Source organism: Arthrobacter cryoconiti (genome assembly GCF_020905375.1).
Lineage (GTDB): Bacteria > Actinomycetota > Actinomycetes > Actinomycetales > Micrococcaceae > Specibacter > Specibacter cryoconiti.
In genome coordinates, this window is record NZ_JAJJBU010000017.1 from 56,670 (window position 1) to 157,094 (window position 100,425).

General features: G+C 58.7%; 83 protein-coding genes, 6 tRNA genes, 1 pseudogene and 1 riboswitch (1 of these 91 cut by a window edge). Of the genes and pseudogenes, 28 read left to right on the forward strand and 62 right to left on the reverse strand.

Features of this window, described 5'->3' with window-relative positions:
- A protein-coding gene (locus tag LOH53_RS09205) for an ROK family transcriptional regulator (protein ID WP_230067445.1) crosses the window boundary here: on the reverse strand, positions 1–396 show its 5' end (the start). 816 nt of this gene lie to the left of the window's left edge; 396 of the gene's 1,212 nt are visible here — the first part of the coding sequence; it begins with the start codon at positions 394–396; the stop codon falls past the left edge of the window.
- A 180-nt stretch (positions 397–576) separates the two neighbouring features.
- A complete protein-coding gene (locus LOH53_RS09210; RefSeq protein ID WP_326832760.1) occupies positions 577–1,779 on the reverse strand; it encodes a class I SAM-dependent methyltransferase in 1,203 nt (400 codons plus the stop codon).
- Between the two features lie 219 nt (positions 1,780–1,998).
- Between LOH53_RS09210 and LOH53_RS09215 the strand changes: the two genes are divergently transcribed.
- Entirely contained in the window at positions 1,999–2,940 is a 942-nt protein-coding gene (locus LOH53_RS09215; RefSeq protein ID WP_230067446.1) for an MIP/aquaporin family protein, read from the forward strand.
- A 36-nt stretch (positions 2,941–2,976) separates the two neighbouring features.
- Here the strand turns inward: LOH53_RS09215 and LOH53_RS09220 are convergent, their stop codons facing one another.
- From LOH53_RS09220 to LOH53_RS09300, 17 genes are all read right to left on the reverse strand, one after another.
- Complete coding sequence (locus tag LOH53_RS09220) at positions 2,977–3,384, reverse strand: YchJ family protein (protein WP_268251066.1); 408 nt, start codon at positions 3,382–3,384, stop codon at positions 2,977–2,979.
- Complete coding sequence (locus tag LOH53_RS09225; RefSeq protein WP_230067448.1) at positions 3,351–4,067, reverse strand: FadR/GntR family transcriptional regulator; 717 nt, start codon at positions 4,065–4,067, stop codon at positions 3,351–3,353. The genes LOH53_RS09220 and LOH53_RS09225 overlap by 34 nt, the downstream gene beginning before the upstream one ends.
- Positions 4,068–4,227: 160 nt before the next feature.
- A tRNA-Ala gene (locus LOH53_RS09230) sits at positions 4,228–4,300 on the reverse strand.
- Positions 4,301–4,341: 41 nt separating this feature from the next.
- Positions 4,342–4,414, reverse strand: a tRNA-Ala gene (locus LOH53_RS09235).
- 41 nt (positions 4,415–4,455) lie between these two features.
- Positions 4,456–4,528: transfer RNA gene (locus LOH53_RS09240), tRNA-Ala, on the reverse strand.
- Between the two features lie 167 nt (positions 4,529–4,695).
- Positions 4,696–5,445, reverse strand: coding sequence for a histidine phosphatase family protein (locus LOH53_RS09245; RefSeq protein ID WP_230067449.1), 750 nt, complete (start codon positions 5,443–5,445; stop codon positions 4,696–4,698).
- A 31-nt stretch (positions 5,446–5,476) separates the two neighbouring features.
- Positions 5,477–5,908, reverse strand: coding sequence for a ribosome silencing factor (gene rsfS, locus LOH53_RS09250; RefSeq protein WP_230067450.1), 432 nt, complete (start codon positions 5,906–5,908; stop codon positions 5,477–5,479).
- A 25-nt stretch (positions 5,909–5,933) separates the two neighbouring features.
- Positions 5,934–7,736 carry a hypothetical protein gene (locus tag LOH53_RS09255; protein ID WP_230067451.1) on the reverse strand — a complete coding sequence of 601 codons (1,803 nt, stop codon included), beginning with the start codon at positions 7,734–7,736 and terminating at the stop codon, positions 5,934–5,936.
- Between the two features lie 7 nt (positions 7,737–7,743).
- The gene (gene nadD, locus LOH53_RS09260) at positions 7,744–8,478 is read right to left on the reverse strand and encodes a nicotinate-nucleotide adenylyltransferase (RefSeq protein WP_268251067.1); all 735 of its coding nucleotides are present in this window, start codon (positions 8,476–8,478) and stop codon (positions 7,744–7,746) included.
- Positions 8,411–8,659, reverse strand: a complete 249-nt coding sequence (locus LOH53_RS09265) for a hypothetical protein (RefSeq protein ID WP_230067452.1) — start codon at positions 8,657–8,659, stop codon at positions 8,411–8,413. Before LOH53_RS09265 ends, nadD begins: the two co-directional genes overlap by 68 nt.
- A 136-nt stretch (positions 8,660–8,795) precedes the next feature.
- On the reverse strand, positions 8,796–10,094 hold the full coding sequence (locus tag LOH53_RS09270) for a glutamate-5-semialdehyde dehydrogenase (RefSeq protein WP_230067453.1): 1,299 nt from the start codon (positions 10,092–10,094) through the stop codon (positions 8,796–8,798).
- Between the two features lie 29 nt (positions 10,095–10,123).
- Entirely contained in the window at positions 10,124–11,275 is a 1,152-nt protein-coding gene (gene proB / locus LOH53_RS09275) for a glutamate 5-kinase (RefSeq protein ID WP_230067454.1), read from the reverse strand.
- Positions 11,265–12,872, reverse strand: coding sequence for a GTPase ObgE (gene obgE / locus LOH53_RS09280; protein ID WP_230067455.1), 1,608 nt, complete (start codon positions 12,870–12,872; stop codon positions 11,265–11,267). The genes proB and obgE overlap by 11 nt, the downstream gene beginning before the upstream one ends.
- Positions 12,873–13,042: 170 nt before the next feature.
- Positions 13,043–13,300, reverse strand: a complete 258-nt coding sequence (gene rpmA / locus LOH53_RS09285; protein WP_113718066.1) for a 50S ribosomal protein L27 — start codon at positions 13,298–13,300, stop codon at positions 13,043–13,045.
- 65 nt (positions 13,301–13,365) lie between these two features.
- A complete protein-coding gene (gene rplU, locus LOH53_RS09290) occupies positions 13,366–13,674 on the reverse strand; it encodes a 50S ribosomal protein L21 (protein ID WP_230067527.1) in 309 nt (102 codons plus the stop codon).
- Positions 13,675–14,050: 376 nt separating this feature from the next.
- Positions 14,051–15,694 (reverse strand): bifunctional hydroxymethylpyrimidine kinase/phosphomethylpyrimidine kinase, encoded by a 1,644-nt coding sequence (thiD, locus tag LOH53_RS09295; protein ID WP_230067456.1) that lies wholly within the window; start codon positions 15,692–15,694, stop codon positions 14,051–14,053.
- Positions 15,683–15,781: riboswitch (TPP riboswitch) on the reverse strand. It overlaps the preceding gene by 12 nt.
- A 127-nt stretch (positions 15,782–15,908) precedes the next feature.
- Positions 15,909–19,592: an Rne/Rng family ribonuclease gene (locus LOH53_RS09300; RefSeq protein WP_230067457.1), complete on the reverse strand. Its 3,684-nt coding sequence runs from the start codon at positions 19,590–19,592 to the stop codon at positions 15,909–15,911.
- Between the two features lie 389 nt (positions 19,593–19,981).
- Here LOH53_RS09300 and LOH53_RS09305 point away from each other — a divergent pair, with 389 nt between their 5' ends.
- On the forward strand, positions 19,982–20,611 hold the full coding sequence (locus LOH53_RS09305; protein WP_230067458.1) for a vitamin K epoxide reductase family protein: 630 nt from the start codon (positions 19,982–19,984) through the stop codon (positions 20,609–20,611).
- Between the two features lie 141 nt (positions 20,612–20,752).
- Here the strand turns inward: LOH53_RS09305 and ndk are convergent, their stop codons facing one another.
- The 7 genes from ndk to LOH53_RS09340 all read right to left on the reverse strand — a co-directional run bounded on the left by ndk (position 20,753) and on the right by LOH53_RS09340 (position 28,543).
- Positions 20,753–21,169 (reverse strand): nucleoside-diphosphate kinase, encoded by a 417-nt coding sequence (gene ndk / locus LOH53_RS09310; RefSeq protein WP_230067459.1) that lies wholly within the window; start codon positions 21,167–21,169, stop codon positions 20,753–20,755.
- A gap of 111 nt (positions 21,170–21,280) precedes the next feature.
- Entirely contained in the window at positions 21,281–21,748 is a 468-nt protein-coding gene (locus tag LOH53_RS09315; protein WP_230067460.1) for a DUF4233 domain-containing protein, read from the reverse strand.
- Positions 21,749–21,751: 3 nt separating this feature from the next.
- Entirely contained in the window at positions 21,752–23,134 is a 1,383-nt protein-coding gene (locus LOH53_RS09320) for a bifunctional folylpolyglutamate synthase/dihydrofolate synthase (protein ID WP_230067461.1), read from the reverse strand.
- Complete coding sequence (gene ileS / locus LOH53_RS09325) at positions 23,134–26,406, reverse strand: isoleucine--tRNA ligase (protein ID WP_230067462.1); 3,273 nt, start codon at positions 26,404–26,406, stop codon at positions 23,134–23,136. The genes LOH53_RS09320 and ileS overlap by 1 nt, the downstream gene beginning before the upstream one ends.
- A 348-nt stretch (positions 26,407–26,754) precedes the next feature.
- Complete coding sequence (locus tag LOH53_RS09330) at positions 26,755–27,519, reverse strand: SDR family oxidoreductase (protein WP_230067463.1); 765 nt, start codon at positions 27,517–27,519, stop codon at positions 26,755–26,757.
- A gap of 51 nt (positions 27,520–27,570) precedes the next feature.
- Complete coding sequence (locus LOH53_RS09335) at positions 27,571–27,927, reverse strand: DUF488 domain-containing protein (protein WP_230067464.1); 357 nt, start codon at positions 27,925–27,927, stop codon at positions 27,571–27,573.
- A 127-nt stretch (positions 27,928–28,054) separates the two neighbouring features.
- On the reverse strand, positions 28,055–28,543 hold the full coding sequence (locus LOH53_RS09340) for a MepB family protein (RefSeq protein ID WP_230067465.1): 489 nt from the start codon (positions 28,541–28,543) through the stop codon (positions 28,055–28,057).
- A 107-nt stretch (positions 28,544–28,650) separates the two neighbouring features.
- Between LOH53_RS09340 and valS the strand changes: the two genes are divergently transcribed.
- A complete protein-coding gene (gene valS / locus LOH53_RS09345) occupies positions 28,651–31,329 on the forward strand; it encodes a valine--tRNA ligase (RefSeq protein ID WP_230067466.1) in 2,679 nt (892 codons plus the stop codon).
- 114 nt (positions 31,330–31,443) lie between these two features.
- Here the strand turns inward: valS and LOH53_RS09350 are convergent, their stop codons facing one another.
- The 14 genes from LOH53_RS09350 to LOH53_RS09415 form a co-directional block, all read right to left on the reverse strand.
- Positions 31,444–32,328: an SGNH/GDSL hydrolase family protein gene (locus LOH53_RS09350; protein ID WP_230067467.1), complete on the reverse strand. Its 885-nt coding sequence runs from the start codon at positions 32,326–32,328 to the stop codon at positions 31,444–31,446.
- Positions 32,329–32,487: 159 nt separating this feature from the next.
- Positions 32,488–33,825 (reverse strand): UDP-glucose dehydrogenase family protein, encoded by a 1,338-nt coding sequence (locus LOH53_RS09355; RefSeq protein ID WP_230067468.1) that lies wholly within the window; start codon positions 33,823–33,825, stop codon positions 32,488–32,490.
- Complete coding sequence (locus LOH53_RS09360) at positions 33,822–34,967, reverse strand: glycosyltransferase family 4 protein (protein WP_230067469.1); 1,146 nt, start codon at positions 34,965–34,967, stop codon at positions 33,822–33,824. Before LOH53_RS09360 ends, LOH53_RS09355 begins: the two co-directional genes overlap by 4 nt.
- Positions 34,968–35,111: 144 nt before the next feature.
- Positions 35,112–35,738, reverse strand: a complete 627-nt coding sequence (locus LOH53_RS09365; protein ID WP_230067470.1) for a mycothiol-dependent nitroreductase Rv2466c family protein — start codon at positions 35,736–35,738, stop codon at positions 35,112–35,114.
- Between the two features lie 63 nt (positions 35,739–35,801).
- Positions 35,802–37,088: an ATP-dependent Clp protease ATP-binding subunit ClpX gene (gene clpX / locus LOH53_RS09370; RefSeq protein WP_230067471.1), complete on the reverse strand. Its 1,287-nt coding sequence runs from the start codon at positions 37,086–37,088 to the stop codon at positions 35,802–35,804.
- A 197-nt stretch (positions 37,089–37,285) separates the two neighbouring features.
- Positions 37,286–37,975, reverse strand: coding sequence for an ATP-dependent Clp protease proteolytic subunit (locus tag LOH53_RS09375; protein WP_230067472.1), 690 nt, complete (start codon positions 37,973–37,975; stop codon positions 37,286–37,288).
- A gap of 33 nt (positions 37,976–38,008) precedes the next feature.
- Entirely contained in the window at positions 38,009–38,629 is a 621-nt protein-coding gene (locus LOH53_RS09380; protein ID WP_268251068.1) for an ATP-dependent Clp protease proteolytic subunit, read from the reverse strand.
- A gap of 317 nt (positions 38,630–38,946) precedes the next feature.
- Positions 38,947–40,323 (reverse strand): trigger factor, encoded by a 1,377-nt coding sequence (gene tig, locus LOH53_RS09385; protein WP_326832761.1) that lies wholly within the window; start codon positions 40,321–40,323, stop codon positions 38,947–38,949.
- Between the two features lie 88 nt (positions 40,324–40,411).
- Positions 40,412–40,484: transfer RNA gene (locus LOH53_RS09390), tRNA-Pro, on the reverse strand.
- 125 nt (positions 40,485–40,609) lie between these two features.
- A tRNA-Gly gene (locus LOH53_RS09395) sits at positions 40,610–40,683 on the reverse strand.
- Between the two features lie 155 nt (positions 40,684–40,838).
- Entirely contained in the window at positions 40,839–41,912 is a 1,074-nt protein-coding gene (locus LOH53_RS09400; protein WP_230067473.1) for an Fpg/Nei family DNA glycosylase, read from the reverse strand.
- Positions 41,905–42,927, reverse strand: a complete 1,023-nt coding sequence (locus LOH53_RS09405; protein WP_230067474.1) for a DUF1648 domain-containing protein — start codon at positions 42,925–42,927, stop codon at positions 41,905–41,907. The genes LOH53_RS09400 and LOH53_RS09405 overlap by 8 nt, the downstream gene beginning before the upstream one ends.
- Before the next feature lie 73 nt (positions 42,928–43,000).
- Positions 43,001–43,474: a ribose-5-phosphate isomerase gene (locus LOH53_RS09410; protein ID WP_230067475.1), complete on the reverse strand. Its 474-nt coding sequence runs from the start codon at positions 43,472–43,474 to the stop codon at positions 43,001–43,003.
- A gap of 61 nt (positions 43,475–43,535) precedes the next feature.
- Complete coding sequence (locus LOH53_RS09415; protein WP_230067476.1) at positions 43,536–44,531, reverse strand: hypothetical protein; 996 nt, start codon at positions 44,529–44,531, stop codon at positions 43,536–43,538.
- A gap of 203 nt (positions 44,532–44,734) precedes the next feature.
- Between LOH53_RS09415 and pepN the strand changes: the two genes are divergently transcribed.
- From pepN to LOH53_RS09435, 4 genes and pseudogenes are all read left to right on the forward strand, one after another.
- On the forward strand, positions 44,735–47,293 hold the full coding sequence (gene pepN / locus LOH53_RS09420; protein ID WP_230067477.1) for an aminopeptidase N: 2,559 nt from the start codon (positions 44,735–44,737) through the stop codon (positions 47,291–47,293).
- A 116-nt stretch (positions 47,294–47,409) separates the two neighbouring features.
- Positions 47,410–47,892: an OsmC family protein gene (locus LOH53_RS09425; RefSeq protein WP_230067478.1), complete on the forward strand. Its 483-nt coding sequence runs from the start codon at positions 47,410–47,412 to the stop codon at positions 47,890–47,892.
- Between the two features lie 101 nt (positions 47,893–47,993).
- Positions 47,994–48,590, forward strand: a pseudogene (locus LOH53_RS09430) (mechanosensitive ion channel family protein); the annotation flags it as partial.
- A gap of 651 nt (positions 48,591–49,241) precedes the next feature.
- Positions 49,242–49,682, forward strand: a complete 441-nt coding sequence (locus LOH53_RS09435; protein ID WP_268251081.1) for a globin — start codon at positions 49,242–49,244, stop codon at positions 49,680–49,682.
- Positions 49,683–49,780: 98 nt separating this feature from the next.
- Here the strand turns inward: LOH53_RS09435 and LOH53_RS09440 are convergent, their stop codons facing one another.
- Both LOH53_RS09440 and LOH53_RS09445 read right to left on the reverse strand, forming a co-directional pair.
- Positions 49,781–50,449: a hypothetical protein gene (locus LOH53_RS09440; RefSeq protein WP_230067479.1), complete on the reverse strand. Its 669-nt coding sequence runs from the start codon at positions 50,447–50,449 to the stop codon at positions 49,781–49,783.
- A complete protein-coding gene (locus LOH53_RS09445) occupies positions 50,450–50,968 on the reverse strand; it encodes an acyl-CoA thioesterase (protein ID WP_230067480.1) in 519 nt (172 codons plus the stop codon).
- Positions 50,969–51,093: 125 nt separating this feature from the next.
- On the opposite strand from LOH53_RS09445, the gene LOH53_RS09450 reads away from it, so the two are divergent.
- Positions 51,094–51,987, forward strand: coding sequence for an acyl-CoA thioesterase (locus LOH53_RS09450; RefSeq protein ID WP_230067481.1), 894 nt, complete (start codon positions 51,094–51,096; stop codon positions 51,985–51,987).
- A gap of 119 nt (positions 51,988–52,106) precedes the next feature.
- Here LOH53_RS09450 and ettA read toward each other — a convergent pair whose 3' ends face one another.
- The 3 genes from ettA to LOH53_RS09465 form a co-directional block, all read right to left on the reverse strand.
- Positions 52,107–53,789, reverse strand: coding sequence for an energy-dependent translational throttle protein EttA (ettA, locus tag LOH53_RS09455; protein ID WP_230067482.1), 1,683 nt, complete (start codon positions 53,787–53,789; stop codon positions 52,107–52,109).
- Positions 53,790–53,845: 56 nt separating this feature from the next.
- Complete coding sequence (locus LOH53_RS09460) at positions 53,846–54,361, reverse strand: DUF6993 domain-containing protein (RefSeq protein WP_230067483.1); 516 nt, start codon at positions 54,359–54,361, stop codon at positions 53,846–53,848.
- A gap of 132 nt (positions 54,362–54,493) precedes the next feature.
- Positions 54,494–55,072, reverse strand: a complete 579-nt coding sequence (locus tag LOH53_RS09465) for a single-stranded DNA-binding protein (RefSeq protein ID WP_230067484.1) — start codon at positions 55,070–55,072, stop codon at positions 54,494–54,496.
- Positions 55,073–56,019: 947 nt separating this feature from the next.
- Between LOH53_RS09465 and LOH53_RS09470 the strand changes: the two genes are divergently transcribed.
- From LOH53_RS09470 to LOH53_RS09485, 4 genes are read left to right on the forward strand one after another with little or no spacing between them, the layout of a single operon-like run.
- Positions 56,020–56,580, forward strand: a complete 561-nt coding sequence (locus LOH53_RS09470; protein ID WP_230067485.1) for a hypothetical protein — start codon at positions 56,020–56,022, stop codon at positions 56,578–56,580.
- The gene (locus LOH53_RS09475) at positions 56,577–57,191 is read left to right on the forward strand and encodes a hypothetical protein (RefSeq protein ID WP_230067486.1); all 615 of its coding nucleotides are present in this window, start codon (positions 56,577–56,579) and stop codon (positions 57,189–57,191) included. Before LOH53_RS09470 ends, LOH53_RS09475 begins: the two co-directional genes overlap by 4 nt.
- Complete coding sequence (locus tag LOH53_RS09480; RefSeq protein ID WP_230067487.1) at positions 57,188–57,640, forward strand: hypothetical protein; 453 nt, start codon at positions 57,188–57,190, stop codon at positions 57,638–57,640. Before LOH53_RS09475 ends, LOH53_RS09480 begins: the two co-directional genes overlap by 4 nt.
- Entirely contained in the window at positions 57,633–58,856 is a 1,224-nt protein-coding gene (locus LOH53_RS09485; protein ID WP_230067488.1) for a hypothetical protein, read from the forward strand. Before LOH53_RS09480 ends, LOH53_RS09485 begins: the two co-directional genes overlap by 8 nt.
- Positions 58,857–58,874: 18 nt before the next feature.
- Here the strand turns inward: LOH53_RS09485 and LOH53_RS09490 are convergent, their stop codons facing one another.
- Together LOH53_RS09490 and LOH53_RS09495 are read right to left on the reverse strand one after the other, a co-directional pair.
- Positions 58,875–59,798 (reverse strand): tyrosine-type recombinase/integrase, encoded by a 924-nt coding sequence (locus LOH53_RS09490; RefSeq protein WP_230067489.1) that lies wholly within the window; start codon positions 59,796–59,798, stop codon positions 58,875–58,877.
- A 1,541-nt stretch (positions 59,799–61,339) separates the two neighbouring features.
- Entirely contained in the window at positions 61,340–62,269 is a 930-nt protein-coding gene (locus tag LOH53_RS09495) for a hypothetical protein (RefSeq protein ID WP_230067490.1), read from the reverse strand.
- A gap of 2,698 nt (positions 62,270–64,967) precedes the next feature.
- Here LOH53_RS09495 and LOH53_RS09500 point away from each other — a divergent pair.
- Together LOH53_RS09500 and LOH53_RS09505 are read left to right on the forward strand one after the other, a co-directional pair.
- Positions 64,968–66,158, forward strand: a complete 1,191-nt coding sequence (locus LOH53_RS09500; RefSeq protein ID WP_230067491.1) for a tyrosine-type recombinase/integrase — start codon at positions 64,968–64,970, stop codon at positions 66,156–66,158.
- A 96-nt stretch (positions 66,159–66,254) separates the two neighbouring features.
- Positions 66,255–66,327, forward strand: a tRNA-Arg gene (locus LOH53_RS09505).
- A gap of 564 nt (positions 66,328–66,891) precedes the next feature.
- On the opposite strand, the gene LOH53_RS09510 is transcribed toward LOH53_RS09505, so the two are convergent.
- Genes LOH53_RS09510 through LOH53_RS09525 form a run of 4 tightly spaced genes read right to left on the reverse strand, consistent with a single transcriptional unit; the run spans position 66,892 to position 70,315 of the window.
- The gene (locus LOH53_RS09510) at positions 66,892–67,728 is read right to left on the reverse strand and encodes an MBL fold metallo-hydrolase (protein WP_230067492.1); all 837 of its coding nucleotides are present in this window, start codon (positions 67,726–67,728) and stop codon (positions 66,892–66,894) included.
- A 24-nt stretch (positions 67,729–67,752) separates the two neighbouring features.
- A complete protein-coding gene (locus tag LOH53_RS09515; protein ID WP_326832762.1) occupies positions 67,753–68,520 on the reverse strand; it encodes an amino acid ABC transporter ATP-binding protein in 768 nt (255 codons plus the stop codon).
- A 2-nt stretch (positions 68,521–68,522) separates the two neighbouring features.
- Positions 68,523–69,407 (reverse strand): amino acid ABC transporter permease, encoded by an 885-nt coding sequence (locus tag LOH53_RS09520; RefSeq protein WP_230067493.1) that lies wholly within the window; start codon positions 69,405–69,407, stop codon positions 68,523–68,525.
- Positions 69,404–70,315, reverse strand: coding sequence for an ABC transporter substrate-binding protein (locus LOH53_RS09525; protein WP_230067494.1), 912 nt, complete (start codon positions 70,313–70,315; stop codon positions 69,404–69,406). Before LOH53_RS09525 ends, LOH53_RS09520 begins: the two co-directional genes overlap by 4 nt.
- Before the next feature lie 119 nt (positions 70,316–70,434).
- Between LOH53_RS09525 and LOH53_RS09530 the strand changes: the two genes are divergently transcribed.
- From LOH53_RS09530 to LOH53_RS09540, 3 genes are all read left to right on the forward strand, one after another.
- Positions 70,435–71,181 (forward strand): IclR family transcriptional regulator, encoded by a 747-nt coding sequence (locus LOH53_RS09530; RefSeq protein ID WP_230067495.1) that lies wholly within the window; start codon positions 70,435–70,437, stop codon positions 71,179–71,181.
- Positions 71,182–71,923: 742 nt separating this feature from the next.
- A complete protein-coding gene (locus LOH53_RS09535) occupies positions 71,924–72,583 on the forward strand; it encodes a hypothetical protein (protein WP_230067496.1) in 660 nt (219 codons plus the stop codon).
- A complete protein-coding gene (locus LOH53_RS09540; RefSeq protein ID WP_230067497.1) occupies positions 72,576–73,040 on the forward strand; it encodes a hypothetical protein in 465 nt (154 codons plus the stop codon). The genes LOH53_RS09535 and LOH53_RS09540 overlap by 8 nt, the downstream gene beginning before the upstream one ends.
- Positions 73,041–73,321: 281 nt before the next feature.
- Here the strand turns inward: LOH53_RS09540 and LOH53_RS09545 are convergent, their stop codons facing one another.
- The 7 genes from LOH53_RS09545 to LOH53_RS09575 all read right to left on the reverse strand — a co-directional run bounded on the left by LOH53_RS09545 (position 73,322) and on the right by LOH53_RS09575 (position 83,048).
- Positions 73,322–73,885 (reverse strand): hypothetical protein, encoded by a 564-nt coding sequence (locus tag LOH53_RS09545; RefSeq protein ID WP_230067498.1) that lies wholly within the window; start codon positions 73,883–73,885, stop codon positions 73,322–73,324.
- Positions 73,886–74,870: 985 nt separating this feature from the next.
- Positions 74,871–76,529, reverse strand: coding sequence for a thiamine pyrophosphate-binding protein (locus tag LOH53_RS09550; protein ID WP_230067499.1), 1,659 nt, complete (start codon positions 76,527–76,529; stop codon positions 74,871–74,873).
- A gap of 132 nt (positions 76,530–76,661) precedes the next feature.
- Positions 76,662–77,435 carry a cyclase family protein gene (locus LOH53_RS09555; protein WP_230067500.1) on the reverse strand — a complete coding sequence of 258 codons (774 nt, stop codon included), beginning with the start codon at positions 77,433–77,435 and terminating at the stop codon, positions 76,662–76,664.
- Positions 77,436–77,497: 62 nt separating this feature from the next.
- Positions 77,498–79,120: a phytoene desaturase family protein gene (locus LOH53_RS09560; RefSeq protein ID WP_230067501.1), complete on the reverse strand. Its 1,623-nt coding sequence runs from the start codon at positions 79,118–79,120 to the stop codon at positions 77,498–77,500.
- A gap of 52 nt (positions 79,121–79,172) precedes the next feature.
- A complete protein-coding gene (locus LOH53_RS09565; RefSeq protein ID WP_230067502.1) occupies positions 79,173–80,915 on the reverse strand; it encodes a flavin reductase in 1,743 nt (580 codons plus the stop codon).
- Between the two features lie 47 nt (positions 80,916–80,962).
- On the reverse strand, positions 80,963–82,198 hold the full coding sequence (locus LOH53_RS09570) for a styrene monooxygenase/indole monooxygenase family protein (RefSeq protein WP_230067503.1): 1,236 nt from the start codon (positions 82,196–82,198) through the stop codon (positions 80,963–80,965).
- 58 nt (positions 82,199–82,256) lie between these two features.
- Positions 82,257–83,048, reverse strand: a complete 792-nt coding sequence (locus LOH53_RS09575) for an SDR family oxidoreductase (RefSeq protein WP_230067504.1) — start codon at positions 83,046–83,048, stop codon at positions 82,257–82,259.
- A 176-nt stretch (positions 83,049–83,224) separates the two neighbouring features.
- Between LOH53_RS09575 and LOH53_RS09580 the strand changes: the two genes are divergently transcribed.
- The 3 genes from LOH53_RS09580 (at position 83,225) to LOH53_RS09590 (ending at position 86,311) form a co-directional block, all read left to right on the forward strand.
- Positions 83,225–84,244, forward strand: a complete 1,020-nt coding sequence (locus LOH53_RS09580) for an AraC family transcriptional regulator (RefSeq protein ID WP_230067505.1) — start codon at positions 83,225–83,227, stop codon at positions 84,242–84,244.
- Positions 84,245–85,006: 762 nt separating this feature from the next.
- On the forward strand, positions 85,007–85,501 hold the full coding sequence (locus LOH53_RS09585; protein ID WP_230067506.1) for a hypothetical protein: 495 nt from the start codon (positions 85,007–85,009) through the stop codon (positions 85,499–85,501).
- A gap of 525 nt (positions 85,502–86,026) precedes the next feature.
- Complete coding sequence (locus LOH53_RS09590; protein WP_230067507.1) at positions 86,027–86,311, forward strand: SHOCT domain-containing protein; 285 nt, start codon at positions 86,027–86,029, stop codon at positions 86,309–86,311.
- On the opposite strand, the gene LOH53_RS09595 is transcribed toward LOH53_RS09590, so the two are convergent.
- Entirely contained in the window at positions 86,301–86,588 is a 288-nt protein-coding gene (locus LOH53_RS09595) for a hypothetical protein (RefSeq protein WP_230067508.1), read from the reverse strand. The two genes, LOH53_RS09590 and LOH53_RS09595, sit on opposite strands and share 11 nt — an antisense overlap.
- Positions 86,589–86,740: 152 nt before the next feature.
- Here LOH53_RS09595 and LOH53_RS09600 point away from each other — a divergent pair, with 152 nt between their 5' ends.
- The 3 genes from LOH53_RS09600 to LOH53_RS09610 all read left to right on the forward strand — a co-directional run bounded on the left by LOH53_RS09600 (position 86,741) and on the right by LOH53_RS09610 (position 91,715).
- Entirely contained in the window at positions 86,741–87,859 is a 1,119-nt protein-coding gene (locus tag LOH53_RS09600; RefSeq protein ID WP_230067509.1) for an AI-2E family transporter, read from the forward strand.
- A 643-nt stretch (positions 87,860–88,502) separates the two neighbouring features.
- Positions 88,503–90,200 carry an MFS transporter gene (locus LOH53_RS09605; protein WP_230067510.1) on the forward strand — a complete coding sequence of 566 codons (1,698 nt, stop codon included), beginning with the start codon at positions 88,503–88,505 and terminating at the stop codon, positions 90,198–90,200.
- Between the two features lie 9 nt (positions 90,201–90,209).
- On the forward strand, positions 90,210–91,715 hold the full coding sequence (locus tag LOH53_RS09610; RefSeq protein ID WP_230067511.1) for a leucyl aminopeptidase: 1,506 nt from the start codon (positions 90,210–90,212) through the stop codon (positions 91,713–91,715).
- A gap of 71 nt (positions 91,716–91,786) precedes the next feature.
- On the opposite strand, the gene LOH53_RS09615 is transcribed toward LOH53_RS09610, so the two are convergent.
- Complete coding sequence (locus tag LOH53_RS09615) at positions 91,787–92,164, reverse strand: SHOCT domain-containing protein (protein ID WP_230067512.1); 378 nt, start codon at positions 92,162–92,164, stop codon at positions 91,787–91,789.
- Positions 92,165–92,361: 197 nt separating this feature from the next.
- On the opposite strand from LOH53_RS09615, the gene LOH53_RS09620 reads away from it, so the two are divergent.
- The 5 genes from LOH53_RS09620 to LOH53_RS09640 all read left to right on the forward strand — a co-directional run bounded on the left by LOH53_RS09620 (position 92,362) and on the right by LOH53_RS09640 (position 99,107).
- Positions 92,362–94,173 carry an SLC13 family permease gene (locus LOH53_RS09620; RefSeq protein ID WP_230067513.1) on the forward strand — a complete coding sequence of 604 codons (1,812 nt, stop codon included), beginning with the start codon at positions 92,362–92,364 and terminating at the stop codon, positions 94,171–94,173.
- Positions 94,174–94,203: 30 nt separating this feature from the next.
- A complete protein-coding gene (locus LOH53_RS09625; protein WP_230067514.1) occupies positions 94,204–94,356 on the forward strand; it encodes a hypothetical protein in 153 nt (50 codons plus the stop codon).
- 271 nt (positions 94,357–94,627) lie between these two features.
- Positions 94,628–96,325, forward strand: coding sequence for an alpha/beta-hydrolase family protein (locus LOH53_RS09630; protein ID WP_230067515.1), 1,698 nt, complete (start codon positions 94,628–94,630; stop codon positions 96,323–96,325).
- Positions 96,326–97,055: 730 nt separating this feature from the next.
- The gene (locus LOH53_RS09635) at positions 97,056–98,138 is read left to right on the forward strand and encodes an App1 family protein (RefSeq protein ID WP_376991655.1); all 1,083 of its coding nucleotides are present in this window, start codon (positions 97,056–97,058) and stop codon (positions 98,136–98,138) included.
- Positions 98,139–98,255: 117 nt separating this feature from the next.
- Positions 98,256–99,107 (forward strand): phosphatase PAP2 family protein, encoded by an 852-nt coding sequence (locus LOH53_RS09640; protein ID WP_230067516.1) that lies wholly within the window; start codon positions 98,256–98,258, stop codon positions 99,105–99,107.
- A 109-nt stretch (positions 99,108–99,216) separates the two neighbouring features.
- Here LOH53_RS09640 and LOH53_RS09645 read toward each other — a convergent pair whose 3' ends face one another.
- Together LOH53_RS09645 and LOH53_RS09650 are read right to left on the reverse strand one after the other, a co-directional pair.
- Positions 99,217–99,378, reverse strand: coding sequence for a hypothetical protein (locus LOH53_RS09645; RefSeq protein ID WP_230067517.1), 162 nt, complete (start codon positions 99,376–99,378; stop codon positions 99,217–99,219).
- A gap of 121 nt (positions 99,379–99,499) precedes the next feature.
- Positions 99,500–100,228, reverse strand: a complete 729-nt coding sequence (locus tag LOH53_RS09650) for a hypothetical protein (RefSeq protein ID WP_230067518.1) — start codon at positions 100,226–100,228, stop codon at positions 99,500–99,502.
- Between the last annotated feature and the right edge of the window lie 197 nt (positions 100,229–100,425).

Consider the following 100,425-nt stretch of genomic DNA (forward strand, 5'->3'; position numbering starts at 1 on the left):
TTGTTCGACTCCCGACTCCGTGATGAGGGTTCGAATTATTCCACCCATGGCCCCAACCGCGGCATCGGGAGGACCGGCCAAGTCTGTAGGTATTTCGCGAGCTAGCAGAACAGTGCCGATGGCGTCCACGATGGCAAAGCTAGTCGTTGCTGGATCAATATGCACACCCACAGCGAACATGCCTTTGGGATCTAACCGGAGAATGGTACGAGGCTTGCCCGGACCGGACGTTTCTTTGCCCGCTTCCATAATCAGCCCTGTATCAAGAAGACGGCGGCAGATGTTAGAGACAGTTTGTGCTGCCAACCCTGCCGAGCCGGCCAATTCCACTCGGCTTAGTCCCGCCTCGGACCGACGAATTGAATCCAAAATGACGGCTTGGTTGAAATCCCCCATTTTTGGTAGGTTCGTGCCACGATGCCGTTGCGCTAGGCCAATAGGGGGAACACCCAACGTTTACTCCTTGAGAAAGTCTATGAAACCCAATCCACATGTCCGGGGTTCTGCTGTCAGATTACCTTGCAAACCTGTGCTCCTGCGAGAGGTGCGGCAACGGCGTGCCGTACTCCTCCACAATTAGCCCCGCGTTCGTCGCGAAACCGACACAGTAAATTTACTGTTCTGGCCCACGATCGCCGTAGGACCGACCCTATTTTCCAGCTGTGCGCGGTAGTCAAGATGGCGGTTGTAGACGGTCCAGAGCTCACCCTGCGGCGCCAAAACACGCGCTGCTGCATCGAAGAGCTTCAAGGCAATACCCGCGTGGACCGCAGCACCAACGTGAAAAGGCGGATTGAGCACCACCAAGTCCGCTGATGCGTTCGCAAACCCCGCCAAGGCATCGTCGCGGAACGTAACGATGCGATCCGTCAACCCATTGGCTTCCGCGGTGGCAATGGTGGAGGCTATGGCAGCCGCTGATTGGTCAGTGGCGATCAGCTGAAGTCCGGGACGTGCCGTTGCCAAAAAAGCCGCAATGCTGCCATTTCCACACCCCAGATCAATCGCGGTTGACGCGCTTTGCCTCATCTGCGGCTCAAAGCTAAGCAGGAAGCGCGTTCCCAGATCAAGTTTGGTACCACCGAAAACTGCTCCGTGCGCGCATAGCCAAAGCCCCAGGTCGGCGTTAAAATCCTTGCGCGGAAACGTGAGCTCGGACGTCGTCGCCGACGTCGCCGACGGATGCACCAACCCACTCGTCACCAGTAGGCGCGACTTTCGCCAGGCACGGCCGGGTACCACGGAATCAAAGTTTGCGGCCAGCACTTCGTTCATGGCAAGTGTCATGTGCTTCACCCTCCCGCCGGCGAACACTTTTACGGATGGTGACGCGTGGGAGGCAATCAGTGCCGCCACCTCCGCCACTTCGTCAAGGCCGCGAGGTAACTGCCAGAGCACCACCTGGGCACCTGCAAAAACCTTCCCACACAGCGGTAGAGACTCATACACGCCGTCCATGCCTAGTCGAGCCGAGTTTGCCGCAAGTGCAAGCTCGCCGGAATACGCATCCTGATGGACCTTGATGCCGGTGATCCCATGGACTTTTGCTGCCCCAAGGCTCAGCGCCCCATAACGATCCCCCACCACTGCCACGTGGGCAGGATCAGTGCTGTGCGCAAGTGCGGCTATGGCATCGTATGCCTCCGCCAAAATCAATTCGTCGGTGGCGTCATGTGCGAAAAGATTCTGCGCTTCGATGTCCGGAAAACGGCGCAATAAAGAGAAGTCAAAGTTCTCCGGCGATGTGCGTACGTTGCCAGGTTTTTCCATGCCGTTCATCAGGCCCTTTCATCCATCCCCAGCTGTAGGGAGTCCGTCAAAGTTTAGCCTCCTCGATTCATTTCCCTGTCCTGACCCGCTCCCTCGAAGAAGCTACTCCATACCGTCAAAAGATATGAGTAAAAAAGCATGTGCAGCAGATCACTTCAGTTCTAGAATCGGGGTAGTCACTAATAGTCAATTGCGACGTCGCCGTCATCGACGACTCTAGGGATCGTCATGAGTGAAATTTCTCCACTAAGGAATGCTGTGCGTAACGGCAGCGGCCTCAAGGGTTTGGGAGGCCTCTGGGGCGAGGTGATGGGCGAGTTTCTTGGGACCTTTGTTTTGATTTGTTTTGGTGACGGTGTTGTTGCCATGGCAGTTGCGGCATTGCCGGGAAGTGGACGTGCGGCGACGGACACGACGATCTTTATGGCAGCCGGAGACTGGCTCTTGATCACGTGGGGATGGGCGCTGGCAGTCGCCATGGGCGTCTACGTTGCGGGTGGAGTCACGGGAGCACACCTAAACCCGGCCGTGACGCTCGCCTTTGCAGTACGCCGTAAGTTTGCCTGGAACAAGGTTCTGCCTTACATCGCAGCTCAGGTAGTAGGAGCGTTCGCAGCCGCAGCGCTCTTGTATGTGGTGTACTACAACGCCATTGACGCCTTCAATGCTGCTTCAAAAACGCAGAGAAATGAGCCGGGAGGTTTAGCCACCTTCTCGATCTTCGCGACCTTCCCCGCCCCCTACTTCCACGGCAACATGACAATTCCACTCGTTGACCAAATAGTTGGCACCGCGTTTTTGGTGTTACTGATTGCTGCCATCATCGACATGCGTAATCTGGCGGTCCAAGCCAACCTCGGTCCACTGATCATTGGCTTTGCCGTAGCAGCAATCGGGATGTCTTTTGGAGCCAACGCCGGATATGCCATCAACCCAGCCCGCGACTTCGGCCCGCGTCTCTTTGCCTGGATGGCTGGGTGGGGCGATGTTGCGTTACCTGGCACCGTGGATGGGGCTTTCAGTTGGTACTTCTGGGTACCGATCGTTGGGCCCCTCATTGGTGGCGTCGTAGGCATCTTCATCTACGACTGGTTCATTGGTGACGTTTTGTACGCCAGGCGTGCATTGGCTGAACGTGCAGAACCTGGGGCAGCGACAAAGGAAGACTAGTTCACGGCTTTATTGCCTGGCGGCAGGGTCAGTGGGCTAGCCCACTGACCCTGCCGCGACGTACAGCCATTGTTTGCGCAGACGGATAAACTTGCTGGTCTCAGTCATGCTCCCCCTCGCTCCGTTGTGACGGTAATGAGCCGTGAAGACAACAACCCCGTCCTTGTCCCAGGGGCCGCCATCGAATGAATCCGTGATGACTAATCCGAGCCACGTCTGCTCCGGGTCTAGTTCCAGCTGTTTCGGACGCGTGTCAGGATGCCAAGTACTCAACAAATAATCGGCGTTACCCATCACAAAGGCCGTGTAGCGCGAGCGCATCAATGCCACAGCAGTAGGCGCATTCGCATCACCGTCCAGAAAACGTCCACAACACGCTTGATACACATCCCCACTGTTACATGGACACCTCATGACATGGGATGGGTTTGAGAGTGGAACCATTCGATGTGCTCTCGGAGCGCCGCCGCCGTCCCAGCACCGTCATGCTTGCAAGCGGCTGCGTAGATATCCTGATGCTGCTCGCGAAGAGTTGGGACGATCTTCTCCCACATCTCGTCACTGTCAATGGCATCACTGACATAACTCTGCACCGCCGTGCGAAGGGATTCCATCAACGCCGTGATTACAGCATTTTTTGCCAGCGAGCTGAGCAGTACGTGGAACTGGGCGTCCAGAGCGTGAAATACTTCTCGATCTAAAGTCGGAGCGGCCATGGCTTCCAAAAGGGACTCCAGTTGAGCGAAGTCAGCGGGGGCGTGTTCACACCCAGCAGATTCGACCGCTGCCCATGTTTCCATCATGATGCGGGTCTGGACTACGTCGGAAACGGGAAAGTGACTTGTGGCCATGTGTAGGCGCAGAGTTGAGGACAGCCCCGCACTGGGGTTCGCGATGACGACGGCGCCCGATCGCGGCCCGGATCCCGCTGCAGTGTGCACCACTCCCATGACATCCAAGATCCTAATGGCGTCCCTCACAGAAGCACGGGAGATGCCGTGCTTCTGTGCCAAGACCCTCTCCCCGGGCAGTTGGTCCCCCACCTTGATCTTTCCGTCTCTCAGGTCAGCTTCAATACTTTGGAGCACGGAGTCATAACTGCGTACGGGACTTTTTGGTGTGGACACGGAACAAGTCTGGCACTCTTTCTCCACTTCCGTGGGCACCGCGGCACTATTTGCCCGGCGAAACAAAAGGAGCCACCCCAACGGGTAGCTCCTTTTTCACTGCTTCCACGCCCCAGTCACGGACGCAACCTCAATCATGCCCTGCCTAAGTACTTATTTGTGGAGCTGAGGGGACTCGAACCCCTGACCCCCTGCATGCCATGCAGGTGCGCTACCAGCTGCGCCACAGCCCCAAAACTATACTGAAAATACCACAAAACACTTACGTATTTCGTGGAGCTGAGGGGACTCGAACCCCTGACCCCCTGCATGCCATGCAGGGGCGCTACCAGCTGCGCCACAGCCCCAAAACTATACTGAAGATACCTCACAACAGTTACGTGTTTCGTGGAGCTGAGGGGACTCGAACCCCTGACCCCCTGCATGCCATGCAGGTGCGCTACCAGCTGCGCCACAGCCCCAAACAAACTATTCCGGCCTAGACCTGTCGGTCATGGCCGGAGCAACTTATCTATCCTAGAACACGTTTGAGTCCGGCACCAAATCGGGGGTGCCCGGAGGCTGAACATCGCTAAATCACTGCGATGACGCCGGACAATTCGTCTCCTAGGCCACGACTAGGCCACGACTAGTCCTCGACGAGAGGAGCCTGGTCTTCGGGGATTTCAAAGGGTTCCGGCAAGGTTCCCACGTTGTGTTCAAGGAGTCTCCATAACCAGTCCTCTGGAGCGGCATCCACCGGTTGAAACTGTTCCACCACAGACCAGTGGCAGTTAGAAAGTCCTGAGAGTGTGCGCCATAAGTGCTCCGGCAGCCCCAATAGTTTTGCCAATGCAACCCTGGTCGAGCCACCATGAGTGGTGACCACCAAAGTGCCACCCGGTGGAACTTTGGCTACGGCATCCAAGATGGCCGCAACCATCCTCACTGCCACTTCAACGCGAGTTTCTCCCCCGCCGGCGCGCGCCTGGGGCTCGTCAAGTTGCCATGGCGTCGTCTGCGCAGGGTACCGTTGCTCGATTTCTGCAAATGTCAGTCCCTGCCAAGTACCCCCATACGTCTCGCGCAGCCGCGAGTCAACGGCAGGTTCCACCCCCGTAAGACGGGCCAGCGCGCGTGCAGTATCGAGAGCGCGCGTTAGGTCAGAGGACACCAGAGTCAGTGATCGCTCACCGGGCGAACTCGCCATTCGTCCGGCAAGCAGACTAGCAGCGCGCTCTGCTTGGCCAATGCCAACGTCGTCCAGAGGTACATCGCTTTGACCCTGAAAGCGTCCGCTGGCATTCCACGCCGTGCGTCCATGGCGCCAAAAAATGACCCGCCGGGGAAGCCCGGCGGGAATCATCGTTGACGATGTCGGTATGGCCTGATCCGTCACGGGAATCGTCCTTCCTTCACCATGATAAGAGTTACTGGGCTTGAACGTCCGGCGCCGGAATACTGGTTTCCGCAGCTGAGTCCTGCTTACGGGAAGGATCCGATGCGTCCAACGCTAGATCCACCACAGGGCAATCAGCATACAGTCGCTCCAAGGCGTAGAAGATCCTGTCTTCCTCGTGCTGTACGTGCACTACGATGTCGGCGTAGTCCAAAAGTACCCAGCGTCCACCGGAGCGCCCTTCCCGACGCACAGGACGCATGCCGAATTTGTGTAGCTCATCTTCAATGCCATCGACTATGGCGTTGACCTGGCGTTCTGTGGCGGCCGAGGCGATGAAAAAGATATCCGTGATAGCCAAGCGATCGCTGACATCAAGAGCGATCAAGTCGTCGGCAAGCTTGTCCGACGCCGCCCGCGCTGCTGCTCGGACCACCTCGATGGAGTGTTCTGTTGCGGTCACTAACGTTCCTTTGGTTGGTCCAGCCCTAGTGGTTCAGGCTGGTGATGAACAAGACGGCTCCGACGATAAACGCCGCACCGCCAAGAATAATACTGCCCCATTGAATGAGCAGGTTTCGTTGAGTGCGTCCCAACCCCGCCGTCATTGCATCTAACGGTTCCAGACCGTGTGCGTAATCGGAAGGCATAGGCGGCATTTGAGTACGCGTGACCGCTGCTTGCGTGCCCTCTGGCTCTTGCGCAACCACGGTAGCCATAGCCTCGGCCCGTTTGAGCGTGCTGCTACGCCCTCCAGTCAGAGGCCTGTTTCCGGTTCCCGGACGGTGAGTGGGACGCGGCGAAAGAGCAGCGTCAAAGCGGACAGCCTCGGCACTTTGGACAGGGGCATTTTTACGCGGGGACAGCTTTGGCCCGGATTTCGTGATGATCGGGATATGCGTGGTACTTGGCCTGCGCAAGACGGGGCGGTCCTGTCCGGGGACCTCAACGAATTCCATCGGCGTAACCATGGCCAAATTGTTGGTTGCCGTAGGGTCCGCGGCAGGACGGCGACTCTTGGCGCTTTCTGCCATGAGCCGTTCGCGTGCCAGCGCGCGCTGGTTTAAGATCGCGGCTCGTTCGGACTGAGCACGTTGTTCTGCCAGCGCCGCCAATTCTTGTGCTGTGGGCGCTGGAACGGCAGGTGTGGACTTCGCGTCGACGTTCGGGCTAACCTGCCCGGGTGTTGGGAGCCTAAAGGCTAGATCGTTCTCCGAAACTGAAAATGGGTGCAGGGAGCCAGCAGCGAAAGCTGCAGGTGACGATTGTCCCCCGGAGTCTGGTCCGGACGTATCCGGGTCATCGATGTCCAGAGCGTCATAAGCTGACCCCTGAACTGGCGCTGCCAACGCTGGTGTCACTGCTTCTGCAGGGGAGAAAGGGGCAGCTGAGCGCGGTGGCGTTGAGGGTGGGGGCGACGGCGCCGGACGTACGGTCGGGGCTGCTGCCCGGCGCCCTGCTCGCTGACGCACTGGTTCGGCAGTTCCCGCGCCGGTTGTGGCCGCAGCCACAACAGCAGGTGAGAGAACTGGGACTGTCGGCTTGGCCGGAGACGAGCCATCCCGATTTTGTGCTGGATTCACGAATGGACCAGCTTCATGAACAGTGGCACCCTTCGGCGCTGCTTCGCCCTGACCAGCATCCTGGAAGCCAGTGGCGTCCGACCCATCGTCTTTCGGTGCAGCGACTTTTCGGTCCTGTCCCTTCGGCAAAGGCACCACGGGATTCACGCTCGTGATGGGGGCCCGCTCGGCCTCCAACTGCGCCTGACGCAGGGCACGACGAGACGGCAATGGCTCTTCGGGTATGGCCGATGAATCCACTAAGTCTTTGTACGCCCGCAGCGCTGCGCGGTCGCGGGCACGAGTTTGGGAAGACCTTTCACGCTGTTGTCCGGACAAACTTCCGGACGCAGCAGATCCGTCCGTTCCCAACGCAGCCGACTCGGTGGGTACACCATTGGGCGGGCTCTGCTCGGCGGCAGTTTTCACACTAGAAGACGCAGTTGCGGAAAGCGTGCGGCGCCCGTGCCGCTCAGACTCACCGGTCCGCTCAGATTCCCCATGGGCGTCGGATTCACCGTTCACATCGGACTCTTCGGGCCGGGGCGCGTTAGTGGCTCCGGGAACGGGTTCCGCAGCCAGCCGCGACGGCGGATTCGCGGGAACTGGCGGACTCGCCGGGGCAGGAACATATGGCACTGAGGGGTAGCCCCCAGCTTGATTTGTCTGTGCCGATTTTGCCTCCCGCAGTTCCCTGCGGCTGCGAACCGGTTCCGTTTCCTTGCTCATCGCTTACTCATTCAGTACTTGAACCCATCGGCAGGATGGTTCCTGCCACGGCGCCGTCCAATTGTTGGTACAGCCCATATTTTGCAATGTATTGCACTACGCCATCCGGCACTAAGTACCAGACGGGATTCGCCTCTTTGACCCTGGTACGGCAGTCCGTCGACGAGATTGACATAGCAGGTACTTCCAACAAACTTACGTCGGACCGGCCCATGTCATCAAGAACGTGGCCCGGGCGTGTCACTCCAACAAAGTGGGCCAGGTTCCACAGTTCTTCATTGTCTTTCCAGGACATGATCTGAGCCATGGCGTCAGCACCCGTGATGAAAAAGAGGTCAGCCTCAGGGCGTTGGCGCTTCAAGTCCCGCAGCGTGTCAATTGTAAACGTAGGTCCGGGCCTGTCAATATCCACCCGACTAACGGTGAAACGCGGATTGGCGGCCGTGGCGATGACCGTCATCAGGTAGCGATGTTCCGCAGCACTGACTTTGGCCTTAGCCTTTTGCCACGGCTCTCCCGTGGGTACAAAAATGACCTCATCAAGCTTGAAAACACTGGCAACCTCGCTGGCTGCCACCAAGTGTCCATGGTGGATCGGATCAAACGTGCCACCCATGACTCCAACCCGGAGACGATTGCGTGTACCCGTATTCACAGGTACTGCGCGTTCTGTCTTAGTGATTGGAAGGCGCCGGATCTTCGTGATGTCCGTGCTTGTTGGTGTGCTGCTTATGGGGGTCATCCGATGATTCAACCGCAGCGTGACGGTTTCCCATGTTCATGAAGGACACACAGACAAACATCAGCAATAGTAGCGAGCACAGCATGACGGCGCCAATGACAAGGGGCGGCGCAATCAGCGGTGCCGCTTCTTCGTGGGCGGCTGCTTCGGCAAGGACGACGCCGGCAAGCTGGGTCAGCATTATTTCTCCCCTATGGGTAGGCGAACGGGGCCGATGGTAAAGGTACCCCGCCGTTCGTGGCTTGAATTCCCTCTAATGGTACGTGGTATCCCACGGCAGTGGCACACCCGCCACGCGAAAAGTGCGCCCAGTACTCTTAGCCGCGGACCTGACCTTCGCCTTGGACTATCCATTTGGTAGTGGTCAGTTCCTTCAATCCCATAGGACCGCGGGCGTGTAGTTTTTGTGTTGAAATCCCCACCTCCGCCCCCAAGCCAAGTTCTCCGCCGTCGGTGAACCGCGTACTGGCATTGACAATGACCGCTGCCGAATCGACTTCGGCAATGAACATCTCAGCATTAGCGAGATCGTTTGTCAGGATGGCTTCGGTGTGCCCGGTACTCCAGGTACGGATATGTTTGATGGCCTCGGGCAGGGAGTCCACCATCTTCACGGCAAGATCCAAGTCCATGTATTCAGTGGCCCAGTCCTCCTCCGTGGCAGGAAAACTGACAGTTCCGGCCGGGACCAGCAGCGCTACGCGTTCGTCCACGTGCAGGCGCACACCGGCGTCGGCCAATGCCTTGAGCACGGCCGACGTGACGGTGGCGTCCTTGTGAACCAGCAACGTCTCCACCGTGTTACACACGCTAGGCCGTTGGGTTTTGGAGTTGAGAAGAATATTTACGCTCATCTCCTCCTTGGCACTGGCGTCGATGAAGATGTGAACGTTTCCCTCCCCGGTCTCTATGACGGGAACGGCCGCGTTGGCGACCACAGTCTGGATCAATTCCCGTCCACCCCGGGGAATGAGGACGTCCACCTGGCCGCGAGCCTTCATGAGCAAGTTGGCGCCCTCACGGCCATACCTGTCCACAGATTGAACAGCGTCCGCGGGAAGCCCCACACTTTCCAGGGCGTCACGCACAATGCCCAATAGAGTCTCGTTGGTGTGGGCCGCTGCCGTTCCCCCGCGCAGGATCACGGCGTTTCCGCTCTTGATGGCTAGCCCAGCGATATCAACGGTGACGTTGGGCCGGGCTTCGTAAATCGCTGCCACAACTCCCATGGGCACATTGATCTGGCGCATGCGCAGACCGTTGGGCAACGTTTGGCCGCGCACCACATTGCCTACCGGGTCAGGCAGCGTGGCAAGATTTTCCAGTGCCCCGGCAAGGCCGGCAATACGTTCAGGGGTAAGCGTGAGCCGGTCCAGCAAGGCTGCGGATGTACCATTTTCGCGTCCGGCGTCAACATCCTTGACATTGGCGAGAAGTATTTGTGCCTGCGCACCCACTAGCGCTTTGGCGATGGCGCGAAGGCCTTTGTCTTTCCATGCCCTGTTGGCCCCAGCCAATTTGCGCGACGCACGACGGGCCCTACCCGTGACGGCCAGCACTTCCGCGCCCGCATCAGAGGTTTCTAGATCGCTTTGCTCAACAGTTTCCACATCCATGGCACAAGTCTAGGCCACGGCGTGCATCCTCACCGGTGGAGCAACACCAGGTCATCTACGTGGACCACTTCACGCTCATACTCTCGTCCAAACTCCTTCGCGAGAGCCTTCGTGGAACGTCCCAACATGGCTGGCAGGTCACTACACCGGTAGTTCACCAGACCGTGGGCGAAGACGTTGCCAGCCGTGTCAGCTATTTCGACGGCGTCTCCAGCGTCAAAGTCTCCGGCGACGCTGAGAATTCCGGCGGGCAGCAAGGATTTGTGACGTTCGCGGACGGCCCGCACCGCGCCGTCGTCGAGCACCAAACGTCCACGGATATCTGCAAGGTGCGCAAGCCAGAGCAGCCGAACGGGACGCTTATTGCCGTTGATGCTGAACCACGTCCCCACATCCTCGCCGGACAGCGCAGCCGCAGCATTCTCCGTTGAAGTAACCAGCGCGGGAATGCCAGTCTCGGCTGCAATGAGTGCCGCCTGGACTTTGGTCGCCATGCCGCCCGTACCCAGACCCCCCTTGCCAGCGGCGCCAATAACAATTCCTTCTAGGTCCTCCGGAGAATCCACACGGCTAATGCGGCTTGCCCCAGCAGAGGGCGGGCCATCGTAGAGGGAGTCGACGTCGGACAGCAGAATCAGAGCATCCGCCTTGATCAGGTGCGCCACGAGTGCGGCCAGCCTGTCATTATCGCCAAAACGAATCTCATGAGTTGCCACGGTGTCGTTCTCATTGACAATCGGCACCACACCAAGGTGCAAAAGACGCTCCAGGGCTCGGTGGGCGTTGACGTAGTGACGGCGTCGGCTCAAGTCCTCCGCCGTCAGCAACACCTGTGAGACAGTGACCCCATGCTCTAAAAACGCATGGTTGTAGTGGGCCATGAGCAGGCCTTGACCCACACTGGCAGCAGCCTGCTGCGTGGCCAAGTCCTTGGGTCGGCGCACCAGTCCAAGGGGAAGGAGCCCGGCGGCAATGGCACCCGAGGAGACAACGATGACCTCAGTGCCCGCTTGGCGGCGTTGAGCCAGGACTCCCACCAGCTTGTGCAGCGCCATTTCGGAGATCCCCCCTGCCACTGATGTCAGCGACGATGACCCAACTTTGACAACAATCCGGGACGCCGTGGCAATATCAGCCCGCGTCCCGCTTTCGGAGGCCGGGACTGCCGAGCTAGCGCTCATCGGTCTCCGTTGCACCGCCGTCAGCTGTTAGATCATCTTTAATTCCAAGCTCACGCGCATATTTGCGGGTGGTGGTTTCCGTCCAAATGCCGGCCTTGCGTTCGGATTCTAGTTCCGCACGGGCAGCAGCCTTTGCGTCGCGTCGGTCCTGCTGCTCCTCACGCTTTTGCGCTCGGGTGGGACGGTCGCCTAGATCAAGGAGGCGAAGGTCTGTGCCGCGAGGAGCAGCCAAATGCTCGGCACCACCCATCATGGTCGGCTCCCAGTCAAAGACCATGCCACCGTCTTCACCAATCACCACGGTGTCCCCCGGTGTGGCACCAGCCTTGAATAGCCCGGTCTCCACGCCAGCCTTAGCCAACCGATCCGCCAAGTAACCAATTGCTTCCTCGTTTTGGAAGTCAGTCTGCTTGACCCAGCGCTGAGGCTTTTCACCAAGGATGCGGAACAACGGTTCCAGATTCTTCTCTTCGCGGCGGATAGTGAAAGCCGTGGCATTCACTGCCCGAGGCCGCAAGACAACAGGAGTGGCCCTTGCCGGAGCTGCTGCCACGGCGGCACGTGCCGCCTGGACGATCTCCGCCATTGCAAAGCCCAGTTGTCGTAGGCCTTCGTGGCTCGTCGCGGAAACTTCAAATACGCGGTACCCACGGGACTCCAGGTCTGCCTTGACGAACCCGGCCATGTCGCGGCCGTCGGGAGAATCGACCTTGTTCAGGGCCACCAGCTTGGGACGTTCGTTCAACGGGACCACGTCACCGTCGGCCCCGGCAAAACTCATATCCACGGCATAGCGATCCAGCTCGCGTTCAATCACTGCAAGATCTGAGATCGGGTCCCGTTCCGACTCTAGGGTGGCGCAGTCAAGAACATGCACCAAGGCCGCGCAGCGTTCAACGTGACGCAGGAAGTTATGTCCTAGGCCTTTTCCTTCACTTGCCCCTTCTATCAGGCCAGGGACGTCGGCGATCGTGAACCGCACATCGCCTGATTGCACCACCCCAAGGTTGGGCACCAACGTGGTGAACGGATAGTCAGCAATCTTGGGCCGAGCCGCGGACATCGCGGCGATCAAGCTGGACTTTCCAGCGGAGGGAAAGCCCACCAAGGCGATATCGGCAATGGATTTCAGTTCCAGGACAACGTCCCGCTCTCCACCCTCGACACCGAGGAGCGCAAACCCAGGCGCCTTTCGCTTCAGAGATGCCAGCTGTGAGTTACCCAGTCCGCCTTGGCCACCAGCGGCAGCGACGTATTCGGAACCCTCTCCCACGAGGTCGGCTAGGACATTACCTTCTTTGTCCTTGACCACGGTGCCGTCGGGGACATCAAGAATGAGGGTTTCTCCGGCCTTACCATCACGCCAGTCGCCCATGCCAGGCCCACCGTTGGTACCGTGGCGGTGAGGTGCATGGTGGTAGTCAAGGAGTGTGGTTGTCTGTGCGCTGACGCGCAAGATCACATTGCCGCCGTCGCCGCCCTTACCGCCGTCGGGCCCGCCTAGAGGCTTAAACTTCTCGCGCTTGACCGAGACGCAGCCATGGCCGCCACTCCCGCCGGATACATGCAAAACAACCCGGTCAACAAAGCTGGCCAATGGTATCTCCTTGATTAATACTGCGTGGAACTAGCGCCCGCGATACAAGCCCATTCTAGTCCTCGGGGAAAATGCCCCGTAATGGTGAAAATCCGGTTCACGCAAGCCTAAACCGGTTAAAAGCAAGTGGAGCGGACCATGCGGCCCACTCCACGAGAAAAGCTTTGGTATTAGACCGCAGCGGCGACGATGTTCACGACGCGGCGTCCGCGACGCTGACCGAATTCCACGGCTCCAGCGTCAAGAGCGAACAAGGTATCATCCTTGCCGATCCCTACGCCTGCGCCGGGGTGGAAGTGCGTGCCACGCTGGCGAACGATGATCTCGCCGGCCTTGACAACTTGACCACCGAAGCGCTTGACGCCCAAGTACTGAGCGTTTGAATCACGACCGTTGCGAGTGGAACTCGCACCCTTTTTATGTGCCATTTGAAATGCCTACCCTTTTGACTAAAAGACTGTTTACAGAAGATCTACGTGCGAAAGACGCGTAATTACGCGATCGAGGTGATCTTGACTTTGGACAGTTCCTGGCGGTGGCCCTGACGCTTCTTGTAACCGGTCTTGTTCTTGAACTTCTGGATGACGATCTTCGGCCCGCGAAGATCCTCCAATTTTTCAGCCGTAACCTTCACATTAGCCAGGTCCTTCGCGGCAGTGGTGAGTTTCTCACCATCAACCAAGAGCAAAGCGGGCAGCTCTAGCGTGCTGCCAACTCCACCGGGGACGCGGTTCATGGTCACGTGGTCTCCAACGGAAACCTTTTCTTGACGGCCGCCTGCGCGGACAATCGCGTACACCACTGGGGAACTCACTTCTCTCGACGTTTATAACAAAGTATTTATGTGCCTCAACGCCGTGGACCTCTATGGAGTTCTGACCATGGAGTGGTTGCCCTAAGTGTTGGCGTAAGCACCGAAGATCAAGAATACGCTAACTCTTGCTCCAGTCGCAAATGAGACTGGTTCCATTCCACAAAATTCCAACGCGGGAGCACCTTAGTTTTCCCGCACTGGCCTGTTCAACGGAACCGTGCGCTATTACTTTAGCGCCTTGCGGGCCCCCCACTGTGTTTTTCTCCAATGACGCGCCGGGCAACGTTCATTTTTACTCCGTGGCGTTAATCACTGTCTGCCTCGCGAGCTGCGCGAACTTTTTGGCACAGAGCCCGGAACATGTTCATGAGTGCAGCCGTGGGGCATCGAAGAAGTCCAGCTCGCATTGAGCAGAGTAGGCAAAAGCTGACGCCATCCGCTGCCTGTCTGCGGCGTTGGTTCGCCTCGCTGCCACGTCCAGGATTTCGACGGCGGTACGGGCGGAGGTGGCGAAGGCTTCATCCGCGTAGCTGTCCAACCATCGCCCGTAAGGATGCCCGCCGTCGATCCCGGGACGTTCCGGCGCTAGAACCCTTGCCACGTCAGCGTAAAGCCAGTAGCAGGGAAGTACGGCAGCCACCACCTCGCCATAGCTACCAGCAAAAGCAGCAGCCAGCAGATGGTCCACATAGTGCTTGGTCACCGGTCCCATCTCCGCCCGGATGGCGTCCGCTTGATCCACCGGGTGGACGCTGAGCCAGTCTCGGTGCAACGAGAGTTCCACCTCCAAGGCATTGTGTGCCCCTTCCATCCAGAATCGTTGTTCGTTTTCTGTTGGGGCAAGCTCTCCCGCGCGTGCCAGAACGCGTGAATAGGCGTTGAGGTATTTAGCGTCTTGGGCCAGGTAGTAGGCGAAGTGAGCTTCCGTCAGGCTTCCGTGCACCAGCTCAGTGATGAACGGCAGCTCGAAGATCGCGGCTCGAACAGGTGCGCAATCATCCCAGAGTTTCTGCGTGAATGCCCCTGGTAACGGTGACGCCGTGGACCAAAGCGAGTAAAAGTGATTGACTGGTCCGCGTCCCTTCCCCACCTGCAAGTCATCTGAGTGTTCCAAGGCCTGCGTCAGCCACTCCTTTACCTGGCGGAGGGACAAGGCCCAATCCAAGGAACGAACCTGCACAGTGGCCAGCGCCGAAGACAGGGAACAGCCAGTACCGTGAGTGTTGCCCGTGAGGATCTTCATACCCGCCAACTCTGTGACGGCCCCATGCGGTCCCACCAGAGCGTCAGGGCATTCGTCCCCAGTCAGGTGGCCCCCCTTGACGAGAACCTGGATTCCCCGCCGAGCAGCCAACCGTTTGCCCTGCAGCAAGGCACTCTCCCACGACTGCGCCTCCGGCTCCCCCACCAACACCCCCAGTTCAGGCAAGTTCGGCGTGACCAAATGCGCATGGTCCAGTAATTCCAAAAGTGCCAGCCGCGCATCTTGCTCAACTAGAGAATCACCGCTGCTGGCCACCATGACAGGATCCAGGACCACCACGGCCGGGCGGACCCGCCCTAACCACTCACCCACAACACGGATGACATCGGCAGTGGGCAACATGCCAATTTTGACTGCATCGATCTCAATGTCCGCCGACAACGAGTCCAACTGGGCACTGAGAAAGGCGGCATCCGGGACATGGACGCTCTGCACACCCTGCGTGTTTTGCACTGTCAACGCCGTGATCGCTGTCATTGCGTAGCCGCCCATGGCGGAAATCGACTTGATGTCGGCTTGGATACCCGCGCCTCCGGAGGGATCGGAGCCGGCGATGCTAAGTACCCGAGGCGGTGCTGAGGGAACGGAACTCGATGAGGGAACGGAGCGCGATGAGGGAACGTTGCTCGGGGTAGGCGTAGAGCTCGGCGCGGGGGCAGGCGTAAGCGTCGAAGCGGGGGTAGGCGTAGAGCTCGGCGCGGGGGCAGGCGTGGTCGTGGGTGAAATCATACTGCTGCCGTTCATGGACATCCCTTCGCCGGTGTTAGCCGGACAGGTTCAACGGGTGTTCTCTCAGCCGGACCCATTGTCCTAGCACCCCGTGTCGATACCCACCCTAGCGGCGCACTGCGGGCATATAGCAAACTGGCCCGCAATAGATGCTCTAATTCGGGCGAAAATCGCCGAATTAGAGCATCTATTGCGGGCCAGTTATGGGGAGGGCCAGTCGCCGGAGAGGTTACAGCTCCGAAGCTGGCACTCCCACACCGAGCATGATGATGGGCTCAGCGGCTTTCTTGGCCGGTTCCATCTTGACGGACGCTGAACTCACAGCATGGGTTACAACCGCTGAAGAGCTGGCACCGGCCGATGATGATTGTCCGGAACCATCCGAAGTCTCCACACGGGTGTCCGCCCCGCCTTGGGCGCTACGGGCACTTCGATTACGGCGGTTTCGGCGTGGACGCGAGCGTCCGGAAGCGGTTCCGTCATGGGAGTCGCGTTCGACGTCGTGCGAGACTGCTAACTGATCCAGCGCTTGGGCCAATCCGGCCAACCGCTCTGCCTGATCCGTGTTCCTCGCTGGTGCATCCTCGTGGTGACCGCGCGGCAACTCAACCGCTTCTCCGCCTAGCGTGAGAACCCCGGCCTCGAGCAGCTGGGTAGGTGCCGTCTGCGCCTCTGCTGGGCTAACCGGAGCTCCGCCTGCAACCGGCGCTTCCGAGCCGTGATGTGCAGCAGCAGCCGCGGCAGCAATACTGGCAAGCGCCGCACGGGCCGCACTGGCTTTCGCCGCACGCTGCGCCTGCGTGGCTTCATCAACTACGACGGCGGCTGGCTCGCTTTGATCGTTGGCTTCGTCGAATTCACCGTCTTGTTGCTGAGGTCGGTTGTTGCGGTTGCGCTTACGTTCGCTGCGGGTTGAACGGTTGGCGGTACGTTCTCCATCGCGGTGCTCCGTTTTGACGGGAGTGTGGCTCTGGTGGGAATCAGTGGCCACCGTGTGAACACGGCGGTGCTCCACGGGGATTTCATGCGTGACCATACCCCGTCCTGCACAGGCCTCGCATTGCTCACCAAAGACTTCCAGCAGGCCAGTGCCCATACGCTTACGGGTCATTTGAATCAGGCCCAGCGATGTCACTTCCGCCACTTGGTGCTTGGTCCTGTCACGGCCCAAGCATTCAACCAAACGGCGAAGCACCAGATCTCGGTTGGACTCCAAAACCATATCGATAAAGTCAATGACGATGATGCCGCCAATGTCGCGCAGGCGCAGCTGGCGCACCACTTCCTCAGCTGCCTCCAAGTTGTTTTTGGTGACAGTTTCTTCCAAGTTGCCACCGGAGCCGGTGAACTTGCCGGTGTTGACGTCAACTACTGTCATGGCCTCAGTGCGGTCAATGACCAGGGAGCCACCCGACGGCAAGAACACCTTGCGTTCAAGTGCCTTGGAAATTTGCTCGTCTATGCGGTACGCACCAAAGATATCTTCGGGCTTCGTCCACTTTTCCAAGCGATCCAATAGATCCGGGGCCACGTAAGTCACATAAGCCTCGATGGTGTCCCAAGCTTCTTCACCCGAAACAATCAGCTTGTTGAAGTCCTCATTGAAGACGTCACGGACCACCTTGATGGTCAGGTCAGGTTCGCCGTAGAGCATTTGCGGTGCTTGTGACTTTTGTGAAGTGGCACTGGTGCTGATGCCCTCCCACTGAGCCCGTAGACGATTGATATCGTTCGTCAGCTCTTCTTCGCTGGCACCTTCGGCGGCGGTACGCACAATGACACCCGCATTTTCGGGCAGGTGATCTTTGAGCACACGCTTGAGACGATTGCGCTCAACGTCAGGGAGCTTGCGTGAAATACCAGTCATGGAGCCACCCGGTACGTAGACCAAGTAGCGTCCCGGCAAAGAAATCTGGCTCGTCAGGCGCGCTCCCTTGTGGCCCACAGGGTCTTTTGAGACCTGAACCAGAACGGAGTCTCCAGACTTCAACGCATTCTCAATGCGGCGCGGCTGGCCGTTGAGCTTGGCTCCATCCCAGTCCACCTCGCCGGCGTACAGGACCGCATTGCGTCCGCGACCGATGTCAACAAACGCCGCTTCCATGCTCGGCAGCACGTTCTGGACCTTGCCGAGGTAAACATTCCCAATGAGAGAGTCCTGCTGTGTCTTAGAGACAAAGTGCTCCGCCAAGATGCCGTCCTCCAGGACGCCAATCTGAATACGATCCTCGCTTTGGCGCACCACCATCACACGGTCCACCGACTCACGACGGGCTAAGAACTCAGCTTCAGTGATCACCGAACGGCGACGGCCCGAATCACGCGAGTCACGGCGACGCTGCTTCTTCGCCTCCAGACGTGTGGAGCCTCGCAAGCTGGTCACGCGGTTGGAAACGGTGGAGGAAGATTCGAGCGGAACACGAGGAGCACGGACCTTGGTCACCGTGTTGGGCGGATCTTCCTCCGTTCCACCTGTTAGTTCAAGATCGGCTTCGCCCCTACGGCGTCGGCGACGACGACGCGACGTCACACCGTCTGAATCGCCAGATTCGCCCTGGGCGTCGTCCTCAGCGTGTTCCGCAGCCGCTTCAACTGGCTTATTTCTGCGGTTACGCCCGCGACGAGAACCACGCCGGGCGTCGTCGTGCTCGCTGTGGCCATCTTCTTGATCTGAGTCATCGCTAGCGTTCTTCTCCTTGTCGCGGGAAGCCTGCGCAACAGCTGACGCAAGGTCAGGGGCAAGGAACAATGCAGAAACGCCCGCGCCGGGTGCAAGGAACAGCGCGGAAGCGTTCTCTTCAGCGATGCCGGCTCCATCCGCTGTTTCTACTGGGTCCGGAGCCTCTGATGCTGGCGCGACTTCAGCATTGACGTTCCCGTCGGCAACGTCGTCGCCAGAGCGTTGGCTCTGCGCGGAGGTTTCTGTGCGTGAACTTCCAACCGCAGACGTCCTCTTCGCTGTGGCCCGACGGCGGCTACGGGTCGGAGCGTCCGCAACGGCGTCAGCGACAACAGTCTCAGACGTTTCTGAGCCAGCAGTTGCCTCAGCAACACCGTTAACACCATTGCCAACGACGCCGGCCTCTACTGCGGGAATAGAGTTCGTGGGATTAAGTGCGGTTGTCGCCGGATTATCTGCAGGGCCGGCCTTCTTCGTTGCCCGTCGTCGCACTGGTGCCTTTTTTGCAGGCTCAACTGGACTATCTACATTGTTCTCGCCAAGGCTCAATTCCCCCTGGACGGCGGCCACCGCGGCAGTCGCCGAATTTTTGCGGCCAGACGACTGCGTGCGAGTCGAAGAAGCAAAGGTGCTATCTACTGAATCAGACCCTGTGTCCGGGCTCGAAAGGTTCGCCGTCTCAACAGCTACGGACTTCGGAGCCATCACGGGTGCTGTGGCCCGACGGCGCACAGGACGCTTCACCGGAGCTTTTTCTGCAACAGCGTCGGAGCTGGACGGATCGGCAGCTACCGCTTCCTTTTGAGGCACGTCAAAGGCTTCAAGCGACTGCGCAGCAGCAACAGTCTTCCCGGTCCGTGATCTTGTTCCGCTGGACTTGCGCGCTGTGGACGCCGAAGCTGCCGCGCCGTCGACGCCCGGCACCTGAGCTGAAGAATCGGCGCCCTCTGCGGTATCCGTGAGCCCGTCAAGCAGTGACGGCGCGGCCGGCTCCTGAATTTTCTTGGCACGGCTGCGCCTTGCAGGAGCTTTCTTTGCCGGCGCCTTTTCAACGGACGTCTCTTGTACCGGCGCATCAACGACGCCAGCTTTGGTAGCGGCCTCCTTTGCAGGACTGCTCACCTTCGCGGACGCGCGGCGGGCGCGAACAGCTTTTACGGGCGCTACAGAGTGACTCTCGACTGTCTCAGAAGCTGTGCTGTCTGAAGCTGTGCTTGCATGTTCTTTTTCCATGGCTCGTTGCCTTCGCGCTGTTGCAACACCCCCACATCAGGTGCAGCTAACAGCAGATGTGCCAGCACCCGCAGGCGCTGACGGAAGTCGTCTAATTACTCCCCCGGCGGCACCAACTTCTGGGTGCGCAAGCTCGAGTGAAGCCAATGGCCCGCCGGACCCGCAGCGCTCTGCGTGGAACGGCGCCGGTGGATGGCTGCCATGATGGAGCGTCGTCACCGGCCGACTCGAGGTCGTGCCACTGGACTGGAGGGCGCATGTGGATCGCCTACCAACCATCATCATTGTCTCATACGCGGTACCCAGAAAGCCTCGTTAGTGGCACGGCGCGCCAAGTTTGCCACGCTACAATCAGGACAACAATCCTCCGCCCCACCTGAAAGGCAGTCATGCCAAGCACCAGGGCTTCCGTGCCAGTTTCCTCCCACACCGTAGGGCCTGCCCTAGCGCGTGACAAGCCTTTCGGCTGGTTCCTACTCATCGTCGGAGTCGTTGGCTGGACCGCTTCTGCCCTGCTGGTTCTAGAACGGCTCACTCTGTATGTGAACCCAGATGCCAAAGTCAGCTGCGACGTCAATTCATGGATCTCCTGCGGCGACGTTATGAAGACCAGTCAGGCCGCGATCTTCGGCTTCCCCAACCCGTTCATCGGCATTGTGGCCTTTGCCGTTCTCATGACCACCGGAGTTGTCATGCTGGCAGGGGCGTCCATGGCGCGCTGGTATTGGTTGGCATTACAGCTGGGCATTACCGCTGGCTTCGTGATGATCTGCTGGTTCTTTTTCCAAGCGGTCTACGTGCTGGCTATCCTGTGCCCTTACTGCATGGTTGTTTGGGCAGTGATGATCCCGTTGTTCGTCTGGGTCACAGTGCGCAACATGGCCCATGGTGTCATCCCGGCATCCGCTAGCGTAGTCAAGTTTTTTGCGGACTGGGCCTGGGTGATCGTTGGCTTGGCCTACATTGGCGTTCTTGCGGCCATCTTCTTCAAGTTCATGTACCTCATCTTCAATTCCTGAGAGCCTGCCCAGGGATGAAGTAGTGCATTCGGGTTACCGCGCCCGTTTTCCATGCTCGACTTCCATGCTCGACGCCGAAGGGCACCTCCCGATTGGGAGGTGCCCTTCATTTGTGTCCAACTGATCGCCGCGCTAAACCGTTCAGGCGAACCAGATGCCGATTTCGCGTTCTGCGGACTCCACAGAATCCGAACCATGGACCAAGTTCTGCTGCACTTTCAGACCCCAGTCGCGGCCAAAGTCACCACGGACAGTGCCAGGGGCCGCCGTGGTGGGATCCGTGCTGCCGGCCAGCGAACGGAAACCGGCAATGACACTGTTCCCTTCGAAGATTGCGGCTACGACGGGACCGGAGAGCATAAACTCCACCAGTGGCTCATAAAATGGTTTCCCAACATGTTCCTCGTAGTGCTGTTCCAGCATTGCCCGAGTGGCGTTGATCTTCTTCAGTTCGACCAGCGTGTAGCCCTTGGCTTCAACGCGCGCCAGAATTGCTCCGGAGAGGTTGCGGCTCACGCCGTCGGGCTTGATCAGGATAAGAGTGCGCTCAAGGCTCACAGTGACTCCAAACAGTTAGTTAGTACAGGATGCAGATTTAGTTTACGTGCCACGGGCAGGCCCCCGCAGCCAATCTTGTCATGACAGATGAGGGGCACTTTTTTCTGTTGGCTACTCGGAGCGGGTCTGCACGTCAGTGCCCTCGGTGTTCTCGCCGTCGGCCGGGTGCTCCGCGTCCCATTGGCCCTGGAGGCGAGCACGTTCGAGGTTCTCCTGGTCGATCCGCCGACCAGCATGCAGCGCATACCACCACGCCACGGCGAAGAGGCCACCCACAATGAACATCAAAGGCTCCGCGAAACCGGCCGCGATCAGCAGCAGTTGCAATACCCAGCCGGCTGCCGGGCCCCACTTTTTGCCGATGACCGCGCAGGTGGCCACAAGCAGCACTGCCAGCACGGTGCCCGCCACGAGGTATATCGGATTTTTGCCGTTCAGACCAAACAGTGCAAGAGCTAGGAAGACCGCCACGAAAGCCTCAAGCACCAGCACCGTGGACGCAAACATCATCTTTGTCGATCGTTGCTTTTTGGGCATGCCCGGGCGCCATTCACGCTGAGCTTTTGTCAACTTCGCCATGCCTTAGGAACCTGCCTTCTCGCCGGGTCGGCCCAACAAGATGCGGGCTTCACCCACCACTGTGATGGAGCCGGTGATCAGCACGCCGCCAGCAAGGTCATTGTTAGCCTCAGCTCGCTCTACGGCCCATTCGATGGCGTCGTCGAGCTTCTCGGCAATGTGGACATCCTCCTCGTTCCACCCAAGATCTAAGGCCATTTCCGCTAGTTCAGCGGCCGGGATGGCGCGCGGAGAGCTGGATTGGGTCAGGCACAGTTCCCCGGCCTCTTCCCCATAAGCAGACTTGAGGGTTCGCAGGATTTCTTCGGCATCCTTTTCCACCAGAACGCACAGGACCACAACAAGCTTGCTGAAGGCGAAGGCCTCTTGCAGTGCAGCGGCACTGGCAGCAATTCCGGCAGGGTTGTGCGCGGCATCCACCACAATGGTCGGCGAGGTTCGCAGCACTTCCAGCCGTCCAGGAGAAGTGGCGTTCCTGAACCCTTCTTGGACTAGCTCCAAGTTCAATTCCGTTTCACCCCCACCCAGGAACGCTTCCAGCGCAGCTAGTGCGACGGCGGCGTTCTCGGCTTGATGTTCCCCGTGCAGCGGCAGCAGGATCTCCGGGTAGCGGCCGGCCAGCCCCTGGAGAACAAGCATTTGTCCCCCCACGGCTATGGCGCGTGATTCCACACCGAACTCCACGCCCTCAAATTTGAAGGTGGCATGCATTTCACGTGCCTTGTCCAGGATCACCTGTGCTGCATCAACCGGTTGGCTGGAGCTGACAAGGAATGCCCCTTCCTTGATGATTCCGGCTTTCTCCGCCGCGATCTCCCCGGTAGTATCACCCAACAGTTCCGTATGGTCCAAGGAAATGGGTGTGATGACAGCAACTTGTCCATCACCCACATTCGTGGCGTCGGTAATCCCACCAAGGCCGACCTCCACCACTGCCACGTCCACGGGCTCGTCGGCAAAAATCGCATATGCCAATATGGTCAAGCACTCAAAGTAAGTCAGGCGCTGTTCATGAGTGGCTTCAAGTTCGGCATCCACCATGAGTAGGTAGGGGTGAATTTCATCCCAGATCCGCACAAACGTTCCGTCATTGACGGGAGCACCGTCAATGCTGATGCGTTCTGTCACTCGGGAGAGATGCGGACTGGTGTAGCGCCCCGTCCGCAAACCGTGGGACATGAGCCCCGACTCGATCATGCGAGCCGTGGAAGTTTTCCCATTTGTTCCCGTGATGTGGATGATTGGGAACGCCTTGTTGGGTTCGCCCAAGATATCCATGGCACGGAACAGAGGAGCTAAGCGCGGCTCCATTTTGTTTTCAGGAGCTCGGCCCAACAGCTCAGCGTAAACACTTTCCACCGAGAATTCGTCCAGTTCATCGTTCATCAGGCTTGCGTCCGTTCCACAGTGATGATGGTTTCCTGCTCGCCCGGAATCAGTTCCAGGTCAACAGTGAGGGTTTCATTCTTGACCAGTTCCGCGTTGGCATGCAGAGCATCGACCACTTCCTGGGAGGCGCTGACGATGGTGCGGATCCTGTCGCTGACCTGTAGATCAGCTTCTTTACGGGCGGACTGAATGGCACGGATCATGTCTCTAGCTGTCCCTTCGGCTTCCAGTTCAGCAGTCAGAGCAGTATTGAGCACCACGAAACCACCACCGTCAAGCATGGACACTGCCGTACTCCCGCCGTCGTGCGAGTCAGCAACCACTGTCGCAAGCGCGTATTCGTTCGCTTCCAGTTCCAAGCCACCAGCCGTGACAACGCCATCGCTGATGGACCAGTCCCCTGACTTCGAGCCCTTGATGGCTTGCTGAACATTTTTCCCAAGCCTGGGTCCGGCGGCGCGGGCATTGACGACCAACTTGGAGGTGATCCCAAACTCCTCGGGTGAGGCATCCGCGGAATCTACAAAACGAACCGAGCGGATGTTGAGCTCATCGGCAACGATTGCCCCGCCGTCGTTCAACAAAGCAGCGTTGGGCGCGACCACCGTCAGCTCCTGCAGGGGAAGGCGCACACGCAAATTCGCAGCTTTGCGCAGGCTAGAAGCAGTGGAACAAATGTGCCGGATAGTGTCCATTTGTGCCACCAAGGACGGGTTCGGCGCGAAGAGCTCAGCAGTCGGCCAATCACTCAGGTGCACCGAGCGCCCGCCGGTCAGTCCTCGCCAAATCTCCTCAGTGACCAAGGGCAACAGCGGTGCCGCCACACGGCACACGGTTTCAAGAGCCGTGTACAGGGCGTCAAAAGCATCCGCGCTCTCATCAAAGAAGCGGTTACGGCTGCGGCGAACGTACCAGTTCGTCAGCATGTCCAGGTAGCTGCGCAGGGAATCACAGGCTCCGGAAACGTCATAGCCATCCAGTTTGGCAGCCATTTCCCGGACCAGATCCCCGGTATTAGCCAATAAGTACTGGTCCATGGAATCGGTGTAGCCGTCATAGCGCAGCTGAGCGTCGTAACCATTGCCGCCGTCGGCCGAGTTTGCGTACAGGGTAAAGAAACTGTAAACGTTCCACAGCGGCAGCAATACTTGGCGGACGCCGTCACGGATACCTTGTTCTGTCACGACTAGGTTGCCGCCGCGCAGGATCGGGCTGGACATGAGGAACCAGCGCATCGCGTCGGAGCCGTCACGGTCCAAAACTTCGGAGACATCAGGGTAATTGCGCAAAGACTTGGACATCTTCGCCCCGTCGGAGCCAAGCACGATCCCGTGGCTGATGACGTTCCTAAATGCGGGGCGGTCAAAGAGTGCTGTGGAGAGAATGTGCAGCATGTAGAACCAGCCACGTGTCTGCCCGATGTACTCCACAATGAAGTCTGCTGGGCTGTGAGTGTCGAACCACTCTTCGTTTTCAAACGGGTAGTGGACCTGGCCGTACGGCATCGACCCGGAATCGAACCAGACATCCAACACGTCCTCCACACGGCGCATAGTTGAATTGCCAGTGGGGTCATCAGGATTGGGGCGCGTGAGTTCATCGATGAAGGGCCGGTGTAGATCCACTTCGCCGTGGTTGTTCAGGGGCAGTCTCCCGAAGTCAGCTTGCATCTGTGCCAATGAGCCGTAGACATCGGTGCGCGGGTAATTTTCGTCGTCCGACTGCCACACCGGGATGGGGCTGCCCCAGTACCGGTTACGGCTGATGGACCAGTCGCGGGCGTTGGCCAACCATTTGCCGAATTGACCATCTTTGACGTTACCGGGGATCCAGTTGATGTCCTGGTTCAGTTCGGTCATGCGCTCTTTGAATTTCGTGACCTCCACGTACCACGAAGAGATGGCCCGGTAGATCAGGGGCGTGCGGCAGCGCCAGCAGTGCGGGTAGCTGTGTACGTAGCTGGCTTGGCGGACCAAGCGGCCGGCGTCACGGACTACACGGGTGATGGTCTTGTTGGCGTCAAATACTTGCACCCCGGCGATCCCACTCAGTGGGCCGTCCTCAAATAGTGGCAGGAACTTTGCGCCTTCGTCGATGGAGAGGACCACCGGAATGCCGTACTGCTCGCAGACCTTTTGATCCTCCTCGCCGTACGCAGGAGCTTGGTGGACGATTCCTGTTCCGTCCGTGGTGGTGACGTAGTCTGCAACCAGGAACTGCCAAGACTTCGCCGTGCCGTACTTTTCATCGTCAGCAAAGTAGTCCCACAAAGGCTCATATTTCAAGCCTTCCAACTCGGAACCGACATACGTCGCCGTGATGGCAGATGTTGCGCCAGCCGCGTCTTCGTAGCCCAGATCTTTGGCGTACGCGCCTACTAAGTCAGCAGCAAGCAGGAAGTTCTCGCCCGTGGCACTGGACCCTGCGGGCCCCACCGGAACCACGGCATAACTGACCGTGGGTCCCACGGCCAGGGCCTGATTGGTGGGAAGAGTCCAAGGTGTGGTGGTCCAGGCAATCGCATTGACTCCGGCAAGCCGCACGGAGATTTCCGATTCCCCAGCCAAGATCGGGAAGGTAACAGTGACCGTGGAATCCTGACGGTCTTTGTAGACGTCCTCATCCATGCGAAGTTCGTGGTTGGAGAGCGGGGTCTCGTCCTTCCAGCAATACGGCAGCACACGGTAGCCGTTGTAGGTAAGGCCCTTTTCGTGGAGTTGTTTGAACGCCCAGAGTACCGATTCCATATATTCGACGTTGAGTGTTTTGTAGTCATTGTCAAAGTCCACCCAGCGGGCCTGACGGGTGACGTATTCCTGCCACTCACCGGCGTACTTCATGACAGAGGATCGGCAGGCGTCGTTGAACTTGTCGATGCCCATGGCCTCGATCTGCTTCTTATCCGTCATGCCCAACTGCTTCATGGCTTCAAGCTCAGCGGGCAGCCCGTGGGTGTCCCAACCGAAACGGCGCTCGACGCGATGGCCGCGCTGGGTCTGATAGCGCGCCACCAAATCCTTGGCATAGCCCGTGAGCAGGTGCCCGTAGTGGGGCAGACCGTTAGCGAAAGGGGGGCCGTCGTAGAAGACGAACTCGTTGGAGCCATCCACTCCAGCTTCACGGGCGTCAATGCTGGCCTGGAAGGTGCCGTCCTCTGACCAGTATTTGAGCACTCGCTCTTCAACCTGGGGGAAACGCACGGACGCGGGTACGTGGTTAGATTCGGCGTGCAGGCCTGCGGTGGCAGTTGCCTTGGGGAAGTGGGTCATCACATCATCCTGGTGGTTGGCGTTCTGTTCAGGATGCAAGGACGGCTTGCGCCGCGGTACCACCTCGCTTACCGCCTCCCGAGTTTTTAGGTCCAGGATGCGGCCGCTCATTAGCTGCTGTGACGGGCTTACCCGTCCGGTTCTACTGGCACCTTTTTGGGGGCGCTTTCTTCCGGAAGCTCACCGGTGATGGCCGGGTCGGTGCTTTGCTGCTAAGTCTACCGGAAAGTTGCTGAGAGCGAATACTTCCGGCTCACTCCGGCCTACTCCGGCCGACGGCGTGCCAAAGTGCCGAGGGCGTGTGAACTTTCGCGCCTCCCCGCCACTTTGGCACGCCGTCGAGGAACGCTACTGACGCAGTAGCTTGTGGTTGGCTGCCTGCGCCACAGGACGGATGACGATCTGGTCCAGATTGATGTGATGGGGAAGCCCGACAGCGTAACCAACTACGTCCGCCACCTCCGCTGCTGTCAGCGGCTTTTCAACGCCTTGGTAGACCTTCTGTGCGGCCTCGCGGTCACCACCGAGACGGTTGAGGGCAAACTCTTCGGTTGCAACCAAGCCTGGAGCCACTTCGATGACGCGCAGATTATTTTCCACTTCTTCTAGCCGCAGCGCGTTAGTGAGGGCGTGCTGGGCAAACTTCGCAGCGTTGTAGCCGGATCCGCCCTCATAGGCCACTAAGCCCGCGGTAGACGTCAGGTTCAAAACCGTGCCGCGGCGATGTTCACGCAGTGCCGGCAAAAATGCCCGAATCATCTTCAACGTTCCCATGACGTTGGTCTGCAACATCCATTCCCAGTCTTCATCGCGTGCGGTAGCAAGTTTGTCCACGCCGCGCGCACCTCCGGCCACGTTGATCAGAGTATCCAAGCCACCATGTGCGCTAACAAATTCGACCAACGCAGCGACGTCGGCCTCCCGCGTTACGTCAGCGGCGAAGGCCAGCGCACCTGTTTCCGCTGCCAGCTTCTCAAGACGTTCGGTGCGCCGGGCAACAGCCACGACACTCCATCCTTGTGTCCGAAGTTTACGGACGGTAGCTTCACCGATGCCTGAACTGGCTCCGGTGACGACGGCGTGCTGGAAAGTGGCGTGTGTGTTTTCAGTCATGACTCAAATGTAGCGCGTGGACGCTGGCACCCGTGCAGCAAGAAAGTACCGCTACGGCAGATCTGTCGGTACGTCGTTGAGGAAGTCCAGCAGGACAGCGGCTTGGTTCTGGTGGTGATCCTTGGCGCCATACACGAGAGCCACTTTCGCATGCTTTTTGAGGATCCCCCGGAGCTGGTCCACGGCAGAGTTATCGGCAAGCTCGGCCCGATAATCGCGGACAAACTTAGGAAAGTGTTCCTCTTCGTGGCCGAATGCATTGCGGACCTTGTTGCTGGGCCCCACTTCTTTGAGCCACAGGTCAATGGCTTCCTTTTTGATCCCCCGCGGCCAGAGCCGGTCCACCAGTACCCGGTACTCTCCCGCTTCTGGCTCGTCATATACACGCAGTATCCGCACAGTGCCCATATCAGCAGCATAGCCCGCGAAGCCGTCACTGAACCCTCCGCTTCAGCACACCATTTGGAAGCGAAGATGCACCACGAGCACTGCTGCGCACCATTCGCGTAAAACAGTGCGGGCCGAGAACGTGGGCTCAGCCTAAGTACAGCTCTCTGAGCTGTGCAACGTCAGCATCCAGTGGCAGGAAATACTCGCATTGCCATTTTTGCGTCCGCCGGGCTGTAACGCTGACGGTTTGTACATCCGGCGGGTACACCCGCATGGCCCGTTTACCTCCCTTGCCAGCCACTGAGACCACGTCGTGGCGAGCCAACGTATCAAAGGGAAACACGAACTGACCCAACCCATCGCCAATCCGACTCTGGATGACAAAGGAGGCAACGCCGTCGTCCATATCAAAGGGCCGGATGGGTCCTTGCGCCGAACGCTTCCATAACGTCACGAACTGACCCAGCTTTGTGGGCGTGGTCTTGGCCCTGCGGAAGAGCGTGAGCCGGCCGTTAAGGGCCAGCGTGTGGGCGCAATACTCGGAACCTTCAGGCTCAGCGTGTACCTCTGCCCAGCTCAGCCCGGCGGGTTCCCACACCGTTCTCGCCATAGCCTGCAGTGCATTTGGGGTCATGGTTAGCCGCTTCTAGTTGGCAGGATTCGTTGCCGAAACTCTACCAAGTCGTTGTTATTGAAAGTGCGGGTCCCTAGTTCGGGGCCAACTCGTGAAAGAATTGGCCCATGGCTGAAAACATTCCGGGCACAGACACGCCCGCATCCTCCCCAAGCAAAGTTCCCGACAAACCCGTTTTGGAGGGCCTTGAAGAGTCCTTGACCAAGCGTTGGCTTGAAGAAGGAACCTACAAATTTGACCGTGAGACCACTCGGGATCAGGTTTATTCGATCGATACTCCCCCGCCCACGGCCTCAGGATCACTGCATGTGGGGCACATGTTCTCCTACACTCAGACGGATGTGCTGGCCCGTTTTCAGCGCATGAACGGCAAGAACGTCTTTTATCCCATGGGCTGGGATGACAACGGTCTGCCCACCGAACGCCGCGTGCAGAACTATTACGGTGTCCGCTGCGACCCAAAGATTTCCTACGACGCCGGCTACCATCCTCCCGCTGCCCCCGCCAAGAACCAGCGTGATTTTGATGTCATCTCACGCAAGAATTTCATCCAGTTGTGTGAAGAGCTGGCGGTTGAGGACGAGAAAGTCTTTGAGAACCTGTTCCAAACACTGGGTCTCTCGGTTGACTGGGCCCTGAGCTACCGTACGATTGATGATCACTCGCGGGCAGTGTCGCAGCGCGGCTTCTTGGAAAACCTGACTGCCGGGGATGCGTACATGGCTGAGGCTCCCACCCTGTGGGATGTCACCTTCCGCACGGCCGTAGCGCAGGCGGAACTGGAAGACCGCGAAATGCCTGGCGCGTATTACCGGTTCCCGTTCTTCGCCGAAGACGGCACGAAGATTTTCATTGAAACGACGCGGCCGGAATTGCTGGCCGCATGCTCGGCATTGGTGGCCAACCCTGATGACGAACGATACAAGGCGTTGTTTGGGAAAAAGGTCACTTCTCCGTTGTTCGGAGTTCAGGTTGAGGTCCACCCCCACGCGCTGGCCAAAGCTGATAAGGGTTCCGGAATCGCCATGGTGTGTACTTTCGGTGATTTGACAGACGTCATCTGGTGGCGTGAACTCCAGCTGCCTACCCGCGCCATCATTGGCCGTGACGGTCGCATTCTCTCAGACACCCCCGAGTGGATCACCACCGAGGAAGGCCGCGAGAACTACGCCTCAATCGCCGGCAAGACTGTCTTTAGCGCTAAAGAAGCAGTCATGACCATGCTCACCGATACTGAACTGCTCGACGGTGAGCCAAAGAAGATCATGCACCCGGTGAACTTCTTTGAAAAGGGCGACAAGCCCTTGGAAATCGTCAGTTCCCGCCAGTGGTACATCCGCAATGGTGGCCGCGACGCTGACCGCCGCGAACACCTGATCAACCGCGGTAAGGAAATCGAATTCCACCCGGCGTACATGCGCTCCCGCTACGAGAACTGGATTTCCGGTCTCAACGGTGACTGGCTCGTTTCCCGCCAGCGCTTCTTCGGTGTGCCGGTTCCCGTTTGGTATCCGCTGGATGCTGACGCCAATCCGGACTACGACCACCCGATTATGCCCACCAGCGAGATGCTCCCGGTGGATCCGGCAGCGGATGCAGCCCCGGGCTACACCGAGGAACAGCGCAACGCTGCTGGCGGATTCGTGGGTGACGCCGATGTGCTGGATACGTGGGCGACCTCCTCGATGACACCGCAAATTGTTGGCGGCTGGGGCGTAGACGAAGAACTATTCAACAACGTCTACCCCTTCGACTTGCGTCCCCAAGGACACGACATCATCCGCACCTGGCTGTTCTCCTCAGCGGTGCGCGCCGACGCCCTCCAAGGCAGCGCACCCTGGAAGCATGCTGCGATCTCCGGCTGGATCCTTGACCCGGACCGTAAGAAGATGTCCAAGTCCAAGGGCAACGTGGTGGTCCCCACTGACGTGCTGAACGATTTTGGGACCGACGCCGTTCGCTACTGGGCTGCCTCAGCCAAGCTCGGCGCTGACACGGCTTACGAGATTGCGCAGATGAAGATTGGCCGCCGCTTGGCGATCAAGTTACTCAACGCTTCCAAGTTCGTGCTGAACTTGGGCGCCACCGAGGCGAATGTTCTCACGGAGGCCACTGAAGCGGCCACAAACCCCGCGGCAACTCTCCCCAACGCGGGTAACGCGCCCGCGTTGGGGCCCGCGACCAACCCCTTGGACCGAGCAGTGCTGGCCCAGCTAGCCGACGTCGTACGCCAGTCAACTGCGGCCTTTGAAAAGTACGATTATGCCAAGGCCCTGCAGACCACGGAGAGTTTCTTCTGGCACTTCACCGACGATTATGTGGAGCTGATCAAGGACCGCGCTTATGGTGCCGCCGGGGAGGCCGAAAAAGCTTCGGTGCTCGCGGCTCTAGCCACCACGCTGGATTCGTTGCTGCGCCTCTTCGCACCGTTTTTGCCGTTCGCCACCGAAGAAGTCTGGGGCTGGTGGCGGGAAGGTTCTGTGCACCGTGCGAAGTGGCCGACAGCCGTTGATGTTGAGGACGGCGACACGACCATGTTAGCTACCGTCGGTGACGCGCTCAGTGGTCTTCGAAAGGCCAAGTCTGAGGCGAAGGTCAAGCAGCGCACCCAGGTGCTTTCTGCGACCATCGTGGCCGAAGAGGCCAAGGCCGTGCAATTGAGTGCCGGGCTCGGGGACCTCAAAGCTGCCGCGAACGCACTTGAGGTCACGGTTGTCATGGGCCAGGGTGAGTTGGAAGTGATCGACGTCGTGCTGGCGCCGGCTGAAGAAGCCGCCCAAGTCTGACAACGGCCAAAGAAGAGGGGGCTGAACTTATCCTAGATAAGTTCAGCCCCTCTTTTTGGGCTAAGCGATTTGGCAGGACTAAGTGCGTTGGCGGGACTAGATGCATTGGCAGGACTAGGTGCGTTGGCGCATGAGCTTTTTCAGTCCCTTTTTCCGAGGTACCAGCACCGGCTCAGGCCAGCGCGGATTCAACGAGTCGCCGAGGGTCGTACCGCGCAGCTTCCGCGCAAACATGGGCAGCACCCAGTCGTTCATCCAGACGTAGTGATCAAGTGCCCGCGCCCGCCAGGCCACAGGACCACTCTGGGATATCGACTTCTTGCCCGTCCCATTTTTGACTCTAGTGGACTTCGCGTCGGTGGGCGTGCCCGCCCCGGACTTCGCGTCGGTGGGCGTGCCCGCCCCACGCTTGACGTCTGCGGTCCAGGGCACGTCGAGGATGTCTAACACCTGTCGAGCAAAGTATTTGTGTCCCGACTTGGACATGTGGAGCCTGTCTGCGCCCCACATATGAGGGCTCCGGTAGGCGTCAAAGGTGGCATAGTCCACCAGCACGGCGCCGTATTTCGCCGCAAGGAAACGGACGCCGTCATTGTACGCATGGTTTTTACGGCGCAAAGGTTCCAGAACAGCGCTGACCTCTACGTCGTAGCCCGTGCACAGTAGCAGCCGAGCGCCCGTGGCCGCCAGCGGTGCGACAAGGCTTTCATAATCGGCCAAGATCTGCGGAACCTTTGTACCAAAATCCATGATGTCGTTACCGCCAGCATAAAGTGTGATGAGCGTAGGTTCCATGGCTAACGCGGGACCCAACTGCTCAGCAATAATGTGCCGCAACCGTTTGCTACGAATCGCCAAATTTGCGTACTCCCAACCGGGCTCGGAGGCTGCCAAACGTTCCGCAACACGATCCGCCCAGCCCCGGACACCATTGGGCAGGTGTTTATTCGGGTCCCCCACACCCTCGGTGAACGAGTCACCCAGTGCCACATATCTCACAGAAGATTCACGTAGCTCTGGTGTCGGACCACAGTAGAAGTGGCCTGCGCCGACTCGCCGCCAACGCGCAGGGCGTCATTACGGACGGCGCCAACGGACCAGGCCCCGCCGAACACGACACCACGCCAAGGGGCGCCGGCGGCAAGTGTCCGGTGCATCTTAGTGCGCAGCCTGGACCGACCCCAGTGCCATGCCCCTGCCTGCGCCATAGTACTCCCAGCCAGCGGTTTTCCAAGCGACCGGATCAAGGGCGTTACGGCCGTCATACATCCGCGGCACAGACATCAAAAGCGCTGTTTCCGCTGGGTCAAGCCCCACAAACTCGGGCCATGGCGTCAAGAGCATAGCTAGCTCTGCACCGCGTAGAGCTTGCTCGGCATGGCGCACAAATGACAGTTGGGGGTATGCAAGCCACGTGTGTTCCGGCACCCGGGGATCGCTCACTGTGACCTGCGCACCTTCAGCTGCCAGCTGCAGTGCAATATCCAGTGCCGGCGAATCCCGGACATCGTCCGTGTCCGCCTTGAATGCGGCCCCAAGTACGCCAATGCGTCGACCCACCACGCTTCCCCCACACATCCGCAGCGCGGACTCCCCCGCTCGGTAGCGTGCGTCTGCATTGATGCCGTCCACCAGAGAAAGTAGTTCCTCCAAGGAATCCACCCCATGATCCTTGGCTTGAACCCTGAAGGAGCGCAGATCCTTGGGCAGACAACCACCCCCAAATCCCACTCCTGCTTTGAGATAGTCGGCTCCGATGCGTCCGTCCAGCCCTAGAGCAAGAGACAATCCGACGACGTCGGCGCCGACTTGCTCGCACAGCTCACCAACGGCGTTGATGTAGGAGAGTTTCATGGCCAAGAAGGCATTGGCTGCGGACTTGATGAGCTCCGCGGTAGCCCAGTCGGTGACTATCCTGGGCGTTCCGCCGTCCAGGAGAGGAGCGTAAACAGTGTCCAAAACTGTTTGTATCCGGCTGCGGTTGCCCCCGGAGGGGAGGCCGTAAACGATCCGCTCGGGGTGCAAAGAATCACTGACAGCGCTCCCCTGACGCAGAAATTCCGGGTTCCAGGCAAGGAATGCGCCGCTTCCTTCCAACCGTCGTGAAACAAGCTCTGATGTGCCGACCGGAACGGTGGACTTCCCTGCGACCACGTCACCAGGGTGTAGATACGGGAGGAGAGCGTCAATTGCCGCCAGGATCTGGGATAAGTCTGCATCCATGGCTGTCTTAGCTTGCGGTGTCCCCACACAGATGAAGTGCACGGATGACCCCGCCACCGCGCTGGGCTCCGTGGTGAACTCGAGACGACCGCTGATGAGCCCTTCCTGGACTAGCTCTTGCAGTCCGGGCTCGTGAAAGGGTGGCAAGCCCTGCGCCAACGCCCACACCTTGGTGGCATCGGGTTCAAGGCCGACCACGGTGTGGCCCAAAGAAGCCATGGTCGCTGCGTGAACTGCACCTAGATAGCCGCAGCCGATCACCGAAACTTTCATGAATTTGTCTCCCATCCAGTCAGGGCAGCAGTATGTTCATTCATGGCCGCCAGGTAATGATTCACAAGGTCATCACACACGGTGTTCCAGGTCCGTGACTGGACCTTGGCAAAAGCTGCCGCACCGAAAGCGGCCCGCTTGGCAGGGTCGCCCAGAAGGTCCTGGACGTAGGAGCGCATCTGCCCCAACTCGCCGGGTTGGTAGAGCCAGCCGGTGCGGGATGAATCCACTAGATCGAGTGGCCCACCGCTTCCAGTAGCGACCACCGGAACCCCGGAAGCCATAGCTTCTTGGATGCTTTGGCAGAATGTCTCCAACTCGCCAGGATGGACAAAAAGGTCAAGGGAAGCCATGGCAGTAGCTAATTCTTCACCGTGGAGAAATCCAGTGAAGTGGGCGTCCGGCAAGGCCGTTTCCAGCGCTGAACGCTGAGGTCCATCACCAACTATCACCAACCGAGTGTTGGGAATCGCGGTCAAAGCCGTCAGATCAAGGAGCTGTTTTTCCAATGCTAAACGGCCCACGTACCCGATGATTTGTTGCCCGCCTGGCGCAACCATTGTGCGGAAATCGGAACTCCGTTTGTCCGGATGGAAGCGGCTAATATCCACGCCCCTACCCCACAGCTCCACTCTGGGTATGCCATGCCCGCGCAGCTGGTTGACGGAGTCAGTGGACGGGGCCAGCGTTTTTGTCGCGGCCTGGTGGATGCGTTCAACTCGCGTCCACGCCCAACTCTCAAAGAACGGCATCCCGTATTTGCCTGCGTAGCCCGGTACATCAGTTTGGTAGATGGCTACACTGGGCAAGTTCAATACCGCGGCGGCCCGGACACCACGCCAGCCCAGTACAAAGGGTGAGGCTAGATGGACTACATCGGGTTCGAACTCGGCGAGGATGGTTCTAATCCTCGCCACCCCACCCATGGCGATCCGGACATTGCGGTACCCCACTATCGGGACAGCAGTCACCCTGACGATGGTGGCTCCCTCAACGATGTCCGGAGCCAGCTCAAGGGTTGAGGGAGCGATCACCAAAACTTGGTCACCGCGCAGCTTGAGGTGTTGGAGAATTTTCAACAGGGAATGGGTGACCCCATTCATCTCGGGCAAAAACGATTCAGCGACTATGGCAACCTTCACAACTCCACTGTGATCCCGTCAGGTAACCAGTGGGAACCAAATACTCAACGCGAACGTGAAAAGTAGGTTAACCCCAGGGGCCCGGCCTCAGCTGCGTGTCTACGCGAACTATTGATGCCGGGCCCTCATAGGCACTGCGACTCTTTAGCCGAACTGTGGGTCTTCGGTACGGCTGCGCTTGATCTCAAAGAAGTAGGGGAAACTGGCCAACGCGACGGTGGCGTCCCACAGTTTGCCGGCCTCTTCCCCCCGCGGAATGCGTGTGATGACAGGGCCAAAGAAGGCCGTTCCATTGAAAGCGACAATGGGAGTACCAACGTCTTGGCCCACTTTTTCGATTCCCTCGCCATGGCTGGCGCGGAGGATCGTGTCAAAAGCATCCGAGGTAGCGGCGTCGGCCAGTTTTGCCGGCAATCCGACCTCTGCCAGCGCCTTCGCGATAACGTCGGTCAAGTCGTGGTTTTGATGGACGTGAATCGAGGTTCCCATGGCGTCATAAAGCGGTTTGATGACTTCCTGTCCGTGCTTCTGCGCGGCGGCCACGATCACGCGGACAGGCCCCCAGGCCTTGGCAATGTGCGCCTTGTAATCCTCGGAGAGATCATCGCGGTTTTCGTTGAGAACCGAAAGGCTCATGACGTGCCAGTCAACGGAGATGTTCCGCACGGTTTCCACTTCACTGATCCATCGGGACGTCACCCACGCGAAGGGGCACGTGGGATCAAACCAGAAATCGGCTTTTTCGGTAGCTGTCACAGCATTTTCAGACACAATGGTCTCCTTTTCGACGAGCGGTATTACAGCCGTAACACCTATACTGGCGACAACAGCGAACTAGGCGGACTTGTTCCGCCGTTTGGCCATAACATCGTGTGGGATCAAAGTGGGCTCCGCTTTTTTCTCCACGGCGTCGGCCGTTATCACCACGGAAGCGATGTCTTCCCGGCTCGGAAGATCGAACATAACCGGCAGCAGGACCTCTTCGAGGATTGCTCGCAAGCCACGTGCTCCCGTGCCGCGCGCTAAAGCCTGATCAGCGATCGCTGCCAAGGCGTCGGCCTCAAACTCCAATTCCACCCCGTCAAGAACAAACATTTTCTGATACTGCTTGATGAGCGCATTTTTCGGCTCGGTCAGAATCTGGATCAGCGCCGTGCGGTCAAGCTGCGTCACCGTTGTGATGACGGGCAGACGTCCAATGAACTCGGGAATCAAACCAAATTTGAGCAGGTCCTCTGGCATGACATCGGCATATGTCGCTTCCGATTGTTTCAGTGCGCTCAGGGGCGCTCCGAAGCCAATCCCCTTCTTGCCCGCCCGGGATCCAATGATCTCCTCAAGGCCTGCGAAGGCACCGGCAACGATGAATAGAACGTTTGTGGTGTCAATCTGGATGAATTCCTGGTGCGGGTGCTTGCGTCCGCCTTGCGGTGGGACGGAGGCCACCGTACCTTCAAGAATTTTCAGTAAAGCCTGCTGCACACCCTCACCGGAGACATCACGGGTAATGGAGGGATTTTCAGACTTACGCGAAATTTTGTCGATCTCATCAATGTAAATGATGCCCTGCTCGGCCTTCTTGACGTCAAAGTCTGCGGCTTGGATAAGTTTAAGCAGAATGTTTTCCACGTCCTCACCCACATAACCAGCCTCTGTGAGGGCCGTGGCGTCGGCGACGGCGAAGGGCACGTTGAGCCGGCGGGCAAGAGTTTGGGCCAGATACGTTTTACCGCACCCGGTGGGGCCCACCAACAGAATATTGGATTTTGATATCTCAACTTCGTCATGGACGCCGTCAGCCAGTGTCGTGCTTTTAACGGCATGACCGGACTGGATGCGCTTGTAATGGTTGTAGACAGCCACTGCCAAGGACCGTTTGGCGGGCTCCTGACCAATCACGTATTCCTGGAGGAAATCAAAGATTTCACGCGGTTTCGGTAACTCGAAAGCGTCGAGGTCCGCTACTTCAGCCAGTTCCTCGTCAATGATTTCATTGCACAGTTCAATGCATTCGTCGCAAATGTAAACACCTGGGCCGGCGATCAGCTTGCGAACTTGCTTCTGGCTTTTCCCACAAAAAGAACACTTCAGCAGGTCAGTGCTTTCGCCCATTCTGGCCATGTGATTGTCCTTCCGCGGATGGTCCGGGATAACTAGCCCGTCCATGCAAATTAGGGAACACAGCAACTACGGCTGCTGTGCCGTGGAACATGCCTCTACTCTATGCCAAGGCACTGACATTGCCCGGAAACCAAACGCCGGGGCACTCTGGTGTTGGAGTGACCCGACGTTTGGCTTGTGCCATTGACCGCCGATAGTTAGCGAGTAATGGCTGCCGGCTTGATCTTGCGCGGCGCCAAAACCTCGTCGATCAGTCCGTACTCCTTGGCCTGTGCAGCGGTGAGGATGTTATCGCGCTCGATGTCATTGCTGACCTGCTCCGGCGTGCGGCCCGAGTGGTCTGCAAGTGTGTTCTCCAGCCATGAACGCATGCGCATGACCTCATTGGCCTGGATTTCCAAGTCTGATGCCTGACCACCTTGACCACCGGACAAGGCCGGCTGGTGGATCAACACGCGTGCGTTTGGCAGAGCCAAGCGCTTACCCGGAGCGCCCGCGGCGAGCAGGACAGCTGCTGCGCTAGCAGCCTGACCCAGGCAAACGGTCTGGATTTCCGGGCGGATGAACTGCATGGTGTCGTAGATAGCCGTCATCGCTGTGAACGATCCACCGGGTGAGTTGATGTACAGGGTAATGTCACGGTCTGTGTCATCGGCCTCAAGGACCAACAACTGGGCCATAACGTCATCCGCGGAGGCATCGTCCACCTGAACTCCGAGGAAAATAATACGGTCCTCAAACAGTTTGGTGTACGGGTCCTGGCGCTTGAAGCCATAGGGTGTGCGTTCCTCGAACTGCGGGAGGACGTAGCGGCTGGTGGGCAAATTACCCGCCGTGCTGCCGAAGCCACCGTTATCAAACGCTGTGCTGCCAAAGTTGTATGTCATGGTCTTAGCTCCTGGAATCTGTTCTTTGGCCGGTTACTTTGCGAGGGTTCCGCCGCCGCCGGCGACAGAGCCTGCGTGACGGCTGATCTTGTCAAAGAAGCCATACTCCAGAGCTTCCTCGGCTGTGAACCACTTGTCGCGGTCGTTATCCTTGAGGATCTTCTCCACTGACTGCCCGGTCTGCGACGCTGTCAGTTCAGCCATCACCTTCTTCATGTGCAGAATCAGCTCGGCCTGGATTTTGATGTCCGACGCCGTTCCACCAATACCGCCTGACGGCTGGTGCATGAGGATGCGTGCGTTAGGGGTTGCGTAGCGCTTGCCCTTGGTGCCAGAGGAAAGCAGGAACTGGCCCATGGAGGCAGCCAAGCCTGTTGCGACTGTGACGACGTCGTTGGGAATGAACTCCATGGTGTCGTAGATAGCCATGCCGGCCGTCACTGAACCACCAGGAGAGTTGATGTAGAGGTAGATGTCCTTGTCAGGATCCTCAGCAGAGAGCAGCAGGAGCTGGGAGCAGATCAAGTTTGCATTGTCATCGCGGACTTCCGAGCCCAGCCAGATGATGCGTTCTTTGAGCAAGCGGTTATAGATGTACTGATCCTGACCCGACGAATCCGGGCCGGCCATGTTCGGTGTGGTGTGCTGTGCCATGGTGGACTTACCTCTCCTTCGTGCGATCCGTTGAACTGGCACCGTGTCCGGCATTTACCGACACACCCAGTCCAAGACGGCTCATCACTAATCTTCACTACTTGGACAGTAGCCTTTATGGGCACCGATTTGTTTCGCAAAACCGTACTGTTCGCTGACGGCGCACGATTGCTGGCGCGGGAGTGTGGCTAGCAGGCACTCAGGTGTCTCGTGGCGTCAGTGCCGCCGTCGTCCTCTGCCTTTGGGCATGAAAAAACCGCCGCCGGCCCGTGAAGGGAACCAGCAGCGGTTTGTTCAAGCACATCCCGAGCAGAAGGCTAGATGCGGACTTCGCCCGGATCTACTACTGCTGTGGGCTCGATGACCTCATCGGCATCTGTGTCTGCGTCAATCTCGTCCTCATCGCTTGCAACAGAGACGAAGTCGGTCAGGTCGACGTCGGTGCCGGCAGTGTCTTTGACGACGGCCTTGGCCAGGACGGCGGCGAGTGCCTTGCGGCGTCGAACTTCGCCAACGATCATGTTGACCTGACCTGAGGAGTCAAGCATCTGCGCGAACTGGTTCGGTTCCATGCCGTATTGGCCAGCGGAGGAGACGATGTAATCGATCAGCTCGGCCTGGCTGACACCGATTTCTTCCTTCTCAGCAACTGCATCAAGGATGATCTCGTTGCGGAACGCGCGCTCGGTGTTTGATTTGACTTCGGCGCGGTGCTCTTCGGTGTCGTGATCTTCACCGTGGGAGTTTTCCGGGCGGAAGTGCTGCTCAAGCTGCTCGGTGATCACGGATTCCGGAACCGGAACCTCGATCATCTCTACAAGCTTGTCCAGAACCTTGTCACGTGCCTCAACGCCCTGCTCAACAACCTTGGATTCGGCAGCCTGCTTAGCCAAGTCCTCGCGCAGTTCAGCAATGGTGTCGAACTCGGAAGCCAGCTGGGCGAAGTCGTCGTTCGCTTCGGGCAGTTCGCGAGTCTTGACGGCGGTGACCTTCACGGTGACCTGTGCGTCTTCGCCGGCATGCTCGCCGCCAGCCAACTTGGTCTCGAAAATTGCTTCTTCTTCGGCGGAAAGGCCGGTGGCAGCCTCGTCGAGTCCGTCCAGCATGTTGCCGGAACCGATCTGGTAGGAAAGGTCAGTGGCGGAGTCAACCTCGACGTCGTCAATCTTGGCAGAAATGTTGATGGTCACGAAGTCGCCATCGGCGGCCGGACGGTCATCTGCCTTCAAGGTGCCGAAGCGCCCACGCAGCTCGTCCAGCGCCTTGTCAGTGTCTTCGTCAGTGGCTTCAACAGCTTCAACTTCGACGGCGATTCCGGCGTAGTCGGGGAGCTCGATCTCCGGACGGATGTCGATCTCGACGTGGAACTTGAGCTCGCCGTCGGTGGAGGTAGGGTCCGGAACCTCTGTAATTTCAACTTCGGGGCGGCTGAGCGGGCTGATGCCAGCTTCCACTACAGCGTTCTGGTACCAACCGTTGAGGCCATCATTGATGGCGGTTTCAAGAACGTAACCGCGGCCGACGCGCTGGTCGATCAGCTTGTTGGGGACCTTGCCCTTGCGGAAACCAGGCACTTGTACCTGCGTGCCGATCGTCTTGTAAGCCGCGGCGATGCTCGGCTTCAATTCCTCAAAGGAAACCTCAACGTTGAGCTTTACCCTGGTGGGCGTGAGGTTTTCGACAGCGCTCTTCACAGCGTGGTACTCCTGATGGTCTGTTGGTGGATGTTCGGCACCAGCACATGGGCAGCCACTGACCAAACGTGAACCGGATTATGCTGAGTCGGGGCGACAGGACTCGAACCTGCGGTCTCCTGCTCCCAAAGCAGGCGCGCTAGCCACTACGCTACGCCCCGTAGTGCCCGCAACAGTCTACGGGCAAATCTTCCAAGATGCACAATCAGTGCCTCACGCCTGGGAAGGCATCGGCGCTGCAAGTAAAAAAGTCTCTGGCCAGAGGACCGGAGACTGTTCCTTTACTTGGAGGGGGCGACGGGAATCGAACCCGCGTCATCAGTTTGGAAAACTGAGGCTTTACCATTAAGCTACGCCCCCGGTGAACTTCGACCGTGGGCCGAACAACTCGAAAAGCGTACCAATCGTTCCCCGATGCACCAAATCGGCGCAGATTCCCCTGCCCTTCGCCTGCCGTTCTCCTGCCCTTTGCCTGCTTGTGGCCGCAGATTGCGCCTGCTGCTTATGGCAGGGTTTCACGGCTGTGGGGAGCCCTGGCACTGGGGACACCAATAGAGCTTGCGTGCGGCCAGTTCAGCCATCGCCACCGCGGTCTCACAATGCCGGCACGGTAACCCGTTGCGTTTGTACACGTAGTGCGCGTCCTCACGGGGTACTTCCTTGTTGGGCTGAAGCCCGCCTCTGTTGAGCCCGTCCCCGTTGAGCCCGTCCCCGGTGGGCTGGTACGCAAGGTTCGACGCCGCCCCCTGGGCCCCGGCGTCGTACTTCCTTGGCACGGGGTTGCTCGCCGAGTGCGGCGCCACGCCCGTCCCGGAAGGGCGGTCAATGAGTTCGGTGGTGATGATGCGCCCGTCGCGGACGCCGTCCTTCATGAGCGCACGAATCTCACGCCACAGGGAACGAATTTCTTCCTCCTGAAGCGATTTCCCGGACATCCGCGGGTCTATCCCGAGACGGAAAAGCACCTCTGCCCGGTATACGTTTCCAACTCCCGCGATGATCTCCTGCTTCATGAGCAGCACGGCGATGTTGCTCGCCGAAGACCGGATACGCCGAACAAACTCGTCCTCGTCCCCGTGCTCGTCCTTGAAAGGATCATTCAAGGGGTCCGGGCCCAGCTTTGCCAAGACGGCCGAGACCTCCACCGGGGTTAAAACCTCGCAAGCGGTGGGCCCGCGAAGGTCCGCCCAGCCATGATCCGAGACGAGCCGAACCCGCACAGCGCCCTTGGGTTCCGGCGGGCCGTTGTAGTCCGACCCACCATCTCCCCCGTCACCTGCTAGTCCAGCAGACACTTCTCGCTCCCCGACGCGGCGTGGGGCGCCGATGCTGGATGCGCCGGTAAAAGTGGAATCGCCGCCAAAGTCCCAGGCTCCGTAGAGACCCAAATGGACGCGCATGATGCGGTCCTGGGAAAAGTAGAGGAACATTTGCTTGCCATGAGCTTGTGCACGTTCCAGTCGGTGACCGTCTAGGAGCGCGGCTCCCGCACTGAACTTCCCTTGCGGGCTGGAGACAAGGAGCGTGGTGGCGCCAAAAACGTCGTTGAATTGCCGGGCCAGCCGGTGGACTGAGTGTCCCTCAGGCATGGTGTGCCTGCTGGCCAAGTTTGTAGCCGTTGAGCAGCGCGGCCATCCGCTCGGCATCCTCGACGGTGCCACTGTTGACCACAAACTGGCGGCCGTGGGCCAGTTCGACTACCAGTGCGGGCCCGCGGCGGACTATAAAGGCACTCCCCCACGAGCCGAGGCGATATCCCCAGCCGCCATACTGCAGTGGCAAGATGTCCTTTGCCGTCGTGACTTGAGAGAACCCCGATACTGGAATGTGGAGCAGGCGCCACCCCCCGAACACAATGACCGACAACCCGTTGGCAGCCACCTGAACTGTGGCACTGAGGAACCCTAGTACCAGAGCCGTCAATGGCAATGAAGGAATCAACCACCACGGTGATGCCAGGCCTAAGAGTGCCGAGGCTGCGAGTGTGATGCCGCCCATCACGGCGTACGTCGCTGCGGAGCCGTGCACTCGTATGCGGATGATTTCACCACGAAGAGCGCCAGATCTATCTGCATGAGTGGACTTTGTCAAGTGGGCCGCTATGTTCTCCGGCGGGGACGCCCGCACCAACAGTGCCACAACCGCTGCAGGGACTATTGATATGGCCGTGCCAGCTAACACGATTTTCCAGTTCATGGCGGTGGCTGTGGCCGTTGAGAGGTCCAGTTGAGGCAGCAGTCCGGCGAGGAGCGTTGAGGCCATAAAAGCTGTCAAAACAACCGTGAACGCCGCTCCGATCCGCTGCATGCCGTGGGGAACTGACTGTAGGGAAAAACTCACTGCAAGTATCATGCCAACACCCAGCGGCACCAAGACGGCGAGCCAGAGCATCGGGGCCCGCCCCATGAACTCATCTGCAACGCCCGAGCCGGACCAGTGTGAGCCTACTGACTCCGGAAGTCGACCCGCGATCATCGCCAACCAAATAGCGACGGACACCGCGATCAGCACAACAGGAACTGTGGCCAGCACCAGCGTCCGGCGCTCAAACGTCTGGCGCCTTAACGGCCCGGCACCGTCTTGAACATTTGCTACTTTGCCCACACTTCGCCTAAACCTTTGCATCACTGAACTACTAGCCCGTTTTACTAGACAGCCTAACTACTCACCGGCCTGATTACTGGAGAACCTCACCAGTTTTTTCGTATTCGGCGATTTTGGCAATACGGCGCACATGGCGTTCGGCGTCACTGAACGGCTCAGCCAAAAATGCTTCGATGAGCGTGGTGGCTTCTTCAACACTGTGCTGGCGTCCACCCACGGCGACCACATTTGCGTCGTTGTGTTCGCGAGCCAGTTTGGCTGTGTCCAGATTCCACGCCAGCGCGGCCCGGATGCCCTTGACTTTGTTCGCGGCGATCTGCTCGCCGTTGCCGGAACCGCCCAGCACGATCCCCAGTGCTTCCACTCCTGCGGCTTGGTCGGCGACGACGCCGAGCGCTGCATTGATGCAGAAGGAAGGATAGTCATCTTGGGCGTCGTACGTCTTGGGTCCATGGTCTACCATCTCGTAGCCCTTGGCGCCGAGCGCGGTGATGAGGTGAGCGCTGAGCTCCATGCCGGCATGGTCGGTTGCGATGTGAACGCGCATGTGTGGGTCCTTCAAGACGTAAGTGAACTGCGGACGTTTCAAGCCTACCTAAGCCGTGGCGTCAACGCTGACCGGCAGTTTTACCGGCTCTGCGGTTGAGAATAATGGCGAGTTCATCTGCGGCCTCCAGTGTGGGCGCACCAACCACCGCCCGCCTCCCATGCGTAAGTCCCAGTACGACGCCGGCCCCTGAGGTGGGCAGGAAGGACTCCCTCCCGCTGTGCCTGCGCAGTCCGACGCCTCCATAGTCTTTCGCGACAATGTCCAAGGAGAGTGCACCCTCTATCTCGGTACACGGCACAGTGATCACTGGCAGCACTCCGGCAAGTTTTACGCTGAGCTGGCTGCGGTCGGTGCGCACTGTTGCGCACAATCCTGCCACCACTAGCAACGCCGCCAGGGGAAGGATCAGCAGAAACCATGGACTGAGAATGGCCAAAAGCGCCCCGGGAAGTACCCCTGCCAGCAGGATCATAATGATGACCGAACTTCGTGGGTGCAGGACGTACTGGTACTGGTCTTTGATTGCTGTTGGGTCTTTCTCGTGCTCCAGTATTGCCGCAAGCGCGGCGTCATCCGATGATGTCCACTGTTCGTCGGGTTTGAAGGTCAGCGCCAAAACCACGCCCATGGCCGCTGCCAGTCCGGTTCCCATGAGCACCACATAGCCGTCAACCCGGTCCGCGTGTGCCGGGCCTGGCGCGGACTGTCCCAGTAAAGCGGCGGAAAACACGGCACTGGAGGCCAGTTGCAAGGCCATGGCCAGTCCCAGCAAGATTCGTCGGGTGGTGCGGGAGAGCACTGTCCGCGCCCCTTGACTTCCCACACCGATCCCCACCACGAGTGTCACAGCGACGGCAACGGCCAGAAACGCCGGAAGGCCCAGCGGGTCTCCGCCCGTAGGCAGCACCACCCCGTCCGGTAACTGCGGGCTCAGGATGATCCCGCCAACCACCATGCCCAGGCACAGCAGAACAGGGAAGATCACGGCAAAGCGCAGCGCCCGCAGATCTTGGTGGCGCTCCGTGCTTGAGTCGTGGCTGCCGTCGTGTCCCATGGTTCTAGCTTTTCACGTTCTTGATATCTTCCACAGGAACTTCTACAGGAATACGCCTAATACTCCTCTTACCCTTGCACCTGACGGAGGTGACGGAGACAGAGAGGGGTGATAAGTGCAAGAATAATTTCATCCGGTCGGCGTATTCCGCCGGCCCGTCTCCACCGACACAGTCCACAAGGCTCACAACGGAAGGCACCAATTTGCCTGGCTTGAATCTCACCCGCGCCGAAGCAACCGAGCGCTCACAAACTTTGACTGTTGAAAGCTATGACGTCACCCTTGATCTGACCGCTTCCGAGAAAACTTTTGCCTCCACCACCACGGTGACGTTCACCGCTAAGGAGGGTTCGTCGTCGTTCATTGATGCAGTGACGGATAAAGTCCACTCGGTGACACTCAATGGCGTCAGCCTGGATCCTGCCAAGGTTTCGGACGGCGTGCGTATCAGTCTGAGCAACCTTGACGCCAAGAATGTTCTGACTGTAGAGGCCGACGCCCTCTACACAAATACGGGCGAAGGCCTGCATCGCTTTGTGGATCCAGTGGACAGCGAAGTCTACCTGTACAGCCAGTTTGAGGTCCCAGACAGCCGACGCATGTTCACCGTGTTTGAACAGCCTGATCAGAAGGCTAATTTCACGTTCCACGTCACGGCACCGGCGCACTGGTCCGTGACGTCCAACTCCCCCACACCGGAACCTGTTGCTGCCGGTGAAGGCAAGTCCACGTGGCATTTTGAACCCACGCTGAAGATTTCAAGTTACATCACAGCACTGATTGCCGGACCGTACCAGAGCGTGCACAGCGAACTGACCAGCTCCGACGGCCGGGTAATCCCCCTAGGCGTATTTGCGCGGAAGTCATTGATGGAATTCATGGACGCGGAGAACGTCTTTGAGCTCACCCGTCAGGGCTTTGAGTTCTTCGAAGCCCAGTTCGGCACCCCCTACCCTTTCCCCAAGTACGATCAACTGTTCGTTCCGGAATTCAACGCTGGTGCCATGGAGAATGCCGGCGCTGTGACGTTCCTGGAAAGCTACGTTTTCCGTTCCAAGGTCACCGACGCCATGGTGGAACGCCGTGCCATCACCATCTTGCACGAGCTCGCTCACATGTGGTTTGGCGATCTGGTGACCATGCGCTGGTGGAATGACCTTTGGCTCAACGAGTCCTTTGCCGAGTTCATGTCCACCTTGGCTGCCGCGGAGAACACGAAGTACGTGGATGCGTGGACCACGTTCTCTTCGCTGGAAAAGAGCTGGGCTTACCGCCAGGACCAGCTGCCCACCACACACCCCATCAAAGCCGAGATCACGGACTTGGAAGACGTGCTGGTCAACTTTGACGGCATCACGTACGCCAAGGGCGCTTCTGTACTGCGCCAGCTGGTGGCCTGGGTGGGCCAGGAAGAATTCATGGCAGGGGTGCGCGCGTACTTCTCCAAGCATGCCTGGTCCAATACCGAGCTGCCCGATTTGATGGTCGAGTTGGAAGCCGCCAGTGGCCGCGATCTGACGCTGTGGACCGAAAAGTGGTTGGAGACGGCAGGGGTGAACACGTTCAAGCCCGCCATTGAGACGGACGACGACGGCACCATCACCGCATTCTCGATTCTCCAGTCCGCTGTGGCCGAACACCCGACGCTGCGTCCGCACCGCACCGCAGTGGGTTTCTACGACTTGGCCACGTCAGGGGACGACGCCGGCAAACTGGTCCGCACACACCGTGTGGAACTGGACGTCGACGGTGCTTCCACGGAGGTCCCGCAGCTGGTGGGCATGAAGCGTCCGGCCCTTGTCCTGCTCAACGACGACGACCTGGCCTACGCCAAGATTCGCCTCGATCCCTTGTCTCTTGCCACTGCCAAGGTTCACTTGAAGGACTTCAAGGAGTCCCTGCCGCGCACTGTGGTCTCCGCCTCCGCGTGGGACGCAGCCCGCGATGGCGAGACCCCGGCTCGCGAATATGTGGGACTGGTCCTGGCGAACATCGGCTTTGAATCCGATTCCACCGTGATCATGGTGCTTCTGCGCCAGCTAGCCACCACCTTGCACTACTACGTGGCACCGCAGTACCAGCAAGAAACGGCTCTCATGGCCGCCGATGCCCTGTGGGCTTTGGCGCAGGGCTCGCAAGCAGGCTCCGATGCTCAGCTCCAGTTCACCAAGGCGTTTGCAGCGCATGCCCAAAGTGAGGCGCAGCTCTCCACCGTTGACGAGTTGTTGAAGGGCGACGTCGTCCTTGCGGATTTGAGTATTGACCAAGATCTGCGCTGGGAGTTGCTGAGTTCATTGGTAGCTGGCGGCCGGGCCGATCAAAGTGTCATTGACGCCGAGCTGGCACGTGACAATACCCAGACGGGTCAATTAGCGGCATCCGCGGCCTCTGCCGCCATCCCCACCCGGGAGGCTAAGGCACAGACTTGGGAGTCCGTCGTCGTCCGCGGGGACGGGGCCAACGCACTCCAGCGGGCAGCCATCACCGGATTCACTCGCGTGTGGGACACCACCTTGTTGGAGCCGTACGTGGCGAAGTACTTTGCGTCCTTGAAGCAGGTATGGGCGGAGAAGTCCTACGAGACAAGCTCCACCATAGTGACCGGGCTGTACCCCTCCGCGTTGGTAGCCCAGTCCACTTTGGACGCCACGGATGCGTTCTTAGCCGAGCTGGGCGATGAAATCCCCGCCTTGCGCCGGCTAGTGCTGGAGAGCCGTGACGGTGTGGTGCGGGCCTTGAAAGCGCAGGCAGCGGACCACTAGAAAGCGGCAAACTCAAGGTACGCGGCCCTGTCGATTGGATCGGCAAAAATGCACAAAAACTTGCCCGCAGCCGGGGATCTGGCTGCGGGCAAGTTGTGCGCTATAGGCTGGGGTTCATGGGACTGAATGAGCACCAATTCACCGTCGACGTCTTTTGGACGGGCAACCGCGGCACCGGGACGTCCAGCTACAAGGATTACGGACGCGATCACAGCGTCACCGCCGTTGGTCTGCCGACGATCCTGGGATCAGCGGATAGGACCTTCCACGGAGATAGGGACCGCTGGAACCCGGAACTTCTGCTGGTCACTGCGCTCTCCGAATGCCATATGCTTTCCTACCTGCATGTTGCGGCAAAGCATGGCGTGGTGGTGACCACTTACCAGGACACAGCCACCGGGACCCTGAAACTTCACCCCAACGGCAGCGGTGAATTTTCCTCCGTTACCCTCAATCCGCAGATCCGCGTGGCTGACCCCGGCTCAGGTGAACTGGCACTGAGCCTGCATGAAGAGGCCGCCAGCATGTGCTTCATTGCCCGCAGCGTGAACTTTCCGGTACACCACACCCCCACCTTGTTGGGGCCCACCCAGGACTAGACTGACGGGCTCCGGAACTACACCGCCAGCTCTTTCGCGTTAGGCTGGAAAGAGACTGTTGACGCCACTCATGAAGGAAGTCAGGTGATGGTGGTTTGCCGATGAATGCGCTGGAAGAAACCGGGAATATTTTGCTGCTCAACCTGCTCGACGCCGGCATCCGGGTGGCCATTGGCTTCCTGGTGTGGCTGGCACTTCATTACGTAATCCGTTTCGTCGTCAAGCGCACAGAGAAGGGTTATTGGCATCAGCGTGGAATGCGCTGGGCCCAGCCGGTCATCAGGAACATCGACCCCATGATGCGCGCACTAGATAATGAACGGCGCATCCAGCGGGCCCAGACCATCGGCACGTTGTTGAACTCGATAGCCACGGTCCTGGTGGTGGTGCTGACAGGGTTCTACGTCCTTTTAGCTTTCAACGTCAATATTGCGCCGCTGGTGGCCAGCGTGGGCGTTGTAGGCATTGCCATCGGGTTTGGCAGCCAGCAATTGATCCGCGATTTCCTGGCAGGAATTTTCCTCACGCTTGAAGATCAGTACGGTATTGGCGACATCATTCAAACCAGCGAGGTCATTGGCCGGGTGGAGTATCTGGGCCTACGAGTAACCCGCGTCATGGGCGAGGACGGGACACTCTGGTACTTGCGCAATGGTGAGATTCTCCGCTTGGGCAACCGCAGCAAAGGCGGATACGTAGCCCCAACTCCGCAGCCGGCTCCCGCTACTTCAGGCGGGCCTGCTGCTTCAGGCGGGCCTGCAGGCGGGGCTGCGTCCGGGGGGCCTGCAGGCGGGGCTGCGTCCGGGGAGCCTGCAGGCGGTGCGGCTGCGTCCGGGGAGCCTGCCCCAACATCGGCTACTGCAGCTCCGGCTACACCAACGGCGGCCGCCGCACCGGCGATTGCTGATGGACCTCCGGCTCATGACGCTACGCCTCCCACACTAGAACCACTGGAATCCCAAGAGTAAGAAAGCCACATGACTGCTGAGCACAACCAACTCTCACCCTTTGCCAACGGCCCCGCCGACAACGATGCTGCTGAAGGCGGAGCGGATTTTACTGCTCGCGTGCGCAACTCAACGCCGGCAGAAAACGATAAAAACGCCGAGAAGGCGGTAAAACCGGGCGTTGCCAAGGGCCCTGATCTAGGACCGGGCATTCCTGTGCCGTCACGTTTTGGCGCTCCGATGGCCACTATTTTGCCTATTCCGACCAGGATGGGCAGGCCCCTGCCCTCTAGCAATGCGCCTAGCGCGTGGCCTGTGCCCCAGGACAACTCGGCAACGGACTCCACATCAGAGAACGCTGCAGTCGAGCCGCAGCAGGCAGCTACTCCTGCGGCCACCGAGTTGATCTCTGAACCGGCCACTGACCCCTATGCTGACGAATCCGCCTATGCTGACACCTTTTATGGGCAGATCGGCGGGCATGCCACGTTTGAAACCATCATCCATGTCTTTTACGAAGGCATCGCCGCCGATCCTCTGCTGCGCGCCATGTATCACGAGGAAGATTTGGCGCCCGCGGAGCGGCGCATGCTCATGTTCATGGAGCAGTACTGGGGCGGGCCCCGCACCTATCTGGAGGAACGAGGGCACCCGCGTCTTCGCATGCGCCACGTCCCGTTCCAGGTCACCCCGGAAGCCCGCGACCGCTGGCTTGCGGCGATGCGGAAGGGAGTGGACGCCGTCGAGCTTTCTCCCATGCATGAGGCAACACTCTGGGATTATCTGGAACGCGCCGCTGCTTCGCTGGTGAATTCAGCGTCAGACCCGTCGCAACGCGCCTGAGAACATTGCGGACTTTCCGCTGGCGCAGAACTCACCAGAAGTTCTACGCATAGTGCACCCGGCGCAGAACTGACTGCGAGTTCTGCGCCTACGAAAAGTTAGAGTGTCGCTTTGGGGCGAACCAGGATGTGTCCGCGTCCGGTACTCAGCCGTAGCCACCGGTGCGAGCGGTACACGGTCCCAGTTTCGCCTGGCGCCACAAATCCTAGGGTGTAGGCCCCGAAGGCGGCTCCGCCAGGGAGTTCGCCGGGTAGTCCTGGAACGGGACGGCCCCACACGGCCGCCCGCGCGTTGTTCACAATCAACGCACCCGGGTTGACTGGAATGATTTGCCCGATTTCTTGCACGCCGTCCTTGGCCACCTTGATGAGTGTTTCCGCGTCCACCGCGCCCAATTCTTCCCAGGCCCCTCGGGGCGCGCTGACGGCGGCCCAGGATTCGTTGACGGTCATCGGGGGGACGGGCAAGGCGAGGTCGTCCGCGTCCATACGGGCTAATCTGTCCGCCACCGATGCCAGGCTCACGGTGACGTCAAGGTCGGATTCAGCGCTAAGGGCCATGGTACGTAGCCCCAAAATAGTGGGAGTTCCCTCGCCCAAGAGTTTCGCGCGCATGACGCATACGTAAGCGGCGAGGACTCGGCCTGCCCCCTGAAGTCTTACGCCGCCGTCGTCCGCGGCACGGGCACGGGTCACGAAGGTGCGCAGGTCCGCAACGGTACCGGCGTCGGCCAGCACAAGCTCATCGGTGTCAGTGGTAGTGGGCATTTAGAGCGCTCCTTGGGTCGCAGTGCTGGCAGGCTCGACGGCGTCGGGAGCCTGGGTGGGCCGGCGGCGGAAAGCGACGGGATCGCCCCGCCAAGTCTCGAGGGCACGGCGTTGAGGATCGGTGAGGCGAACTGGCCGCCCGGTCGCGCGGGAAACCAAAACCATCGAGGTGGCCGCGCGGGCGAAGACCACTGAGGTGTCCGCATCTGTCACCGAATAGCCAAAGTCAAAGCTGGAGCCGCCCACATGCGTGACCCAAATGTTCACAAACACCGGATCGGTCCGGAAGGCTATGGGCGCCAGATATTCGATCTCATTGCGACCCACCAGGGTGAACAGATCCTCGCCAATCAGCTCATTGAAACTGATGCCCGGTGAGCTCGGGTCTTCCAGCGGCGTATGGATTAGTTGGACGCGGGCATCTTCTAAATACTGCAGGTACACCACGTTGTTGACATGGTTGTACGCATCGATGTCGCCAAAACGGACTTGAAGTGAGATTTGAATTGCCAGAGCCATGTGCCCATCATCTCAAAGCGTGGTGGGTGCAACCACCCAAAGCGGCGTAGATCACCCTATAAGGCAGGCTTTCATGCGGCGATCTCCATTTGTTCGCACGCTGGCTGACACATAGAGTCACGTTTATGAATGCGACGCCTGAATCTTTTGATCCATTGAAACAATTACTGCAAACTCTCGACTTATCCGATGCCGGCGGCGCCCAGACTGATGAAGACATTTTTGTGGGGCCAGGCGAGCCGCATGCCGTTCGGCCGCGACTATTTGGCGGACAAGTGCTGGCTCAATCGTTGATGGCGGCGTCCAAGACCGTGGACCCGGACAGGCTGGTGCACTCCATGCACGGCTATTTTCTGCGGCCCGGTGACGTCACACTTCCCATCACTTTTGGTGTCCAAAGGCTGCGCGATGGCCGGTCCTTTTCGGCACGCCGTACGCATGCCTATCAGGGCGGAGTGCCCATTCTGTCTCTGATTGCGTCTTTCCAGACTCCCAATACGGGGCTGGAACACCAAGCACCCATGCCGGAGGGAATCCCTGCACCTGAAACACTTCCGACCACGGCCCAGCTGATCGGTTCGATCGACCATCCGGTGGCGAAGGCGTGGGCCTATGAGCGTCCCTTTGATATTCGTCACTGCGGGCCCAACCTCTACTTTGATGTCAAGGGCGAGCACGTGGCACACCAGGCAGTGTGGATGAAATCGCTGGGTGACATGCCGGACGATCAGAACCTGCACCGTGCCGCACTGGCGTACGCCAGTGATTACACGTTGTTGGAGCCGGTATTGCGCCGCCACGGGATCAGCTGGGCCACCCCCGGTATGAGCGTGGCCAGCCTGGACCATGCCATGTGGTGGCACCGGCCGCTACGCGTGGATGACTGGCTGCTCTACGTCTCCGAGTCCCCCAGCGCTTCCGGTGCGCGTGGGCTCAGTAATGGTCGTTTTTACACGCGCGACGGCGTGCTGGTGGCTTCGGTGGCCCAAGAAGGAATGTTGCGTCTTCCGTCTGAGTAAAACCGAAAGCTTTCGCTTAGCTGCATTAAAAACGTTTGGCCGGTCCCTTTGCAGGACCGGCCAAACGTTTTTTTAATGCAGCGTGCGATTTGTCGCTGGGGCTAACCGCGGACTTGGATTTAGTCGCGCGTTAGGCGGCGGTGAGTGACACGGTGCGGACGCGCTGCGTCGGCACCGAGACGTACCACCTTGTCCAACTCGTAGGAGTCGAAGTTACCCTCAAACCAGTGCCAGTTGGCGGGGTTTTCTTCGGTGCCTTCGTAGGCGAGGATGTGGGTAGCTACCCGGTCAAGGAACCAACGATCGTGGGAGACCACCACGGCGCAGCCGGGGAATTCCAGCAAAGCGTTTTCCAAGCTGCTGAGGGTTTCCACGTCAAGGTCGTTAGTGGGCTCATCCAAGAGCAACAAGTTGCCACCCTGTTTGAGGGTCAGTGCCAGGTTCAAGCGGTTCCGCTCGCCACCGGAGAGCACACCGGCCTTCTTCTGCTGGTCCGGACCTTTGAATCCGAAGGCCGCAACATAGGCACGTGAAGGCATTTCCACGTTGCCGACCTGAATGTAATCCAGGCCGTCGGAGACAACCTCCCACAACGACTTTTCGGGGTCGATGCCGCCACGGTCCTGGTCGGCGTAGGAGATTTTTACGGTCTCTCCGACCTTCAAGTCACCGCTGTCCAGGGGTTCCAGACCGACTATTGTCTTGAAGAGTGTTGACTTTCCAACACCGTTGGGTCCAATGACACCAACGATTCCGTTCCGTGGAAGCGAGAAGGAAAGCCCGTCAATGAGGACACGGTCCCCGAATCCCTTCTTCAGGTTCTTCGCCTCGAGCACGATGCTACCCAAACGCGGTCCCGGCGGGATCTGGATTTCTTCGAAGTCCAGCTTGCGGGTGCGGTCGGCTTCGGCAGCCATTTCTTCGTAGCGGGCCAGACGAGCCTTGGACTTAGTCTGGCGCCCCTTGGCGTTAGAGCGAACCCACTCGAGTTCTTCGGTGAGGCGCTTGGCCTGCTTGGCGTCCTTCTTGCCCTGAACTTCCAGACGCGCACGCTTCTTCTCCAAGTACGTGGAGTAGTTGCCTTCATACGGGTAGAGGTGGCCGCGGTCCACTTCGGCAATCCATTCGGCCACGTGGTCTAGGAAATACCTATCGTGGGTCACGGCCAGAACGGCGCCGGCGTAGCTCTTGAGATGCTGTTCTAGCCAGTTCACGCTTTCAGCGTCCAAGTGGTTAGTTGGCTCATCTAGGAGCAACAGGTCAGGTGCTTGCAGCAGCAACTTGCACAAAGCCACGCGGCGGCGCTCACCACCGGAGAGGACGGTAACGTCGGAATCTCCGGGAGGACACTGCAGCGCATCCATGGCCTGCTCCAGCTTGGAATCAATGTCCCATGCGTCAGCGGCGTCAATGGCTTCTTGGAGTTTGCCCATCTCTTCGAGGAGCACATCAAAGTCAGCGTCGGGGCTGGCCATTTCCTCGGAGATTTCGTTGTAGCGCTGGATCTTGCCGTAGATCTCGCCAACGCCTTCCTGGACGTTGCCCAGAACGGTCTTTTCCTCGTTCAGCGGCGGCTCTTGGAGCAAAATGCCCACAGAGTATCCGGGGCTGAGACGGGCATCGCCGTTAGACGGTGTATCCAGACCGGCCATAATCTTCAAAATGGTGGATTTTCCGGCACCATTGGGCCCCACAACGCCAATCTTGGCACCTGGGAAGAAAGACATGCTGACGTTGTCAAGAATGAGTTTGTCGCCCACGGCCTTGCGGGCGTTGGACATCGTGTAAATAAATTCGGCCATACCCCCAAGGTTAGTGGGTGTGCGGCTTTATCTCACATTCGCAGGTCCTCAGCGTTCTAGTGCTGATCTCCTACGAAGCATCGCCCGGAGGCCAAGACTGGTAAGACGACGACGGAGGCTACGCCGCTGCGCACTTGTCCGATGATGCATTGATTGGCTATTACCGAAGCAGCCTCAATAGCATCCACGGCCAGCCCGGTGGGCGTCTTGTCGATGGAAAGCTCCAACGTTTGCTGGGCCGCTCCGGCTTCCAACATGGCAGCTTTCATTTGATCCCGTGTAGGAGCTTTGGCGGTACGGCCGAGGTTATCCAAGGACGTCTGTACCTTGGCGGCTAACACCTCAGCTTCCGACGGCGGCTGCGTGGGCTCCGCTGCCCCTGTACTGGCCGCGGCCCCCGAATCCACAGACGTACCCGTGGAGGCTCCGCCGGATGGAGCGCCATTCTGTGATGGTGCGACGGATGAACAGCCAGTCGTGACCAATGCTGCGGCAAGTCCCAATGCGGCGAAGGCCTGCCGAAGGCCCGCTTGGCGTTTGGGTAGCCGTCGCCCACTGAGTGGGCCTGGCAACTGGGGAACATGTTGTCGGCTGGACCCGCTCTGCAGTCTGGAGTGGCTCAGCGGACTGGGCCCACCGGGTCTCAGGTAGTTTGAAGTCACATGATTAGTCTGCCACGGTGAGGACGTCCTTCAGTGTCGGAATCAGAAAGGCACAGGTTCTTTGTTCAGTTCACCGGTCCCTGTGTCCACTGATTCTCCATCCACGACGACTACGCCTCGTTGATCAGTGTCAAAGTCTTGATCCCCAGAGTCATCATCGTCGGGAAGCGTGTCCGTGACTGAGTCTGGATCCGGGTCTGGACCGTCTCCTTGCTGGTGTTGATCGGCAGAATCGTGTGAAGAATCAGCGCTCACTCGTTGACTTCCTGTTCGGGAGTACAGGGCGGACCCAAACTGGAGGTCCGGGCCGATGCTCTCGGCATCGATTTCTACGCTGATGCCTGGGCTCCCGTCTTTGCGAAGATAGGTGACCAGATGCAACCGGCCCACCACGATGATGCGATCGCCTTTGTGGATGCTCGATGCACTGTTTTGCGCCAGTGAACGGAAGACGTTGACGCGGAACCAGTTGGTGTCGCCGTCAGACCAAGCGTTGTTGACCGGATCTTGCCGGCGATGGGTTGATCCCATTCGGAAGTTGCCAACCACGAAGCCGGTCTGGGTGTTTCGAAGCTCTACGCCGGAACACGCGAAACCTCGAATGGTGAGGAAGTTTGCCATGAGACTGCCTTTCACTAGGCCGCTGGTGCGGCGTTGTTTGCTTCCTTCTAGCAAACGCCGGATAGCAGGCTTCAAACAGGACGAATTCCGGTTTTGTGGACAACGTAGCGGGGACGTGAAGCTGTGGAGGAGGATATACGCGGACAAACCCGATAATTTAGTGGTGGCTTGCTTCGGCGAGCCGCGCCTCTGTAGCTCAGCGGATAGAGCAGGAGCCTTCTAATCTCTACGGATGATTCGCGTCTACAGCATCCAACCATCGAACTTCCATACAGATAAAGGGATCCAAGGAATTCGCGGACCTAAATCGGTAAATAGAAATTCCTTGGAATTCCAAGTTATTCCATTGATTTCCACCCAAGTTGGACAGTCTTTGGACAGTTAACTCATGGTGGGGTGTCTCTCTTCATGGGTAGAAAGTTGGAACGGATCGGACTCTGTCCGGTCCCTCCCAAAATTGAGATGGCAAGCTCATGGTTCTCGGGCGATCTGCCCCTATGGGTGTCAACATCAATGGCACAGACGCTTGGCGTAAGGTACGCAAATAGTAAGACTTCGGAGACGGTTCAAATCGTGTGAAGTCGAAGGCAAACTCCAGCGATCTTCATCACCACTGAATCAAACAAAGCTCATTTGACGATGCGCCACTGCTGGCCCTTACGCTCCGTGTTCCGAGTGCCTCAAGACCCTAAGCGAACGGCCTAACTGTTCAGCGTTGGGGCGATTTTTTCCGAGAAGAGCCCGCTATCAAGACGTGCGCCCCCGGTAGATTCTTGGCTGGGCGCTACACCGCGCGGCGCATCTTCGAAGGATCGCAACCAAGATAGGCTGTTAAGCGGCGGAATCGTTTACCGAGCCCTACTCATGAGAGTTCCTGAGTCCAGTGGGCACCCTACAGACCGCCCATTGAACGTTAGCGATTGACCATGACACAAGGAAGGGCTGAGATGGGCAACCCAATCGAGATTGACGATGCCATTGTCCTGTTGCTTGGGACTGCAACGCACGGTGCGACCAGCGGGGAAATACGCGGGATTACGCGACTGGAAAAGTTGATCTTCCTCCTTGAGCGAGAAACCTCCAGTAAGGATTGGCTCCAGCAGGACGCGGGTTTTGAAGCCTACAATTTCGGGCCCTTCTCTCAGAAGATATACCAAGCAGTTGATACATTGGCCGCTGCTCAGTTGATCGAAGATTCGTCTTCCCTCGCCCCCGACACCATGGACTCGTGGGAAGAGAGAGAGGTCATCGGACCCAATAGCGGTTCGCCCGGCGACAGGATCAACCCGTACACGACGCGCGACTTCCACTTAACCGAACGCGGTTGGCGCTACTTCAATGCACTGAAGCAAGAGCTGACGCCGGAGGCGATGGTTGAACTTCAGAATTTTAAGCGCCAGTTCGCGTTCCTACCACTTCGCCAACTAATTCGCTATGTCTATTCGCGGTATGAAGAGTTCACAACCAAGTCCCTGATTCGCGACGAAGTCCTGGGGACTGGCGGATGACCGAAGTGCTCGCAATCGTGGCCGATCGGGCAACTACGCCTGATACAACTATTGTTGCAGGGGTAGGAATTGTCTTACTTATCGCAGGAATCACAGGCCTATGGGCCTCGGTCCACTTGCGTGGAAAGACCCACGACAGGCTTCGCGCCCCGATTGACGTGGCCTTCGAGGGACTGACCGAGCAGGCATTCATCGCACTTCGAGCACTGCAAGCCCACCTGAGCGACATACTGCCCGATCCAGACAGTGAGTTTGACCCATTGGACATGATCGTAGATCCGTCAACGGTTGAACGACCCGCTCGACACAGCATTCGAGTTCTCAAAGAGCGTCACAAGATCCACAGGCAGTTCAACCTCTTGCTCGGGGTTTGCACATCGCTAATGTATGCGGCAGGAATCTTCGCCGCGTGTGTGCTTACTTCCACTTTGTTGTACCAATTTAACTTCGCAAACCAGGATCTTTGGCAGACTTCCTTTTGGGTCACCGCCTTAATCGCAGTCGGCATATTCGCACTGTTTATTGCGTATACAGTCCTCGAATACCGCATACAGGCTTCGATCGAGGACTCAAACCCTCTTCCCATTCGTGTTGGAGCGCCGTCGCGGTGATGGCCTTTGTTGATGACGATTTGGCTTTCGACACTATGGGTGAGTCTCGAATGATGCCATACCTTGTTGATTGGTTGCGGAGCAAACGTTGGCTGCGTCCGGATTCGGTGGTCGTCCGCGAGTTCCCGATTAACGGTCGGCGGGTCGACCTCTTGACCATGACTAGGTCAGGTGTACTTTCAGCGTTCGAACTAAAGCTCGGTGGCTTCGCCCGCGTACTGGAGCAAGCCACTTACAACCGGCAGAACTTCGACAAGTCGTGGATAGTGATTGGAAATCATCCACGACCATCCAACGTGAATGAGGCTGCCCGATTTGGCATCGGAATAATTGTGGTCACGGGAACCAAGCCAAAGGTGCTCTTGCGCCCGGGCCCTCCCGACTTTGACTGGCAGTCACGCTACCGAGCACGCAAGCGGCTCATGGAGATTGGGGAGATTCATGTTTAATCGGTTTCAGCACTTCTTGAGCTACGGTTCAACTGACCAACAGACTGTTCGTGAACTGTCGGAGTACTTCGATGGGCTAATAGTCCCCGGCACTATAGCGGCCTTCCAGGCAGAGGGAACTAAAGGCTTCGTCCTGACGCTATCGGCCCGGTCGAACGATCCATACGTCATTGACTCTCGTTTTCCACTTTTCCAAAACCGACTTCCCAGTCCAAAGAAGTCGCACCTCATGCTCGCCGACGTGATGGGAGTTCCCACCCTCGTCAACCGCCATGCAACTCCTCGACCGACCGACTTCGACGATGAAATGGTCCAGACAATCGCACGGGCATGGGTCGACTTCAACGTCGGGTTCGAAAGCGTGCAGATGAAAACCTTCGATAAGTATGCTTCTCGGCTGAAAGAGCAGGTGCTTCCGCAGGACCGCCAAGATCCAGCATTTGTCTTGCCGCCATACACGATGGTAGGCGAAATATCAGACGGGTGGGCCGAGGTTTCTGAGAGCCTCTGGGCGGCGTCCTGCCAATATGCAGACACAAAAGGAGTCCGCTCAAAACTTCGTCGAGTTGTAGCCGCCAGTAGTTCGACTGTCTGGAACGAGCTTGCTTCAGCAGTAGACGACGAAGAAGTCGTCGCCTGGGTTAGTGGCCTCGATGAGTTCAAGGTGAATTCCGAGGCAGAACTAATCGCCTACGGCCAGGCGTTGCAGAACTCGCAGTCCAGAGATCAGAGTGTGTTCGCCCTTTACGGAGGATTTCTTTCAGTACTGCTTTCCCGCCATGGGCTCAATGGCTCATCGCATGGCATCGGGTTTGGGGAGCACCGCGACTGGGTCGAACTCCCATCGTCCGGGGCACCGCCAGCTCGCTACTACGTGCCGAAGCTCCACAGGTACATCGGAGTAGACGTCGCGGAAATATTGTGGCGTCAGTTTCCTGAGCTCATTGCCTGTAGTTGCGGAGAGTGCGAAGGAGGATCACCGAGCGCTCTGGATTACCACGGATTAATGAAACACTCAGTACGAGCGCGGGCCGCCGAAATCGAGATGTGGCTGAATATGCCCACGGCTGCGGTTGTCGATCAGCTGACCACCGATTCTCAGAGTTTCAAGTCCGCAATTAGTCGCTTGTCGGCGCCGTCAAAGGTGATTCGACGAGCGGAGGACTCATATACACATTTGGGGATGTGGGCGAGAGTCATGACGGTCCTAGACTAAAGAGGACCGCTCAGAGAGTCATGCCAGTACCCGTGCCACGGTGTAGCCTGCTGACTTTTCCAGCGTGTGCCGGGCGTGGTCGTACCGACGGGTCGTGCGTGGGTCGGCGTGACCCATGCTGTCCTGCACGTCGTGCAGTGTCGCCCCCGCGTCCAAAGCCAGTGTGGCGAACGCATGTCGCAGGCTGTGCGGACTGATCTTCCCTTCAATGCCCGCCTTGCGTGCCAACCGCTGGATGGTGCGGAACGCCTCTGACGGTGCCCACTGTTTGCCTGTTGCTGTGGTGAAGATGGGCAGGCCCACGCCTGCCTTCCCTGCCACCATTTCCCGCCCGGTCGTTTCCAAGTAAACGTTGAGCGCCTCCACAGCAGGGGCCGGAACGGCCACCTTGTCTGCCTCCCCACCTTTGCGCCGCACCTTCAGGGTTCGATGCCCTTTGTCGTGCCCGTAGTCCGCCGTCGTAGCGTTCAAGGCTTCACCGATCCGCACGCCGGTAAACAACTGGAGGGAGACCAGAGCATATGAACGTTCCCCGTCTGCCTTTGCGCTGGCCCGTAGTGCCCGCGCCTGGTCTTTTGTTAGCCCTGCGGTCTCGGTGTGGTCCGGGTTGATCTTGGGGCGCTTGACCAGCTCCACCGGGTTTCCCTGGGCCAGGTCAGCGGATACTGCGTAGCGGTAGAAGCTGGACAGGGCCGCGAGCTTTGCCGCGACTGTGGCCGGCGCCCCGTCAACTGCCAGAGCGTGCCGATACCCGTCCACGATGGGCCGCTTGATGGTCAGCAGGTCCATACCGTGTCCGTCCAGCCACACGCAGAAGTCCAGCATGGACCGGGTGTAAGCCCTGGCCGTGTTCGGTGATGTTTGGGCCAACTGCCATGCAGCGATGAGTTGGCCATGCCGTGCCTGGTTCGGCGTCGAGCTGGTGATCGCTTCAAGTTCCATACTCACATGATAACTGACATTATCGTGTGGCTACTTTGCAGCTTGACGCCCGCCCTCTGGGGTGAGTTTTCAGTCGTGCCGCACACATGAAGGGTATGACATTTCATATCCTGGCCATCGCGGCCGACATTGCCAACTTGATCCTGACCATATGCGACACCCTTACCCTCCGACGGTCTCTCACTGACGCCCTGAATTACCTTCAAAATTGTGTCTTCCAACCCGCCAAGTCCGAACTCAGTTTCGACATGCGAATGAATGTAAATGAAACCATGGCTAGCATGGTGACCATATTTGCCTATCAACTCAGCAGTGCCCCTTCCGACAACACTGCGTACCTCGTCGCCGCACTCCTTCTCTTTCGAACGTAGCCCGTCTATGTATTGGGGGTGGGTACCTACCCCCAATGCGAACAGTCGTACTCCCCGGTGGTCATAGCCGCCCAGGTCGCGAACGGGTTGAGAAGTTTTTCCGTCTCACAAGGCCTAGTATCCAAGCAGAGAATAGCCTCCCAAGTTCGAGAAGTCGGCGATCTCGGGTCTGTACGAGGGACTCGGTCAGACTTGCTTGGAGTGCATGAAGTCGAGTCTAAACACAGAGTCACTGCCACCGAACTAAAAGATGGCGGAAGCGCAACCTCCATCGTTTGCAGCTCTCCTTGTAGGAGATCGGGCAACGAAGTATCCAGCATGAATATGCCGAAGTATCAGGAACACGATATCCTCCGCTTATACCTGTCGGCCCAATGCCCCCCTAGCCTCAATGACGATGTTGTCCGTCCTCCCAGAAATACCACCTTGTCCAGGAGTGGCAGGATCCAAAGTTGCAACAGGCGGGACGGCGGACAATGGCGAGCCGAAGGTGTGCCCGACTTCGTTCATACTCTTACCCATAGCAAAGCAATGCGGATCACGACGGAGACGGTCTGTGAGCTGCGTCGTGGGATAGCTTCCGCATTGAGGCCCCCCCGAGCCGCCACATCACATTCACAGATTCAAGCCCTTTTTTCCTGCATGACGGCCTTGCTATAGTGTCGTCACAATACCTCGTTTGTGGCACGCCACTGAAATACCAATACGACGCAGCCAAGGCAGTATTGATGCCTGTTACGTCCGGCCGTGCAGTCACGAATTTGCCGCTTCACGTCAGCGCGACCAAGTAAAGGATCAATATGGTTACCGCTCAAGAGCTACAGGCCCAGAGAACTCCCGCGGGCGGATGGACCCGAGAACAGCTCACGGAATGGGGCGTTCCTTGGCCACCGCCAAAGGGGTGGAAGGCCGCCCTTATCGCGAAAGCCCAAGCAACAACCGATGTTCAAGGCCCTCGAGTGGCTAAGTGACTTTCTTCTGTGCAGCAACTGCAGGTTCAGTAGTCCAGTGCCGCATTGCAGAATCCTGCGCGCCAGGCTCAGTAATCATCATGCCCACACAATCAGCAGGGGCTTTCCCGTTCAAACGATTACCGAGCGGGATGCGCGAACTTATGTCCAGCCATTCGTTCGCCGGCGACAACTGCTGTTCACTAGACTTTTTGCACAGCTACGACCCAAGTAACACCCACGCCGAAATGTATATCTCCCCAGTTTCAGCCGCATGACGTTTCTTCCGCTGTAGAAGTAGAGGGAGAGCTATGCGATTGTCCAGTATTGCGGCAAGATCACCCCCATCCATCAGTATCGTCTTATGACGCCCGGACCTGCCAAGCAGATCGGCAGCAGAGTCTTGGAATCCGTTCATGGAAAGAAAAAGCCCGAGGGTATTGTCGATCCGCCTGTCGACCTTTGACGCGAACTGAACGAGGTCGACAACCGGAGTTTTTTCGGCTTGCCACTTTGCCTCGAATATGTAGTCTGTTGAATCAAGGGTAAACGCACCATCGATTTGTTCTCCGTATAGTCCGAACGGTGCCCTAGCTTCAAGTTCATAAAGATTGAACAGTCGGTTCATGATGCCTTCAAGGGCATAGCCTCGCGGTTGGGGCGCTAGCTGGTTCATGCCAGCGAACTCACCATTGAGTTCGCGAAGTGTTTCTGTGGTGTGCTGGCGAATGGAGTTCAGCTGCTTCTCCATCTCGCGCCGCCGATCTCTTTCTAATTTATCCGCCATTTGAGTTCGGTAGGGTGCAACTATGGGCCGAAGCGCCTCCAGCGATCGGACGGCAGCTTGATATTTGGGCTCCCCGTCCTCGAGTGACTTGAGGGCAATTGGGTCCGGGATTTCCGCAGCCGCCAGCAGGAGCTGGATCAGGGTATCGCGATATAGATGCTGATCCTCGAAGAGCCGATTTACGAGGCTCGCAACTATGTCCCTCTTGGATACAGTCCGGTCGTCCCACCGATAGGAATTGATAAGGGCACGGTCTCCGGTAGCCGCGGAAAGAAAGTCTCGAAGATCTGTTTTGTACCAGTATGTAGTAGCTAGTGCCTCTTTGAGGAGTGCTAGCAAAGCTGGATTAACGCGCTGACTCATAACCGAAGTCTAGTTGCTGGCATGAGCAACACGCTCCTAACAAACCGCCTGCAGCCGGTACCCGCTGTTACCGAGCGCATTATTGGAAAACGTGGGCGCCATCGTCGGTGCCAACTTGCATTTTCAACGTGGCGGGCACCGCCTAGCCTCCGGCAGGCGGCACCGTCGGCCCATTGACACTCTCAGCTCCTGCGCTCATCGCACAGATACCAGACGGCAGGATCCCGCCACGGTGGCGGAGTAGTGCGTAGGCTCCGGGCCATTAACGAGTCCCTGGCCGCGCGTTTACAGCATCGACTGCAGAGCACCGTGGCATGCCGAGATGTACCGCGAGCAAGAAGACCCTGCCCCCGCCCCCGAACACAATCCTCTCCACTCGCAGAAGCGCAACTCTCGGCACGCTGACGCGCGCATGACTCATGCCTCCATCCTCAACCCGTGCGGGGCGAAAGGGACAGGAAGACAGTTCCGTCGTCGGATAACGCGACCAGCCATCTTCAAATTGTGCGCTCTGCGACGCGCGATATATGTCCCAAGCAGTCGACCAAGTTCCGCGCGGGGAAGCGGTGGCGGCATCTGGAAGTACCAGATGCCGCCACCCCAGCGCGTCTGCCGCTAGATATAGATTGGGTCAGCTTGCCGGAGGGTTTGCGACAGAGGTCGCCCTTGCCTCCGGGGGTAGCTTCGCCACTCTCCTGCTTGGTTGTCCGGCAGGCACAAGACAGCCGGTAGGCAACCGGCGCACGGAGGCCGGACGTTCGCAAACCCTTGCTGATGCCCCCACGACGCTTGAATGGCGCAGGTACTACAAAGACCAAGCCACATGTAGTGCCTCTTATAGATGTCGAATTCCTTTGCTTGACGAAGGGTTTCGGGCGCTGTCGCGCTCATAGGGTATTCCAATCGATACTGCGGGACGCTTCGAGCGTCCACGCGGGGGTAATGCCGGAGGCTTCCGGCACCGTGTTCAAACATGTATTGCAAAGCTCAACCAGGGCTGCCCCAGTCCCGTAGTCAGCAACGCATTCTGAGCTTCCGGATCCGGCGCGGCTGTTGCCTTTACCGATGCAGCCACCAAACGCAACGCAACATGGATCCGCAGACTCACCTAGGTGCTACGTTGGCACCATTCGTGCCATTGACAGCAACTCCAATGTCGACACCTTCAGACCGAAACCATGAACTGCTATAGGCGGCGGACGAAGTCCAGCCGCCTATAGGGAAGTTGTTTTTAGCAACAGCACAGCCGCTCTCGGACTGCGTCCGTGGCGGCTGTCAGGTGTCGAATCATTTCTGCCGACGGAGGACGTCGTCCGCCAGACGGCTCTGGAGGCTACGAACGTCTTCAGGTCCGATTCCGTAATTGGTTGAGGACTAAAGTGTCTACTGCGGCATCGCAGGGGTGCTGCTGCCGCTGCCCCGACGTGCCGTACTTATATAGAGTGCGGTTTCTAGAACGGGGCAGTATCCCCTCCCCAAGGCACTCCCATTGGCGAAGGGGTGCACAGCGAAGCCCACCACTCGCACTCTTCGAGAGTCCAAGAGTGCGGTGTGAGCCGCCAAGACCCAGGAGCGTCCTTATGACCGACGCTTAGGCCTGGCTCGTGTAGCTCGTGGATGCTGGAGTTGTTGAATCGTGCCCTGCTTGTCAGCAGGTCAGCATTACGGGCCAGCTTCCAGTGTGTCGAAACAGTGGCCTCACGGATCCCTCCAACTGCGTTAGCAATCATCCGGCGACTTATTGCGGTAACCCCTCTGAAGTCGACCGTTTCTAGCATCACCGACAGCGTGTGAACAACATTTGGCTTGAGTCCAGAACGGTTCACTGCCGCCATATATCCAACCCGCCAACTCTGCCGCACGTCCAACAGGGCATGGTAGCGAACCGAGGCCAGCGCATAGTCAGCAGCGTGGAAGGCCGAAGCGGCATCCAGATGCCGGGTTGGGTTGGCCGTCGCTCCTTGGCTGGAAACGACCGGCACCGAAACCAAACTTGTCCAGTCATCAGGGCCGGCTTCTTGGCTACTCCCAACGAGTAGCGGTACAGCACGCCCAGGCGGTCGCGGTATTGCTCGCTGTCCACGTGCTCTCGGTAGACAATCCCGCGCAAGAAATTCTTCTGTTGGGCCACTGATATACAATTGCGGCGCAAGATCAACGAAGCTTGCCGAGGCCAGGTCCATCATCGGATGACTTGACGCTGCTGCTTAGTCCATTTGGCCACATCATCTTGGTGGTAACGGACACGGTTACCAATCTTGTGAAAGGTTGGGCCGCCAGAAAGATTCGTGGCAAGCCATTTCTCGCTTATCTTGAGTTCCCGCGCCAATTCTTGGCGAGTGAAGAATGTGCACGGCTCTGCCGTGGCTGCTGATTGTAAGGTCGGGGAAATAGTGAACTCCAGGGTTTAGTAATTGGGCACAAAAAAGCCGCCCAAAGGGGGGCGGCTGGTTAGAACGAATATTGAACCGCCAGTGGCAACCTAGCCATTGTCGGGAGGAACTATTCATGCACTCGAGGGCGCTCACTCAGATGTCAAGATCCACCTACAGCAAGGGGCCGGCAGGTCCTTTCGCCCTCTATTCTCATTTGACGACATCTTCGTAACACTTGCAAATCCGCTTAACTCTCGTGCCCAGCACAGTCTCATTTGTTCTGAGAAACACTGTCCATAACGGTCTCCTGCTATTGTCTTTACATGCCTGTAAACAAGTATGATCCGAACAAGCGAACCGGCATCGGTTCCGTACGCTCTCCATGGGTAGCTGACTTCCGCGTGCTCGGCGGTGCCAGAAAGCGGAAAGCATTCCGGCTGCGGAAGGATGCGGAAGCTTGGCTCGTGGAACAGCAAGCGAACATCAGTTCCGGATCGTATGTCGACCCGCGAAGGGCCCAACAGACTCAGGTCGGAGCCCTTTACGAGTCCTGGATGGAGCGACTGGAGTCCATGGGCGCCCGCGGCAAGAAGCCTATCGCTCCATCAACTGCAGACAATTATAGGAAGAACTGGACTAAACACATCGCCCCTCGATGGGAGCACACTCCGCTAGCCAATGTCCATCACCGTGACGTTGCCAAATGGATAGCAACCATGGAGGTTGGCTCCGCCAACCAGTCTGGCGCAAACACACGTCGACGCGTAGCGCTCATGTTTGGTCGACTCATGAATCACGCCGTCTATTTGGAACTACTGCCACGAAATCCAGCCAAAGATGCCACCGGTAATGCCGATTACGTGCCATCCGTCAAGGTCGAGAAGCAACACGTATACATGACCATGCCAGAGCTGCAAGCATTCGCTCGCCGGTGTGTGGGTTGGGAGGACATGATCATGCTGGCTGGTACCACCGGCCTACGGTGGGGAGAGATTTCGGCGTTAAAGCGCTCCGACATTGTCGCGACTACTCAACAGGTCCGGAGAAATAGTAAGGCTAGGCGCGAGGCCAAAGGCGAGTTCAAGGAAGTCAATACATATTCCATCGACGTTGTGCGCGCGTGGTCCTCTGACGGCTCACGGCTTATCGAGTCGACAACCAAGAACGGCGAGCGGCGAACCGTTCCGGTTCCATCCAAGGTGGCTGACATGGTGTTGTCTGCGCGCCACGATGACGGGTTGTTGTTTCATGCGCGGAACGACAACGTATTGCACCATTCCAATTTCACAGCGCGAGTAATCAAAAAGGCTGGGGCCGACATGTCCACTCCCCCAACTTTCCACGACTTAAGACACACCGCCGTGAGCTTAATTCTCGCCCAGACACACAACGTCAAACTGGCTCAGCGGATTGCCGGGCACAAGGACGCAACCATGACCCTCAACACATATGCCGAACTGTTTGCTGGTGATCTGCACTCGGCTTCGGATGCGCTGAATAATTCGATAGAGTAGTCCACGGGTTTACTGTCCACCCAAGTGGACAGTACCGGACGCTTGGTTGGCCAGAATCTTAGGCTTGGACAGTTAGCGGACAGTAAGAAGCCCGACGCCTCGGTAGCTCAGCGGATAGAGCAGGAGCCTTCTAATCTCTTGGCCGCCGGTTCGAGTCCGGCCCGGGGCACAAAGGGCCTCTGACCTGCGGTTATGCACCGCAAGTCAGAGGCAAACGAAGTCAACTCCCCTTTTACTCCCCCAATTCAGCCAAACTTTCTCGCGATTGCACTCCCCCTTTTCCCGAAGAGCTGACTAAAAAACGAGGGAATACGCGGTTTCATCCAGTTGGGTTTCTTGATGCTCTGGCTGGTGATGATGGAGCCTTCGATCGCCGTACTCTGATTCAATCCACGTCGCAAAGTGTCGAGCTTGCCAGTGTAGCGGTAGCCCGACTGCCGGCACCCGGTATGGAACTTACTCATGCCCGCTCTCGTAATTCGGCCCCGTCAGCCAACCGAATAGGCTGAGACATTCCAGCGAAGTCCTGGTTACGCAAGCATCGCGACCTCCACCCATATTTCGCCACAACGTCGTCATCTGGGTTGCACATCATCGAGCGATAGTTCGGTTGCCTGATCGACACTTCCCTGCGTCGAGGCATCCTTGGCCCTTAGTCCTTGGCGCAATCTGAAGTCAAGACAGCTTCAGTTTCCAGATGAAGCCGAAGTCGTCCGCTGTCACTTTTACTGAATTAGATGATCATCAGGTCTTGGCCAGCCACGATCTTCCCGTCAAAGCGCTTTCTGGCATCGTCGAGCCAGATTTCGTCCGGCAAAGCTGGACTGCCGGGCACGAAGTGTGAGAGTACCAGTTGGTCGACTCCCGCCCGCGATGCTATCTCCCCTACCTCGGTCGAGGAAGTGTGAGAGTTGATCAAATGCTCGCGTAGCCGTTGACCGTTGGAACGCTGCAGGAGCGGATCAATGCTGGGGACGTGCATGACCTCGTGGACCAGTACGTCCGCGCCCATGGCCAGTTCAACGAGCGAATCACACGGCGTCGTGTCTCCCGAGATCACGTAGGAGCGGTCGTCGGTGTCGATCCGGTAGGCAAGGGCTGGAATCGGAGGATGGTTCACCCAGGCCGCCGTGATGCGCACGCGGTCGTCCTCAAAAACCAGTCCGGGTTCCTCGACGTCCTTGGCGGTGACCATTGAATCGAACGCGGGCCGACCTTCGTCAACGATCCGGGTCTTAACATCAGTCGTTGCGTAGGCCAGAAAGGATTCCCAGATCCGGGACCACGGTGCCGGGCCGAACGTGGTTACTGGTCCTTGAAGGTTCGCGCACCAGGCCAAATGGAGCAGCGTTCCGGCATCGGCATTGTGGTCACTGTGGTGGTGCGTGATTCCTACAGCACGGATTGAGTCAAACGGGAGTTTGGCAAAGGCCATTTGCCGTGCCACCCCATTGCCAGCATCGATGATGTAGGTTGCGTCTCCGACCACAATGGCGTTGCAGGCCGCATTGCGTTCCGCTTTCGGTGTGGGTCCCCCACCGGTGCCCAGTAAGACGAGTTGGCTCTTCATGTTTGCTTCTTCTCCTGGTCTAAATCAGCGCACATGGCGCAGGAATTCACGGGTTCTTTCATGCTGTGGATTGTCAAAAACTTCCCCTGGAGTGCCGGATTCGATGATGACTCCGGCGTCCATAACGACAACGGAGTCTGCGACTTCCCTAGCGAACGCCATTTCGTGGGTGACCACGATCATCGTCATGCCACCCTGAGCCAGATCCTTCATCACTTTCAAGACCTCGGCTACCAGTTCGGGGTCCAATGCGGAAGTCGGCTCGTCAAAGAGCATGACCTTCGGGTGCATGGCAAGTGCCCTGGCGATGGCAACGCGTTGTTGCTGCCCGCCGGAGAGTGCCGAGGGGTAGGCATTGTGCTTGTTGGCCAATCCGACCTTGTCCAGCAACTCCATGGCCTGAGCAGTGACGTTGGCCTTGCGCGATTTCTTCAGCAGCGTCGGGGCCAGAGTGATGTTTTGCAGCACCGTGTAATGCGGGAAGAGGTTGAAGTGCTGGAACACCATGCCTATGTCTTGTCGTTGCCTGTCGATCTTGGCGCGGGGACGCTCATGCATCTGCCCGTCGCGTTCTTCGTAGGCGAGGGTTTGTCCGGACATTGTGATGCGTCCGGCGTCAATGGATTCGAGGTGATTGATGCACCGCAACAAGGTGGATTTACCCGAGCCAGATGGGCCGAGCAAGCAGGCCACTGTGCCTTCAGGTACTTCGAGGCTGACACCCTTGAGTACGTGGAGGTTGGCATAGAACTTGTTGACTGCAGAAATTTCCAGCAATGCTGAGCGAGTCATGTTTAGACCGATACCTTTCGCTGGCCGCGCTCAAGGCGGTGTTCCAAGATGGATTGGCCTACTGTCGCAATTCCTGTAATCAAGAGGTACCAGGCCGAGGCAATGACCAGCAGTTCGAGCGTTCGCAGGTTAGTGGCGGCAATGTTCTGAGCTTCAGTCAACAAGTCGCCGCCGGCGATTACCGAAACGAGTGAGGTCATCTTGATCATGGTTACGAACTGGCTCCCGGCCGGCGGGAGAATCACCCTCATGGCTTGAGGCAGAACCACCTTGAACATCGAATGTGTGGCCCCCAGTCCCAGCGCCGTTGCTGCTTCGCGCTGACCCTGGTCTACAGAACGCAGCCCGGAGCGGATCACTTCCCCCATATAGGCAGCCTCATTAATCGCCAGAGCCAAGATCGATGCGATGAAAGGAGTGACCAAGCTGTTCATGCTCCAACTGACCCAAATTTCATTCGGATTGAACGGGTTCACAATATCCAACCTGGACCAGAACAATGCCAAGTTCCCCATGAACAGAATGAGCACCAGCAACGGAATGCTGCGGATCAAGGCCACGTAGCCGAAACCAATAGCCCGCAGGACTGGATTGGAGGACAGCCGCATGACGGCCACCAGGAAACCGCCGACAGTGCCGATGACCATCGAAATCACGGCCAGGACAATAGTGTTCCTTACACCGGAGAGGATCGATCCGGCGGTGAGATATTTGTAAATCGTCTGGTGGTCCAAGGCTGGGTTCAGCCAAAGGCCCAATGCGCCCCAGATGACCACAGCTGTAGCTGCGATGCCAAAGACGAGGCGCCAGGGATGGCGTTTGGCCGCCACCCGATCCGACGCGCTGGCCAGCGCAGTGTTTCGTTGTGTATCCACGGCGGTTGTCATTTGCTTTCCTTAGCTGGTGTGGCCAGGGCGAGATCTTCGGTGTTCCACTTCTTCAGAATCTTGGAAATGGAGCCATCGGCCTGCATCATGTCCAGTGCCGACTGGATCGAGTCATGGACGGCAGGGTTGCCTTTGGCCGTAATGATCCCGATGGGCTGCAACTGATAGGTTGCCTCGCCACCCATTTCGAATATGGACTTCGTTGCCTTCTGCTCCGCGATGTAGCGCATCACGGGAGTGTTCCCGAGGAACGCGGCGTCGCGTCCTGCCTGGACCGAAAGGCGCGCATCGCCAGGGGCGCTGTACTGGTCGATTTGGATCGGCTTCTTGCCCTCACTAACGCACTTCTTGCTGGTCGCCTCAGCCAGTTCCAGCTGCACGCCGCCGCGGACTATGGACACTGGGAGCCCGCACAGGTCATCAACAGAATGGATCCCCTCCGGGTTTCCTCGCCGGACCAACGGGGATGTCGCCTGATTCATGTAATTGGCGAAATCCACTGCAGCCCGACGCTGCTCTGTATCTCCGATCAAGTCCATCCCAGCATCGGCCTTGCCGGACTGGACCGCTGGGATCAGGCCGGCAAAGGGAAGCTGGGTCCACTCAATCTTCACGCCGAGCCTGCTTCCCACCTCATCAGCAATGTCCTTGTTGATGCCCTCTATCGCGTTGGAGCCATTGACCTGAAAGATGAGCGGCGGTGAAGCGAGCTGGGATGCGATGACAAGGACGCCCTTGTCCTTGATCGCGGTAGGAAGTTCAACGAGCTGGGTATACGCGGTTTTTTGTTCGGTACCGGCCGCGTTGGCGGACACCCCCGGGCGTAAGACGACGCAGCCGCTAAGTGCCACGGTCGCGGCAAGTCCTATGGAAAGTGCGGTGGCGGCCGTAAAAAATATTCGGCGCATCTCTTCACCTTTCGTTTTCGTTGTGCGAAACTAGTATTCGCTACTCGAAATAGTATGAGTGTGACCGAGGTCTCCCGTCAAGGGTGGCAATCGACTCGACGACAACCAGGGGGTGCGCAATGGGCGCAGAATATCCACGAAATGAGTACGTCCAGGCTTTCGAACGAGGACTGGCTGTCATTTCGTCATTCGACGGATCCGCGTTGACTCTGTCGGAGGTCGCCCAACGGGTGAAGATGTCCCCCGCTGCGGCCCGGCGTTACCTGAGCACACTTACTGAGCTTGGCTATTTCGCCCACCGAAACGGCAGATTCGCTGCACAGGCAAAACTGCTGGAGCTCAGCAACCCCTACTTCGCCGCAAACGATTCAACTTTGCGGGCAGAATCTGCACTAAAGGAACTCACACGACAACTCAACGAAACCTCAACCCTGACCCAACTCGAAGGCAGTGAAGTTGTCAATGTGTTAGCCGTCACGTCCAAGCGCGAATTGTCAATTCAGGTTGCCCCCGGACGAAAGCTGCCAGCATACTGCACGGCCATGGGTCGAGCCATGCTTTCGTTGCTGTCCACCGACGAAGTAAAAGCCATCCTGAAAGAAACCCACCTAGAGCGGCATACCATCAACACTCGCATCCGCCGTGAGGACATCATGGAACAAATCCAACTGGCCGCCGACCGAGGCTATGCGTTGGTCGAGGAGGAACACACCCCCGGAATCCGAACCATGTCCATAGCTTTCCGGCTTCCCCAACAACAACTGGCCGCTATCAGCGCCCCGACCCCGACCGCCCGCGAGACACGCCAAGAGTACATCGCCCGGGTCGAGACCCCACTTAAGGAGGCCGTCGCCTCCATGAACTAGCAATAGTAGAGACAGAAAACGGCCAATTTCTCACACTACAAAACAACATGGTCACTGTGTCCAACTTCCAGGAACCACTCCGGTTTGAGGTGGGTGCGATGTTTTGGACCGCCAGCGGCTTCGACAAGTCGTCATTGCTATCGTCGCCAATACAGCTGTTCAGCCGAGTGTCAATTCGCGGACTTACTTGGCAGGAAGCCCTGTTAGGCACATCATTGGGTCAGGTGCCTTTTTCTGCTTTCTCCTAGTAACGACTTGGAGTTTAATTAGTGAACGATTTCAATCTTTTACCGGAAGACAAAGCGGGTTTACGACGAGCTGAAACGCTCGCTCGGAAGATCAATCTTTTGCTGGACTTCATCCTGTCCGAGTTGAGGCGGCCCTTCTACTGCCTGGCGATCTGGGACGGTGCGCAGAAGGAAATCGGCGCTACATCTCACGGACCCGTTGGTCGCTGCTCAAGAGCGGCAAGGAACTGGTCGTTCCCGAACACGCCCTGCGCGCCATCTCGCCGGCGTTCGATTTACACCCTGAGCGTCCACTCCAGTACGACAGCAAGCTCCCTGAACAGGTGGAAGGCGAGCTTGAAGTGATCCGATACCTGCACTTTACCGAGGAACGCATTTTCGCTAGCAGGACGCCAGGGACAGTGGATCCTGATGCCTTAAAGACAAGCAATAGCCAGGATCCTGGACGAGGACCTCTAGCTGCTGCCGAAGGCGGCGGGGCGTGTGGGTAGACCGTGGACGACAAGCAGATTCAGGAAATAGCCGACCGAGTCATCGGTGCGCTACAGGCTTTAGCGCCGAGGGATCCTTCCATATGGGCTGATTTCGCGGCTCTTACACCGATCGCGGCTCTGGTGGCAGCCATAGTTGCCGCAGTCGTAGGGTATCGAAACCTGAAGCAGCAGCAACGGGCACTAGCTGCCCAGATTTCAACGCATGAATCAACCTTGAAACAGAAAAGTGAGTCTGACGCAAAATCCGAATGGTGGCGGCGGACGCAGTGGTCGCTGGACGCGACCACGTCTGTGAACACAACGATGTACGGCTACGGCACTGGAGTACTTGTCCTCATGGCCAAGAGTAAACTGGCGGACCCCGAAGACAAAGAGCTGCTGGACGCCGTGTGGCAGGCAACCTCCACTGAAATGCAAGATGAAGACATCGAGCGTCTTATCAAGGACGCCCAGTGGCAGGAAAACCTGACGGAGGAAGAAACAGCTTCGGTGCAAAGTTACTACGAGGACACCGATGATTCATTAGGAATGACTGACAACGACATCGCTTCGCCAGTGCCAAAAGAAGCTGGAAAGAAACCACGCCACTCCACAGGCACCGTAGACGCCGGGGCCAAGTCGCGAGAGAATAGAAGCAACATGGAGAAAAAGGATGGTTGACGACAGAGTTCCCGGCCTGAGCCGGAATACCAGCACCGATCGTAAGGACTTGGTGTTCGATACCTTACGCCGCGAAATTCTTGCTGCGCGGCTAAAAGTCACGCTCGACGAGCAGCTGAGACGCCCAACCTCCTCGCCTGTGCAGCGTCTTGCAAAGATGAAGCTGCCGCCGATCGTCAACCCGGCCCACCGAGTTGTTGAGATAGCGGCCCTCTCCGAGCTCCAATCTGTGATGGCCCCCATTAGTTTGAAACCCGGTGAATCGATCCGCGTCGTGCCTGCCTCCGCGAACCGTCGTGTGGAGCCACATGGCTTCACAGGATTTGCGAAGTCTGGACGAGTGAAACGCGGCAAAGACCCCCGTGGCAAATCCGATGCGAACGATCGTCGAGACGGACGTCTCGCTACCCCTGCGGTCTTCCCCGCGGAGACCCCTCAATCGCCAATGATGCGCTGACGCCTTGTACCTGGGCAGCGGCCTCTCAGTACTCGCGGGGAAGACGGCGGCAACCGCCAAGATTTCTCGGTCATCGAGAAATTGATGTCGACATTGTGAAGTGGAACCACCGCAGGCTTCCACCAAGAGCCCCCGCCACCACAAAGAATCAACGACAGTACCGACCACAGCTGATGTTGCCCGGGCTGAACCAAATTTCCCCACCCTTCCAGTTCTCCTCCGTCAGCATCTCCATGAGAAACGGCACCGAATTTGCGCGCCCAACGATGACTCGTATGGGACTACCTCGGGACCGCATATACCATGTAGTCCCGAGCTGCGGTCGGGAATCCGAAGTGGGTCCAGTAGCGGCGTAGTGCAGCCTTCGCCGGTAAATGCTCCGGTGAGGCTTCGGGAGGGTCATCTTCATCTAGATTGGGCGCCGCCTTGAGTATGACCACCGCAACGCCCCGCCCCACCAGGGACAGGATTCCAGCCAAGATCCTGTGGCCGATTTGGTGGCCACGGTATTTCGGTTCAATCCAGACGTTCGAAAGTACAAGCAAGTCCCCGTCCTTCTCCAATATTTCCGCCAACAGATCGGGTCGTTCAAGGGCAAGCATCACGGCAACGTTGTACAGTACTTCGTCCATGTCATCCGGCGAGCCACCCAGCTGAACGCCTGTGGGGCCAGGGACGATGGTGAAGTCGGCAATACCGACGCGATCTGGCTGGCCATCAAAAGAGCCCAGGTCATATGGGTCCCAGTCGAAGGGATCAGCTTCCTCTTGGATCGAAACCGTACCGGGCATCGGAAACTCTGCCAAAGGATTGCCCGCGGGTTCCGCAATCCAATCAACTATCAATCACGTATCCTGCTAAGAAGTGCCGCCCGGAATGTGGCATGAATTCATCTCAGCGGGCTGGTATTCACCACGAACCGCGAAGAGCCCCCAACCCCAGTTCCGCCGAACACTTTTTAATGTCTTCCACCCAGCGCGGTCGATCAAATCCCGGGCGTGGAGTTATAGGAGTCGATAATGACTGACACTTACCGATTACAGATGGACGACGAACCTGTTCTCGCCTATGTCACAGTCGAAGCCCACGAGGCCACTCCCCTTTTACTCCCCCTTTTCAACCAAAAACAACCGCAATCCACGACATGCCATAGCCTTCAAAGTTGAGGAGGAAGCCCGGAAATCCGCCATTTCTGATAGGCAGCGGCACCCCTCAACATCCAGATGCTGAGATTCTCTTGGTCGTGGGTTCAATTCCCGCCCGGGGCACCAAAGTTTATCTGACCTGCGGTCGTGTTCCGCAGGTCAGAGCCGCATAGTGCCAAAAGCAGTCCAGATCATCGTTTTACTCATCTAATTCAACGAAATTTCTTTCAAATCCTCCTCATCATTTTCGTTAACGGCTGGGCACTTCCCGGGGCAGGCAAGCGGACCGCAGCTGCACGAAACGTCTATAGGGCTGTGATGAGGTGCGCAAATAACAGAAACCCATATTTTCGCTGACGGCTGCGGAGCCGGAGTCCACGATTCGGTACACAAGCCCAGCCAGATCTCTCGGTCCGCAGGGATCCAGGCTGTCCCGGGGACTTTTTCGCTGAGCACCGGGTTCCGTTTTGCTGAGCACCAAGATCAATGCCTAGGTGTTCTAACACCCCGCAGCACGCCCGCCGTCCCGCGGCACGCCGGCCATCCCGCACCGCAGCCCACCCGCTACCGGTTAGTGCGGCGATCAACGACTCACCAAAAAGAACCCAGCAACCAAGTCTGGGCCCCATCTGATTTGGCAAATTCCGCAATCCGCAGAGTGCAATTCATCCCTTGCGGATGGGTTTTAGTGCCCCTTGAACGCCTCAGCGAGCCACCATGAACCGGAATCCGAGGCGATCTTTGCATCGATTACCAGTGGACGGCTGGGACTTGAGTCCAGCCATTCACTGACGGCATCCAGGTCCGCGAGGCTGCGGACTGTAATCCCATCGGCGCCAAAGCCACGTCCAATGGCGGCGAAATCGGTGTCAGGGAATTGTACTGAGCTCATGTCCGCATCTGGATTGTCGGCTGCGAAGTGGTGCACTTCAGCACCATAGGCGGCGTCGTTGTAGACGATGCACACCAACGGCATTTTCAGGCGCACGGCCGTGTCCAGCTCCGCAATGGCCATGTGGAACCCGCCGTCCCCCGTCCCCAAGACCGGCAGGCGCTCCGGCTGGGCCAGGGCCGCACCAATAGCCGTGGACAACCCCAGCCCAATAGATTGAAACGCTTGGGTGAAACAGAAGCCGAACTCGTCGGGTACGGAGAGGTATTGGCTCGGGTAGCCCATAAAGTTCCCGGAATCCACGCTCACAATACGCTCGGTTGGCAGCAGTTCATCCAGCCGTTTGGTCAACGTGCGAGGATCGATCCGCTGTGGTTCGCAAAGCTCCTGGAACTCAACTTGTTGCCAAAGAATGGAATCCTTGATGCGCGCCGCAACTGCCGCGCTGCGGTAACCCTCGCGCGGAGCGTGGCCCTGGCGCTTGATCTCAGCGAGGACATCGGTGGCGCATTCGCCCGAATCACCCAGCACACCCAGATCGATGGGTCTGTTGGCGCCCAACGCCTGGTCCTCGAGGTCGATCTGGACCACCTTGGTGTCCGCACTTATCAATTGGCCGTGGCGCATCGTCCACATGTTCAGGGCACAGCCGAAGCCCACGATTAAGTCTGCGCCGGTGATCAGCTCGGCGGCCAGCGGCGAGGAGAAGCCGCCGGAAATACCGAGGTTGAATTCATCTTCGTTAAAAAGGCCCTTGGCGACGGCGGAAGTCGCCACGAGCGCGCCCGTCAGCTTGGCCAGTTCAAGGATCTCCACCTTGGCTCCTCGGCCTCCACGCCCGGCCACAAAGACCGGGCGCTGGGCGTTTTGAAGCAATTCGACTAGTGCGGCAACGGCGGCCCTCGAGGGGCGGACTGTTTCGGCTGGTGACATTTCCGCTGGAGGCTGACCCGCGCCGTCGGGCACTTCCTGGGCCTGGACGTTCAGCGGCAGGTTCAGCACCACAGTGCGGCGGTCGTTTACTGCCCGACGATACGCACGGATCGTGTCCGCCACTGCCGTTTGAGCGCTGTGCACACGCTCGGGGACAGCGTAGACAGAGGCGGCGAAACCGTCTTGGTCCATAGCGAAGTTCGAATACACGGCGCTTGGTGCAGCCTCAGCGGCCAGCACGATCATCGGCGTGCGAGACTTGGCGGCCTCCCCGATTCCTGTAGCTGCATTGGTCAGCCCACACCCCTGATGCACCGAAAGTAACGCCACCTGCCCGCTGGTTCGAGCGAAAGCGTCCGCCATTGTCGCAGCCCCTCCCTCGTGTCGGGTCGCCGTAAACGGGACCCCTTGCTCGATCAAGGTGTTCGTGATGGTGAAATTTCCCGAACCGACCACCCCAAAGCAATGTCCTACGCCAAGCTGGGCGAGTGTCCTGCCGACAAGTTGAGCGACATTCATGAGAGTTTCCTTCGGTGCTGGGTTGGTCGATGCTGGGTTGGTCAGGACTGGGTTGAGGTTCTCCAGAGATGAGCGTGGCGTTTCCGCCTTCCCGCCGTGGCGTCTCCGCCTGCCCGCCAGGGCGGATCGCTGCTACTTTTGGATCAGTGCCATGACGCGGGCCGGGGCGCCCGTGCCTCCTACGATCGGCAGTGGGGCCACCACAATCATGGCCCCCTGGGTTGGCAATTGGGCCAGGTTCTTCAGCGACGTGATCCCGTATTTGTCGGCGCCGAGGAGGAAGTAGTGCACCGGGAACGGAGGGTTGAGCGCTGCGGCATTGCCGGCGTCGATCCCCACGGTTTCCACGCCGATACCAGAGATTTTCAGTTCCTGAGCCATCCACTGTGCACATTCTGCGGTGAAGCCCGGGGTGTGAGATCCGTTCTCGTCCAGATTCAGGAAGGCCTGCTGGTCATGGCCGTACTGGTCCCAGCCTGTGCGGAAAAGCAGCCAGGCGTTGGCCGGGAATGCGCCGTGTTCTTCCTGCCAGGCAACCAGGTGGGCCACATCCACCAGAAAGTCTGGGTCCGCTTCGGTTTCCTTGGTGAAATCCAGTACGACGGCGGGCCCCACCAGGCGGGCCGGGTCCAATTGGGCCACATCCTTGCCTTCGCGGCCTGAGATCCAGTGGATGGGTGCATCAATGTGCGTGCCGATGTGTTCGCCGGTATGTATATTGTGATGCTTCCAATACGGGCCCGGCTCGTTGTAAGCGGAGACTTCTTCAAGGCTGAAATCAATCAGATTAGCGAAGGGCTCAGGCAGTACAAGTGTGGGTGTTTGTGCCGACAGTGGGGCTGTCAGGTCAACGACCTCAACCGTACCGGCGGCCAGGGCTGCGAGGACTTCATGGACAGGACTCATTGAATCTCCTTTTTGTGATGTGCGACAACTAGCCAGTATCTCGTTACCCACAAGATACCTGCTCACGTGCCGGATTTTTGGCGGCGCGAGCTTTTACTACGGCGGATGAGTTGTTGGGCGCTCAAATGTCCGGATCCGCCGCCGAGCCCCGGTCCGGGATGTGTGGCTGCGCCAATATGCCACAGGTTTTTCACCGGCGAACGTCCCTTGCCCAGCTGCGGCAGCGGACGCCACAACAGGTTTTGGTACAGCTCAGGCGAACCGCCGTAAGGATCTCCTCGCACGGCATTACGGTTCGATTGACTCAATTCGCGGGGGCTGATTGCCTTGATTCCGAGCACCAGCCGCCCCAGGCCCGGAGCGTACTGCTCGATCTGCCCCAGTACCCTTTGGGTATAGGCAGCAACAAGCTTTTCATCCCAGCCTTCGCTGGTATCCAATTTGCCAGCTGCATCCCCGACGGGTTCGAAGGGAAGCTCCTGCAATTGCAGCCACAGTGTTGCTTTGCCGGCCGGTGCACGCGAAGGATCCAACACGCATTGCTGGCCGATGACAATGGTGGGATTGGCCGGGAGCAGGCCCGCTTCAGCTTGGGCGCAAGCGATCGCCGTCGAATTGGATCCCGTGGAAAGGTGGATCAACGGTGTCTGGGAGAGCCGTTCATCAATCCACGGAACCGGCGCATCGAGCGCCACGTGGATTTGCATGGCTGCCCGGCCCGGCTGGTATTTACGGGCTTGGCCTCTGCTCCGGGGCGGGACCGCCGGCACGTCCAGCAATTCGTTATAGAGCTGTGGCACCGATACTGACGCCAAAATGCCGCGGCTGGCCTCAAACGTTCCGGATGCCGTTTTTACCGCCGTCGCCCGCCCGTCCGTTACGAGAATCGAATCCGCCTTGGCGCCCGTGTGGATTGTCACCCCATGTTCTCGCAGCAGTAATTCAAAGGCAGCGACGAACCCGCTTGCCCCGCCCTTAACAATCGGTAAACCGAATTGGTGCATACTTGCCGCCATCACCGGGAGCATCACCCCGCCGCTGGCTTGGTCAGGGCCCAGCCCGGCATGCAAGAGCCAAGGCACCCACAGCTGGTCCACCTCGGTGCCAACAAATCGGCTACGAGTCAGGTTCCGCCCGCTCATGATCCCCTGACGCAGCAGCGCCTGAACCTTGGTATATCCCATGCGGAAGGCCTTGAATCCCAGCTTTGCCGCGTTGGGCAGGTCCATCTCGCTACCCATGGCGCCAAAGATGACAGGTGCTTGCGCGCCGAGTTCCTGGAGCATCACCGCATAGGCTTCTCGGTCCAGCGCATGTTCAAAGGCTTGGGCGGTTTCCACTGGGTCGCGTTGAGCCAACACCACGCTAGTTTTTCCCTTGGCGTCTGATCCCACGCTGCCGCACACCCACGGCGTACCCGCATCTTCGGTATTCACATAGCGCAACCCGTGGCGGTGCAGCTCTGGCCCGAGGTCGGCGTACGCCGCGCCCGCCATGAACAGCGGGTGCCAGGAGGAAAACGTGTCATGGATGAACCCCGGTACCGTCAGCTCGCCCGAATCGATGAAGCCGCCAAGCCTGTCCTGTTCCTCCAAGATGGTCACGGTTGCTCCCGAGTGTGCCAACTCGGCGGCCGCAACGAGGGAATTGATTCCCGATCCAATCACCACGTAATCGCTTTCCATGTTCTCTCCTCATCTGGGGCATATCAGAGCTTCTCGGTAGCTGGCCAGGCACTTAGCTGAAATCGGGGTGCAGTGCTGTGCGGTGGTAAGCCCCGGCGTGGAACACCAAGGGGTCGCCCTCTGTCCGCGTATATTTTTCCACCTCGCCCACGTAAATCACATGATCGCCTGCCTGGTGTCTGGCCACAGTGCGGCACTGGAAGGTGGCAACGGCACCCTCCAATAGGGGCACTCCAGCGACTCCCCCCACAGTATCCACTCCTGCGAACTTGTCTTCCGCCGGGGTGGCAAATTGACGCGAGAGTACGTGCTGGGATGATTCGAGCACATTGATGGCAAAGTGCGTGGAGGCTTCGAAATCATCCAGTGAGGGGGCAAACTTGCTGGGGCACCAGAGCACCAGTGGCGGATCCATGGAAACGGAGGTGAAGGAGTTGGCTGTCATGCCAACCTTCTTTCCCTGCGGTGTGCGCGTCGTTACCACCGTAACGCCCGTGGCGAATTGGCCCAGCGTGGAACGGAAGTCACGGAGGTCAAAGATTGCGCTTTCCTCAGCAACGGCCCGCGCCATGAATGCTTCGGCTTCCTCCGGTTCAAACCACCAGGGGAACAGGGTCCGCGGATCGTCAAAACCGTTGGTCAAGGCAGTTGCGAGCGCTTCGTGGTGTTGGGCCTTGGCCAAGACTTTTAGCTGCCAGTCCTTGCGTTCGCGCAGCATGGAGTTGGTCCATACCGTCGAGAACTGGCCCCAGCCACGCCAGAATTCGTCGAAGGTCCGCAGCATCCACTGCTCGTCGAAGACTCCCTCGCCATGGGCGTCGATGGCGCGGGCGTAGTGGTCGGCTGCGAGTGTTGCGTTGTTGGATCCCTGTCCTGTGAGTGAATCGTTAAGCATGATCGCGTCCCCCAGTCCCATGATGATCCGGCCTCCGGGCAGGGTCCCGACCGCTGAACGGACCACGGGGTTGATGCGTCCACGTAATGCTGCGCCTGGATCATTCAGTACGGAGTTGGCGAAGCGTGGGTATTCGTGGGGGAAGTACTCACGCAGAATCCCCAACGAGGTTTCAAGGTGCTCGTCCGGCGTGTTGACGTTGTCCCAGCAGTCCATGGGTCCACCGGGCAGCCCTTCGAAGACCATCATCTGGCAAGGCCCGTGGGTGCTGAGTCCTGGGAACGTGAAGAACTCGCCTACCCCCGGCACCATGTTCATGCGAATGTGCCGGGCGTCTGTCTCCTCTGTGGTGCCCTGGGCAGGCACCACATAGGTTACTGCCACTGCACGTTGAGGGCGGTCAAACGGGGACTTTGCGCGGTCTGTGGCAAAGATCTGTCCCAGCTCGCCTTTCCCGGTGCCCACCACCACCAGGTCAAAGAGTGCCGCTAGTTCCCCAAGACGCCGCACCGAGAGCTTCTCAATACGGAAGTCACCTCCGCGGGTGATGAAAGTTTCAACCCAATGAGCTGACTTAACACGCTGGTCCACGGAGAGGGCAGGGCGGTCCAGGGTTCCCTGCCAGTCGATGGCTTCGCCGTCGGAATCCCCTGCGTTCCCGGAGATATTCAGGTGCAGTCCTATGATGCCCAGCTCCTGGGTGTTTGCCCCGGGGATATCCAGCGGCTGTTGGACACGAAGCGCCGAAGAAAAGACGCATTGGCTCGACGTGATCGATCCGCTGCGAATCTGCTGGGCGGAACGGTCGGAGAACATGGTGACGTTGTGCCCTGAACGTTGCAGTGCAAGGGCAAGCTGGGCACCAGATTCTCCGGCCCCGACGATGGCGATGGTACGCATTGAATGCTCCAGATGGGTGTGAAGGGGAAAGCAAGCGTTTGAGGGAGTTAGCGCGCGGCTTGGAAGGAGTCCAGATAACCGGTGGTGGCCTCCGGGCTCATGAACCACTGCGTAAAGTCCGGCGGGTAGTTGAATCCGTTGGCGAAGCGCTTGGCGATCTGCGTGTTTTCCTGCGCGGCGCCCAGGACTTGCAGTGCATGCGGGGCAGGCGGAGCCAGCATCGCATTGGTCCAGTCCGCAACGTGCCGGGCGTACTGCCAGTAACTTTCAAACAAGCCTTGCTTGAAATCGTCGTCGAACGCGCCGTCGCCGTGTTCCAGGATGCCAGCCAGATAAGCGGCCGCGCACTTGGCGGCGTTGTTGGAGCCTTGTCCGGTGATTGGATCGTTGAGGACCACGACGTCGGCCATACCCAGCACCGTCTTACCGGAGGGTAGGGTCGCCAGCGGGTGACGGACGGTGGGTGGGAAGCGTCCCTGCAGTATCCCGTTGGGGTCGGTGAGTTCAACCTCCGTGCAGCGGTCGGCCTCCCATGGCAGGTACGTGCGCAGGATACGCTGAGAATTTTCCAGGTGCTCCTGCGGACTCAAACCCTTCCAGGAGTCCATGTCAGAACCTGGCAGCCCCTCAAACACCATGATTTCGCAGGGGCCGGTCACGGTCAGCGCCGGGAAAACAAAGTACTCGCCGACTCCGGGGATCAGGTTGAAGTTCACTGCCGAATAGTCCGGGCGCGGCTTCATTCCATTCACATACGTCAGGGCCAGGGCACGCTGCGGTGCCGCGTAATGGCTGCGTTCGGCGTCGCGCTCAAAGAGACCTGCGATCTCGCCCTTGCCCGCGGCCACAATCACAAGATCGCTGACGCTCGCATACCGTTCAAGGTCCTCGACGCCGGCCTCCTCAATGACTAATTTGCCCCCGCGGCCCTCGAACACCTCCATGAAGGCCGGAAATTTTACTCGTTGGTCAATGGACTGTGCCGGGGCGTCGAGCCTGTGCGACCAGCTCATGGCCTTAACACCCGGCGCCTCTGGCGGGGCAACCGTAAAGGATATGCCGTCCACGGTTGGTGCGTCAGGCCACAAGCCGATGCCGAGCACGCGTTCGTGGCTCAGGGCTTGGTCAAACATGCACTGGCTGGAGGCGATGGACCCGTCGCGGATCTGCTCCGGGGTTCGGTTGGAAATAAGCGTGACGCTGTATCCGGCGTCGAGCAGGCCAATTCCGAGCTGGAGGCCGGACTGTCCGGCACCGACTATGGTGATGGTTCGTGAATTCATGGTTTATGTTCCTTAGTCCGAATGCGTGTGCTGGTGAGACGGGGAGGGAAAGCTAGTGCTATGCGGGTGCCGCCAACAGTTCGATGGCGGGCTCGTTGCGTTCGGGGCCAAGAGCCGAGTACCCGCCGTCGACCGCCCAATCGGCGCCGGTCACAAAGGAGGCCTGGTCGGAGAGCAGAAAAGCCACCACCTGGCCCACTTCCTCGGGGCGCCCCACCCGGCCCAGCAAATGGAAGGGTGCGGCTACTGCATCAGTCTTGGCCAGGTCTCCACCGCTGAGCGTGTCCATAATCTTGGACCAAGTCCACCCGGGGCTGACCGAATTCACCCGGATGCCTTCACCTGCCAGGTCTGCGGCCATGGAGCGGGTGACCTGTACCAGGCTTGCCTTGCTGGCGGGGTACAGCCAGCGTCCTGTTTGCGAAACACTGCTTGAAATGGAAGTGAAGTTGACCACCGCTCCGTGCCCGGAGGCCGCCAAGAGCGGGCGGGCCAAGCGGGTGAGCATGACGGCGCTAACCACGTTGACGTTAAGTGCGGTTAGCCAGTCGGCCCTGCCCGATCCGATTCCTTCGTCAAGGTAGCTGCAGGCCAGGTTGACCAGGCCGTCGAGCCGTCCGTGCGTGGTGCTGATGTGGGCGATGAGGGACTCTAGCCCTGTGTCGTCGGTGATGTCCAGGGCATGAAATTCAACGCTGGGGTGCCGGGCAGTCAGCTCCGATCCGCCTTTTTCGTCGATGTCTGCGACGATGGCCATGGCCCCGGATTCCAGGAGGGAGCCGACAACTCCGGCACCAACCTTGGTTGCGCCTCCTGTCAGCAGTACAACGCGGTCCTGAAGTATTTTCATGAGATTCCTTCCGACTCAATGAGATGTGATCCATGTCATAATGAGTGATCTGAAGAGAAATCTATCGACTCCGACGGTCCGTAACTATCCGTTTCGCGCAGGTCTCATCCAATTCGCGCAGGCTCGACGAACCCAGTTGCAAGCCCCGTTTCCGTTCACTACCAAGGAGCGAACACATGCTGATCCAGCAGCCAGCCGCTCCTAATGCCAGCAGCGTGCTTGACAGGTTGCCGACACTAGAAACACGGGACCCGGGTGAGGCGCAGGAACGGGTAAGTGAGCTATTCTGCCGGCACGATTTGCGGCCGCTTTCGGCCAGGGGCTCGGTGAAGTTGAATCTGCGCTCCACCGGAGAAGGTTTCGGTGTGCACCTTCTGGATTACGGCGCTGCGGTCCGCATAGAACCGGATGCGCTGAAAACGTTTTTCATGGTTCAGGTGCCGCTTTCGGGCAGGGCCCGGCTGTGCAGCCCGAACTCTACTGTTGACTCGAACCCGGCTCTTGCCTCCGTCCCGCCCATCGACCAGGATTTCTCCATGGTGTGGGAGGCGGGAACGCCTCAATTAATAGTTACCGTGCCGAGGGAAGTCTTGGGTAACGCAGCCATTGCACTGTTTGGGGCGACGCTTGATGCGCCATTGCAGTTGGCCAACAGTATGAGGGTGGCTACGCCAGAGGGGAAATTATTCATCCGCTCAGTCTTCGAATATCACGATCTACTCAACGTTCCGCAAAATACGCCGTCGGCTTATGTCCGCCGCCTCCATGAGGAGGTGGTCCTGGCCCGCTGGCTTTTGTCGATGGAATCCAATTTCACCACTGCACTTGGACAACGGTCCAGTGCATTTGAGGGGCCGCATCCCTCGGCCTTGGTTGCCGATTTCCAAGATCTTCTCCTTGCCCACAGCGGAGAGGATCTCAGCATGGGAGACCTGGCTGAGGCCTTGGGTGTTTCGGTGCGTACGCTTCAGGCTGCGCTTGCCAAGGAGCTCGGCAGAACTCCCTCTCATATGCTCCGTGAGGCACGGGTGCGCAGGGCACACCAAATGTTGAGCGAGGGAAACCCCCGGATTGACAACGTGACGGACATTGCCCAGCGCTGCGGTTTCGGACATTTGGGGAGGTTTGCCCAGGTATATCGGCAGCAATTCGGGTTCTCGCCGTCGCAGACCCTGCGCGGTCCGGGGCCAGCGTAGTTCTGCCCTGTTTAGCCTGTATTCACCAACACGAGTCCGCAACCACCACTTGGTCAGCATGCAACTTTGGTGACGAACGGCATCGGGCCGACAGAGGGTAGTTTCATGCGTGAACACCACCCTGAAGTGGGCCGGGTAACGGTGAAGCCTACGACCTGCTTACCCTCTAGACACTAGGATTTCCGCGAAGTCGTAAACTTGCTCCCTACCACCCGCCGCCGACTGTCTCACCTGCTCAGGACCACGGAGTCCACAACGATCTATACGGCCAGCCTGCCACACGAACTAACCTGACTCACATACTCTCTGCAAATCCAGGCTCGCCGCAACCTTGGCGACCGCCTACGGGGATACCGCTACCTTCAACCGCTTAGCAGACGCACAATGCCAGCTGTAAGCTACACCACTGAAGTCCGACGGAACTTTGCAATGAGTTTCGCGCCAGATTTTTTCATGTTTCGTTTACCCGCATCGGGCATTATTTCCGGCGGTAGACGAGAATCCAGCGACCGTGGACGCAGGTGAATCACTTGATCCGTGGAATTGGGGTGCAAGCGGACCGGTGATGGACCTGATTGCGGGCGCTGATATTCTTTGCCTTCGGATTCAAGGGAAGCTTGGGCGTCCGTGAATGACCAACTATCGTGTGATCATGGTGGCACTCGTCCACCATATTTGGCCGCCCCGCGTGTGGGCAATGCTTTAAAACTGGTGGCTACGGTGAGGATTTCCCTGCAATCTGTGACTTGAGAGAAGGTAAAGATGATGGGATACAAGATCCGGGGATCGGACCTGTATTCGGAATCAGCCGTCTACGGGCTGATTGTTGTCTCGGCATTACTCGTCATCGCCGATGATTACGAGAACACCGCGCTCGAGGTTTTTCTGAAGGTTCTAGGAACCGTGATTGTTTTCTGGGTGGCGCACTTGTTTGCGGTGGCAATTGCGCACTTGAACCAGGAATCGAAGGACAAAACCACGTTTCGAAGTGAGGCCGCTTATGCGATGGGACATAGCGTTGGACTTCTGATCGCGGCAGTAGTCCCATTAGTGATCTTGTTGCTGGGCGTAACGAACATTATGGATGATGACACAGCCCTCTGGACTGCCCTCTGGGTTGATGTTCTGCTGCTTGGCGTGCTCGGATATTTCTCCGCACGCAGATGGACTATCAAACCGTGGATCAGGCTCGCGACAGCATTCAGCACCGCTTTGCTGGGTATCTTCATCGTTGCATTGAAAACAATTATTCATTGATTCCGCAGACGGAATCGAAAAAATGGACAACCAGAATCAGAACCAGCAGCTTGGCTTCGCCGTGTTTTACATCGTCCACAGCTTGTGGGGAGTTTTGATTCCTCGAATAGCTGTACCCTGACAGCACCGAATTTACGTACTTCCCACTCGAAAGTGGCTACTGGAACCGGCTTGCAGCCGGAACCCCGCTGAGGCGAATCGTGGTTGTGTCTGCTGCATAAAGAATGACCAAGGCGTTCGCCGTTGCAAGACAAACGGTGACATCACACGTTTGACACAATTAGTGATTGAAAAGGAGTGGGCTGCCCGGGGCGAAGCCGTTCCGAACCCGGCCTAGACCTAATTACGGTTCCGTAGGCAGTAGATATTTTGCAGCAGATGAAACGGCGCATTCATACCGTCCACCATTCCATAGTTAATCGCCACTCCTTCTTATTCATCTGACCTCGAATTGTTATGAAGGATCAAGCTACTATGCATACACGGGGAAGCATTGGGCGGACCCGAAAAACCTTGGAGATTATCATGGCTTTTGGCAGACGCAATCGTCCTTCCTTAGCCCGCACCGTTGCGCGTACTGCAGTGGTAGCTGGAACCGCAACGGCTGCCAGTAATGCCGTCAACGCACGCAACCAACCAACCAACGCAACCCAGGTCGCCACTCATCCGTTCCCTGCTGCAGTTCCTCCCTTGCAGGAAGCACCCGCCGATGATTTGCTCTCCAAACTGGAACGTTTGGCCGCTCTGCACTCGTCGGGAGCCTTAACCGACGCAGAGTTTGCCGCGGTCAAGGCCTCCATTATCGGCTGATGAATGGTCGGAACATGCTGTGGGTGCCCTTTTCCGAGGGCCGCAATAACGAAGTAGCCAACGGGACGTTCTTGGATTCTGCCCGAACTTGACCCTGCGTGCGCTTGCTCTGACGCGTGAAGGCGAAGGCGGCGAAGAAGCTCGCCATCACCGGCGTTAGGCGGTGCTGGCGATCACTGAGGTTGGAGCTTTTGATGCTCTGGCAGTTCATGTCCACAACAGCCTGTGAATCATCGCCGTGGACTGTGGACCACCGACCGGCACAGGTATTTGCCAATGGTCAGACGCGCTGCCCGCGTTCTTCCACTCCGACGTGCGCGCCGTCGATTGGACAGGTGTTGGCCCGGACGGACCACACCCCACGGAAACGGCTACACTTGCACAAATGCCACGAGTTGCTGGCGAAGGCCTCGACCGACAGGGACCATTATGGATGAATCAAGCGGGAAAATTCCTACCGTATCCGGCACTGTCACTTCCGGTTCCAAGATTCTTTTTGGGCTGGCCGCCGCAGTCGTGGTGCTCATTGGTATGGGCCGCATCTCGTCTATTGTGGGCCCGGTGTTTCTGGCCCTGGTGCTGGCCATCTGCGTTTATCCCATCAAGCAGAGGCTTGTCGCCCGCAAAGTACCGCCCGCGCTGTCCACCATCGTCTCCATTCTCGCCGTGTACGTCATGCTGGCAGCCCTGATTGCCGCACTGTGGGTGTCTGCCGTGCAATTCACCAAACTCATCCCACAGTTCGCGCCCCAAATTTCAGAGCAGAAAACAAACTTGGGGCTATTCCTGCACGACACCCTGGGTATCGGCGACGAGCAAGTCCGGAGTTTGGTGAATTCCATCGATCTGCGCGTGCTGCTCAATGCCGGTTTCTCTCTGCTGGGCAGCGCCTTGAACCTAGGCACGGCAACGGTGTTCCTGTGCCTGTTGGTGCTCTTTATGTGCATTGATGCCACCTACTACCCCACTATCCTGTCTATCCTGTCTATCCTGAAGAAGGATCGCGCACCATTGGTGGATGCCCTGGCGAACTTTGCCCGACTCTCACGGACTTTCATGGTCATGACCACCATTTTCGGTGCCATCGTGGCCCTCCTGAACCTGATCCTGCTGTTGATTCTTGGCGTACCGGGCGCCGGACTGTGGGCCATGCTTGCCTTCGTGTGCGGGTTCATCCCCTTCATCGGGTTCTGGATCAGCCTGGTCCCGGCCGCCATCATGGCTTTGTTGTCCGGCGGGCTGCCATCGTTCATTGTCGTGGTGGCCTTCTACGGCGTCATCAATTCACTGATTCAGTCCGTCATCCAGCCGAAATTTGTGGCCGGTTCCGTCAATCTGAACATGACGTTGACGTTCCTGTCCGTCATATTCTGGTCGGGGCTGCTGGGCCCCCTCGGCGCACTCATGGCAGTGCCACTCACCCTCCTTGCCCGGGCCGTACTTGTAGACGCACACCCTGGCTCCGCTTGGCTTAAACCGCTGCTGGGAGACGTCTCCGCCGCAAAAGCCGTCCTGAAGTCGGAACGTGGGGCCGCGAAGGGACATTAATGCGCCCCGCCCGGGTGGTTGCTGCAGGTGGAGGTGCTACCGTCTGCGTTGTCCCCGAATTTTTTCGGCACCAGAGGATCGCCCCTGCTGGCCAAGTTGATGAGGGGCGGGAGCGCAGAGCTCTCCAACATAAAATACGTGCTGGCGACGCCCCCGGCCAGTCTGGTCAGGACCCGTCATGCGTCCCAGAAGACCCGCGTTGTATCGCTGCTGATTGTCACAGCGTGCCATTAGTAAGCGCCTGAACCCTGCTGTAAGTTTGCCGACAGCCCGCTGTTCGGGATGAATAGCCTGTCAAGATCCCGGCGATGGCCGTCCTGGGCCCGTGTCTGACGGGGATATAGACGATGGTGCTGGACCCAAGCACAGCACGCACGATCATCAGGAACTAGCCCACTACATCACTATTCATGCAACAAGTAAGGTCCATGGCGCCCTGCCGCAAGGTGGGGCTGCTTTCCATCGGGCGGCAACAACGTGGCGCAAAAAGTCCCCCCGCAGTAGGTCTTCCACCATACGGCTTCCCGTGCGAGACTCAAGCCAGAGACGTCTCGTCCCTATCGTTGTGGCCCGCGTGGTTTATCACGGATGCAGGAATCCCAATGTCCCTATTCTCCGGCACTTTGGACCCAGGGGCGTCGTCATGATGGCCAAAGCTGCGGGTCTCACGGTTCCCGAAGTCGTCAAGACATCCTGGCTACCCTTGATCATCGTTGTGATGACCCAGATCCAAGCATCTTTTGCCGTGAACGCCCTGACGGTTTCCATGGCTGGGATCACCCAGGATCTGAACACGGCGGCCACGTCCGTGGGAATCGCCATCACGGCTGGGACATTCTCCATGGCCGCGTTTATTCTCCTGGGCGCAAAAGTAGGGGCCCGTTTTGGCACACGGAAGGTTTTTCAGATTGCGATCGCCATTCACGCGCTAGCCATGGCTGGCGTGGCGTTCTCACTTAACCCGGCCATGCTCTTCATTGCCCAAGCGTCCTCTGGCGCCGTCATTGCCCTTGTTGCACCGGCGCTGACCGTTTTCATTGCAACGAACTACCACGGCGAGCAACAGGGGAAAGCCATCGGGCTGCTGGCCGCGGCCATTCCAGCGGCCGGCGTTCTCGCACTACTCATTGCGGGCACGTTTGCCACGACCATCGGATGGCGGTGGTCGTTTGTGCTGATGATCGCACTCGGAGCGGTCAATTTTCTCCTTAGCTTCCGGCTGAAGGTGATTCCACCCCAGCGCGACTTGAAGATTGATTGGACGGGGGCATCCATCGCTGCCGGATCGATCATCCTACTCAGCTTCGGTTTCAGCGGTCTTGCCGGGTGGGGCGTAGTTCGAGCCACGGACCAGGCCCCGTTCAGCATCCTGGGGGTTTCCCCCGCACCCATCCTCATCATCTTGGGACTGATCGGCGGGCAAGTGTTCTTCAGCTGGGTCCGCAGGCGCCAGACCGAGAAGAAACACCGCATCTTTGACCTGCGGGTGCTGGCCACCGGTTCCGAACTCGCGGTGGTTGCGTGCATGTCCATCATGCTGTTCGTAGGCACAGCGGCCAACTTCCTCATCCCGCTCTACATGCAGGTGGTGCAGGGGCTAACCGGCATCGAAACCTCGTTCTCAATCATCCCGTACACAATCTCCATCTTCGTGGCCAGTACGTTCGTGGCGTTCCTCTACACGCGCTTCCCGCCCCGGACTATCGGGAGGATGGGCTTCGTGGCTGTGGCAGCAGCCCTAACGCTGCTTGCTTTCTCAATCCGCGGAGAATGGGGCCAGTTTTTTGTGGTTTTGGGCCTAATCCTTCTCGGCCTTGGCCAAGGGGCCATCGTCGCCCTAGTCTTCAACACGCTGCTTTCGGCCGCCCCGGCCGAGCTGGCCGGCGACGTCGGGGCCTTCCGCGGACTGGTGCACAACCTTTCCGGCAGCGTAGGCATCGCGGTGGCAAGCGCTTTCGCGGTCGGCACTCTTTCCTCAATGCTGCTGGCCGGTGGACAGGATCACCCTGACGTTTCGGCCGACTTGATCAATAACATCAACTTCAACCAAGCAAACTTCCTGACCAACGACCAGTTGAAGGACGTCTTGGCCGACCGCGCCCAAGGGGCTGAACTGGACGCCGCAGTTGCCATCAACGAGGACGCCCGGCTGCGAGCCCTGCAGATTTCCATGCTGGGCCTAGCCGCCCTGTCGTTGCTGGCCATCGTTCCGGCCGGGAGGATGCCCGGCAAACGGGCAGGAGATCTCCCGGATCAACTGGAGCCAGACGATCCCGACACCATCAACGACACTATCGACGAGCTGGCCGATTCCGGCCGCCACTCCCCCGAAAGCAAGTGAGGAATCGCAATGACTCGCAGCCCCAACAAATTGATCCCAGCCACGTTCACAGCAGTGCCGTCCGTGGCCACCACGGCCGAGATCGCCGTCGTGGCGAACCTTGGTGAGTTAGACGCCGTGGGCGTATTAATCGGCACTGAGGGCGATGTGCCCACGGAGCTGGGACTGGACCGGGATGCCCTTACCCGGGCGGGCTTCACCGGAGCAGCTGGCGCCACGCTGTGCCTACCTCAGGGTTCCGGGCCTTTGCTCGTGGCCGTTGGTACGGGCACCGGGCAAGGCCCGGAGGCGCTACGTGACGCAGCGTCCGCCTTCACTCGCGCAACGGCTCGCTTCGCCCGGATCGGACTCCGGGTGCCCACCCTCGGCGCAATCGAAGTCAAGGCGGCCGCCCAGGCGCTCACGGAGGGTGTAATCCTTGCCCGCTACCGGTTTACCGTTCTTCAGGCAAAAGCCAAGGACGTTCCGCTGCAACGGGTGGAATTCAGGCTCGACGGTGCCACGACCGGCGATGCGGAGGCCGGTATCCAGATCGGCATCGTGATGGCCCGGGCGGGCACCATCGCCCGGGACCTGTGCAACACCCCGGCCGGGCACTTGACGGCCACCGACATGGCAGAGGTCGCCATTGAACTTGGTGGCCATTTCGGCTTCAATGTCGAGGTGTTCAACAAAGAGCAAATCATTGAGATGGGGTGCGGCGGGCTGCTCGGTGTGAACGCAGGCAGCACCGAAGAGCCGCGCATTGTGAAGCTGCGTTACGCACCGGCAGGTGAAGAGACGGGCCACTTGGGCTTGGTTGGCAAGGGCATCATGTACGACTCCGGCGGTATCTCACTCAAACCCTCCGACCCGATGCACCTGCTGATGAAGATGGACATGGGAGGGGCGGCGTCCGTGCTAGCCGCGTTCACGGCGTTTCGTGCCTTGGAGGTCAACTCTGCCGTCAGCGGATGGCTCATGTGCACCGACAACATGCCCTCTGGCTCGGCCTACAAGCTCGGTGACGTGCTGACCACACGCAGCGGCAAGACTATTGAAGTCAAGAACACCGATGCCGAGGGACGCCTCGTTATGTGCGATGCCATGACATTGGCGAATGAGGATAATGTCGATGCCATCATCGACATTGCCACGCTAACCGGGGCAGCGCTTATGGCCTTGGGAGAACTGACGGCCCCCGTGTTCGGCAACGACCAGGCGATCGTGGATCGGGTCACCGCGGCGGCGGCCACGTGCGACGAGCAGGTATGGCAACTGCCGCTCGAAAAAAAATACAGGGCCCAGCTGGATTCGGACATCGCAGACATATCCAACCTTGGCGGGAAGTACGCTGGCGCCACAACGGCGGCACTGTTTCTGGCCGATTTTGTCGGTGATACGCCGTGGGCGCACCTGGACATCGCCGGGACAATGCAATCGGACTCCGATGATGGCTGGCGGTCCAAGGGGGCAACAGGTTTCGGCGCCCGAACCCTTATAGAGGTTGCTCGGCATTTCCGCATCACCCGATAGCTGAAACCCGATAGCTGAAAGTGTCCGGGCCCCTTGGGCGGCGCCCGGACACTTTCAGGGGGTGGACTCGGTTACGCCAGGGCTTTGACCTTGAGCTGGGCATATTCTGCATCAGTGATGGTGCCTGCGTCCAGAAGACTCTTCGCTGCGGCAATCTGGTCTGCCGGGCTTTGGGTGCCAGCCACCCGCCGGAGGTAGTCCTCGGTTTCCCGCTGGGCATTGTTCGCTGACATGACGTTACGCTCCGCCATTGCGCCTCCACGCACAATGAGGTAGATCAATGCCGTGATTACCGGCGCCACCAAAAGGAAAAAAACCCACAGTGCCTTAAACCCGCCAGATAGCGTGCGGTCCCTGAAAATATCCCCGATGATCTGGAACAGCAGAATTAGGTAGGAGAGAAAAAGAAAGAAAATAATGATAGACCAAATGGTTTCCAAAAAGTTCATGCCGAGCCTCTATTCATCTACGAAACAGGGACTATGGGACGCTTGTGCGACCCCACTTTGCATTTATATAGTTTTCCTGTTTTGCGAGGAGCCTAACATCTGTCCGTGGCAAATTGAATACACGGAGAGTCACAATTGGGAAAACTGAGATTGTTTGTTCCATTGTTGTCCAAGACACCTGACACTATCCTTTGGGCATGACCGAAATCAGCACCATGCTCATAATTTTGGCAGTCACGGTTGCCGTGTTCATCTGGAACAAGTTTCCAGTGGAGATCGTAGCCATCGGCGTGGCTCTTGTTCTCTACGCGACCGGGATCATCAGCGTTGATGATGCCTTCGCCGGGTTCGGTTCCGGCACGGTTGTCCTTATCGCCGCCCTGTTTGTGGTGGCGGAGGCCATCGACGCCGCTGGCATCACCACGTGGATGGGAGGACTTCTCGTCAAATACGCAGGCACCAGCCGCCCGCGCCTGATAATCCTCATCATGGTCTTTGTTGCTGTTGTCACAGCAGTAATCAGCGTCAACGGTGCCGTTGCGGCACTGCTTCCCATGGTGGTAGTCCTTGCCGTACGACTCAAGAGGGAGCCGGCGCAATTGCTGATGCCCATGGCCATCGCCGCCCACGCAGGATCGTTGCTGGTACTCACCGGATCCCCAGTGAACATCCTGATCCTGGAAGCAGCCCTGATGTCAACCGGCCAAGGCATTGGTTTCTTTGAGTTTGCGCTGGTAGGGCTTCCGCTGCTAGCTGGGTCCATCGTCATCGCCGTGTATCTGGGGCCATGGCTGCTTCCGCGGAGAAGCCCGGGCAGCCTACCCAAGGACTTGAGTGACCTCCCCGATGTGCTGGGAGGACAGTACTGGCCCGAAGAGCACGATGTTGCCAGGTTGTTCGTGCCGACCGGTGCCGTGGCTGTGGGCAAGGCAACGAAGGATGTGCTTCCCAGCGCCTCAGGCAGCGTCCATCTACTCAGCATTCAGAATGATGCGGGCAAACCTCTGGAGAGTCCCACCGTGGAAGCCGGGACCTATCTGGTGGTGAGAGGGACGGCGCTGAACATTTCCGATTTCGCCACGGACCAGGGGCTCACTTCGACTTCAGAGGGGCACCCCAACGTCACCTGTGGGTTGGTCTGCAAATCCTTTGGCGTGGTGGAGGTGCTGGTTACGCCGCGGTCAAACCTTATCGGCACCCTCGCCTACCCTGGCATGATCACCGAAAGCGGCTCCCTAGTGGTGCTGGCCCACCAAAGGGCTGGAAAATCCCCCACCAACAGGGAAAACCCGGTGAAAGCCGGCGACACATTGCTACTGCAGGGCACATGGCGGGCCCTGGACCAGCACACACACGACCACAACGTGCTGCTAGTGGACTCCCCCGACGCCATCCGGCGCCAAACCGTGCCGCTGGGGCCCGGCACTGTTCCCGCCCTGACCATCCTCGCAGCCATGGTCGTTCTATTAACGACCAACCTGGTGCCAGCACCAGTGGCCGCACTGCTTGCCGCCATGGCAATGGTGCTAACGCGCGTGGTGGGCATCACCCATGCCCACCGATCAATGTCTTGGACCACGCTGGTCCTGGTGGCCGGAATGATCCCACTTTCCGGTGCCATCACGAAGACCGGAACGGCGGACATGCTGGCCAACGGCATCGTCCACCTCACCGGCGGGGGCAGCCCGTACCTACTGCTCGCCGGCATTTTCGTGGTCACGGCCGTGTTGGGCCAACTAATCAGCAACACCGCCACGGCACTGATCATCATCCCCATTGCACTGTCTGTGGCCGCGGAGGCGGGAATTTCCCCCCTGACGGTACTAATGTGCGTGAGCGTCGCGTCGGCGGCGGCACTGTTGACGCCCATTGCCACCCCGGCGAACATGATGATCATGCACCCGGCCGGTTACAAGTTCGGAGACTACTGGAAATTTGGGATAGTCGTCATGGCGCTCTACCTGATCGTGGCTGTCTTCCTCGTCCCTGTATTCTGGCCCCTGAACTGAACCTGCTGCCACGGCACTTGCTGTATGGCCATGGCTTTTGCAAGGGTGGCTGGAAGGAACATTAGGAGTGCCACTAAGGTCATGTACCTGATCGAAGCTGAGTCCGACGTAGCCGAAATCCTTCGTCTTTTCGCTCGCTATGAAGCCGCAGCTCAAAACCGCCGTGACGGCTGGTTGGCTTGACCACCGAGGTCTTGCCATATCTGACCCCACATGAGGAGCCCCTTGAACGGCGCAAGTTCCAGCTCGCCTTCCTGGCCAGCGCTGCGCACGCATCGAGGCCGTACACAATTCCGAAACGGCTGCACCTGAACCGGGCCCCCAGCCGGTAGCCGCGCTGGGATAGTGGCTTCCGTTGAAAGTGATGCCGATGCTGCCCGCCGCAACGATGTGGAGGGCAGCATCCTCGGATACTCTGAGAGCTACATTCCACGCATCAAGGGTTCATATGGACATGCATGAAGCGCGCTTCGTCAGATACATCGCCTTCCTGGCGGGCTTGGCGGCAGTGGCACTGGCACTGACTCCGTCGTTGGTGCCGCGGCCCGCGCTTTTCCAAGGTTTTCTTGCGGGCCTCAGTTTTGGGCTTGCGTATCTGGTGGCTGGCTGGCTGTGCCGGCTCGTGTTCAAAGTCCTGGTACGACGCCGGACACCGCAGCTTCCGCGTGTTGCTGCCTTTCTTTCTTGGCTCGTTTTCCCGCGGTGGGGGTGGTGGGTGAGTGGCGCTGGCGTGGCCCTGTATGCATTCCTGCTGGGAGCACTGGCCCTGCGCTGGCAAAACGATGTACGAACCAAGGTGGAGATGGGTCTCGTGGACGGGGCCGAGGTGACCTCGTTTTTCGTCGCGTCACTTGTCGCTATAGGCATCGTTTTTGGCCTGCGCTGGTGTCTGAGGAGAGTTGCGGCGTTGGGTCGGGGCTGGACTCGACGTGTCACGCAAGCGCCCGCGTATGTCGCCGCGGGCGGGCTGCTGACGGGGACTTTAGCCGGCGCGCTGGTGCTGGCAGTGTTGGTGAATGTGGCGTTGATTGGCACTGACAGAGTGTATGCGGCACGCAATGAAAGCACTCCGCAAGGAATTGTTGAGCCTGCCTCCACTTACCGTTCTGCAGGTCCGGGTTCCGCTGTGGATTGGGGCAAACTTGGCATGCAGGGCCGGGCCTTTGTGGGCGGCGGTCCCACTGCTCATCAGATCTCGGAGGTGACGCAACAGCCTGCCAAGGAGCCGGTACGGGTCTATGTCGGAGAGGCCCAGACCGAATCCATGGAGGCACGCGCAGCACTGGCTGTGACAGAGCTCAAACGAACTGGCGGTTTCGAAAGAGGAACGTTGCTGATCGCGACGCCTACTGGTTCCGGGTGGCTGGAACGTCAAGCTGTGGAGTCTCTGGAATACCTGTACGGCGGCGACACCGCCATTGTGTCGATGCAGTATTCCTACCAGCCAAGCTGGGTGTCGTTCCTGTTCCACCAGCAGCTTCCGCGCGAATCTTCCATGGCCCTGTATCAAGCGGTCAAGAGGGAATGGCTGGCCATGCCGAGCAAGAAGCGGCCAGCGCTGCTGGTGTATGGGCTGAGTCTGGGCGCGTCCGGCATGCAGTCAGTCTTCGCCGACACCCAAAACATGATTAGCGGGGTGGATGGTGCAGTCTTTTCCGGGCCGCCCAACAACTCGATGCCCTGGGGTACTCTGCTGCGACACCGCGATGAAGGATCCACGCCGTGGCAGCCGGTGTATGAAGCGGGTCTCAACGTTCGCTGGCTTTCCAATGATGGGGACTTTGACACTCTGACCGGCCCGTGGGTGCCCGCCCGGATTGCTTACCTGCAGCATGGCACTGATGCGGTTACGTGGTTGACGCCGCGGCTGATCTGGCAAAAACCTGACTGGCTCGCCGGAAGTGCCTCCGCCGGTGGGAGGGCCCCGGACGTCAGTGACTCCATGGTGTGGATTCCACTGATTACATACCTGCAGGCAACTTTTGACATGTTCATGGGGGAAGCCGTTCCCGCCCGGCACGGCCACAACTTTGGTGACGTGGCCGTGGAGGCATGGAATGGCGTCTGGCCCAGTGGCCTGGACCAAGCTACGGTGGGCAAGATCCATGCGCTCATGGCCGCGATTCCCTACGAGGACTCAGTAGACAACTGAGAGGCCGGCGGAAACCGGGCCATTGCAGTACTTTCTGGGCGTTCGTGCATCCCAAGCGGTGACCACCGAACTCAGCCATGCGCCGTCGTCCGCCCGGTGGTCAGCAACCACTAACGGGACAGCGGCGGGCACGATCAAGAGCTTAACTAGTAATCCAGTGGTGACGGTTAACACCCGGTATAGGTTCCGCTCCCGGACACCGAATCCATTGGTCCCCAATGTAATCAATAGGTAGTTTCGACGAACACGCATATCGCACTACGGCCAATTCCGACTTTCACCGTCCGGGACTCTCGATCGCAGGAGGATCCGCCCACGCTGACTCCAATTCGCTGCCGTAAAATGGTCATTATGGATTGCACCCTCTACGCTATTGGGCATCACACAAGTGAAACAATCAGCAACGACTTTGAATCCGTTCCCGAACAGCGCCACTGGCTCACAAAGAAGAATTCCCCCTTTACTCCCCCTTTTCAAACAAAAATATTGTGGCGTCACCACTCCCTTTTCAGCGGTGATCGCTCTCCATTGTGCATTCCAGTGCAGCTCCGATCTGGCTACCTGAAAGTGTCAAAATCCCTAGGCGCACCAAGGGACGAAATGACCTGCTTTACCGGGACATATCCCCGTTTTTCTGGAATGGCTGAAGGCGAAATGGCAACGTGAGCTTCACCAATGCGCTGCGTGCGATGCCTGGCACTGAAACTCGGTTTTGTGGGACAGTGAGGTCATGGCCCCAGCTTCGCACTCTCCACAAAACACCCCCGAGGAACAGGGCCGCGGTGCTCTTCGGCAACCGTCTGAACCGGCGGCACCGACGCTGCTCGGCTTGGTTATGCATGTAGCCGACGCGGCCCATGGACTGCGAACACGGCTGGCCAACGCCACCGGTTTTGTCCCTACCATCATCGCCTACCCCGGATATGGCAGCACCTCGTGGGTGCGCGTGCTCGCACGGGTGGTGCTGATATCCAAGCCCACCGCCGCAACCGGAAAAGTGCGCGGCTGGAGGGCCTTCACCAGCGTCCCCGTCCCGAACAGCGAGGTGGAGGTGGAGATCGACGGCGTTGTCCATACGGTTCGCGCCGACTCAGGTGGTCTCGTAGACGTGGTTGTGAACGCTTCCTTGGAGCCAGGCTGGCACACCGTCTCCCTTCGCAGCGAGGGAACAGTTCCCGCGGAGGCAAGCATCTTCATCGTCGCACCGGACACCACCTTCGGCATCGTCTCCGACATCGACGACACCGTCATGGTCACCGCCTTGCCCAGGCCATTCCTGGCATTGTGGAACACCCTTGTCCTTAGCGAACGGGCACGGACGCCCACTCCGGGCATGGCCGTCCTGCTCGACAGGCTGATCGACGAACACCCCGCAGCGCCCGTTCTCTACCTCTCCACAGGACCGTGGAATGTAGCACCAGCACTGGCGCGGTTTCTGGAACGGAATCTGTACCCGAAAGGCGTATTGCTACTCACCGACTGGGGACCCACCCGCCAGCGCTGGTTCCGCAGCGGCCAAGAGCATAAATCTAACAATCTGCGCCGATTGGCACAGGAATTCCCTGATATCCAGTGGCTCCTCGTGGGCGACGACGGCCAGCACGATCCGGAGATCTACGCCGACTTCGCCCGCGCGCATGCCCCACAGACAGCAGCAATCGCCATCCGAGAACTCTCCACGGGAGAAGCTTTGCTAGCTGGCCGCCGCGCCCATGAGGATGGCCCGGCTTCCAGGCACGGCGGCGCAATCTGGGCCTCCGCACCGGACGGTGCCGGGCTCGCGAAGCAGCTCAAAGATCACGGCTTTCTCTAAATCTGAAGTTCAGCGCTCGCGCATCCGTTGCCCTGTCATACCATTCGACTCCATGCCGTGTGTATTTGGCGTCCGGTGCGATGACTTGTTCCCACCAGAAACTGGCAGGATATGGGTATGACGGAACAACAACCCCCAGGATCTAAGGACCCAGATGCTGGCCGCGAGGGCGAACTCCGCGACGACCGTTTCGTTGGTCGGAAAGACCTAACCCTGTGGCGAGCACCTTTGGGGCGCTGGCTTGCCGGCGTCGTGCGTTGGCTCAGCGCCAGACTAGGGCCGCACGCCGCACTGATCCTCACGCTCGCGGTCGGCGCCGCCATTGCTACGGCACTGACCTACCTTTCAGCAGAAGTCTATGACGCCGTCACCGAGGCCGACGGCGTGGCAGCCCTGGACCATCCGCTGCTGGAGGCAGCCAAGAGTGTTCGCTCGCCATGGCTGGACATAATCGCGACGGGCTATACCAATATCGCCGGGACCATCGGGATGCCGATCCTCGCTGCCACCATCATGGTGGTGCTTGCCGTCAAGCGCCGATCCTGGACACCCGTGATACTCCTGCTCACGGCGACTGCGGGATCGCTGCTGATGACCGTTGCCGGAAAGCAGCTGTTCGGAAGGGCCCGTCCGCCGCTGGCGGACGCCATCCCTCCCTATGAGTACTCACCCTCGTTTCCTAGCGGCCACACGTTGAACGCCACCGTGATCGCAGGTGTCGTTGCCTACCTGATCATCCTACGTTTGGACACCCTTAGGGCCCGAGTCTTCACGGTTCTGGCTGCCGGTCTCTTCGCTTTCACAGTGGGGCTGAGCCGCATCTACCTGGGCCATCACTGGTTCACCGATGTTCTGGTGGCATGGACTCTAGGTGCCGTATGGCTGGTCTTGGTGATCACCGCCCACCGACTGTATCTGACCACCAATCGCCGGTCCGCGGGTCCGGCGCCCACGACGGCAACTCCGTAGCCCGGACGCCGCAGTCATGCCCACCCGCACCCCGGCCTAATGTTGGGAGGGACCCTTGCGGCTCGAAACAACCAAGGCGGACCACGGCCAAAGTCAGACAACGAAGACCTCAGAGACCCGAGCCGACGTCGTCATTGGGTTTGTGACTCTTGAACCGGCTGGATCGTAGATTCAGCCCCACTTTATGAAGGCCAGGCATCTCCACTAGCTGCTGCAGGAATAGTTCCCATAAGGATACGGCGCGCATTTCCTCGTCAGACATCTTGGACATGCTCGTGAAGCTGAACTGGATCGAGGCTCCCTGACCGCTAAAGTCGAATACCTACACGGTCCAGATAGGCCCGCCCAGGACCGTAGATCGCCAGACTCCCTGGATTGACCGATGTTGAACCTCAAAAAGTGAATCTTTGAGCGCGGGCTTTCGCTAGGAGAGCATCGAATCCGTCAATGCTTCTCCCGTCGTGCTCAGCCAACCAGGAACGGAAACTCTCCGTATCCCACAGAGTCAATTCACGCCGATCAGGTGAGGACCTGGCCTCAGCCTGCTCCTGCCCGTGAACAAGTACCATCAAGATCTCGACGTTGTCTTGCCTGAGCCCGACATGTTCGATGGCGACTACCATCGTCCTCTGGCCGGCCACGGCGTTGAGGTATTCAGCCACCCTCTTCAGTGCCGGATTGATGGCGTCACTAACCAACACGATGCGGAAATTTCTTCCCTTCAAATTCTGCGCCAAGGCGTCGTTGATGACAACTCCTTCGTCGTCCTCATCGGCAAAGAGGGGTTTGGTGGTTCGGTTCCGCGATCCCGACGCGAAGTCATCAACATCCATTTCCCACAGACACGACGTGTAGTCGAACATTTGTCCAACGATCTCACGCCGAATTTGCGGGTTGGACGCCAACGTGGAACCAACCAACGTCACCTCCCCCGTCACGTCGACCACGACAATGTCCGCAGGCCCAGCCTCTGTTTGGAACTCCCGGCACGTTCTCGCCACCGGGCTCGCACCCGGAATCAGCTCCGCATGCACTGCCAAGAGGTCCTGCAGTTCAGACCCCGGTGCATAACCCGCCGCTTTAGGCTCGCGCCATCGGCCGTTGTCTTGTCGAATAAGCACGCCCGCCATCCCTCACATTGAGGACAGGCGGCGATAATGTGGATGAATGTTCGCGATATAGCAAACATCGCAAATGAGAGCGGATCAATCAAGGTCCACCCCCCCCGGGAAAGCAGAAAATTCTTGAAGAACGTCCAGCAAGCAATCCCAGGCACGTCCCCGGCGGCAAGGCCGGGAAACCAGAGAGCACGGCTATC

Coding starts and splice junctions, on each gene's coding strand:
- LOH53_RS09210 (WP_326832760.1), bottom strand. CDS start 1,779: ATGAACGGCATGGAAAAACCTGGCAACGTACGCACATCGCCGGAGAAC.
- LOH53_RS09215 (WP_230067446.1), top strand. CDS start 1,999: ATGAGTGAAATTTCTCCACTAAGGAATGCTGTGCGTAACGGCAGCGGC.
- LOH53_RS09220 (WP_268251066.1), bottom strand. CDS start 3,384: ATGGTTCCACTCTCAAACCCATCCCATGTCATGAGGTGTCCATGTAAC.
- LOH53_RS09255 (WP_230067451.1), bottom strand. CDS start 7,736: ATGAGCAAGGAAACGGAACCGGTTCGCAGCCGCAGGGAACTGCGGGAG.
- nadD (WP_268251067.1), bottom strand. CDS start 8,478: ATGACCCCCATAAGCAGCACACCAACAAGCACGGACATCACGAAGATC.
- LOH53_RS09265 (WP_230067452.1), bottom strand. CDS start 8,659: ATGCTGACCCAGCTTGCCGGCGTCGTCCTTGCCGAAGCAGCCGCCCAC.
- LOH53_RS09270 (WP_230067453.1), bottom strand. CDS start 10,094: ATGGATGTGGAAACTGTTGAGCAAAGCGATCTAGAAACCTCTGATGCG.
- proB (WP_230067454.1), bottom strand. CDS start 11,275: ATGAGCGCTAGCTCGGCAGTCCCGGCCTCCGAAAGCGGGACGCGGGCT.
- rpmA (WP_113718066.1), bottom strand. CDS start 13,300: ATGGCACATAAAAAGGGTGCGAGTTCCACTCGCAACGGTCGTGATTCA.
- thiD (WP_230067456.1), bottom strand. CDS start 15,694: ATGAACGGCAGCAGTATGATTTCACCCACGACCACGCCTGCCCCCGCG.
- LOH53_RS09300 (WP_230067457.1), bottom strand. CDS start 19,592: ATGGAAAAAGAACATGCAAGCACAGCTTCAGACAGCACAGCTTCTGAG.
- LOH53_RS09305 (WP_230067458.1), top strand. CDS start 19,982: ATGCCAAGCACCAGGGCTTCCGTGCCAGTTTCCTCCCACACCGTAGGG.
- LOH53_RS09315 (WP_230067460.1), bottom strand. CDS start 21,748: ATGGCGAAGTTGACAAAAGCTCAGCGTGAATGGCGCCCGGGCATGCCC.
- LOH53_RS09320 (WP_230067461.1), bottom strand. CDS start 23,134: ATGAACGATGAACTGGACGAATTCTCGGTGGAAAGTGTTTACGCTGAG.
- ileS (WP_230067462.1), bottom strand. CDS start 26,406: ATGACCCACTTCCCCAAGGCAACTGCCACCGCAGGCCTGCACGCCGAA.
- LOH53_RS09330 (WP_230067463.1), bottom strand. CDS start 27,519: ATGACTGAAAACACACACGCCACTTTCCAGCACGCCGTCGTCACCGGA.
- LOH53_RS09335 (WP_230067464.1), bottom strand. CDS start 27,927: ATGGGCACTGTGCGGATACTGCGTGTATATGACGAGCCAGAAGCGGGA.
- LOH53_RS09340 (WP_230067465.1), bottom strand. CDS start 28,543: ATGACCCCAAATGCACTGCAGGCTATGGCGAGAACGGTGTGGGAACCC.
- valS (WP_230067466.1), top strand. CDS start 28,651: ATGGCTGAAAACATTCCGGGCACAGACACGCCCGCATCCTCCCCAAGC.
- LOH53_RS09355 (WP_230067468.1), bottom strand. CDS start 33,825: ATGAAAGTTTCGGTGATCGGCTGCGGCTATCTAGGTGCAGTTCACGCA.
- clpX (WP_230067471.1), bottom strand. CDS start 37,088: ATGGCCAGAATGGGCGAAAGCACTGACCTGCTGAAGTGTTCTTTTTGT.
- LOH53_RS09375 (WP_230067472.1), bottom strand. CDS start 37,975: ATGACATACAACTTTGGCAGCACAGCGTTTGATAACGGTGGCTTCGGC.
- LOH53_RS09380 (WP_268251068.1), bottom strand. CDS start 38,629: ATGGCACAGCACACCACACCGAACATGGCCGGCCCGGATTCGTCGGGT.
- LOH53_RS09400 (WP_230067473.1), bottom strand. CDS start 41,912: ATGCCTGAGGGACACTCAGTCCACCGGCTGGCCCGGCAATTCAACGAC.
- LOH53_RS09410 (WP_230067475.1), bottom strand. CDS start 43,474: ATGCGCGTTCACATCGCAACCGACCATGCCGGCATGGAGCTCAGCGCT.
- LOH53_RS09415 (WP_230067476.1), bottom strand. CDS start 44,531: ATGGGACACGACGGCAGCCACGACTCAAGCACGGAGCGCCACCAAGAT.
- LOH53_RS09425 (WP_230067478.1), top strand. CDS start 47,410: ATGGGACTGAATGAGCACCAATTCACCGTCGACGTCTTTTGGACGGGC.
- LOH53_RS09440 (WP_230067479.1), bottom strand. CDS start 50,449: ATGCCCACTACCACTGACACCGATGAGCTTGTGCTGGCCGACGCCGGT.
- LOH53_RS09445 (WP_230067480.1), bottom strand. CDS start 50,968: ATGGCTCTGGCAATTCAAATCTCACTTCAAGTCCGTTTTGGCGACATC.
- LOH53_RS09450 (WP_230067481.1), top strand. CDS start 51,094: ATGAATGCGACGCCTGAATCTTTTGATCCATTGAAACAATTACTGCAA.
- ettA (WP_230067482.1), bottom strand. CDS start 53,789: ATGGCCGAATTTATTTACACGATGTCCAACGCCCGCAAGGCCGTGGGC.
- LOH53_RS09465 (WP_230067484.1), bottom strand. CDS start 55,072: ATGGCAAACTTCCTCACCATTCGAGGTTTCGCGTGTTCCGGCGTAGAG.
- LOH53_RS09470 (WP_230067485.1), top strand. CDS start 56,020: ATGGGCAACCCAATCGAGATTGACGATGCCATTGTCCTGTTGCTTGGG.
- LOH53_RS09475 (WP_230067486.1), top strand. CDS start 56,577: ATGACCGAAGTGCTCGCAATCGTGGCCGATCGGGCAACTACGCCTGAT.
- LOH53_RS09485 (WP_230067488.1), top strand. CDS start 57,633: ATGTTTAATCGGTTTCAGCACTTCTTGAGCTACGGTTCAACTGACCAA.
- LOH53_RS09490 (WP_230067489.1), bottom strand. CDS start 59,798: ATGGAACTTGAAGCGATCACCAGCTCGACGCCGAACCAGGCACGGCAT.
- LOH53_RS09495 (WP_230067490.1), bottom strand. CDS start 62,269: ATGAGTCAGCGCGTTAATCCAGCTTTGCTAGCACTCCTCAAAGAGGCA.
- LOH53_RS09500 (WP_230067491.1), top strand. CDS start 64,968: ATGCCTGTAAACAAGTATGATCCGAACAAGCGAACCGGCATCGGTTCC.
- LOH53_RS09510 (WP_230067492.1), bottom strand. CDS start 67,728: ATGAAGAGCCAACTCGTCTTACTGGGCACCGGTGGGGGACCCACACCG.
- LOH53_RS09515 (WP_326832762.1), bottom strand. CDS start 68,520: ATGACTCGCTCAGCATTGCTGGAAATTTCTGCAGTCAACAAGTTCTAT.
- LOH53_RS09520 (WP_230067493.1), bottom strand. CDS start 69,407: ATGACAACCGCCGTGGATACACAACGAAACACTGCGCTGGCCAGCGCG.
- LOH53_RS09525 (WP_230067494.1), bottom strand. CDS start 70,315: ATGCGCCGAATATTTTTTACGGCCGCCACCGCACTTTCCATAGGACTT.
- LOH53_RS09530 (WP_230067495.1), top strand. CDS start 70,435: ATGGGCGCAGAATATCCACGAAATGAGTACGTCCAGGCTTTCGAACGA.
- LOH53_RS09540 (WP_230067497.1), top strand. CDS start 72,576: ATGGTTGACGACAGAGTTCCCGGCCTGAGCCGGAATACCAGCACCGAT.
- LOH53_RS09550 (WP_230067499.1), bottom strand. CDS start 76,529: ATGAATGTCGCTCAACTTGTCGGCAGGACACTCGCCCAGCTTGGCGTA.
- LOH53_RS09555 (WP_230067500.1), bottom strand. CDS start 77,435: ATGAGTCCTGTCCATGAAGTCCTCGCAGCCCTGGCCGCCGGTACGGTT.
- LOH53_RS09560 (WP_230067501.1), bottom strand. CDS start 79,120: ATGGAAAGCGATTACGTGGTGATTGGATCGGGAATCAATTCCCTCGTT.
- LOH53_RS09565 (WP_230067502.1), bottom strand. CDS start 80,915: ATGCGTACCATCGCCATCGTCGGGGCCGGAGAATCTGGTGCCCAGCTT.
- LOH53_RS09570 (WP_230067503.1), bottom strand. CDS start 82,198: ATGAATTCACGAACCATCACCATAGTCGGTGCCGGACAGTCCGGCCTC.
- LOH53_RS09575 (WP_230067504.1), bottom strand. CDS start 83,048: ATGAAAATACTTCAGGACCGCGTTGTACTGCTGACAGGAGGCGCAACC.
- LOH53_RS09580 (WP_230067505.1), top strand. CDS start 83,225: ATGCTGATCCAGCAGCCAGCCGCTCCTAATGCCAGCAGCGTGCTTGAC.
- LOH53_RS09585 (WP_230067506.1), top strand. CDS start 85,007: ATGATGGGATACAAGATCCGGGGATCGGACCTGTATTCGGAATCAGCC.
- LOH53_RS09590 (WP_230067507.1), top strand. CDS start 86,027: ATGGCTTTTGGCAGACGCAATCGTCCTTCCTTAGCCCGCACCGTTGCG.
- LOH53_RS09600 (WP_230067509.1), top strand. CDS start 86,741: ATGGATGAATCAAGCGGGAAAATTCCTACCGTATCCGGCACTGTCACT.
- LOH53_RS09605 (WP_230067510.1), top strand. CDS start 88,503: ATGATGGCCAAAGCTGCGGGTCTCACGGTTCCCGAAGTCGTCAAGACA.
- LOH53_RS09610 (WP_230067511.1), top strand. CDS start 90,210: ATGACTCGCAGCCCCAACAAATTGATCCCAGCCACGTTCACAGCAGTG.
- LOH53_RS09615 (WP_230067512.1), bottom strand. CDS start 92,164: ATGAACTTTTTGGAAACCATTTGGTCTATCATTATTTTCTTTCTTTTT.
- LOH53_RS09620 (WP_230067513.1), top strand. CDS start 92,362: ATGACCGAAATCAGCACCATGCTCATAATTTTGGCAGTCACGGTTGCC.
- LOH53_RS09625 (WP_230067514.1), top strand. CDS start 94,204: ATGGCTTTTGCAAGGGTGGCTGGAAGGAACATTAGGAGTGCCACTAAG.
- LOH53_RS09630 (WP_230067515.1), top strand. CDS start 94,628: ATGCATGAAGCGCGCTTCGTCAGATACATCGCCTTCCTGGCGGGCTTG.
- LOH53_RS09635 (WP_376991655.1), top strand. CDS start 97,056: ATGGCCCCAGCTTCGCACTCTCCACAAAACACCCCCGAGGAACAGGGC.
- LOH53_RS09640 (WP_230067516.1), top strand. CDS start 98,256: ATGACGGAACAACAACCCCCAGGATCTAAGGACCCAGATGCTGGCCGC.
- LOH53_RS09645 (WP_230067517.1), bottom strand. CDS start 99,378: ATGTCCAAGATGTCTGACGAGGAAATGCGCGCCGTATCCTTATGGGAA.